This is a genomic window from Saccharospirillum sp. (assembly GCF_039982735.1).
GTDB lineage: Bacteria > Pseudomonadota > Gammaproteobacteria > Pseudomonadales > Natronospirillaceae > Saccharospirillum.
Window position 1 is genome coordinate 1 of the sequence record NZ_JBDWXV010000013.1, and the last position, 114,173, is coordinate 114,173.

Consider the following 114,173-nt stretch of genomic DNA (forward strand, 5'->3'; position numbering starts at 1 on the left):
TACAAGCGCCCACACGAATTACTTCTGACAATGTTAAGGAACTCGAAGCTTGGCGCTATTGGCTGCTTCGTTCAACGTGGTGCGTATCTTAATGATCTGCGCCGCGCTGTCAACCTCTTTTCTGCATTTTTCCTTTTTAAATCAACCACTTAGGCTTGGTCTAAAAAGGCTCAATCGTACTGCTGGAAAGAGGCTTCCCGTCACCGCTGTGCGGCGAGGGAGGCGTATAATAGTCTTTTCTGAGGGAGGGTCAAGAGGTGATTCACAGAAAGTTGTCTATTCGATGACAGCTAGGTAAAAAGATGAAACTGCAGGATCCAGGGCAACGTCTGGAATGGGTGGTATTGGCCCGCACTGGATACCGGGTATGCCCCTGAGGGGTCGGCGTGAATCCCTCCATGGAGCCTAGACCGCAGGATATGAATCCCTTCCCTGGGATTCACCCTTCGGGCTCGCTTCGCTCATGCTAAAAACGCTCCTGGCGTTTTAGTCCCTGCTGCGGACTACCCCTCAGGGGCATACCCGGCACCCACCGCTAGTCTCCTTAGCGAAACCCTAATTTGAGTATATAGAAGCAGGAAGACTAAAAGTGGCTCAGCTCAGAGTAACCCGCGCCAGCTTCTTCTTACCGGCCTGCACCAGGTACTCACCGGCGGGCAGGCGCAGGTCAGCGCCGGCCACTTCCCAGTCAACCTTGACCCGGCCATTCTTGAGCATATCCCGGGTTTGGGCAGCATTGGCGGCCAGCCCAGCCCGGTTCACGATGGCAGCGATGGGCAATTCGGTCTGGTCGGCCAGTTCGAGGGTGACGTGTGGCGTGTCTTCAGGAACCTCGCCTTCCTGAACCAGATTGCCTGCGCCTTTATGGGCATTGGCAGCAGCATCCTCGCCGTGAAAGCGGGCCACCAGCTCGCGGGCCAGCTCGATTTTGATGTCTCGGGGGTTGGCGCCCTGCTCGACCTGGGCTTTGAGCGCCTCGATCTGCTCCAGCGTCTTGAACGACAGCAGTTCATACCAGCGCCACATCAGCGAATCGGGAATCGAGACGATCTTCTGGAACATGGCACCCGGGGCTTCGGTGATACCGACGTAGTTGCCCAGTGACTTGGACATCTTCTTCTCGCCGTCGAGCCCTTCCAGCAGGGGTGTCATGATGACGACCTGGGGCTCTTGCCCTTCGCTCTTCTGCAGTTCCCGGCCGACCAGCAGGTTGAACTTCTGGTCGGTGCCGCCCAGTTCGACGTCTGCTTCCAGCGCCACCGAGTCGTAACCCTGTACCAGAGGATACAGAAATTCGTGGATAGCGATGGACTCGTTGGCTTTATAGCGCTTTTTAAAGTCGTCCCGTTCCAGCATGCGTGCCACACTGTGGCGCGCGGCCAGCTTGATCATGCCGGCGGCGCCCAGCTGGTTGAACCATTCAGAGTTGAACCGGATTTCGGTCTTCTCCGGGTCCAGAATCTTGAACACCTGCTCTTTATAGGTTTCGGCGTTCTGGGCGATTTGCTCAGGTGTCAGCGGCGGGCGAGTCGAGTTCTTGCCAGACGGGTCGCCGATCAGGCCGGTAAAGTCACCAATCAGAAAAATGACGGTATGACCCCGGTCCTGGAACTGCCGCATCTTGTTCATCAGGACCGTATGACCCAGGTGCAAATCGGGCGCGGTGGGGTCAAAACCGGCCTTGATACGCAGGGGACGGCCACTTTCGAGCTTTTTAACCAGTTCTTCTTCGAGCAGTATCTCTTCCGTGCCGCGACGGATTTCTGCCAGTGTCTGCTCCAGGGACATGGAGTCTCCTCAAAATAAATTTACATATAAATAAGGGACTAATTATATCAGGATGTGATATCAGTTAGCACATATCACGCAGCCTGTTAATATAATGCATTAACATCTTAAGCCAACTGACTGTTTTAACATGGTGATTCATCTGTTTACGATCATGAAACGATTCCCGCGCTGGCACGCCATTGGCGTCGCCGCCCTGACCTTTGTCATGCTGTCCGTGGCAATGTGGCCGGCACCCAGCCAATCTGTCATTGTCGAGCTACCCCCCCAGGTAGTCATGCCAACGCCCAGCCCTGAAGTGCCAGAAGAGCCCGAATTTACTCGCGTTGCCGAGGAAGTTCAGCCGGGCGATACGCTGTCGACTGTGTTCGAACGGGCCAATGCCGGTGTGCGTGTCCTGTACCGCATGCTGGCCATTGAAGAAATCAGCACCCCTCTGGAACGTATCTACCCTGGCCAGTCCTTTGAGTTTGAATTTGATGCCGACAACCTGCTTCGCGGCGTTACCTTTAGCGAGTCTATCCTGGTCAAACACCGCATCAGCCTGACGGACGATGGCTTCGACATCGAGAAAATCGTCCGGGAGCCCGAGATTCACACCCGCTTTGCTGAAGCGACCATCGATTCATCGCTGTACCTCTCTGCCAAGGAAGCGGGCCTCAGCGATAACATGATCATGCAGATGGCCACCCTCTATGGCTGGGACATCGACTTTGCACTGGACATCCGCGCTGGCGATACGTTCTCACTGATCTACCAGGAAGAGTACCTAGATGGTGAAAAGCTGGGCGATGGCCCCATTCTGGTGGCGCGCTTCGTCAACCAGGGCCGTGAAGTCAATGCCTTGCGCTACACCGATGAAGGCGGCCGGACAGACTACTACTCGCCGAACGGCGATAGTATGCGCAAGGCCTTCCTGCGTACACCGATGGACGTATTCCGCATTTCCTCCAGCTTTAACCCGAACCGCCGCCACCCGGTTCTGAACACCATTCGGGCGCACAAGGGTACGGACTATGCGGCACCCACCGGCACCCCCATCAAGGTAACGGGTGATGGCAAAGTCGTTTCAGCGGGTCGCAATGGCGGTTATGGCAATGTCGTGGTGGTTCAACATGGCGGCGGCATTCGCACCCTGTACGCTCATATGAGTCAGTTCTCCAAGAACGCCCGTGCCGGCAACCGGGTTCGCCAGGGTCAGATTATCGGCTATGTCGGCGCTACCGGTCAGGTGACCGGACCGCACTTGCATTACGAATTTCTGGTCCATGGTGTGCACAAGAACCCGCAAACTGTTGATTTGCCCACTGCCCAGCCACTGGACCGTCAGTTCCTGCCGCAATTTGAAGAGTTTGCGTCAAACATGATGGGGCAGCTGCAGGTATTCGAGGAAACCTACGTCGCGGCCGACTGAACACAGAACGCCGCTGGCGCACAGGCATAAAAAAACCGGGTAATCCCGGTTTTTTTATGCCTGTGCGCCAGTCACTGAGCGGTCACATCGAGAATGACGAGCCACACCCGCAGGTTGTCTCAGCCGCCGGGTTCTCAATGGAAAACCGACTACCTTCAAGCCCTTCAGTATAGTTAACGGTAGAGCCCGCCAGGTACTGGACGCTCAACGAATCGATCAGGAAGGTGCTACCAGCCTGCTCGATAACGGTGTCGTCCTCAGCTACGTCGTCGTCGAAGGTGAAACCGTACTGAAACCCGGCACAACCGCCCCCGGTCACAAAAACGCGCAACATCAGGCGGTCGTTGCCTTCTTCCTCGACCAATTGCCGCACTTTATGCGCCGCTGCCTCGGTAATCAGCAGGGCTTCCTGGACGTCTGCATTCACAGTCATAGTGGTTCCAAATTCATAGAGCTACTCTCAGGGTTGCCAGGCGATTCGATCCGCCCCTGCCCGCAGTGGCAGGGCACCACAGTGATAGGGGCGGACAAGGCCAGATTCAAGGACCCGGCGTAGATCCCGGTCGATGTCAGGAGGATTTATTGGCAGGCTTGCCGGCATCCAGCATCGGGGTATCGGCAACCGGTTTGGGCTCGACAGGCTCTGGCTTGCTGACCTTCTTGCCTTTCTCGGCCGCTACGTGCAGCAGTTTGCCATTCACCTTGGCGCCCATCACCATCTCCATCATGACGTAATGCACGTCACCGGTGACGACGGCTTTTTTGGCCAATTCAATGTGTTCGGACGAGTACACATCGCCTTTCACCTCGCCATTGATGACGATGTTCGGCGCACGAATCTCGCCCTCCACATAGCCTTTGTCGCTGATGCGCACGGCGGCTCCGCTGTCGGGGTCGGCCAGAATGTTGCCCTTGATGCGGCCGTCGACGTGCAAGCCGCCCGACACCCGGATATCGCCGCTGATCTCGGCCTTTACTGATATAAGCGTTACGTCGTTAGCCACGGTTTGTTTACTGCCCCACATTGTTTCCGTTCTCCAAATCCAACCAGCTGTAGGCTGCCTCTACCCGAGCGGCACGATCACCGACGGCCTGGGCTATCACCTGTATTTGGTCGGGTATGAACCCTTCAGGCAACACCAGGTCGCCCTTGATATCCTGAAAGTAGCGATAACGGAATCGAATATCCACATCATCCACTGCTTCGGACACATCTTTTAATGGCAGCGCAACGCGCTCCCCGTTTTGCGTCCCTACAATGTTGACACCCACAAACCCTTGCAGATACTGAGAATTGTTGCCCGCCTGGGTCAGCATCAGGCTGTACCGGTAACGGTCGCTGGAACTGGTCGGTTCCAGTGTGACTTCCTGAATGCGCAGCCCTTCGTTATCGAGGGAGGGCGACATGATCCCCTGATAGAGGGCGACTTCCTCTTCGAGCTCGGCAATACGACCGCTCAGTTCCAGCTGTGTTTGCCGGGCATTTTCGTTCGCCTGGCGGTCGACCTCGGAGCCACGCTCCAGTTGCGCCACACGCAAGCGCAGGGCTTCCTGGCGTTGTTCGGCTTCGCGCAGGTTCTGGCGCAATTCAGCGCGCTGGTTAAGCAAGGTCTCGTATTGACTGCCACCTGATTGAAAACCATACAGATAGGCAGCGTAGACTGCCAGGGCAATGATCACAATTCCAACAATCCGAACCAGCCAGCGTCGCCAGGGCCGGTACGGAACGACAACCATCTGCCGTACGGGTGCTACTTTTACTTTCGCCATGCCAACTCCGACGGGATAGGGGCGCCTGCCAGCAACCGGCATGAGCCGGCCCTGACTCCCGGTCTTACGCCCCCAGACGGTGTCTGAAAGCCAGCCGGGCGATGAATCACTGCAACGCCATGACCGCCTATGATAAGGTCGCAGCCAATTCGGTTACAAGCCAATCCGCCTATGCCCTTACCTTCCATCCGTCAGTGGCGCCGTTTACTCGGTAAACCGGACGGGTTGTTGTCGCTGATCATACTTGGCTGCATCACCGGCATTGCCACGAGCCTGGTGATGGCGCTGTTCATGCTGGGCCTGGATCTGATCCTGCAGCAACTGAACGGTGCCTACCGGGACGATTTCGAATCGCTGTCGGCTCCAACCCGCTTTGCCCTGCCTATTCTCGGCAGTCTGGCCCTGATTCTGCTGTTCCGGTTCACGCCGACGCACAGTCACGCCATCGGCATTACCCATGTGCTCGACCGGCTGCAGCGCGGTCGCAGCCGTTTACCGGCCAGCAATGCCGTCTTCCAGTTCTTCGCGGCGCTGATATCGCTAGGCTCCGGCCACAGCGTCGGCCAGGAAGGTCCGGCCGTGCATGTGGGTGCGGGCATAGCCAACCAACTGGGGCAAAAGGCCAACCGGGTACCAAGCCAGCTAAGACTGCTGATTGGCTGCGGTACCGCCGCTGCCATTTCATCGGCGTTCGACACGCCGCTGGCGGGTGTGCTCTTTGCCATGGAAGTTATCCTGATGGAGTACAGCCTGCTCGGCTTTACGCCCATCATCGCCGCCTCCGTGACCTCAGCCGCCATGACCCGCTTCCTGTTTGGCGAACACCCGGCCTTTGTGACCGACCTGGCCTATCAGGGTAGCCTTACCGATCTGCCCTTCCTGCTGATCGCGGGCTTGCTGATTGGACTGCTGGCGGCCGGGTTTAACCGCAGTGTAAGGCTGTTCATGCAATTGCGGTTGCATCAGCGTCCAGCCCGGTTACTGCTGGCTGGCCTGATCACCGGTACGCTGGCGCTGGGCGTACCCGAAGTACTGGGACTGGGTCACGACACCATTAATCAGGCCATTAACGGCGAACTGGTCTGGTCGGTCTTGCTGGTTGTGCTCATCGCCAAGTTCATTGCCACTTCGACAGCGGTGGGCCTGGGCGTTCCTGCGGGGCTGATCGGCCCGACCCTGCTGATTGGCGCCAGCGCCGGCGGACTGATGGGCAGCCTGCTGCCCGGCGATGGCAGTCCGGCCTTTTATGCCTTGCTGGGTATGGCGGCGATGATGAGTGCCGTGCTGCATGCACCGCTGGCCGCACTGATTGCTGTGCTGGAGCTATCGCTCAACGCCCATGCCGTCTTTCCGGCGATGATTGTGGTGCTCGGCGCCAACCTGGTGTGTCAGCACGGCCTGCGCATTCCGTCGATTTACCACAGCCTGCTGGCGTTCAAGGGGCTGACGATTGAGACCAACCCGGTACGAACGGCGCTGGCTCAGCGCAGTCTGTCGGAACTGGCTACCGGCCAGTTCACCCGCCTGGACCTGACCCAGAGTGACGATCAGGCGCTGCGCACCGTCAAAGACGCCCAGCGTTGGGTGGTGCTGCAATTGACGGAGGCCAGCTATCTGATCGACAAGACCCCGCTCAGCCAGGCTGTGCAAGACTGGGTGCAACTGCCAGCTGAGACCCGTCCGGCAATGGCCGATGCACTAAAAGCCGTGATCCCGCCATTCAGCCGCCTGGTTGAGGTAAACCAGGACATCAACCTGCTGGAGGCGGTGCGTCTGTTGCAACGCGAAGACACTGCTGGCTTCCTGTATTCACCGGATATTACCTCAACCGTTCTGATCACTCGTGCCCAACTGGCCACCGTTCTTACCACCGAAGGAGACCTTCGCTGATGCTGTACCTCTGGCTCAAAGCCTTTCACATTATTGCCGTTATTACCTGGTTCGCAGCCCTGTTCTATCTGCCGCGCCTGTTCGTCTACCACGCCATGGCGGAGGACACGATTAGCCAGGAGCGTTTCAAGATCATGGAGCGCAAACTCTACCGGGGCATCATGACACCCAGTGCAGTGGTTACCGTAACACTCGGCATTGCCATGCTGGTGGTCACCCCGGCCTGGCTGTCGATGGGCTGGATGCACGCCAAGCTGTTTCTGGTGGTGTTACTGCTCGGCTATCACCACGCCTGTGGTCGCCTGCTGAAACGCTTTGCAGCGGACGACAACCGCCACAGCCACAAGTGGTATCGCTGGTTCAACGAAGCCCCGACTCTGGTATTGGTGGGTATTGTTCTGCTGGTCGTTATCAAGCCCTTCTGATCGGGCAAAAAAAAGACCAACGGCCAAAAAGGCCGTTGGCCAATAACTACCTATCAACTAGACAATCCCCGGACATTCAATCCAAGGAAGCCCCCAGTCTAGTCATTTCCGCGCCCGGACTCCAGCCCGCAACGGCGCTAATCAACTGGCCTTTACTCGCTGTCTGCATCGCCGCTCAGGGCCCGGCCCCGGGCGATGGCCGCCTTGCGATGCGTCACGGCCAACTTCTTGTAGAGGTTGTTGATGTGTGTTTTCACCGTGCTGACAGCGATGAACATGCTCTGTGCGATGTCATCATTGTTCTTGCCATCCATAATAAATTGCAGCACTCGCCATTCCTTTCTGGAAATGCCCAGCGCCAGCAGACCATCCGGTACTTCCTGCTCCCCACGCCGGCTGGAGGTATTACGTTGCTTGTACAGAATCAGCACTTGCTCGACATACCGGGCCTGATCTTCCGGCAATGACGCCAGCGGCAATTGTTCAAACAGCGGCATGATCCACTGGCGCAGATACAATAGACTGGCGACGATCTGATAGGTCTGCAGATCGGCCAGAATATCGAGCAGCGCCATTCTGGCACCCTCTTCATCGCCCTGAATCATCAGAATGGCGATGTTGAGCAACAGCAGCCGGAAACGCTCTAGCCGGAACTCCGATGCCGGCCGGTCGTCGAAACGAGCCAGTTCTGCCTGGACCCGCTGATGCGCCGGTCCGACCTCACCCAGCGCCAGTTGTCCGTACAACTGAGCTCTCAGCTCTCCAAAGTCGTGCAGGTTCCGGCAGCCGGTTACTGGTGGGTGCACCTTGAGCCAGGTGAGAATTTTCTGGGTATCGTCTGTTTGCCACCAGTACAGCAGCTGTACTTCGAGCGAATAGCCAATCAACTGCTCGGCGACGCTGTCCATCGACAGGATGCCTTCATGCAAGCCCGACAGTTCGCGCGCGGTCGTTGGCTTGCCCTTCAGCAGTTCCATTTTCAGCAACCAGCCAAAGAGATGCCGCGACCAGAATTCATCCCAGTTCTGGCACACCACCCCGGCTTCGTTGATCAGCATCCGGGCTTCGCGCAACCGGTAGGATTCCAGCGCCAATTCGGCCTGATACAACAGGGAAAAACAGACGTTAAAGCCATTGGCCACGCCCTGGGCGTCGCTGTAGCGCTGTACTTCACGGCACAGCTCCAGCGAGCGGTCAAACTCGCATCGCTGCTTCCAGATCTGCGCCTGCTGATTCAGGCTCCACAGCACTGCATCGTGATTCCCCTCCTGGCGGCTGAGCAGCTCGCTTTGCTCGTAGATATCGAGTGCGCGCGCCATGTCGCCCAGGTCGAATCGGATATTGGCGTAGGTCAGCAGTGCACTTTGCCGACGGGTATTGTCTTCGGCGAAGAGATTCAGGGCACGCAGCGCCGCCTGCTCGGCGATGTCCAACTGACCCAGTGAATAGCTAGCCTGGGAGCGCACCGTCTCAAACTCAGCGGAAAGCAGGCGCCCGGTGTCGCTATCATCGATCAGGCCGCGGGCTCGGTTGAGACAGCCTTCCACCTGACGCGCATCCCCAAAGATGGCTTCCACCCAGCAGTTCACCAGCACCAGCTTGGGTTCACGGACAATCCGCTCCATCGGCAGTTCGGTCAGACACCGCTGTACCAGCTCGTAATGGGCCTTGTGAATCAGGTCATCGCCGTAGAGCTTGAGAATTCTGACAATCTGCTCCTGATCGCCGGATTTAATGGCATGATCGACCGCGCCGACAATGTAGCCCAGCTTCAAAAACGCCTGACTGGCCCGAAAGTGCAGATCACTGAGATTACCACTGTGCAGCAGGGTCAGCTTGTGCTGCAGGAACTCCCGCAACAGGTGATGGTAGCGAAACCATTGCCGGGGCTCGTTGAACTGAATGATGAACAGGTGTTGTCGCTGCAGGTATTCCAGCACTTCGTGAACATTGATGTCTTTGGTCAGCGCCTCGGCGACTTCGGTGTTGAACCGTCGCACCAGGCTGGTGTGGATCATAAAATGCTGTACATCGGCCGGCAGCGCATCGAAGACTTCGGAATCGAAATAGTCGATTGCATTCAGGTTTTTCTGTTGCAGCCGGGTTTTCAATTCATCAAAAGACGGTTTCGATTTCAGCCCCAGAACAATCAACTGCAGCCCGACCGCCCAGCCCTCGACATGATCGAGCAGTTGCTCAACATCGTGATCTTCAAGCTGATAGCCGCCCAGGCTCTGAAAGAAATGCTGGGTTTCGCAGACATTGAACCCCAATACATCATTTTGGATATCGGCCACCAGCCCCTGCAGGCGCAACGACATGATGCTCGCAGGGGGATCGGAGCGGGTCGTCAGCACCAGGGTGATGTGCGGTGGCAGATGCCGCGCCAGATAGGCAAGTGCGGCGTGGACCTGGTCGTTTTCAACGCAGTGGTAATCGTCCAGTACCAGCACCAGCCGCTGATCGATCCGGTCGAGCTCGAACAGCAATTGCCCGAACAGGGATTTCAATCGGGTCTTGCGATCGTGCACACCAGCGTGGCACAGGGCTTCGCTGAGCGGTACCTGCTTGGCAATGGCTGAGATGAAATAGGCCGCAAATACCACCGGGTCCGAATCTTCCGGGTCCAGCGACAACCAGGCGAGCCGGGCTGAGGGCACCTTTTCGCGCAAGGCATCAACCCCATGCAAGGTGGCCACAGTTTTGCCGAAACCGGCCGGTGCACAGAGCACCACGACCGGCAGCCGACAGGCATCGACAAAGCTCTGGTCAACGCGCGGGCGGCGAATGGCATTGGGGGGCAGGTGTGGCACCGATAACTTCGACGGAACCAGAAAGTGCTGTGGAACCGAATCGGTCATCGGCGTTGTCCGTTGTGTCAGGCTTAAGTGACCCAATCATACCCAGCTCGTCCGGTTACGATCAAATAAGCACGGCCGCGGACCGGCCGGGTTTGCCTAAGCAGCCGGTTACCACGACAATAGTTGCCAGACATTCATTACACAGGCCCACACCATGACCGACCAACTCGCTGCTCTGTTTGAACGCGCCCAGAAAACCATCCCCGGGGGCGTCAACTCTCCGGTTCGCGCTTTTAAAGGGGTCGGTGGCACGCCGATTTTTTTCAAGCGCGCCCAGGGATCACGGCTGTTCGACATTAACGACAAGTCCTACATCGACTACGTGCTGTCTTTTGGCCCGCAGATTCTGGGCCACGGCTTCGAAGAAGTGCGCGAGGCCATACACCGCCAGGTCGACCTGGCGCTGACCTTTGGCGCTCCGACCGAGCAGGAAGTCACCATGGCCGAGGCGGTCTGTGCCATCGTGCCGTCGATGGATAAAGTCCGCATGGTCAATTCCGGTACCGAGGCGACCATGTCGGCGATTCGATTGGCCCGTGGCTTCACCGGCCGGGACCTGCTGGTGAAATTCGAAGGCAACTATCACGGCCACGCTGATAGCCTGCTGGTGAAAGCGGGCTCCGGCATGCTGACACTGGGTGTGCCCACCTCGCCAGGCGTTCCGGCGGCGGTAGCAGCCAACACCCTGACACTCGATTACAACGACCCCCAGGCCGTGCGCGACTGCTTCAAGGAATACGGCGATCGCATCGCCTGTGTGATCGTCGAGCCGGTGGCCGGTAACATGAACTGCGTACTGCCCGAGCCCGAGTTTCTGGAGACGCTGCGCAGCGAATGTACCGACAACGGTGCGGTACTGATTTTCGATGAAGTGATGAGCGGCTTCCGGGTCGCACTGGGCGGCGCTCAGGCGCTATACAACGTAAAACCGGACCTGACCACCCTGGGCAAGGTTATCGGTGGCGGCTTGCCGGTCGGTGCCTTTGGCGGCCGGGCCGACATCATGGACTTTCTGGCACCCAATGGCCCGGTGTACCAGGCAGGAACGCTCTCGGGCAACCCGGTGGCAATGGCCGCGGGCCTGGCCGTACTGGAGCAAATCAGCAAGCCCGGCGTCTACGAGCAACTGAGCGAACGGACCACCGCCCTGACTGAGGGTTTGAAAGCCAAAGCCCAGGCCGCGGGCATTCCGCTGACCACGAATTCCGCCGGTAGCATGTTCGGATTCTTTTTCACCGACCTTGAGCGCGTGCGCCGGTTCAGCGATGTGATGACCAGCAACGTGCCGCGTTTCAACCAGTTCTTCCACGGCATGTTGAACGAAGGGGTCTATCTGGCACCCTCGGCCTTTGAAGCAGGCTTTATGTCGCTGGCGCATAGCGAGCAGGACATCGACGATACCCTCGCGGCCGCCGAGCGGGTGATGTCGAACCTGACCGTTTAACCAGGCGCGCGATGCGGTTGGGTCGTGACTCAACCGCTTGTTTTACCTCCCTTTTTTCTGAACAGGGAGACGACGCAAGACCACAAAAACTGTTGACAGAGCCGGGCCCGCTCATTAGTATGCGCGCCTGCTTGCCGACGGTAGGCACATCCGGTACTGCCTGGGTGGTGAAATTGGTAGACACGCTAGCTTCAGGTGCTAGTGGGGGCAACCCCGTGGAGGTTCAAATCCTCTCCCAGGCACCAAAATTTCACCGGATGATGCTATAACACCGTAACCGCTCAGCCTGGGTGGTGAAATTGGTAGACACGCTAGCTTCAGGTGCTAGTGGGGGCAACCCCGTGGAGGTTCAAATCCTCTCCCAGGCACCATTTCGACGATGACAACGCACTCGCACCGAAATGGCTTCTCCCGCAAGACAAGACTCCCAGAATTGAATACACCGGCCGGCATAAAAGTCAGCTTTATTGTCATGAGCCCGCGTTAAATGCAAGGCCCACCCGGCCCTCAGAAGTTCACTTCAAACGCCAATGCCATGCCGCCTTCGGTCGGTACCACGGCAAACTGCGACGCCAAGCCCGGTTTAACCAGCCACTGATTCACCCCCCAGGCCAGCGCTGCGCCCGCGAGCACATCCGTCGTGTGATGCCGGTCTGAATACACCTTGCTCCAGCCAACGTAGCTGGCTGCCAAATAGGCGGGCAAGCCGGCATCCCACCCATAACGGCGCTGAATAAAAGCGGCGCTGGTAAAGGCCGAAGCGGCGCTGAAACTGGGGAAACTGAGATCATCGGATCCGTCTGGCCGCTCCCGCTCAACCAGGCCTTTCAGCACATAACTGGTGCTCATCGTAACGCCATAAGCCATCACCAGCTGCGACCGCCCTTCCGGGTCATCCAGCGTATAAGTAGCGGTGGCTGCCGTCAGTGGCAGGGCGTAGAGCAATACCTCACCCGCCTGCGTCCAGCGATCATCGGCGTACCCGGCTGTGCTAAACCCCAGCGACACACCAGCAACCCAGGTTAATAACGTTCGCCACGTTGCGTTCTGTCCGCCCATCATTCCGTGCGACCTTTCATAAAACGTTCCCGGTTTTCTTCTTTCTTGCGATCACTTTTGCGCAGCAGGATATACAGCGCACCCACACCGCCATGATGCTTTTGCGCCGAGTGAAACGCCAGTACCTCTGGCATTTGTTTCAGCCAGGTGTTCACACAGCTTTTCAGGAAAGCCTTCGGCTCTCCGCGCTCCCCCTTACCGTGCAGAATCATCGCTGAGCGCACATCGTAGCGCAGGCAGTCGGCGATGAAGCCATACACCTCGGCACGTGCTTCGGCCATGGATTTACGGTGCAAATCCAGACGGGCATCGATCGGGTACTGGCCACGCTTGAGCTTCCGGTAGACACCGTGAGCAACGCCATCGGTGCGGTACTCCAGGATGTCGAGCGGGTGCACCAGGTCGATGATTTCTTCCGTCAGGTGGTTCGGGTCACCCTGCTCAACCTTCACTGCCATTTGCCGCCGATGCAGCAAACTGGGTTCGGGTACCTCGGGTTTGGCCGTCTCGACCCTCTGTGTGGTGCGAATACGGCGTACGCCTTTCATTTCTTGACGGAAAATTTTGAATTCGTCGTCGTCTTCCATAAGACACCTGTGCAATTTAACCGTATTCTAACAGCATGTACCGGTGCTCGGCACGGCGGGAGAGAGCACTATAACGGGCTCGTTGTAAAAGAGCGGTAAAATGGATCGTCAGCGCTGCAACGATAGAGGACACTGAATGCTATGAATGAATCTCATATTTTACTGATTGACGATGATCGCGATCTGGCCGAACTGCTCGGCGAATACCTCGATGCCGAAGGCTACAAACTCAGTGCCGCTCACAGCGGTGAGGATGGCATCGTTCAATTGCGCGAGCACAACTACGATCTGGTCCTGCTCGATGTCATGATGCCCGGCATCGATGGCTTTGAAACCCTGCGCCAAATTCGCAACCACTCCTCCGTTCCCGTGTTAATGCTCACCGCCAAAGGTGAGGAAATGGACCGGGTACTGGGCCTGGAGCTGGGCGCCGATGATTACCTGGCCAAGCCCTACAGCCACCGTGAGTTGCTGGCCCGCATCAAAGCGCTGCTGCGCCGGATCGAACTCGACAAGGTGCAACAGGAAAGCGACAGCGGCACTCTGGAATGCAACGGCGTGACCCTGAACTTCGACACCTACGAAGTCGAGTGCGAAGGCGAGCATGTACCCATGACCACCAGTGAATTCAAGGTATTGCGCGTGCTGATGTCCCGCGTGGGCAAGGCCGTTCCCAAGGAAGACCTTTACCGTGAAGTGCTCGGCCGCGAAATCATGGCGTACGACCGATCGATCGACATGCACGTCTCCAATGTGCGGCGCAAGCTTCAAGCGGTTACCGAGACACCCAAAATTCAGACCATTCGCGGTATTGGCTATCTGTTTGTCGATCCGAAATAACCGAACCGCTTCCCGCCCTTCCGGACACCGGCTGTAGCCATGAAATTTTCAGTTAACTGGCGAAAAATCAATCCGCTCGGCTCGGTGTTCGGCAAGATCTGGCTGAGCTTCTGGGTTACCCTGTTGCTGATTGTGCTGGCTGTGGCTTTTGTCTCGCATCAGGTGGCGCAGGTATACCAGATCGGTGCGCCCAACGCGTCGCACATTGGCCTGCTCAACCGGGTCAAGCTGCCCAATATCGATCGTCTCGCCAGTGACCGCCAGGAAATCATCGACGAGCTCGACCGCTTTAACAGCGAGTCGCGCTTTCAGTGGTACCTGGTCGACGACACCTATCACCTGCTCGGTACCCCCAAACCCCCTCGGCGCATTCTGGTCATGCTGTCTGAAATGATGGAGCTGGAAGGCGTGAAAGTCGGCCAGTGGCGCCAGGAAACCTGGATGGGGCCGATCACCATGTCGGTCGGTGGCGATATGTACCGCCTGTTTCTGCGCGGCGTGCCCGCCCTGCCGCCGCCCAACCTGCCACTCTGGCTCGATAGTCAGTGGTTGCGCGCCATTTTCGCCTTGTTCGTCTCTGGCGGCATGGCGCTGGTGCTGGCCTGGTCGATCACCCGTCCTATCGCCCGCCTGCGGCGCGTTTCACGGCAATTGGCGGGCGGTAGTCTGGATGCCCGGGTTGGCGGCGCGGTCAACAAACGCGCCGACGAACTGGGTGACCTTGGTCGCGACTTCGACGAAATGGCAGAGCGCCTGCAACAGCTGGTTTCCGCTCAGCAACGGTTGCTCAGCAACGTCAGCCACGAGTTACGCTCACCTCTGACGCGCCTGCAGGTAGCGCTGGGCATCGTTCGCCAGAAAGCACCCACGGGACTCGAAACCGCGCTCAGCCGCATTGAACGCGAAAGCGACCGGCTTGAAAGCCTGATCGCTCAGGTGCTGAAGCTGTCGCGTTTTGAAAATGAAATGCAACATCTGGAGCCGGCGCAATTGCAGCTCGACGACCTGGTACGCCAGGTGGTTGAAGACGCCCGCTTTGAATCGAAATCACACAACATTCTGATCACCGACCAGATTGAAAGCGCTGTCAGCCTCTGGGGCGACCCGCAACTGCTGCATTCCGCCATCGACAACGTGATTCGAAACGCTCTTCGTTTTTCACCGGAAGACGGTGAACTGAGCGTTCACCTGACCACCCACAAGGGTGAAGCCCAAATCGAAATCTGCGACCAGGGCCCCGGCGTACCGGAAGATAAACTGGAGCGGCTGTTCGACCCCTTCTACCGGCTCGACCAATCCAATTCCGGTGCTGGGCTGGGCCTGAATATTGCCCGGCACGCCGTCACCGCGCACAAGGGAGATATTCGGGCCTACAACCGCCCCGAAGGTGGCTTGTGCGTGCGCATTCGATTGCCACTGAACCAGCACGGGCGCTTGCGTCAGAGCTGATGTGACATCTCCACGGGGGTTCGACAAATGCCCCCCGAACCAAATGGCAAACGGTGGTAATTCACACCACTCAGGTTTCTTTGTGCCTGTCGAAGGGCCTCGGGGAGCCGATTTCCTCTCACACGACCCGGCCACCCTAAAACGCGACAACTTACCCGTTGATCTTATAAACTCAGGCCAATCACTCATTCACGAGGCCTGTCATGTCACCCATCACCACCACTTCCGGCGCTGTCATCCGTCTGGCTGAACCCGGCGATGTTCCTCACATTCTGCGGTTTATTAAGGAACTGGCCGACTACGAAAAACTTTCGCATGAAGTCGTCGCCACTGAAGCCAAACTCACCGAGACACTGTTTACCGACCAGCCAGCGGCTGAAGTTCTGATCGCCGAGCGCGATGGCCAACCCGTTGGCATGGCCTTATTTTTCCCGAACTACAGCACCTTTCTCGCCCAGCCTGGCATCCACCTGGAAGACCTTTATGTGCAACCGGACCAGCGCGGCTCCGGTGTTGGCAAGGCGCTGATTACCAGCCTGGCGCACCTGGCCGTGGAGCGGGGCTGTGGCCGCCTAGAGTGGATGGTGCTCGACTGGAACGAACCGGCCCGGCAATTTTACCGCTCACTCGGCGCCAGCGCGCTGGACGGCTGGCTGACCAAGCGCGTCACCGGCGAATCACTGCACGCCATGGCCCGGATGCTGGAGCGCGCCTGATGACACCGGCCGTTCAGTTGCTCAAACGTCAGAAGGTACCGTTCGAACTGCACACCTTCAGCGTGGGCGACAGTGACGAAGGCTATGGCCTCGCCGCTGCCAGAGCGCTGGGTGTGCCGCCAGAGCAAGTGTTCAAAACCTTGCTGGTCAGCTTCAATGGCGACCCCAAAGCACTGGGCGTATGTATTCTGCCGGTCACTCACAACCTGAGCCTGAAACGCGCCGCCAAAGCACATGGCCAGAAATCGGCGCAGATGGCCGAGCCGGCCATTGCCGAGAAAACCACCGGCTATGTGGTCGGCGGCATTAGCCCGCTGGGACAAAAAAAAGCCCTGCCTACGGTGGTGGACCAAAGCGCCGAGTCGATGGACATCTTTTTCGTCAGCGGTGGCAAGCGTGGGCTCGACATCGCTCTGGCTCCAGCCGATCTGCTGCAACTGGCGCGCGCCCGCTTTGCGCCACTGTGCGTTACCGACGAAGCCTGAACCTGAGCTGAGTCCGGCGGTTTAAGTGGCAACTGTTGCCGAAGCCCCATACTCCAGCCCTATCTGCGAGGGCTTTGGTGAATCTGAATCATTAACCGCCACTGCTCGCTTGTTACTGGCTGGCGTTTTGCTATGTTTGACCCAAGCCTTCACTTCAATCGCAGGCTATTAATCAGGAGCGAAAAATAACAATGAAATCTTTACTGACTGTCGTCACTACCCTTTTGCTGGCGCTGGCCATCACCCCGGCCCAGGCTGAATCCATGTCGGCCGAAGGCCAGTGGCGCACCATCGATGATGAAACCGGCGAAGCCAAAAGTCTGGTGCGCGTCTGGGTTGAAGACGGCGAACTGCAGGGCCAGATCGTTGAACTGCTGAACCCGTCCGAGCCCAACCCGGTCTGTTCCGAATGCAAAGGCAGCCGCAAAGATCAGCCGATTGAAGGCATGACGTTTCTCTGGGGCCTGGAACGAGACGGCGATGAGTGGGACGGTGGTCGCATTCTGGATCCCTCCAATGGCAAAGAATACAGTGCCAAAGCCAAGGTCATCGAGAACGGTACCAAGCTGGAAGTCCGTGGTTTTCTCGGCTTTGCACTGATCGGCCGGACTCAGGTCTGGGAACGCGTGGAATAACGACACATTGCACGGGCTCTCTGCTGAGCCCGTGCTTTCCCTACCTGCCTTACCCCGTTATGCTGCCTTTCCCTGTTAACCGCTGACCGCCCCAATGACCGGTACCGACCCTGTAACACTTTTGATTGCCATCACCCTCGGCCTGCTGCTGGTACTCCCGGCCGATGGCTACACCTATGAATTTGTGCGTGCCCGGCACGAACGCGCAAGCCCAGTGTGGCGGTTAATCGCAGGGCGCATGCTGATCACCCTTACCCAGGCCGGTTTAATGGCAACGGCGGTGACGGTCTGGGCCAATTCAGGGCCGCTGGGGCCAACGTTACTGGTATTCGCCGGCGCCATGATGGCTGCCTGGCTATGGATGTGGTACTGGATCAAAACCTACATCGCCGAGCCCGATCACCCAACCCGGCCGATCACCATCGTCAGCGTCATCCTAACCGGTGCTCTCTCCGCCACGCTCTGGTTCGAAGCCTTCACCTTTCAGGCTCTGTTGCAGGCCTGGGTCGATGAACCCGCCCTCGAAACCATCATCCTGCTGTCGCTGATCTGGGTTGCCATCGATGCCATCTGGCTCGCCATCCTCGCCAGCCAACCCTGGGGCACCCGCCTGATCGCCTCGCAAACCGGCCAAACCCGACTAAACCGAAGCCTCGGGCTGCTGCTATTGGCCCTCTCACTCTGGGCAATGGTGGTTGTGCTCTAATCAGTGCCACTAGTCCGTGCCAGCCACCGGGTTTACCTATCCGGGGTCGGGCGGAATGCCGCCCACTCAACCCATCCCTGGGGCCTAGACCACAGCATCCATGCTGTGGACTCCCCCGGATAGGTAAACCCGGTAACTGTCACTTGGCTGGGAGGCGTGGGCTAAATTAACTCAAGTTTTGGAGTTCGCTGAAATGACCAGCGGCGATTACCTGGGGCATTCCTGTGGGGAAGTCCGCAACACGGATGTTGCGGTCTAGGCCCCATGGATGGGTTGAGTGGGCGGCATTCCGCCCGACCCCACAGGGATGCCCCAGGTGATCGTCGCGGACCACCGTCACCTAAAAACACCCCCGAACTCCGGAACTTGAGTTACCAACCTCCAAACTGTCCAACTCAGTAAAACTCACCATCCTCAGCCATGGTGTTAATCACAGACAGTTTCTTCACGCCGTCTTTGGTGCCCAGCAACAACACGTCCGCTGGCCGATGTGCAAACAACCCGTTGGTGACGACGCCGGGAATGTTGTTGATGGCGGTTTCCATCGCTTCCGGGTCTTTGATGTCCAGTTCGTAGACATCCAGAATCTGGTTGCCGTTATCGGTAACCACGCCTTCGCGATAGACCGGGTTGCCGCCCATTTTCAGCAGCTTGCGGGCTACGGCACTGCGCGCCATCGGTATGACTTCGATCGGCAGCGGGAAGGCACCTAACTTTTGTACGGCCTTGGACTCGTCGGCAATACACACGAACGTCTTGGCGATAGAGGCGACGATCTTCTCCTGGGTCAGGGCAGCGCCGCCGCCTTTGATCAGGTGCAGCTTGCGATTGGCTTCGTCACAACCGTCGACGTAGACCGCCAGCTTTTCCACTTCGTTCATGTCGAACACGTCAATGCCGTGGTCGCGCAGGCGCTTGGCGCTGGCGTCACTGGAGGCAACGGTGCCGCGAAAGCGGTCTTTCACGGTTGCCAGCGCATCGATGAACAGATTGGCGGTAGAGCCGGTGCCGATGCCGATGATGGCTTCCGGTTTCAGGTCGGGCTTGATGAAATCGAGCGCCGCCTGGGCGACGGCTTGCTTCAGTTCGTCTTGGGTCATGGGACTTTCCTGTAATCAGTGGGCGTCGGTGACTGTTCTGGGATATCGATTGCTTAGCCGCATTATAGCTGCTGTGGCGCTCAGTAACACAGGCCAGCGCTGCTTCGGCGCCGTTGCAAAACAGTATGCCGCGATTTGCCGTACGTCTGCGTTTCCGCATCCGCCCAAAACCCTTACACTACGGTGCTGCGCCGCGAAATGCCTGACATGCGCAGAAGACGACTGACATTCATCCGTTAACCAGGAAACTTCCATGCTGGAACAGACTGTTAAGAAGATACTCAATGCCCGGGTCTATGAGGCGGCGATCGAGACGCCTCTGGAAAAAGCCGCCTTTCTCAGTCGTCGGATGAACAACATTATTTTGATTAAGCGCGAAGACCTGCAACCGGTGTTCTCGTTCAAGCTGCGCGGTGCCTACAACAAGATGACCACCCTGACCCAGGCGCAACTGGACAAAGGCGTCATCTGCGCCTCAGCCGGTAACCATGCCCAGGGCCTGGCTGAAGCCGCACGGCTGATGGGCGTGAAAGCCACCATCGTCATGCCCAAGACAACGCCGGACATCAAAGTGGCGAACGTGCGCGCGCGCGGTGGCAAAGCCGTGTTGTATGGCGATGCCTTCGACGAGGCGCTGGAGCATGCGCGCAAGCTCGAAGCCGAACGTGGTCTGACCTTCATTCACCCTTACGACGACCCGGACATCATTGCCGGCCAGGGCACCGTTGCCCGTGAGATCCTGCACCAGCACCGTGGCGATGATATCCATGCGGTGTTTATCCCGGTTGGTGGTGGCGGGTTGATCTCCGGTATGGCGGCGTATTTCAAATACCTGCAGCCCAACATCAAGGTGATCGGGGTCGAGTTTGAAGAAAGTGCCTGCCTGGCAGCAGCACTGAAAGCCAAACGCCGGGTGACGCTGAGCCAGGTTGGCATTTTTGCCGACGGCATTGCCGTGGCTCAGATCGGCAAGGAACCCTGGAAGATTTGCAAGGACCACGTCGACGAAGTCATCACCGTGACCTCGGATGAAATCTGCGCAGCCGTAAAAGACATCTTCGACGATACCCGCTCAATCACCGAACCGGCTGGCGCTGTCAGCGTTGCAGGCATGAAAAAGTTCGTGGAGCGCGAGGGCTGCACCGGCAAAACTCTGATCACCGTTTCCAGCGGCGCCAATACGAATTTCGACCGGTTACGGTACGTGGCCGAGCGAGCCGAAGTGGGTGAGCATCGCGAAGCCATACTGTCAGTGACGATTCCCGAGAAACCCGGGGCGTTCAAGAAGTTCGTGTCCATCATCGGCAAGCGGTCGATCACCGAGTTTAACTACCGGTACGATGACCCAAGCAAGGCTCACATTTTTGTCGGCGTTAAGATCACCAGTCTGGAAGAGCGCGAGCAACTGATCAGCGAACTGCGTGAGGCTGATCACCCGGTCCTCGACTTGACCGACAACGAAGTCGCCAAGTCTCACGTTCGCCACATGGTGGGTGGTCATGCACCGACTATTACCAACGAGCACCTGTTCCGGTTCGAGTTTCCGGAACGGCCGGGGGCGCTGGGCAAGTTTCTCAACACCCTGGGCGGCCACTGGAACATTTCGCTGTTTCACTACCGCAACCACGGTGCTGCCTACGGACGGGTACTGACCGGTATTCAGGTGCCGCGCGAAGACATGAAAGCCTTCCGCCAGAAACTGGAAGAACTGGGGTATCCTTACTGGGAAGAAACCAGCAACCCGGTGTATGCGGCGTTTCTGGGCTGAACCGGTTGTCGTCGACATGAGCCGCCAGTATGAACCCGACCGAGCAGGAAAAGGTTGATCTCGAACACCAGGCCGCACGCGTCTTCATGCGCGCCTGGGAGCGGCAGCATGGGCAACCGTTGCGCCACATCTGGCACAACAAACCCAGCAAACCCGACGTTTCCTGTTACCTGAACGGCCAGCGCCTCGACCTTGAAATCGCCCATCTCTATGGCTCTGAAGTCGAGGCAATGGCCATTCTCGGGCGCGACCTCAGCCCCGCCACCCACCAGGCGTTACTGGAACTGATGCAGGACGATGTGCATCAGCGTCTGCTGCACGCGCTCAATCGCATTCTGATGGTCAAAGCGCAAAAGCGGTACCAGACCCGGCGCGTCTGGCTGGTGATCCGCAATGCCAACCCGCTGTGGCACAACCAAGACATGTTGGCTCTGCGCCACCATTTCACCGTGCCCAAAGACCACCCGTTTGAACAGATCTGGATGGTGACCAACCTGTCGAACGACAGCGATATTTTGCGGCTTTACCCCGACTGACGCTCGAACCAGACAGCCAGAGCTCGAACCACCTGCCCCATGGTTGCCTCATCGGGGTTACTGAACCCCAGCAGAAAGCCCTGCTCGCCCATTTCCGGGTCAGCGTAGTGGTCCGACAACACCTCCAGCCGGATGTTCTGTTCCAGCACGTCGTTGGCAATCTGGCGGTCCCATCGGGCTGGCTTCCGGGCGGCCAGCCACGCTTGCTTCAACATCACCCGAATGTGCATGCCGCCCTGGGGCGCCTGCCAGGTTAACCAGGGCGTCAAATGCTCAGCCAACAGCGCCAGCAACCGGTCTCGCTTTAACCGGTAAAGTCGCCGCATTCGGTTCAGGTGCCGGTCGAAGCTGCCATGGCGCATAAAATCGGTCAGCACCGGCTGAACGGGCAATGAGGCCGAAGCGCCTAGTGCCTGCTGGCTGGCCCCAAACTGTTCGATCTGTCCTGGCGGTACCACCACAAACCCCAGCCGCAACCCGCGAAACAACACTTTGGAAAAACTGCCGACCAGAAATGACCGGCCCTGGGTATCGGCCTGCATCAGCGGCACGTTCATGCGTCCCTGGTAGTGGTATTCATTGTCGTAGTCGTCTTCGATCAACCACAGCGACGGATGCTGCTGCACGGCTTGCAACCAGCCTTGTCGTCGAGCCGGGCTCATACCAATGCCCAGCGGGTACTGCCGATTCGGAGTGATGATGGCCACCTGCGGTGTGTCATTATGCAGTGGCAGCATGGCACCTTCGGCGTCGACCTCCAGGGCACCAAGGCCCGTGGCCCGGTTGCTGAGCAACGCTCGCATTGGCCTATAGCACGGATTTTCGAGCAGCCAGTGGGCATCGGTGGTTTGTGCATCCAGGGTATGTTGCAGAATGCTCAGGGCGTCGCGGTTGCCCGAGGTCACAAATATCTGCTCCGCCGAACAGGTTACCCCCCGAACCCGGAACAGGTAATCGGCGATGGCCGCCTTGAGCGGTGGGAAACCCCCTGAATAAACGCCTTCCAGCACGTCCAAGTCGGGCTTGAGCCAGCTGCGCCTCATGCTGGCGGCCCAGTCCTTCGCCGGAAAGGCAGCCACGTCGGCTCCGGAGTCACACGCTAGCATCGGGGGTAGTTTGACCGGTGCCACACTGTGAACCGGCGTCGTCGGGGACAGCAGCACTCGGGCACTCGTAGCGACAAAGAGCCCGCGCTTGGCTTCGCTGACCAGAAACCCCTCGGCCAACAAGGCATCGTAGGCCCGCGCCACGGTACTGCGCGACACCCCGAGCGTAGCTGCCAACTGGCGGGACGAGGGCAGCTTGTCTCCAGAATTCAGCCGCTGCTGGCGAATACCACCCTTCACCTGATCGATCAACTGCAGGTAATAGGGGTCTGCAGAGTCCGTCAGGTGGAAGGTCAGGCTGGCTAAAGCGTGCTTCATGATCATATGGACAGTCATCTGGCCTGCAAAATTATTTTCAATCTGGCTATTTTTGAGCAAACCAGTTCACCCTATGCTGGCAAAGACGGCGGCTAAAGTCATCAATCAAGACCGCAATCACACCCAAATGTCACCCCTGAAGACCGACTTTAAGGACAACAACGTGAGTACCCGACTGCCAGACCCGCAAAACCCTCTGCACACCCAAACCAGCCATGTAAAACGTGGCCCGGGCCGGGCCAGTTACGATCGCGACCACTTGACCCGCATAATCGATGACTCGCTGCTGTGTACCGTCGCCCAAAGCATCGATGGCCAACCCTTCGCGACGCCAACCTGCCACTGGCGTGAAGGCGACTACCTTTACTGGCACGGCCACGCCAAGGCACGCAACCTGGCCACCGGGCAGCCAGTGTGCATCAACATCATGCAGATGGATGGCCTGGTGCTGGCCCGTTCGGCGTTTCACCACTCGGTGAACTACCGTTCGGCCACCCTCTTCGGCACCGCCGAAGCCGTTACCGACCCGGACGAGAAAGCCCGGCAATTGCACATCTTCCTCGACAAGATCTCACCGGGTCGCTGGGACACCCTGCGCCCGATGACCGACAACGAACTGAAAGCCACCGGCCTGTCGCGCATTCTGATCAGCGAGGCTTCGTGCAAAGTGAGAGCGGAAGGCGTAAACGACGAGGCAGCCGACGAAGACTGGCCGGTCTGGGCCGGCGTTATGCCTCTGGAAAAACGCTGGGGCGAACCCGTTCAGGAAAAACAGCAGGCGGGGTTGTCTGTACCCCGGTTACCGCTGAACGCAAAATAAGCCGGCGATGTCGGGCCTGTCGACAGGCCCGCACCTGTCTCCCTTCGAATTCACCCTGAACTCAGAGACCAAAGCATCCTCACCACCCAACCTCGCAGGTAGCGGACAGCCTGGATGGCTGTGGTATCATGAGAGCCAAACACAAGGCTGGCTGGATTTTTACCTGGTCAGAAGCTCAGATCCCTACACCTAAACAACGCTTGGCCTGCCGACAATCAGTGTGTGACTGGCATGGCTCTGGCGCAGTGTATCGACAGGGCAACCGAACCAAACGTCAAAGAGTAACGGATGCGCTCACAACCGCTCAAGGGTTCCAATTTAACGACCGTACGGGGTATCAACGAACGCTTGGTACTGCATCTGCTGCGGATGCACGGCGCGCTGAGCAAAGCCGAGGCAACTCGCATGACGGGTTTGTCGGCCAACGCCGTCTCGGTCATTTTTCGGGCGCTGGAAAAAGAAGGGCTCTTGCTAAGGGGCAATCCTGTTCGTGGCCGAATCGGCCAGCCATCCGTGCCGATGAGACTGAACCCGGATGCCCGTTATTATCTGGGTTATAAAATCGGTCGGCGCACCTTCGATCTGGTCGTGGTCAATTTTGTCGGTGACGTTCTGGCTCAGGCAAGCGCCGTGCACGATTACCCCACACCCGCCAATACCCTGCAGTTTCTTGAAGATAACCTCACCCCTTTACTGACCTCTGCCGAGATCACACTGGATTCTGTATCGGCGCTGAATATCGCCATGCCGTTCGAACTGTGGAGCTGGACCTCCGATTTCGATGCACCGGTCCGGGAAATGAATGAATGGCGTACCTTCGACCTTGAAACCGAAATGAAACGTCGCGTCCCCTGGCCGGTAACACTGCAAAATGACGGTACCGCTGCGTGCCGGGCCGAGTTGATTTTTGGTCCACCACTGGAGGAACAGGATTTTGTCTATTTGTTCGTCGGCACTTTTATTGGCGGTGGCATTGTTCTGAACGGTGGCGTCTTCCCGGGACGCCGGGGCAGTTCCGGGGGCTTCGGCCCAATGCGAGTACCGGATGAGCCCGGCGGTGAAAGGCTGGTAGACCATGCCTCACTGGTGGTGCTCGAACATATGCTGGCTGCACGCGATGCACAGCTGGCACGCCAGCTCTACAACCAGGATGCAGACTGGTCGCGGTTCGAGCCGGAACTGAGCCATTGGCTTGCCCGGGCTGGCCGCAGCCTCGCGCATGCCATTGTTTCCGCCCTGTCCGTTATCGATTTCGAAACCGTGGTGATCGACGGTGCGTTACCCGTAGCGGTGCGCAACCGCCTGGTCAGAAAGGTGGAAAACAGCCTGGACGAGTTGGACTTGCAAGGCGTGGTGCGACCCGCAGTGCGGCCGGGTCACTTTTCCTATCTCGCCCGGGCCATTGGTGCCGCCTCCTATCAGATTTCGACAGAGTACATGATCGACCAGAACACCCTGCTGCGGGAAACACCCACGACTATTTTCAAAACCTGAATCGGCTGGCACTGGCCGAACACTGCGCCCGGTCAGCACATTCGTTCACGAATCATGCACTCCAGGGTTTGCTGGTCCGCGTTGAAACCGCGAATCCCCTCGGCCAGTTTCTCTGTCGCCATGGCATCTTCATTCATGAGCCAGCGAAATTCGGGTTCGGTTAACGGGCTCGGCCGGGGTGTTCGCTGTGATGAACGGACCAACATGCGCTCCAGCGTTCCCCCGGTTTGGTCCAGTGTGTCCAGTAACGCCGGGCTGATCGTCAAACGGTCACAACCGCTCAGTGCCAGAATCTCACCGACATTGCGAAAACTCGCGCCCATGACAATGGTTGGGTAATCCAGCTCACAGAAATACTGGTAGATGGCGCGTACCGACTGAACCCCAGGCTCCGCTTCAGACTCAAAGGCCACCTCAGGCTCAGCCTGTCGATACCAGTCCAGTATGCGACCTACAAAGGGCGAAATCAGATAGGCACCTGCCTCTGCGCACGCCCGGGCCTGGGCAAAATTAAAGATCAGGGTCAGGTTGCACTGTACGCCCTCCTGTTCGAGCACCCGGGCAGCACAAATGCCTTCCCAGGTCGCGGCCAGTTTGATCAGCACCCGATCCGTTGAAACGCCTGCCTCATGATACAAGGCAATTAATCGCCGAGCCTTGTCGAGGCTGCCTTCAACATCAAATGACAACCGGGCGTCCACTTCCGTCGACACTCGCCCTGGCACCTGACGCAAGATCAGCTGACCCATGTCAACAATGAGCCGGTCGGCAACCTCTGTTACAGCCTGGTCGGCATTCAGGTTTTGTTGATCGACGGTGTCGATGAGCCGATCCATCATGTCATCGTAATGACCCGATTGAACCGCCTTTAGGATCAGCGAGGGATTGGTGGTAGCGTCCTGCGGCTGGAATCGGCCAATGGCCTCCAGGTCTCCGGTATCGGCGACAACCGTGCTGTATTGTTTGAGTTGATCCAGTAATGAATTCATAAGATTCCCAGATTGAGGCAGTCAACACCTGGTCTAACCGGTCCGGCGCTTTCGTGCCGTTATTTGGATTTTTTGGAACGAACAAGAGGCCCGGCCTGATCGGCTAGTCACAATTTTTCGCCCAATGTCAGGTCAGCAACCCCGCTGTGCTCCAGCACCAGCCTGGCGTTTTTCAAATCGTTATCATGGACCTTCAGCGCAGCTTGTTCAGGCGTAAAGCCAAATCCCAGCCAGCGCTTCATCAAACGCTTTTCGAGGGTTTCCAGGCTCGGCTTCAAAAAAACAGTTGCATCAAACAACTCCGTCAACCCATCCCATATCGGCGCGTCTAGCAACAGGTAATTGCCTTCGAACACCACAATAGACGTTGTTGACCTGAGCAAACCGGCATCAACCAAAGCCCGGTCCAGAGCACGGTCAAACAGCGGATAATGGATATCACCGACATCGGTTCGGGCACTGACAACGAGTTCATACAACCCCCCGACGTCGAAGGTTTCAGGTGCGCCTTTGCGTTTCAGCAAATCCCTTTGCAGCAACAGCTCGTTGTCGAGATGAAAACCATCCATTGGCAACAAGGCGGCATGATCACTATCCCCTGCACGACGGTTCAATTGTTGAACCACCGCCTCGGCCAGGGTCGATTTTCCCGACCCGGGAGGCCCGGCTATACCGATCAAAGTTCGCCGGTCGCTTCGGGCAGCGCGATCAATGAATTCGACTACGGCGTTCGCTTGAGTTGCAATACTCGCCATGGCTAAACCCCGACAGCTTCAACGTCGGGCTCTTTGGCCCCGGTCATAAAAGCAACCGCATCGCTCATGGTGTAATCAGCCGGGTTCAACACACACAAGCGCTTGCCCAGACGGTGCACATGTATCCGGTCGGCGACTTCAAACACATGCGGCATGTTGTGACTGATCAGCACAATGGGAATGCCCCGTGCCTTCACTTCACTGATCAACTCCAGCACCCGACGGCTTTCCTTGACGCCCAGCGCGGCGGTTGGCTCATCGAGTATGATCACTCTGGAACCAAAGGCGGCTGCACGCGCAACGGCCACACCCTGGCGCTGGCCACCCGACAACGTTTCAACCGGCTGGCGAATGTTCTGAATGGTCATCAGCCCCAGTTCATTGAGTTTTTCCCGCGCGAAGGTTTCCATCGCCGGGCGATCCAATTGGCGCAACACCTGCCCCATGAAGCCCGGTTTTCTGAGTTCACGGCCCATAAACATATTGTCGGCAATCGACAACGCTGGCGACATGGCCAACTGTTGATATACCGTCTCTATACCCTGTTTTCGTGCATCCAGTGGCGAGGTAAACCGCACCTCCTGGCCGTCCAGATAAACCTTGCCTTGATCGGGAACCAGAGCACCAGAGATGGCTTTGATCAGCGTGGACTTGCCTGCACCGTTGTCGCCAATGACCGCCAGAATCTCTCCCGGGTACAATTCGAAGTCGCAATGGTCGAGTGCGGTAACCCGGCCAAAGCGCTTGACCAGGTTGCTGGCATGGAGGATCGGGGCTACCGCATTCTCCGACGATTGGGTTTGTGGTTGCATCATACGGTCGCCCTCCTGATCCATTGGTCCACAGCAACCGCACCGATAATCAGCACACCAATCAACAGATACGTCCACTGGGCATCAGCACCCATCAAGCGCAAGCCAAGGGTGAATACACCTACAATCAGTGCACCATAGAGCGTACCGAGAATAGAGCCACGCCCACCGAACAGTGAGATCCCCCCAATAACAACGGCGGTGATCGATTCAATATTGGATAACTGTCCCGCCGTGGGTGAAACGGACCCCAGTCGACCAATCAGCGCCCAGCCCGCAAAGGCACAGATCAGCCCGGAGAGCATGTATACCGACAAAATGATTCGCCCGGTTTTCACACCGGAAAGCTCTGCGGCTTCTTTGTCATCGCCAACAGCATACACATGGCGCCCCCAGGCCGTGTGTTTGAGGGCATAGGCAAGCACCAAGGCCAGTAGCACCATGAAAACAACACCGTAGGTGAAAACAGCCCCACCGATTGTGATTTTTGTGCCAAAGAACTGAAGCAACGATGCCTGGGTTTCAATATCCTGCGCACGTATAGTTTCATTCTTTGAATAGAGAAAATTTGTGGCCAGTACAATTTGCCACATGCCCAGCGTGACAATAAACGGCGGCAAGCGAACACGGGAGACCAACAAGCCGCTGATCATTCCGCATAGCATGCCGCACAACAGGCCACAGAAAATACTGATGGGAACGGGAATGCCATAGCGAAAGGTAAACTGGCCCATCACGACAGAAGACAACACCATGGTTGCGCCCACTGAGAGGTCAATGCCCGCGGTCAGAATGATCAGGCTCTGTGCGGCGGCGATGATGCCAACTATTTGAACCTGTTGAAGAATCAGGGTCAGTGCAAAGGGCGAAAAAAAGCGGGTTCCCAGCAACAATCCAAAAACGGCGATTGATAACAGCAAAACAATCAATGGAACCATGGACGGGTTCAGGTGCAGCGTATGCTGCAGTTTCTTGATAAAACCAGCCCGGTCATCGTCAAAAGTAGCGACCGCATCCGGTGCACTGCTTACTGACGATTCATACACCGGACTGTTGGCATCGGATTTGGCCATTGGACCTCTCCAGAAATTCTACGTAACAGGGTAGGCAGGGCAGCACCCTGCGTCACAATACAGTCTTCTCGCTTCAGGGTTGGGCGGGTGCTTCCATGCTTTCCCGCCCGAAGGAATTCACACTACCCTGATTAGCCCCAGCAGCGGTTCATGCCTTCCTCAATCGAAATGGATTCCACGCCATCGACCGGATCACCCGTCACCAGTGAGACACCGGTATCAAAGAAATCCTTGCCTTCAGTCGGCTCTGGCTTGGTGCCGTTCTCAGCCCACTCCAGAATAGCCTCCATACCCAACGCGGCCATTTGCAACGGATATTGTTGCGCCGTGGCACCAATCACGCCGTCCTGAATATCCGCCACGCCCGAGCAACTGCCATCGACTGAAACAATGAGCACATCGTCCTGGCGATTCATGGACGCCAGCGCCTGATAAGCCCCTGCTGCAGCAGGTTCGTTGATGGTATAAACGACATTGATGCTGGGGTCTTCAACCAGCAGGTTCTCCATCGCGCGGCGACCGCCTTCCTCATTGCCGTCCGACACATCGTGGCCAACAATGCGAGGGTCGGTCTCATCGCCCCAGCGATTGATGTCGCCCGTATCGATACCAAAGCCAGTCAGAAACCCCTGGTTACGCAGAACGCCCACCGACGGCTGGCTCACGTTGATGTTCAGCAGCGCAATGCGAGCATTCTCGGCCTCATCGCCCAACTGAGCGGCCGCCCAGGCACCGATCAGCTCGCCGGCCACGAAATTGTCTGTAGCGAAGGTCGCATCAGCCGCCGAGGCCGGGTCAAGCGGGGTATCCAGCGCAATGACGAGTACGCCCGCATCACGTGCCTGCTCAACGGCAGAGACGATTGACGAGGTGTCAGACGCGGTCAGCAGAATGCCATCCGCACCATCTGCGATGCAGGTTTCGATGGCCTGAACCTGGGTTTCATGATCCCCGTCAATCCTTCCGGCGAACGACTTGAGCTCCATACCCAATTCTTCTGCCTTTGCTTCTGCCCCCTCTCTCATCTTGACAAAGAAGGGGTTGGTATCCGTTTTCGTGATCAGACAGGCGCTGGCCGATGGCGTATGCGCACCTGCCTGGGCCTGGCCTGCAATGGCACCTGTGACCAGCAATACCGCTGCTGCGGCCTTGAGGGAAGTCGACATGGTTATCCTCCGGGACAGTTGTTGTTGTAACCCTATTTATTAATTCATCAGTAAGTAATTACCTAGATAGAGCTGTCGGGCTCTACCTCCAGACGTACTGATGGGGTCAAGGCCATCATTTATCGACAACAGTTGCCGTTTCAACCTTGATCATCCAAAGCATACTGTCGTTGTCATGCATGTCAATAATAACTTTTAAATGAATTAGTAACTGATCGTAGCGCTGCCGACAGGTCAAGCGCCGCGATCCGGTGGCAACACCACCCACTCAGCTGCATCGAACTCACCAATCGGGCGAATCTCACAGAACGGCGCTGCACTGCGAATAATGGCGGCCACCTCAGGGTTGTGGTGTTGTTCCATTGCATCGCGCTCCACCTTGCTGTCCCACTCGGCAATGGCAATCAACACCGAAGGATCATCCAGCTTACGATGCAACCGGGTGCCACGCGCGCCCGGCGCTTGTTGAATCAGTTCACTGGCGCGTACCCAGGCGTCGGCGTAATCCTCGGCGGTGTAGCCGGGCTTAATGTGTACTTCAAACAGGTAGAGCATCCGCACCTCCAACTTTGTATCCTTTAGGGCCCCTTCAGATTAGCACTAACCTGCCAAGCCAGCGGTTGAGTGTTCTCTGTGCATAGAATCACAGAGGTAGCCTGACTGTACCCGGCCCGCTATGCTCGGGACGAAACCAATTTGATGTCAATCAGAGGACCAGACTATGCGTATTCTATTCACCGGCGGCAGTGGCAAAGCGGGCCGCCATGCCATTGCACACCTGATTGAACAGGGTCACCGCGTGACCAATGCTGACCTGGTACCACTTAACATGCCCGGCGTTGATTCACTGCAAGTGGATCTGACTGACGCAGGCCAGGTATTCAATGCCTTGCACGCCTATGCCGGTTTTGATGAACTTGAGCCCGGGACCGGAGTTCCCGCCTACGACGCCGTGGTTCATTTTGCGGCCATTCCCTGCATTCTGCTGCGGCCCGATAACGAAACCTATCGCATCAATACCATGAGCACGTACAACGTGCTGGATGCGGCCACCAAACTGGGGATTCGCAAGGTCATATTTGCCTCCTCGGAGACGACTTACGGCATTTGCTTTGCCGATGGCGAAATGAAGCCGGAGTACATTCCGATCGACGAAGATCACCCGACCATCCCACAGGACAGCTACGCCATGTCCAAGGTGGTCAACGAGGCGACGGCCCGGTCTTTTCAGGCCCGCACCGGCTTCGATATTTACGGCTTGCGCATCAATAACGTGATTGAGCCGCACGAATACGCGACCAATTTCCCGGCATTTATGGACAACCCGGCCCTGCGCCGTCGCAATATCTTTGCCTACATCGACGCACGCGACCTCGGCCACATGGTCGACTGCTGCCTGAAAACCGATGGCCTGGGCTATGAAGTATTCAACGTCGCCAACGATGATCTCTCGGTCGGCATTACCAGCCAGGAAGTCATTGAACGCTTCTATAAGGGCGTGCACCAAAACCGCGAAATGGCACCGACTGAAACCTTCTATGCAAACGACAAAGCCAAACGCCTCGTCGGGTTTTCACCCCGGCATTCATGGCGAGACGTGCTGAAAGATTAACGCTCACCCTGTTTTGATCGACCTGAACGCGGCGATTAAGTAAATAAATCGCCGCTTTGGCAAAATCGTCCCCACCCTGTGTGTGAATCCGCAAGAAAAAGGACGATTCAGATGAGCAAGATCTTATTCGTACTCACTAACTACAAATACCTGCTAAACGGCGAGCCCACGGGGTTGTGGCTGGAAGAATTCGCCGTACCCTACCTGGCGCTGACCGACGCTGGCCATGAGGTTGAGGTCACTTCGGTCACCGGCGGTGACGTACCCATCGACCCCAACAGCACGCCCACGGAAGACCAGGCCAACGCCTGGAAGCCGGCCATGGCCAAGTTAAAATCAACGCCGGCGTTCAACAGCATCAATGCCAGAGAATACGACGCGATCTATCTGCCTGGGGGGCACGGTACGGTGTTCGACATGCCCTACAACCTGGCCCTGCACGACACCCTGTTCGACTTTCACCGCACTGGCCGACTGATCGCCAGCGTGTGCCACGCACCCGCCGTCTTCGCCGGTATGTACGATGAACATGGCACGCCCTTTATCAAGGGCCGTAAAATTGCCGCCTTCACCGACGCCGAAGAAGCCGCCGCCGGTGGCACCGAAAAGGTTCCATTCTTGCTTGAATCGCGCCTCAAAGCGCTGGGGGCAGAACATGAAGCAGGGCCAGACTGGCAACCCCACGCCGTTCAGGATGGCAAGCTCATCACCGGGCAAAACCCGCAGTCTTCTGCCGAAGTGGCGCATCTGATGCTGACAGCGCTTAAGTAAGACCATTCAGACAGCGTGCTTGCCTTAACGTTGCCAGCACCAGACTGTGGACCCGAATTCGCCCGTCGCTCGATGTATCGTCGGGCCTGCGGGCCTGTTATTGGACATAGCCATAGTGAATGTCAGTTATTTCACCGCGCCAGTATGGTTTGGGACCCTCAGGCATTAGCCAGGCTACTTCTCCGGCGCTTGGAACCAGCATTCCCTCCCGTTCCTGGTAACCCCAGAACCGACCTTTCCAGGGCGTAGCTACCTGTTCGCCATTGATCTCCCGAAACCTGTGTTCAGAACGCACTGATTCAATTAACCCCTGTTCATTAAAGGTAAACATCAGTGAAACGGTCGTGCCGCCATCCGCGAGTGTGGCAATGGCCCGGTTGGGATCAACCGCCTGCCATTCGACTCCCTGACTCGGTAGCAGCGCTGTAGGATACCAGGCGGCCTCTGCAAAAAACCGCAGCAGCTCACCCTGGTTAAGCTGTGGTGACTCTGGTTGCTTCATGACGGTAAACAACCCAAAGAGTTTGGCTTCTAATACGCCACGTCCGGCCACATACGCATCGACAACAGAGACTTGAATTCCGGGCACCATGCGAATGCTCGCATCCCAGATAAAACCCCGGGGGTTGGTGACGACCAGTTGGTCTGATCTGAACGGCTGCCAGTTATCCTCAACCTGACCCATGTTAAAAGACCCGCTGTGCCTTACCCGGGCATTTCGAACCAGGCGCTGACCATCTGCCAATACAGCCTGGAAATATCGCTGTACCGGGGCTGGTAGTCCCTCAAGTTCCTGAATTGAATAAGCGCTGACTCTTGGGGCCACTGCCCCCGTGGTTAACTCTGTCTGAAGCAACTGTATGGAAGAGCGCCAGCTTGACTGACCAACAAAATGCACCACCAGTACGATGGTGACCAGCAAAAGTGTCAGCAGCAAGGTTGTTTTTAATAGCATGGGAAGGGCTTGTCCTCGTGAACCAAGTTACCCCTGTCGCGTTTATTGTTGTGGCCAGGCTAGCCCCGCCGGGGTGGTCAGTCTGTCACTCTACTCGACCACTGAACGCTTGTTTTGACCTAACTCAAAAGGTCGCGACACCTGTAGACCTTATTCCGTAACAGCAACACCCCGCCAGAAAGCGATACGCCCTTCAATAGTCTTTGCTGCCTCTTTTGGGTTGGGATAGTACCAGGCAGCATCTTCGTTGGTTTTTCCGCTAACGGTGATGGACAAGTAACGCGCCTCCCCCTTCCAGGGGCACTGTGTACTCTTGCTACTGTCGCTGAAATACTCGCTTACAATCGACTCACGAGGGAAGTAGTGATTTGACTCAACGACAACGGTATCGTCACTTTGCGCGACAACCGTTCCATTCCAGATCGCTTTCATGGGGATCTCCAGAGTAGACTGACTGAATCTCTTCTACGCAGTTCAACCTTTTCCTGGACGTATAAACTGCCAGTCTACTTATAAGCGCAGTCTACTTTCTGGTCTATGGTTGACCTTGTAGCGTCAAAACTAGCTGACGGCCAGAGGCCTGCGTTCGATGCTCGCCTAGGTAGACGCCCTGCCAGGTGCCCAGGTTCAGGCGTCCGTCCGTTACCGGCAGCGTCAGGTTGCTGCCCAGCAGGCTGGCTTTGAAATGCGCCGGCAAGTCATCCGGGCCTTCGTAGGTGTGTTCATAGGGTGCGTTTCGATCGGTATCGGGTGCGAGGGTTTGAAAGTACCGTTCAAAATCCCGGCGCACGGCTGGGTCTGCATTTTCATTCAGCGTTAGACTGGCCGACGTGTGCTTGACCAGAATGTGGAGCAAGCCGACCGAGGTCGGAGGTGCGATGCGCAACGCCTCATCAATCTCGTCTGTAATCAGATGAAACCCGCGAGGCTTGGCGGTCAGTTGAATCTCTTGTTGCCAGAAAATCATGGTTGGCGCGGTACTCCTGTTTGTAGGTAAATCACGGCGAGAGCCCCAACCTTAGACGACTGACCAATTTCATGACAACGGGGTATTAAACCGAGATCTTGCCACTGATCACATCCACCACGTCGCCACCCACCCAGATATCGCCATCTGCTTCGCGCAATTGTACGTTACCTGCGCGCTTGAGGCGGGTGCCCTGAGAGGCGAGGTAAGGCGAGGGTACCAGACCGGCCGGTATCAACCATTGCGCCAGGCTCGCGTTCAGGCTGCCAGTCACCGGGTCTTCATAGCCGCCATCGCCGATGAGGGCGCGAACCTCAACCGTCGCATCAGCATTTGCATCGTGCAGCCCGATAACACCAAGGTTAAGCGGGGCCAGTGTTGCCCATTCGGTTTCGAGCGCCAGCACATCGCGGGCTGAATGCAACATGATGGCACACCAGCCGGGGCCGTTATCCACCCATTGATGATGGGCAATGTCCGATGGCGACAATGAAAGCGCCTTCATTATCTGGTTCAGTACGTCCGGTTCCAGTGGACCTGTCCGTATCAGGGGCGGTGCAGCGAACTCGAGCCCGCCTTCGTTGTTGCCGATGGTGACCAGACCCACCTCACACTGCTGCATAACCCGTCCAACATTTTTGGGCCTGCCTCCCGCTGCCAGCCAGGCATGACAGGCGCCCAGGGTGGGGTGGCCGGCAAACGGCAGTTCTACTTGCGGCGAGAATATCCGTACTGCGTAGTCTGCCTCCGGGTTGGTTGGTTCTACCAGAAACACAGTCTCAGACAGATTTGTCCACCGAGCGATGGCTGACATCTGCTCGGTACTGAGCGAATCGGCGTCATGCACGACCGCAAGTGGGTTGCCAAGAAACGGGTCGGCTGAAAAGACGTTAACCTGTGAAAACTTGAAACAAGGCATTAAGGTGCTTCCAAATTAGCATTCGTTAATAGGGGCCCACTAAGCCTCAGAGAACTCCGGGGCATTTCCTAACGCGACCTCTAGCCGGCCGACTCTGGCGGGTAAAAAAACAGAGGTCAATTAATGGGCATTCGGATGGTCCGGCCCGGCGCCCTGATATTGTGGAAGGTTGTCGGATATCTGCAACCAGTCAACTTTACTTGCCACCCAAATATGATACCGCGGCTGAATTGTCGAGTGCTCGTCCAGAGAGGCCAAAGTGACATCCAGCGTCTCCGGCTCCCGGGCATGTCGAAACACCAGTTGCGTACCGCACCCGGCGCAATACTCGCGCTGCCCTTGCTCGCTGGAGGCATACACCCCCGGTGCGCCGCGGGTGTACTCGAGATCTGTTCGCGGGAAGGTGCCCCAGGCCAAAACTGGCGCACCGGCTGAGCGCTGGCATAGACGACAATGGCAATAGCCAGCATCGATAGCATCGGCCGAAATACGGTAACGAACAGCCTGACACAGGCAACCACCGGTAATCGTCATCACAACTTTCCTCGCTAAACAATCCCCAAGTTTAGCTCAGATCAGGGGATGCGCGATGCCTGACTGGAACCGACGGCCTGAAAATAAGATGTCGACCGAAGGGAGTAATCTCAGCTTGTTTCAACGCTACCGGTTTCCAGAGGCCCTGCCACATAATCGACCTTGGGCGTTCTGAAACCCATAGCAACCCAGGCACCCAATAACTTGCCGAAAAAGGTGAGCGTATGGGTTTTGGGGTTGGGTACATCGTCTGGCAGTTCGATACCCTCGGGACGGCTGCGGGTCATGGTTCTGATCTCAAGCGGCGGTAAACTGGCCGCTGGCCAGAGCCCCCCGTAAACACTGAGCCAATGCCCATGGCTAAACTCCAGAAACATCGGGGTATTGCAACAGATGGCCACGATACGCCGCGTTGGCGCGCCTTCCGACAAACGATGCTCACGCAACCGGTGCTGACCCTGGGTACACTGCACCCGGTCTTTCCGGTACATCACAAAGCGGGTGGCGCCCTTTGCATCCACAGTGGCAGGGGCACCGGGTAATGCCTGCAAAACTGCACCGGCTGCCTGGCAGTCTGAGCACAGACATTCTGCGCTCATAATCGGCTTGCCCTGAACCTCAAGCGTCACTTCACCGCACCGACAGGACAATGCCGTTGACTGAGTTGTCATGGGTCCGTCTCCTCCCTGGTGAGCCGGACTTCTCTGCCTGGCTCGTACCATGTGTTGAATAACAAAGAACGATGGCAGCCAAATCAGTATTCGTTAAACCCTTTGCCATCGAAAATCTTGTCGCGGCATTTCTCCACTCGTGCTTCACGGGTCTTAGCCTGCTTTGCACTGCCGATGTGCAAAATGTAGCTACGCTGGCGACCGGGCGTGAGCGCCTCGAAGGCATCTTTCAGGGCAGCGTCCGCATCCATTGCCTGCTGAAGTTCAATGGGCAGGGCGTAATCTTCCATTTTCTTAAAATCGACGCTCAGACCCGCCTTTTCAATCTCAATGGCTTCCAGTATGTAAGAATCAAGCACGGGAGCCAACTCGACCACCCGCTCTGCATCGGTAAAGCGAATGACCCGGCCAGACTGCGTGTTCTCGCCGGGAGCAACCAGCAGTTTATGCTCGTCCTTTAACAAGGCGCCTTTCATAAAGCTCAACACGTAGTTGGTTTTGAATGCGCCAATCATCACCACGTTCTGGCCATTAAAGGTGTAACAGGGAGCGCCCCATTTACGCTCCTCAGTCAGCGGCGTACCGAGCAATACTTTGCGCAACTCAACCAGACCGTCGCGCCAGGTGTTAACCTTGCACTCGGGAGTACCGACTTTATCGCACCGGCCACAACCCTCTGCCATGTAGTCATCTACTGCCGGGTTCTTCGTGCTCATTGGTCGTCACTCCCGATAATGGTCAGCCTTAAGGTCGCGGGAATTACAGCCCCGCTTCCACCATGGCCCTGATCTTACTGGCTTTTTCAAAGTGGTCCAGTTTGTGAGTTTGAATCCACCAGGTCGCCGCTTCCATCAGCAGCTCCGGGTCATCATTCTTATTGGCGAAGAACGCATAGAACGAAACTCCCACAGTATCGCCTTTGGTTTGCAGCTTTTTATCACACACATCAATCACTCTTTCCCTTAACGTCTGGCGCACTCTGTTGCTCCCTAGGATAAATTATTGCCGTTCATTGGCCTACAACAATAGGACCTATGAATGCCGGTTATGATCGTTCCATTTCAATTGCCTGTACGGGCACTCCATTGTAGTTGGCTTCAAACTCACGAACAGTGAAAAAGCCATAACGCCGATACAACTCAACAGCAGGCGCGTTGCTTTTGGCAACCGACAATCTGGCAGGCTTCCCCGCAACTGAAATAAGGTGTTGCAACAATGCCTTTCCAACGCCCTTCCCACGGTAACTCGGGTGCACGAAAATTGCCCTGATCTCACTCTCGAAAACAGCCCCAAAGCCTTGAACATCTGGCTGGCCGCTCACAATGATGTGGGCGGCCATCAAATTCCGAAACCTCTGTTCATCCTGCTTTAGCGGTAGCAGCTCGAACGGACCTTGCTCAAATCGAAGTTCGTCCAACTTGGAATGGGCATAAATGGCTTCAATCGCGCTAAAGTCGCCGGGTTCGAACGGCCGTATCGACACTGTGCTGTGCAAGGTCTAATCACCCATCATCATTCACCCGGGTCATACCGGAAGGTTCTGGCCATAACCAGATACCCGAACGAGGCCGACCAGGTGATCATCATAAACCCGACCAGCGCTTCGGTGCCGGCCAGAAACCGGATATCGCCGGTCGCTGCCAGGTCGCCCCAGCCTACAGTTGTGTAGTTGGCCGCCGAGAAGTACACACAATCGAGAAAGGTAACGTCTGAATACCCGGTAATGGCCCCATAGCCATCCTGGCTCAGCAACAGATAAGTGGCGCCACCAAACAACCATATCTCGACCACATGAGCGAACAGCAGTGCAAACATCACCGTCAGGACAATGGGTCTATCCCGGACAGACTCATGCAACCGGTGTTGCCGGCGCACCACCCAGCGGTTCAATAACTGAATAAATTCATAGTGGAAGACAACCACTAGCCCTACGACCAGCGCCGTTACCAGTGTAACCACCACCTCAGACGGAATTAGCACAATAAAAGACCTACCTCGCTGCCCATTTTTTTCGTTCGTCTCTCTCATCATATTCCACCCGAACACCGGGTGTCATTGCTGCGATCATAAGCCTCGCTAACCAATACCGATCTGCAACACTGCCTGCTTTCAGTGATATGTTATATCATGCCCTGATATTCAAGCAGCGGTGCCCTTTAACCTACCCGGAGACCGACTGCGTGACCACTCCTGAGGTTCTGACCCAGCTCAACCAAAACCGACGGGGCATTCAGTTGCGCATACTTTCCGGGTTTTTGTTCACCGCCATGGGGCTGTGCATCAAACTGACCCGTAACACCATACCCCTTGGGAAAATCGTCTTCTCTCGCCCAGCCCTTGCGCTGATTCCCCTGGCCATATTTCTATTTCTACCGGGTCATTTTCCACGCGGCCTATACTCCAAAAGACCGTTAGGGCACCGGGCCCGGTCAAGCCTGGGAACGGTGGGAATGATCGATGTGCTCTGGTTCGGTACTGGTTTGGGCCTCGTTTTTTTCTGGCATTACCACTGGTATTGGCGGGTACAGCGATGGCGTCTTCTGCGCGCAGATGAGGGAACAGTACAGTAGCCTGGAACCTCCAACCAAATCGTTTAGATGTATTCTACCCGCAGCACAATGTCCTGTTCATAGTTGCCAAACTTCTGACCAAAGAGATTGATACCACCGACGTGACGCGCATCGTCCTTAACCCCTATGCGCACACTAATGAAACGGTTCTTCATTAACTGCAGATCGTCACAAGTTACATCGGAGAGCCGAATACCGTCGATGAAGCTGCCTCGCTCAGTCACGCGCCAGCCTTTAAGCAGGCCGTGTTGGGTGTTGCGGTCTTCCCACCAACTGGGGTTAAGCAAACCGCGCTGGTCACCGAAATCGGCCGGTGAAGTCCAACTGCCCAGCTCAACGTCGTTGATCCACAGGGTGATATCCGAGGGCCAGTCCGGGTGATACATCGGCGCTTCGGAACAGATTTCCATGGTCAGCCAGAGATTACGCGGTCGTACCGAGTGCGGTAGCCGATTGGGGATGCGGTATTCCAGATACCCGGATTTGAACCAGATCAGCTGAGCACTGGGATGATTCGGTTCGTAAAAGGAACTTGGATCATCGGTCAGGCCAATCAGGCCGATTTCGCTGGTCAGGCCACAGGTTGGGGTGACACTGGCGTCCGAATAGGCACCCACCGGCCAGCTGAACTCCCAGATCGGATGCTCGTGGCTGGGTTCGGAATGGGTGGGCATATCAATAACGATGCGATCGTAGACGCGCTGGCAAATACGCTGCAAGCCGCGCTCGCCCGGTTTTTCCTCAATGTGCACCAGGCCGCAGGACTCGAGCTTTTTAACGTGCTGAGACACCGTCGACAACGGTAGCCCCAGTGAGCGGGACAAATCACCCACGCTGTGCAGACCTTCTGCCAGCTCGCTGAGAATGCGCACCCGGGGTTCGCTGGCCAGCGCTTTAATGGTGTTCAGGTCACGCCGGTCGTCCGATTTCAACACCAGCGTCGGCGAGACATGGGTCGGGTCGGTCAGGCGTTTCGTCTTTAGTTCCACTATTTCAATACCTTTAATAATCGCGCCAACCAGTTTCCGGTAAGTTTTATTGTATTTAAATCGTTATATTTCAATAACTTAAGATACCTATTCGGTTTCCTGATGCGTCTTGCCTGAACTCGCATTGAAGCGCATTATTTTAAAAACAACAACAACAAAGGCAAGCGCGATGCGTCTGACTTCGTTTCTACACAGTGACAACTTTTCTGGCTGGGCATTCATCCTGCCCTACCTAATAGCCTTTGTGCCGCTGCTACTGTGGCCGTTCATTCAGGGGTTCTGGATGAGCCTGCACGAGTGGAACCTGCTGGCGGTAACGTTCAACCCGGGAGCCAAGGAATTCATTGGGCTGGGCAACTACATTCGCCTGATGGGTGGCGATGACATTGGCTGGTCGCTGCAACCGATGTGGCCGTTCAGGTTGGTGGTCTCGGCATTGGTGGTTGCGTTGTATGTGCGATCGGTTCGCCGACGCGCGGTCGGGTACAGCCACCACCTGATGGCTGGGCTCACGCTTTTCACGACTGTTATTCTGCTCGGTCTCACCGGTGACTGGTACGACACGCGGTTCTGGATCGTCGTGCGCAACACCCTGGTGTTTGTCGCCTGGGTTGTGCCCGTTACCACCATCATTGCCCTGTTACTGGCCATTGCCCTGAACCGCGAAGGTCGTTGGGCCGCCACCTTGCGCAGTGTGTTTTTCTTTTCACAGATTCTGTCGGTCACCGTTGTCACGCTGATCTGGCAACTGGTTTATGGCGTGCGCAACGGCTTTATTGCCAATGTGCTGGCGCCGTTCGGGATTGATTCGCCCAACTGGCTGACCGACGACCAGCTCGCCATGGGCGCCATTGTTGCCGCCACGGTCTGGTGGTCGGTTGGGTTCGCGCTGATTTTGTTTCTGGCAGGCCTGCAACAAATACCCGGTGAACGCCTCGAAGCGGCCACGCTTGATGGTGCCGAAGGCTGGCGCAAGATCGTGCAGATTATTGTGCCCTCGATCATTCGCACCGTTCAGTTTGTGATGATCATGCAGATCGTTCTGCACTTTCAGGTATTCGGCCAGTCGCAACTGATGACTCAGGGCGGCCCCGGAGATGCCACCAATGTCTGGGTCCGATACATCTATCAAACGGCTTTTCGCGATTCGGAGGTGGGCTACGCGTCAGCCATGGCCACCGTGCTGTTCGCCTTCATGATGATTTTTTCACTGATCCAGTTCTGGGTCACCAAGCGGCAGGAGTCTTAACATGAATCAACGTGCCTTGCCCCGCTGGGTGTTCATCGTCGTCACCGCCGCGGCCGTCGTCTGGCTGATACCGGTAGTCTGGATGTTGTCGCTCTCGCTGCAGCCGAACGAACTGCTGAGCCGCACCACCGCCAACACCTTTCTGGGGTTGGTACCGGTACCGTTCACGCTCGATAATTTTCGCGCCATTCTTTCCATCGGTGATACACCGCGCTGGTTCATGAACTCCATGCTGGTTGCCGGAACCTCAACATTGCTGGTTCTTGCTACCTCGACACTGGCCGGCTACGCCTTTGCCCGCATTCGCTTTACCGGCCGCAGCATTGTCTACCCGCTGGTACTCGCCGGCTTGATGGTACCGGAACAGGTGGTGTTCATCCCACTCTATGTCATGTTCGCAGACTGGAATGCACACAACAGCCTGCCTACGCTGGCCCTGCCCCGGGTTGCCCTGCCGATCGGTGTGTTTCTGATGACGCAGTTTTTCAAAGACATTCCGGATTCACTGGAAGAAGCGGCGCGCCTGGAAGGCTGTGGTCATGCCCGTATTTTCTGGTCGATCATGCTGCCACTGGCCACGCCGATGATGATGACGCTGGCGATCATTACCTTTCTGTATTCCTGGAACGACTATCTGTGGCCCCTGGTCTCGGCACAGCGTACCGACTTTTTCACCATCACCGTCGGCCTGGCAAAAATACAGGGCAACTTTGCCCAGTCGCAAGGGCTCGGACAGTTAATGGCCTCCGGTGTGCTGGCATCGCTGCCAGTGATCATTCTGTTTCTGATGTTTCAGAAATACATTCTGCGCGGCATTGCTTTGTCGACGGACAAATAGCAACGCATTACTACCGAAACAAACCGGGGCCCGCGACAGTGGCCTCAGACCAGAACGACCCACACATAAACACGCAGTGTTCAAAATCGACTCTGACCGGGTCGAAAAAACAACAACAGCAGGAGAACAACATGAGACTGACCAAAACACTCACCGCCAGCGCATTGGCTCTGTGCGTAACTGCCACCGGCGTTCAAGCGGAAACCGAACTGGAGCTGGCCCGTTTCTTTGGTTCGTGCGACGATGCGGGAACCGATGTGAGCGCGGCCGTCGGTGAAGCCTGTATTATTCAGACCATCATCAACGCCTATTCGGCTGAAGATAATGGCGTCACTATTGAGACGCTGCCAACAGACTGGGGCAATTACTATGACCAGTTGAAGGCCATGTATGCGGGTAACAGCGCACCGGATGTTCACGTTATCCACAAGTCATCCATTGCTGAATTTGCCTCGCTGGGCGCGCTGATGCCCCTGCAGGAAGACGACCTGCGTGCCGCCGGCATCAACCCGGACGACTGGGTCGACCGCGCGCGAGATGCCGTTACCTACGATGGCCAAATGTACGCCATTCCCATGGACATTCACGCCAACCTCTGGCACATCAATCTGGATATTATGGCCGAAGCGGGTCTGGTGAATGATGCTGGCGAACCCATTTTACCCAGCTCGCCAGAAGAACTGATGGCCCATGCCAAACAAGTGAAAGACGCCACCGGCAAGAATTATCTCACCGCCGATTTTGCCCAGTTCCCGATCGGGGTACGGATGGTACTTGCCATGTTGTGGCAACAGGACAGCAATGTATTCAGCGGTGACGAAGCGACGGTCAATACACCGGAAGCACAGCGCGCCGTTGAAACCATTGTCGGCCTGTTTGATGCCGGCTATGCCGACCCGAACCTGAACTACAGCGATTCACAGCAGGCGTTTCTGGAAGGCGACGCTGCCATTCAGATTAACGGCACCTGGATGGTCGACATCTACGACAGTGAGACCCGTAACAGCGACTCTGCACTGGCGTCCTACTACGTCGCCGATTACCCGCAGTTGTTCGATGAAGCCGCTACCTGGGCCGACAGTCACACCTGGGCATTGCCGGTTACTCTGCAAAGCGATCCGGAAAAATACGAAGCCGCCCTCGGCTTTCTGGCCTGGTTGAACGACCACAATGTCGACTGGGCACGCACCGGCCACCTGGCTGTGCGTCAATCGGTACTGGACTCGGCTGAGTACCAGAACCTGGCCCACCGCGACGAGTATAGCAACACCGTCAACATCGCCCGGGATAACCCGCCCGCCGCTCGATACAGCGCCATCCAGGACGTGCTCAACCGCGAATTGCAATCGATCTGGCTGCAGGGTAAGGGCATAGAAGAGGCCCTGGCTGACGCAGAGCGTGAAATTAACCGCCTGCTGTAAACCTCTGGGCGGAGCCAAACCGGCTCCGCCTTCGCATTCAGTACAATCACAGGAACACTATCATGTCACACAGATGGAGCCCGGAAGCCGCCTGGCACTGGACCGAACAGCATGGCTGGCCCGTTGGCTGCAACTTTACGCCGAGCTCGGCTTGCAACCAGCTCGAATTCTGGCAAGCGGAGACGTTCGATACGCCGACGATAGCGCGAGAACTCGATCTGGCTGAAAGCCTCGGGTTCAACCTGCTGCGCGTCTACTTGCACGATTTGCTCTGGAAGAGCGATGCAACAGGCTTGCTCGATCGTATTGATCAGTTTCTGGCACTGGCCGACGAACGCAACATTGCCATACTATTCGTGTTCTTCGACGACTGCTGGAGCAACTACGCCTTCCCGGGTGCGCAACCACAGCCGCGCCCGGGCATCCATAATTCTCAATGGCTGCAGTCGCCCGGCGCTCGCCATGTGATTAACGCTGACGTTTGGCCCCAATTACAAAACTACGTCCAGGGTGTGATGCAACACTTCAGGGACGATCGCCGGATCTATGGCTGGGACTTATACAACGAACCGGGCAATGAAGGCCTGCTTGGTAACTCACTCGGTTTACTGGAAGCCGTGTACCAATGGGCACGCGAGGTAAATCCTTCGCAACCCTTAACCACCGGACCCTTTCGCTGGACAGACGGGTTCAAGGCGATCAACGACTGTCACCTGGCCAATGCCGACATTATCAGCTTTCACAACTATGAAGTGCTTGAGGTGACACAAGGCATCGTCAATACACTCACTGAATTTGGCCGGCCCTTACTGTGCACCGAGTACATGGCCCGCCCGGCCGGATGCCGTTTCGATACGCACCTGCCCTATTTTAAAGAGCAGAACATTGGTGCGCTAAACTGGGGCTTGGTGGCCGGTAAAATTCAAACCCAATTCCCCTGGGAAGCGCAACCCGGACAAGATGAACCGCCACTGTGGTTCCACGATATCTTTCGTAAAGACGGGACGCCTTACCTCGACGCAGAGGTTGAACTAATTCGCAAGCTGACCGACGCACCCACCCAAGGTTAATCTGTTTCAGTGCAACCTCGTAGCACTCTTTGGCGACCTCCGGGTCGCTCTTTTTTTGCCCCCGGGTGGGGAATAAAAGTTCAACCAAATAATGAGCCCTGTATGCGCATCTATCTCTGGCTTCAACGCCTCGCCGTGGCAAGTGATACAACGTGACGGCTCACCCTATCACTGCGGCCAAAAACGTCCACGCAACAGGTTATGGTACCTTAACCGGGCAGCCCCACAAACGCTGGTATTTCCCCTAGATCCTCATCCCAGCCTGCTTTGCTGGATGTGAAAATATGCGCAGTGGGCACCATGGAATTTTCAGTGTCCAAACACCCTGCAGGCACGACAAGCATCCCTGCGACCTGAGTGTTTGGCAATGCTGAACCACACAAGCGACAAAAGCTTTTGTTATGACGAGTACCAGGCAGCATAAAAGACGTCACAGTATCTGCACCTGACTGCCAATTCAACGTTGCGGAAGCCGAGAATAGATTCGCCGCATGAGACGAGCCGGTGTCTTTTTGGCAATACTCACAATGACACAGGTAAAAACGGTCGAACTCTCCGTTAACCTCAAATTTGACTGCTCCACACAGGCAAGATCCAACGTGCTTGGCCATAAGATTCTCTTCCTCAGACTTCAGGTTGTAAAAAACGCTGAGCTCAGCGGCTACCCTATAGTTCCCAGCATACGCACTGGCCTGGAGTCGCGAAGCGGCGGAAAATTGGTCGCCGTGATTGCGCTTACCAAGTGCCAGCCTTAGTTTCCCGCAGGAACACCGGGAAGTCAGTGGCTGGCGGAGTAACATTGATCTGGTACAGAATGCCTGCCGCTTGCCCGCGATGGTAAGTAGTATGGTTTACAACGTGCAATAGGATATCCCGACGATTCATTCTTCCGGTTTCTCCCCCTATAAACTCAAACTCAACAATCTCCTTCAGTTCATTCTCTGCTATTGTGTTCGCGTAGTTAACATACCACTCGTCTATGCTTCGCTGCCTTACAATTAATTCTTCCAACTCCGGACAATCATCAGGGTTGCGGGTGGTTAGGCCGTGAGGTTTGCCCAGCAAGTGACATTTCCAGACACAGTCCATTTGATAGGAGTGGTTAAGCGTGCGTAGCAGACTGCCAAAGACGATTGATCGAGGTGCGGTAAGCTCTGTATCAGGAAGCGAAGACAGTGCGGCTAAGAACAGATCGTCTGCCCAAGCCTTGTAACGGGTTAGAACCTCTGCCTCTCTCATAAGACGTCTCTTTGCCTTGACGGCCAGGCATTTACCATCAATTTCGGCCAAATGTCGAGCCACCTTTTTTCTTGCATGCGCTGAGCGAATGCCTCTGGCTTCAGCCTCTTTGAATTCGGCGTAATTGTATACTCGAAGAGCACATCAACGCCGAAAGGAGCGATGATGTCTATATCCTGACCTTCACTTAATGTCGCGCCAACCGCTGTTTCAACTTCCACCCAATAACTCATAGCGTCTTCAGTTGACGCATACGGACGATCTAAATTCCGTGTATGCATCCTGGCCTGGTTCTTGACCGACCATGGAAAGTCTGAGATCGCTTTGAGACGAATTTCTAAGGCTTTATCCGCTTTCTCGCTTGTATCGTCTGGATTAAAATAGATGAGGTCGATGTCATTCAGAGCTGTCGCGCAGCTATACCCATGCACTTTATCCCAAATAAGGTTGCGAACAAAACCAGCGGCAAGGCACCAATCGCTCAAGCCCAGTGAACTTGCAATGAAAAGTGCCTGCATTCGCATAGCGTCTTCTGATATCCATTCTTTTATCTGTTCACTTCTGTTCATTTCTCTGCCTTACAATTCTGTGACCAGAGAATTTTAACGCCGCTACCATGTGCCCTAGGCCCACTTGCGGCGCGTGGTGGCTTGGACTGACGTTCACGGCCTTATCACATAGTATTCTTGTGCAGCCCATAAATTACGTGATTCAAGATCCGATCACCAATTCTTTCTTCATTTGTTATCCTACCCTCTTCATACATACCCAAACGCTTGCAAAGCTGTCGGCTAGGAACATTATCTTCGGCAACCGATATATGAACCTTGTCCATAAGGAGTTCAGTAAAAGCATAATCGATTAAATACTGGCAAACACGAGTCATTATGCCTTGCCTTTGAAATCTTGATGCTAGCCAGTACCCAATTTCTACTCGTTTCAATTCATTTTCAATTGAATTGAAACCAGCAACCCCAGCCACTTCTCCTTTATACTCAACAATGTTCGTCATAGCCGAGCCAGTCGCAATTTTGGTTAGCGATGATTCAACGAATTTATCGAGATCGGACTCACTCTTCACAAGTCTCGGCCACTCAAGCCACTCACTTAGATACTCAAAGTCTACTTGGACAATCTTCCACAAAGCAGGTAAATACCTCCTGTCCGGTAAACATAGAGCGATTTCATCATCAACGGGTTGCTTATACACAGTGCACCTTTAAGTTACCTAATTCACATAAATGGTGAGCAATTTGGTATGAAACTTCCGCACGTGTGTTCACTATTCCATGCGTTTGTTCATTATAACTACGACGGGACCATTCGGTCTTAGGCAATCACATCGAATTGTTCTAAGTCGCGCAGTACTATGCGCTTGGTCTCAATGATCAACATCTGCTTCCTCGCGTAAGAGAAGCCATCTATCGCTTGGAACACCAACGAGGGAGCGAGTCCAGGCCCGAAGGGCTGATACCCCTGACACTTGCTACACGCTTAATTAAACCGAACATGCCTTGCCACCCTTGATTCTAAAAGCCTAATTAACTCTGGTTGCATTCTGCCGTAGTTGTCCGGTATGTCTAAACAAACCAGCTTTTTCCCCTTAAGAAGATCTTTGAATTTTCTGGAAACTTTGTTTCTATGGCTCTTTTCCATAACAAGGATGACATCAGCCCACTCGATAAGATCGCCACTAACGGGCGTTTCAGCGTCTGAATTCGTGCCTGCACCGATAGCGGTTACACCCGGGTATTCAGAGAATACTTCCTCTCCGGTAGGACTTCTCAGTCTATTTTCACTACAAACAAAGAGTAGATTCATTAGGTTCCTTGTGGCATCAAACGCAAAGCTATGCTGCATCCTTGCTTGAGGGCCTTGTTAAATGAAGCCTAGTATCAAGCTTGAGCCACCAGAAAAGCACCAATATTAATACTAAATACACCGTAAAACTGATAAAGACAAACCAACCAATTAACAGCACCGGGAAGATAAAGTAGCTGCGCTTATTAAGAAAGACCAAAATGGCAATCATGAGAAAGCCAAGGGGAACCGTAGAATACAGGCCAGTAATTAATATTGGATAAACTGACCTACCCTGATCGAAAAACGACTGCCAACTAGCATAGACCTCTGGCAGTCCTGGCAGAGTTATATATCCAGAGTACAAGGCTACGGCCCCAATAATGAATGCAATTATGTGGTCGATCCTGGGGTTTGACACGGCTATTCCCTTCAAAGTCTAAGACTGCTTATAACAAAAGCACAGTAACTGAAAACCAAGGAGTAGCAGCCTGAGTTTATCAAGACCATAAGTCAGGCAGTAGCGGGTATAGCTCTGCTGAGCGAAGCTGTTGTTTACAGTCATTGTGGGGTTAGGTGAGATTGGAATATTGAGCCTGGGAAGATCGTTTAAATTCGCTACCGCCCAGCCGGTTACAGGGCACACCAAGGGGAGATATGTTGTGTTGGTACCTTGGCACTATATGGAAAAGTTGGCAAGTATTTATGTGTCAGAGGTGTCGTTTGCGCCTCTTTTCCCCCGTTCCTTCAAGGCCATTTGGCAGGTGCGGGGGAGCGAGAGTCGTATGGGTCTGTGGCTTGTTTCTACTTCCTGCCGCCCAGAGGGCTGGCCTCACACTGGTCGGGTTTTTTGCCAGTTATATGTACCCCTCTACAACAGGGTAGGTGAACAACACGAGGTGACTGAGGTTTAGTAACCAGTGGACGAGTACGGCCCAGGCTACCCTGCCGGTGAAGTAATACGCCAGGCCATATACCACGCCAGCCAGGGTAGCTACGCCCACATAAGCCCAGCCACCGGCCAGGTGGGCAAACCCGAACAGTACAGAGGCCACAGTCAATGCCAACAATGGCGCCAGGCGTTGTTGCAGTTGACGTTGCAATAGGCCACGGAAGAGCAGTTCTTCCGCGATGCAGGTGTTCAGCAGATTGCCGGCCGCGAATATCCAGAACCAGGGGGTCCAGCCGGATTGCCAGTTTATTAGGCCAAGGGTAACGGCCAGGGTTAGGGTTGCTGCAATACCCAGGGTTAAGGCCATGGGCATCAGCCAAATGGGGGTTAACGGTTTGGGTGTAACGCTTTGCCGGAATAAGGGAATGAAGTTCAGCAGGGACCAGGCGACGAGCACTTTGTCGTGGTTGAAATAAAGATTGGTGTAGGTGCTGCCGGCTTTTAGCAGTACGTAATCGGCCACTACCATGCCTTCGTAACCTGGCATGGCATGAATGACCAGGGCTGCGCTGGCCAGGAACCACAGGCCATATCGCACCCAGCGCACGGCAGTGAGTACGGCTTGCTCTACCATCCAGGCGGTCAGGCCAATGTAGGCGAGTGCCACTGCGGCGAATACCCAGGTCGTGTAGCCAATGGTGGCTGCGGCCAGCACAATGAGGGCAGCACCGCCGTAACGCAGTTGGGCGCGATTGCTCAGGCCGATGAGGATGAGTGCGGTTGAGTAGAACAATCCGAAGGTGAGCATAAGTCCCTGTGTTTTATTCGGTGTTATTCGGCGGTGTTTTATTAATCCCAGAGCTCAGTTTGCTAGCTAACGTTTTCTAGCAACCATAAACACCGCTTTTTTGGGGTCGGGCTGCCACTGGTATTCAATGGCAAAACCTGCCTCTATCATGCTGTATTCCAGTTCGGCTACGGTGAACACTTTTACCAGGGGCATCTTGCCAAAAAAACGTCCAATGGGTGCTATGTATTTTATATACGCCAGACGGTCACCCAAACAGGCCGTGCTGGAAATAAACACGCCACCGGGTTTCAGAAAACCATGAATCCTCGAAAGAACGGCTTCTTTGTCTTCCAGCAAATGTAACAAGCTGAGTGCCAGCACCACGTCGAAACGAACGCCTGGCGAGGTAAATTCGTCGACCGTTGCTTGTTCGAAGGCAAGGTTGCCAACTCCGGAATCCTTTGCTTTCGTGCGCGCCAGGTCCAGCATGGCGGAGGAGCAGTCTACCGCCAGATAGTGTTTCACCGTTGGGGCATGCAGCACTGCGGTCGAGCCAGTACCGCAACCGAGTTCAAGCACGTCGCTGTTTGGCTGCAAATACTGACGCGTTATCTCAAGTTTTTCCTGATAGGCCGCTTCATCCGCAATTGGCATGGTGGCATAGCGCGGAGCCAGTTTATCCCAGAACTTGGCTGTGGTGTTCATCCTTGCCTCCTATCAGCAGGTGGTGCTCCAGCTTAGGCCAGTTAACCGTTAGCGCTATGGGCCAGAAGTCCTGAAATAACCGGACCGACTTTCTTATAGAGGCAAACCTGATTAATTGCGGGAAACGCGCGAGGCATCCTGGCCGAAGAGAATGTTCTTTTCGTCGTCAGTAAAGCCCTGCTTGGCCTCTCTGATCTGGTCAACCACCGCATAAGCGCGCTTTGTCGCCAGCCGTTCACTGATGGCGGCATGCCAGCGCTTAACATTGGGGAAATCGTTCAAATCCTGTTTCTGACGTTCGTGGGAAACCACCCAGGGGTAACTGGCCATATCGGCGATGGAATAGTTACCTGCCAGAAACGGCTGGTCCGCCAGTTGCCGGTCCATCACGGCATAAAGGCGGGCCGTTTCTTTCACATAGCGGTCTATTGCATAAGGCACGGGCTCGGGGGCATAAACGTTAAAATGGTGATTCTGGCCCGCCATGGGCCCCAGGCCACCCATTTGCCAGAACAGCCATTGCGTGACCTCCAGCCGCTGCCGGGGTGATTCACCATAAAACCGGCCGGTTTTCTCCGCCAAGTAGGTGAGAATGGCACCGGATTCAAACACCGGGACCGGTTCACCGCCATCGCCAGGCTCGGTATCAATAATTGCCGGTATTTTGTTATTCGGCGAAAATCGCAGGAATTCTGGCTGAAACTGGTCGCCTTTGCCGATATTGACCGGAATAACCTCGTATGAAAGGCCCATTTCTTCGAGACAGAGCGTGATTTTGTGACCGTTCGGGGTTGTCCAGTAGTACAGCTTGATCATGATCAGACTCCAGCTAGGGTAAAATGGGCATTTTGCACCGTTTTGGCGCTTATTTTCAGTAAATCAGCGGCTTTTTAAGCGGGTCACGGTCTGTAACCCAGTTGTCTCTTTTTTATTCAGCTTTAACAGGTATAATGCGCGCCCTAATTTAAAGCCGGACACCCTGCTTGTGATCGAGAAACTTCGTAATATCGCCATTATTGCCCACGTTGACCATGGTAAAACCACACTGGTCGACAAACTGCTTCGACAATCCGGCACTCTGGGCCGTAAAGACCAGGGCACTGAACGCATCATGGACTCCAACGACCAGGAGCGTGAGCGCGGTATTACGATTTTGGCCAAAAACACGGCCATTAACTGGCAGGATTACCACATCAACATCGTAGATACCCCAGGACACGCCGACTTCGGTGGCGAAGTTGAACGGGTACTGTCGATGGTCGATTCCGTGTTGCTGCTGGTCGACGCTGTAGACGGCCCCATGCCGCAAACGCGTTTTGTGACCTCCAAGGCCTTCGAACAGGGTCTGCACCCCATTGTTGTCATCAACAAGGTCGACCGCCCCGGCGCCCGGCCAGACTGGGTGATGGACCAGGTCTTTGACCTGTTCGACCGCCTCGGCGCCACCGACAAACAACTCGACTTCCCCGTCATTTACGCCTCAGCCCTCAATGGCGTCGCCGGTGACGACCCGCAGAACATGGCTGAAGACATGACGCCGCTGTTCGAGATGATCGTCAACCAGGTACAACCGCCGGAAGTAGAGCGTGACGGTCCCTTGCAAATGCAGATTTCCGCCCTCGACTATAACAGCTATGTTGGCGTTATCGGTGTGGGCCGCATCACGCGCGGTCGCCTGAAGACCAACGAGCAGGTGGTAGTGGTCGGTAAAGACGGCAGCAAGAAAAAAGGCCGTATTCTGCAAGTCATGGGTTACCACGGCCTCGAGCGCATTGAAGTGCCCGAAGCCGAAGCCGGCGATATCGTCTGCGTCACCGGCATCGAAGGCCTGAACATCTCCGATACCCTGTGCGACCCGAACCACCCGGAAGCACTGAAGCCACTGACGGTTGATGAACCGACCGTGAGCATGAACTTTCTGGTGAACGATTCCCCGTTCGCCGGTCGCGAAGGCAAGTACATCACTTCGCGCAACCTGAAAGACCGCCTCGACCAGGAGTTGATTCACAACGTGGCGCTGCGTGTTGAGCAGGGCGACACTCCGGATAAATTCAAAGTATCCGGCCGGGGTGAACTGCACCTGTCGGTCCTGATCGAAAACATGCGCCGTGAAGGCTTCGAGCTGGCGGTTTCTCGTCCCGAGGTTATTCAGCGCTTGATCGATGGCGAAATTCAGGAGCCCTACGAACAAGTGGTGATCGACCTGGAAGAGCAACACCAGGGCGGCGTGATGGAAGAGCTGGGTCTGCGCAAAGCCGAAATGACCAACATGGAAAACGACGGCCAGGGCCGCATGAAACTCGAGTTCATGGTGCCTTCTCGCGGCCTGATCGGTTTCCGCGGTCAGTTCCTGACGCTGACTTCAGGCTCCGGCATCATGACCAGCATTTTTGATCACTATGGTCCGGTGAAGGGCGGTGACATGTCTGGCCGCCAGAACGGCGTGCTGGTTAGCATGGCCAAGGGTAAAACCCTGGCGTACAGCCTGTTCACACTGCAGAGTCGCGGTCGTCTCTTCCTCGGTCATGGTGTGGATATCTACGAAGGTCAGGTCATCGGCATTCACTCGCGTGACAACGACCTGGTGGTTAACCCGACCAAGGCCAAGCAGTTGACCAACATTCGTGCTGCCGGTACCGATGAAGCACTGACGCTGTCGCCGCCCATTCAGCACACGCTGGAGCAGGCGCTGGAGTTCATCGAAGACGATGAGCTGGTTGAAGTAACACCGCTGTCGATCCGCATCCGTAAAAAACTGCTGACCGAAAACGAGCGCAAGCGCGCCGGTCGCGGCCCCAAGTAAGGCCCGTCTCCAAGCCTGCCTAACCACCCTTCCAGATCGCGCCATTGGTGCTTTCTGGAAGGGTGACGTTTTTCCGGAAACTGAGCTACACTGCCCAAAAGCTTAGCGGAAGAGCGTCCTTGAGCACACCTGTCTTGCCTAACCGGCACCCGCTGTCATTATCGCGCCGCTTGCTGGTATGGATAGCCGGTATCTTTATTGCTCTCGTCAGCCTCACGACCGCCCTGCAACTCAGCCTCGAATACTCGCTTGAAGAAGACTCCGGCGCCCAACAAATTGGCTTCGCCCTGTTCGGCTCGCGCGATGTGCTGGCCAATGCCCTCTGGAGTTTCGACCCGATTCAGTTAAGCGCCACCGCCGACTTGCTGATTGCTCACCCGCTGATCGAAGCCGTATTAATCGAATCGGAAGATCCGTCGCTGAACCAGGTTCGCGGTGAACTGCCCGACTCTTCGGGCTATCTGCCCGCAACCGATCTGGACCCCGGCTATCCCGATATCGATATTGCCAGCCAGGGCCGTCTGTTGCAGAAAGCCCTCCAGTTTACCGAGCCCATCGAATTCAATACCGGCGATGGCCTCTACCCGGTAGGCAAGGTAACCGTCTATTCCAATGTGCGCCTGATCCTGAATCAGAGCCTGTTAAACTTCGTGTTTACCCTGACCAGCTCGGTGCTGCTGTGCGTATTGGTCGTGGCCGTCACCGCCTGGTCGGTGCACCGGCTCGTTGCTCGTCGTCTCAACGTAGTCGAACAGGTACTGGCGACCATCGAACCGGAAGACGATGTCTTTCGGGCTCGCCTGATTCCGGACTGGATCAGCCGTGAGCGCGACGAGATCGCGACGCTGTGCGACACCCTGAACGAATTGCAGGTGCAACTGGCGGAAAAATCACAGCGCATTCGCCAGCACCAGAGCAACCTGGAACAAAAGATTCAGGCGCGCACGCACGAACTGGAAGAAACCCTCGAGGCGCTGCAAATCAGCACCGACCACAAGAACCAGTTTCTGGCCAACATGAGCCATGAAATACGCACGCCCATGAACGGCATCATCGGCATGGCCGAGCTGCTGCAGGATACCCGGCTGGATCAGCGCCAACGCGACTACCTGACCACCATTCTCAATTCCGGCCACACCCTGACCACCATCATCAACGACATTCTGGATCTCTCAAAAATAGAAGCCGGGCGACTGGAGCTGGAGGCCATTCGTTTCAATTTGCCAGAGCTGGTCGAGGAAACCCTGGCCCTGTTTATAAAACCCTCGGAGGAGAAAGGGTTATTGCTGGTTGCCGATATTGACCGGGGCACACCGGAGACAATGGTCGGCGACCCCATTCGCATGCAACAGCTGCTGCTGAACCTGCTCGGTAATGCGTTCAAGTTTACCGATGACGGGGAAATCGTCGTTCATCTTCAATGGCATGCGGACCGTCAGCGTCTGGGGCTCGCGGTCAGCGATACCGGGCTGGGTATCGAACCGGACAAACTGGTCGTGTTGTTCGATGCGTTCTTCCAGGCGCACAAAAGCACGCACCGCGAGCGCGGCGGTACCGGGCTGGGGCTCGCCATCTGCAAACGTCTGGTTGAACTCATGAAAGGGGAGATTGGCGTCAATAGCGAACCCGGCAAAGGCTCAACCTTTTGGATCGAGATCCCCCTCGACGCCACCACCACCGATCTGGGCCCGACCCTGCCCTTTTCCGCGACCGAGCCCAGTGGCCTGAGCGGCAATGCCCTACTGGTGACCAGCAACCTGACCCTGCAGCGCCTGTTCTGTCACCACGCCGATGGCACGGCGCTGACGCTTAACTGCGCCTCTAGCGGCGTTGAGGCGCTGGCGCTGTGCGCCCAGCAACAGTTCAATGTCATTCTGGTGGACGCCACCGTAGATCACGATACCGGGCTAACGCTCGGACCCAGACTGGCTGACGCCCAACCCGAGGCCCTACTCGCCTTAATTGCCAGTCGCATGGCGTCGCCTGACTGGCAAACCCTGACCGGCCACCAGTTCAAGCGCCTGATGGAAAAGCCGCTGTCGCTGCCACGCAGCCTGCTTAACCTGAGTGAAGACCGGCGGCCCAACGCTGCAGGCTTGTCGAGTGAAGACGTCGGGCTGCAGTCGCCAGAATTTCCACCCGCCCATGTGTTGTTGGTCGAAGACAACCACATCAATCAGCGCGTTGCCGAAGGCATGCTCAAACGGCTCGGGCTGACGGTAACAGTCACCAGCAACGGTCAACAGGCGCTGGATTATCTGGAAAACAACGTGCCGGAGAACGAGCTGGACGATGAGCGAGCAGAAACCATCGACCAAGGTGGTCACGTGCCTTCCAGCGTCGACCTGGTACTTATGGATTGCGAAATGCCGGTATTGGATGGCTACGCCGCAACCCATGCCATTCGCCATTCGGCAAACGAGCGGGTTCGGCGCATTCCGATTATTGGGCTCAGCGCCCACGCAATGATGGAACAGCAGGAAAAAGCACTGACGGCCGGCATGGATGACTACCTGACCAAACCACTGCGCCGCCGATCCCTGGAGCTTATTCTGAGCAAATGGCTGCTCGGCAACAACTGAGCGCTAACCAGCTGATCAGGATCGGCAAAATGCCCTGGTCAGGATGGCAAAATGCCAATGTCAGTGAGTGGGATGCCGGCTTTACGCAACGCCAGTCGCAGGGTGGAGCGCACCACTTTGGGGTCGTCCAGATGCAACAGGCCCGAGGCAATGGTGTGTGCCCAGCCGCTATCGATTTGGCGCAACACCGATTTAACGCGCAACAGGTTAGAGCTGCTCATCGACAAATTGCGGTAACCCAGCCCCACCAGCGTCACGGCGCCCAGCGGATCACCCGCCAGCTCACCGCACAGGCTGACCGGGATGCCACCTTCATTGGCCGCATCGATGACCATCTTGAGTGCCTTGAGCACCGCAGGGTGCAGTGAGTCGTAGATATTGGCAACGCGCGGATTGTTGCGATCGACCGCCAGCAAATACTGCGTCAGGTCGTTGGACCCCACAGAAATAAAATCGATCTGGGTGGCAAATTCCTTCACTAGGTAGACTGCCGAGGGCACTTCAACCATCACCCCAACTTCCGGCAGATTGACCGCCACCCCTTCCTCATTCAGCTCCAGAACCGCCCGGTGAATGATCGCCAGGGCTTCTTCCACCTCGCTGACGCTGGTGACCATGGGCAACATGACTTTCAGGTTGTTCAGGTTCAAGCTGGCGCGCAGCATGGCACGAATCTGCACCATAAAGAGCTCCGGGTGGTCGAGCATGACCCGGATGCCGCGCCAGCCCAGGAACGGGTTATCCTCGACAATCGGAAAGTAATCGAGGCTTTTGTCACCGCCCACATCGAGCATTCGCATGGTGACCGGCAAAGGGGCAAAGGCTTCCAACTGGGCGCGGTAGATCTTGGCTTGTTCGTCTTCCGAAGGAAAGCGATCGCGCATCATGAACGGCACTTCGGTTCGAAACAGCCCAACTCCGTCGGCGCCCTTGTTCTGCGAGCGCACCACATCGGTTTGCAAACCGGTATTGACCATCAGGCTGATGGCAACGCCATCGCTGGTTTCACTGGCGACGTCAGTCAGGCTTTCAAGATCTGCCTCACGTTCGGCTTCTTCCTTGCAGATGGATTCGAAATAATGGCGTTTTTCGGCCGACAGCCGGTAATACACATGGCCGCGGTAGCCATCGACCACCAGCTCTTCACCCTGCAAGCCCTGCCAGGGCAATTCCTGCACGCCCATGATGGTAGGTATGGCCAGGGCGCGGGCCAGAATGGCGACGTGCGAGTTGGCCGAGCCGGTGGTGCAGACAATGGCCGCGATGCGCCCGGCGGCCAGGTCACCAAAGACGGTGGGTGAAATTTCCTCGCCAACCAGAATGGCGTGGTCGGGAATGGCAACGTCGGGCACCGAGGCCTGCAAATGCGACAATACCCGGCGCCCCAAATCGCGCATGTCGGCGGCACGCTCGCGTAAATAGTCGTCTTCAATGCTTTCAAAGTGGTCGATGTAGCGGCGCATCACCGTTGCCAGGGCACTCTGAGCCCACTCGCCCTTGTTGATCAGCTCAACCACTGCATCGCCCAGGGCCCGGTCTTCCAGGATGCCGACGTAGACGTTGAACAGCGCCAGCTCTTCCGGACGCAACTCGCTGCGCAACCGCTCCCGGGTGGCGGTGAGTTCGGACCGGACTTTGGTCAGAGCGTTTTCAAACAGCGCCAGTTCAGCGGCTATATCGCGCGCAGGCCGGTAACGAACCGAGTTAAGATCAGAAGGCGGCACCAGCACATGGGCCTTGCCAATGGCAACGCCCTGCGACCCGGCCACACCGGCAAAGCGAACATCCAGCTGTTCGCCGCCCATAAGGTTCAGACCCGACAGCGCCCCGGTGGCTTCGGCATGGGCAATCACCCCGGCCAACTGGGCCGACAGCGTCACCATAAAGGCTTCTTCGGAATCCCCAAACCGGCCTGGTTCGGTGCGTTGAATGGTCATCACACCCAGCACCTTGCGGTGGTGGATAATGGGCACGGCCAGCAAGCTCTTGAACGGTTCTTCGCCCAGGCCGGGCACGTGGTGATAGTTGGGGTGGCGAGTGGCGTCGCTGAGGTTGAGTGGCTCTTCGCGCTTGCCGACCAGGGCGATGAGGCCCTCGTTTTGGGTCAGTGTCACCTTGCCGATGGCATCGGCACTCAGACCATCAGTGGCCATCAGCACATAGCGGTTTACATGGGCGTCCCACAGAAAGACGGAACAGACCTGAACGTTCATTCCCTCACGAATGCGGCCGACCACGGTGCGCAGAGAGGCTTGCAGGTCCCGGGTACTGTTTACTTCCTCCACCACCTGGCGGAGTAAATGCAACATATCAACCACGTCGTCTCAGCTCCTTGTGCACCCTGGGCGCCAGCTCGGCAAGAGCCTGGCGATAAACGTCCCGTTTGAACGAGACCACCCGGGCCAGCGGATACCAGTAAGATACCCATTCCCAGCCATCGAATTCGGGGTCGTCGCAGTCGTTGAGAATGATGTTGTGGTCCTGCCCGGTCATGCGCAGCAGAAACCATTTCTGCTTCTGACCAATGCAGATCGGCAAGGCGTTGTAGCGGATCATCCGCTTGGGTAGCCGGTAGCGCAGCCAGCCACGGGTGCAAGCGAGTATCTCGACGCTCTCTGGCTGCAGGCCGACTTCTTCCTGCAATTCGCGGTAAAGGGCGTCGGTCGGGGTCTCGTGGGCACGAATGCCGCCCTGCGGGAATTGCCAGGCATCCTGGCCAATGCGCCGGGCCCAGAGCACCTGGCCGCGCGAGTTGGTGAGAATAATGCCCACGTTGGGGCGATAGCCATCGGAATCGATCATGATCGCCAGCATCCCCCTGTGACCGGATTCGCACAGCGTGCGAATCAATGAATGTTGGTGACCGCCGCAGCTTGGCCTGCCGGCGTGCACGACCCTCTTCCCACTCCCACGAAAAACCGGTTAAGAGTAAGGCACAGAGTCCGTCTGTTCTGACTGCATTGTTCCACATCGGCCCGAAAACACCAAACAGGTCACATTCAAGGCAGCAACCCGGGCTGCCAGGCTTGTCGTGCAGCCTGTCGCTTGTACCTGACCGGCCATGCCCGTATTCTTGGCGGCCAATAAAGCCTCCGCCTGGCGACCTTCGAGTCTACCCTGCCATGCGAGTCGTTTGGCCACTAAGGAGCCCCGCCTTGACCCTCGCTATCTTTGACCTGGACAACACCCTGCTGGCCGGCGACTCAGACCACGCCTGGGGCCAGTTCCTGATCGATCAGGGCCTGGTCGACGCCACCGTCGTAAAAGCCGCCAATGAAGCTTTTTACCAGCAATACCAGGCCGGTGAGCTCGATATAGACCGCTATTTGCGCTTTTCGCTGTCGTTTCTGGCCAACAAGCCGCTGGATGAACTGGCCAGCCTGCACCGTCTTTTTATGGAGTTGGTAATCGAACCGATGATCGCTCCGGGCACCCAGGCTTTGTTGCAGCACCACCGCGACCGGGGCGATACGCTAATGATCATCACCGCGACCAACCGCTTTGTGACCGGGCCCATCGCCGAGCACCTGGGCATCCCGAACCTGATCGCCTGCGAGGCTGAACAGCAAAACGGCGCCTATACCGGCCTGCCAACGGGCATTCCCAGCTATCAGGAAGGCAAGGTGGTGCGCCTGCAAACCTGGCTCGATGAACACGGCGAGTCACTCGACGGCGCCTGGTTTTACAGCGATTCACTGAACGACCTGCCGTTGCTGCGTCTGGTCGACAACCCGGTCGCCGTCGACCCGGACGCCACTCTGGCGGCCGAGGCCCAGCGCCAGAACTGGCCCATCATCAGCCTGAGGGACTAACTCATGCGCCTTGTGACACCTGCCCACGCACTGCTTGCCCTGCTCACTCTGGTGTTAATGGGGTGTTCTTCGTCGAACGAACCGGCAACCGAGGCCGAAGCCCAAGACCCGTCCACCCAGCCCGAGCAAGCCGGGCCTGAACCCGATGTTCAATTCGCCGGTCTGGCCCGGGCGTTCCAGGCCCAGGCCGAAACCGCCGGCGAGGCCATGCAGTCGGCCTGCCAGCCACTGGGCTCAGCCGTCCAGGCGTTTCTGGATAACCCGGAAACCGGCCTGCAGAGTGACGCTCAGTCTGCCTGGCACGCGTGTTACGAAGGCTGGCAGGCCTTCTCGCTGTTTCACCGGGTCGCGTTTAATCCGGCTGCTCAGGAAGCGCTGAATCGCTCCCGCCGGCTGATTAATGTACGCCCTTTTCTGCCCGGTTACGTCGATGCCCTGCCAGACTACCCGTACAGCGGCCTGGTGCATGAAACCGGTATGGATTTGACGCTGAACAACCTGCTGGAACAGCATCAGCTGTTGGATCTGGAGTCACCCGCCCTGGGGTTCCCTGTGGTCGAAACACTGCTCTGGCAAACCGACCTGAATACCTATTGGCTGATTTCCGGTGAAGATGGCGACCTGACCATCACACGCCGATACCAGTATATGACACTGGCGACGGAGCATCTGCTGCAGCAACTGGAACAGGCTCGCCAGCGCTGGTCCGGGCAAATCGGCTTTACCGGCCTGCCAGAACCTGCACAGCAACGCATTGTGCTGACCAGTCTCGACCAGCAGATCCGCCAAGACCTACTTCAGCTGGCCTTTGCCGACGACGCACCGCAAGAGCCGGACTGGCATCACCCAAGCGTAGTGGCGGGCCAGGGAAAACGCCACCTGCTTGCTCGGCTAGCGGGGTTGGAAGCGCTGCTGGATAGCCCGGACGAGGGCGTCAGCGCACTGGAATCCTGGCTGGAGCGCCGCGGCGGACCTGTCACTGCTGAAACACTGGGCAACCAGCTTACGGCAGCGGTTGATGCCGTGACTGCTCTGCCGGAAAACGCACCGGCCGGTGATCCGGAAGCAGAAGCCTGGCAACAGGCAGTGGCTGCAGTCACCGGACTGGCCGACCAAGTTAGTCAGCTAGGGTCACCCCTGGAGACAGAGGACAGCCAGTAAGTCCGGATCGGATACGGCGACAAATTCCGGGTTGAGCGTCGAGGCTTTTCCGTAGCGCAGCGGCTCGCCGCTCCATTGCACCAGTCGGCCCCCGGCTGCCGTAAGAATGGCCTGGGGCGCGGCGGTATCCCATTCGCTGGTTGGCCCCAGCCGGGGGTAACAATGCGCACTGCCATTGGCCAGCATCATGAATTTAAGCGCGCTGCCAATCGAGCGGGTTTCAACGTCATAACCGGCGGTTTCAAGCCGATCGCGCCAGGCACCCTGCCAGACGGAACGTCGGCTGCCTAGCACCTGAACCGGCCCGGTCACCGCCTCGGCCCGGATGGCCGTGGCGTTACCAGGGGTACCCTGTTGTGCGGCTACATCCTGCCCACCCCACCAGCCAATACCCGTCACCGGTTGAAAAAGCATGCCGAAAATCGGCTGATCTTCGTGCATCAGGGCGACATTAATCACAAACTCATCACTTTTGTGCAGAAACTCACGCGTACCGTCCAGGGGGTCAACCAGCCAGTAAGTCTGCCAGCTCTGCCGATCCGTATAAGGCACCAATGCTTCTTCGGACAGCACCGGGCAGTCAAGAATGGTGGGCAACCCGGCCACTAACCGGAGCGATGCGGCAAGATCTGCCGCGGTCACCGGGGAGTCATCGGCCTTGTGGTCCGTCTGCCAGCGCGACCGGTCGTGATACACAGCCAGAATATCGTCACCGGCTTGCTTCATCAGCTGAAACAGGCTGCTGATCTGTGGGTTCGACAGCTCAGGCCGGGGGATCATGAATCACCTCTCATGGAATGCCCTCATCGCGATAACGGTTTTGAATTCAACACCGCCCAGTCTACCATGAACCTGAAGGCCCCCTTGTAACTCGCAGGCCCAACCCTTATTAACGGATGCCCTGGTGGCTTGGTTGTATTTCGTGGCATAAGCCCGTGCCAGCCACCGGATGTACCTCTCCGGGGTCGGCGTGAATCCGTCCCCACAGGGGCAGCCCTGGTATCCGGCGCGGACCCATGCCACCCAGCTGGCCTTATCTACTAAACTAGAGTTAGCAGCGATTAGCTGGCTAGCGATACTGAGAGAGGTTATGACCGATACTCCCGTACGACTCGACAAATGGCTCTGGGCGGCGCGCTTCTTCAAAACGCGCGGCCTGGCGAAAGACGCCATTGAAGGCGGCAAGGTGCATTACGATGGCGCCCGTGCCAAGCCGAGCCGCAATGTAGAGGTGGGTGCCATGCTGCGTATGCGGCTGGGTTTCGATGAGAAAACCGTTGAAGTGCTGGCGCTCAGTGACAAGCGGCGTGGCGCTCCGGAAGCGCAGTTGCTGTATCGGGAGACAGAAGAGTCGGTCGAGAAGCGGCTGGCCATGGCGGCGCAGCGTAAAGCACAGAATGCGGGCCAGGCGGCGCCCGATCACAAGCCGAGCAAGAAAGACCGGCGCGATATCCGTAAAATGAAAGATTCCTTTAACGCCTAGGGCAGTGTCTAAAACGCCCTGGCCTATCACGAGGCCTGCATGAGCAACCCCGATCTGACCCAACGCTTTTTGTTCGACCATACTCACATTCGCGGTGAAATTACCGGCTTGCAGCGCAGTTATCAGGAGGTGCTGGCCAAGCACAACTACCCCGAGCCGGTGCGCCTGTTGCTGGGTGAGTTCATGGCGGCGGTGGCGTTACTGAGCGACACCCTGAAATTCGATGGCACCCTGAGCCTGCAGGTTCGGGGCGCCGGTCAGGTACGGATGCTGATGGCTGAATGCCGGGATAACCGGGCTCTGCGGGCCATCGCCCAGTACAACGATGATTTCAGCGCCGACCAGGCACTGCTTGGCAACGGGCAGTTGGCAATTACCATTGAGCCGAAAAACGGCAAGCGCTACCAGGGCATCGTGTCGATCAACGACGGAGACCACAGCCTGGGCCACGCGCTGGAAGATTACTTCCGCCAGTCCGAGCAGATTCGCACCCGGGTCTGGCTGTTCGCTGACCAGCAGATCGCGACCGGCCTGCTGCTACAGGCCATGCCCCATTCAGCCAGCGAAGGCAGCCTGGAAGTGGACGACGACGCCTGGAACCGGGTGGTTCATCTGGCCGAAACGTTAACGGCCGACGAAATGCTGTCGCTCGACAACACTACGGTGCTGCAGCGCTTGTTTCACGAAGAAGAGGTACGCGTCTACGATGCCCGTCCGCTGGAGTTTGAGTGCACCTGCACTCGCGAACGCTGCGCCAATGCGATTCTGATGCTGGGTGAAGAGGAAGCCCAGACTGTTGTAGCCGAGCAGGGGGAGATACGCAGCGACTGCCAGTTCTGCCACCAGCACTACCAGTTCGGGCCCGACGACGTTACCGAACTGTTCGAGTCATACAAGCAACAGTTGAACTGAGTATTCAGCCCCGATCACTGCGCCGGGGCTGACGATCTTTAATCAAAGATCCGATCACCCAACTGGTCAATCATCAGCCGCGCCTTCACCAGCGTGAAGTTGCACGCCTCGTCTTCACCGGCCACCAGGTCAGACCGAATAAAGGTATGCCGCTGTTCCGGCTCTCCCGGCTTCACGATGATGCCGCTCACCCGGAACTGACCGCCTTCGGGAATCGGCGTTGGTGTCACCTGGTACCCCTTGTACTCAATCGTTTCACCCTTCACTTCCCGCGGACTTGCCGGCCCACCGGCCATTGCTTTCTTTAACCATCCAAACATCATTTTTCCTTACTGCTAGTGCAGTAGTGCACGTTCTATTTTGGCTATAAATTTCAACCGACGCCGCTTCGAGCCGAGTGCTGGCTGCCGGGTAGACCTATCCGGGGTGGTTCGCAGCAGGGACTAAAACGCCAGGAGCGTTTTAGCACGAGCAGAGCGAGCCCGATGGGTGAATCCCACGGATGGGATTCATATCCTGCGATCTAGGCCCCACGGACGGGTTCACGCCGACCCTAGATAGGTCAGCCCGGTGGCCAGCTAGACCTCATGGCCAACCAGCAAACCCAGCCACCGCAAGCCAAGATTGTACCGCCTTCCTGCAGCCATGGCGTCAAATTCACTGCGTGAACTGTAATGTTAGGTAACTGACTCGGGCAAAGTGATCGAACGGGATTCTAAAAGTGTTACTGACACTCCCTAAGTGTTACCTATACACACGTCAGCATGGTGTAAAGCGATGTTAGCCAGAGGACCCACTGGTTACATATTGAACAGTATTTTTTAAGTTATTGTTTTTAAAGCATTTTTTAAAACTGGCACGCAGACTGCAATCATCTACGCACAACGATAAAGACACCCACAAACAAAAACAAAAACAGGGTGATATAAGAGCGATACGTGCCTGCCCAAAAACAATAACAAGGGCACAGTTTTTATTTAAGGCCTCCTAAAAACAACAACAGGGCCAGCTTAGCTAATTAGCTAACCTACGTGATCATCACGTGTATTACCTGCATCGATTCACTCTATTGATCGAGTCGCCCCCTCCGGGCGATTTTGCTGTGCCTGTCTGTTTTGCAATCCTTCTACCTGCACCTTCCTCCATCAAAACGCCCGGGTCACTGGGGTCGCTCGCCTCGTAACGCCGTCGTGACATTACAAACGCGGGTCTCTGTGGTCGCTGGCCTGTGAAGCGGGCCGTTGAAGGCCTAAGGTAAGCTCATGCCTGCCACAGGAGACCAGAATGAAACTGCATGCCCTGCTCGGAAACTCCCAGAAACTGGATGGCGGTGCCATGTTTGGCAACGCCCCCAAGGCTTTGTGGGAGCGCTGGCTCCCGAGCGATGACCAGAACCGGATCGATCTCAGCTGTCGCTGCCTGCTGGTGCAGGAGCCTGATCGAAACATCCTGTTTGAAACTGGTGTCGGCGCGTTCTTCCCGCCAGCTCTGCGTGAGCGCTATGGGGTGCAGGAAGCGCAGCATTGCCTGCTGGACTCCCTGGCCGACCTTGGTCTGGGGCCCGATGACATCGACATCGTGGTGTTGTCTCATCTGCATTTCGATCACGCCGGGGGGCTGCTTAGTGCCTGGCAGGAAGGGAAGACGCCGCAGCTGGTGTTCAAAAACGCCTGGTTTATTGTGGGTGAACAGGCGTGGCAGCGGGCGATTCAGCCACACCCGCGAGACAAAGCGTCGTTCATTCCCGAGTTACCCGCCCTGCTGGAAGCCTCGGGCCGGCTTGAGCGCATTAATGGCACCCGGTCGAAACGCCTGGGCGATGCTTATCGCTTTCATTATAGCGATGGCCACACACCGGGCATGTTACTGACCGAAATTCAGACCGATGACGGCCCACTGGTGTTTGCCGCCGACCTGATTCCCGGTAAAGCCTGGGTGCACCTGCCGATCACCATGGGCTACGACCGTTTTCCGGAGGCGCTGATTGACGAGAAACGCCGCCTGCTATCCGACCTGGCCAGACGCAATGGACGGCTGTTCTTCACCCACGACCCCAGCATTGCCGCGGGCCGGGTGGTTAAGGATGAAAAAGGAAAGTTTTCCGTGTCCGACGAGACCGCGGCCGTTTGATGGCGGGCGTCACAGCCGGGGCAGCCTGACTGACCCGGGAAGCCTGGTACTGAAACAGCGCTCCGGCTACTTCAGAATCGACACGACCAGCCGGCCAGCCAGCGCCACCAGAATGACCCCGAATACCCGCTCGAACCAGACTGAATGGCGCTTAAGACGCTCCAGCCAGGCGGGCGTCGAGAACAACCAGGCCACGACCAGATACCAGCCGCCGTCAATCACCATGGCGGTTGCGGCGTAACCCAGCTTGGCCAGCACCGAGGTATCGGCACCGACGACCTGACTGAACAGGGCAATAAAGAACACCGCAACCTTGGGGTTCAGGAACACCACCAGAAAACCATCCCGGGCGGCGCTGGCGGTGGTGGGTACATCCGGTAACTCGGCTTCGGGGTTGGCCCGCGCGCGCAGCCCCTTAACGCCGAGCCAGGCCAGGTAGAGCGCACCGCTCCATTGCAGGGCGGTAAAGGCGACGGGTGAGGCCGTGATTAAGGCTGCCAGGCCAAAAATACTCAGCAGCGCGTAGAGGCCAATGCCCAGGCCGTGTGTCAGCGCCACAACAATGCCGTTGGAGCGCCCGCCCGCCAGGGTTTGCTTGAGCACCACCGCCAGTGAAGGGCCAGGCGACATGGCGCCCAACATGCAAATACTTACCACCGCCAGCCAGGTTGCCCAGGTCACAGTTCACCTCTGAAGAATCGTGTCTTGATCGTCGTGTGTATTGGGGTCCAAGTCAGACAGCCATCGACCTGGACCGGGCAAGACTAACCAAAGCCAGAACCATTGTCATCCGCATGAAAGCCAGCTGTCGTTTTGCTGTCACCATTTTGTCGTCAGGCTGTCACACAGGCTCCGTAGCGTGAGTGGGTATAACAACACTCACCGACCAACGACAGGATGCCGAAATGACCCTAAAACCTCTTGCGCTTAGCCTGGCTGCCGGCCTGACGCTCAGCGCCTGCAGCACCAACCCGACCCAGTCTGCCGACCGTGCCTTGCCCGCCGGCGACCCCAGCGTACAAATCGATATGGTAGGCCGTTACACCAGCGGCATTTTCGATGAAAGCGCCGCCGAAATTGTCGCCTACCACCGGGCGTCGGGCTATGCCTATCTGACCAACGGCGCAACGGGTCGCGTGAATGCTGTGCGCATCAGCAATCTGCTGTCGGAGCCTGCGGTTAACCCCTACACCCTGAGCAACCTGGCCGATCGCAGCGATGCCGTACCGGAACAGGTGTGGGTGGCCGACCCCTATATGGGCCAGCGCAAGATCATGATCGGCGGTGCCAACAGCCTGGCCGTGCACGGCGACTTGCTGGCGATAGCTGTCGAGAACGAAAACAAGGTCGATAAGGGCGCGATTCTGTTTTACCGCCTCAACGACCAGGGCGACACCGCCTTCGTAAAAGGCGTAATGGCCGGTGCCCTGCCCGACATGGTGACCTTTTCACCCGATGGCCGCTACGTACTGGTCGCCAATGAAGGCGAACCCAGCGGCGACTACCTGATCGACCCGGAAGGCAGTGTCTCCGTCATCCCGGTTACCCGGGGCATACCGGATGACCTGGCGATTCAACTGAACTTCAATGGCTTTGATGACAACTACCACCCCGATATCATCACCGGCAACAACCCGGACCCGGACTACACGCGCCTGTCGCAAGACCTGGAGCCGGAATACATCACCGTCACGCCCGATAGCCGCACCGCCTTTGTTTCGCTGCAGGAAAACAACGCCCTGGCACGAATCAGCCTGAACGACACCCCCAGTATCACCGGACTGTTCCCACTGGGCTTCAAAGATCACGGCGTCACTGAAAACAGCCTCGATGCCAACAAGGACGATGAACTGGCCGCACTGTCCACCTACGCCGGCCTGTTTGGCACCTACCACCCAGACACCATCGCCAGTTACAGCGTCAATGGCAGCAATTACCTGGTCACGGCCAACGAAGGGGATGCGCGGGAATACTTCTCCGACGCCGAGAGCGAAGCGCAATGCAAGGGCCCCTTGCCCCTGGGTCAGTATGACTGGGATGAAGACGACGGCTGCCTGGTGTACACCGACGAAACTGAAATCGGCGACGTTCAACTCGACGCCTCGCTGACCGGCTTCGACGACATCGCGGATCTGAAAATCAATAAAGCTCTGGGCGACAGCGATGGGGACGGCGTGTACGAAGCCGCTTACGCCTACGGCGCCCGGTCCTTCGCGATTTTCGACGACATCGGCGCCCTGTTGTACGACTCCGGCGATCTGATCGAGCGCATCACGGCTGATCGTTTTCCCGAGTATTTCAACACCACCGACAACGAACTGGCCATCGATGACCGCAGCGACAACAAAGGCCCCGAACCCGAAGCCCTTACCCTGGGCCAACTCGGCAATCGCACCCTGGCCTTTGTTGGCCTGGAGCGCATGGGCGGCTTCATGACCTTCGACATCACCGACCCGGAAGCGGTTGAGTTTGTAGCTTACACCAATCACCGAAACTACGACGCAGCGGTGGCGGCAACCGAAGACGGTGACCTGACCCCCCAAGCCGGCGACCTGGCCCCGGAAGGTATGCAATTCATACCCGCCAGCCAGAGCCCATCGGGCGTTGCCCTGTTGCTGGTTGCCAACGAAGTTAGCGGCACATTGAGCGTGTATCAGGTTCAACAGCAGTAACTGAGCCAGGTGCCAAATTTCACTTTGTGGCCTTGGCCCGCGTCGGTTACCGGTGATGCTTCTGCGGGGTCGGCGTGAACCCGTCCATGGGGCCTAGACCGCAACATCCATGTTGCGGACTTCCCCGCAGAAGCATCACCGGCACCCGCCGCTCACATTGCGCAAACCTGGGAACCGGGTGACTAAAAGTGTTAAACGGGCCAGCGCATGCAGTATTGGGCGTGTGGCCCGTCTTCCGGAGCGTCCGCTTCGGGAACAATCTCGAACCCCATCGCGAAATAGAACCGCTGCGCCTGATAGTTCTCCTGAAACACCTTGACCCGCAACTCGTCGTGCAACTGCTTCACGTGCTCGACCAGCTCCCGGCCGATGCCCTTACGCTGATGCTCCACCTTGATGAACAAACCATTAATCCGTTTGCCCTCCAGCGCAATGTAGCCAGCGATGTCTCCCTGCCGCTCCCACAGAAACGCCTGCTCCAGCGGTAGCCGGTGCTCGCGCAGGTGCCGCATATCCCGGGCGATGTAGTCGGGGTCGATAAAAGGGTGGGCGATCAGACTGGCATCCTGGTACAGCTCGGCCAGCTCGTGGAAATCGGTATTGGTGGCGTGTCGGATCATCGGTCACTCCTGCCCGCAATGGGCTTGCTGATCGGGCTGAGGCAGCACAACAGCCAGTCTAGCAGCCTGCCTGAGTTTCATCATGCCATCACACACGTGCCCGAACACCCCTTACGTTCCTTTATTAGTGTCTTTCGGGGGGTGTGTCTATTGACAGCGGCAGGCCCACAACTGAGAATACTTATCATATTGAAAGCTTTTCGCAACGGAGATCAAGAATGACAACAAGTATCAAACGCACAGTGAAGCACCTGACGCTGGCAGCCCTGCCACTGGCCGCCAGCCTGACCGTTACCGCTGCCCAGGCAGAGGAAGTGAACATTTACTCCTACCGCCAGGCATTTCTGATTGAACCCCTGCTGAACGCCTTTACCCAGCAAACCGGCATTGAAACTAATGTTATCTACGCCAGCTCTGGCCTTAACGAGCGCATCGAACAGGAAGGCCGCAACAGCCCGGCCGATATTATCCTGACGCCGAACACCACCATTCTGGTCGATGCCTACGACAAAGGCCTGACCCAGGCAGTCGAAAGCGACATCCTAACCAGCAACATCCCGGCCCAATACCGCGCCGACGACAACCACTGGTTTGGACTGACCACCCGTGGCCGCGTGATCTACGCCTCGAAAGACCGCGTCGAGCCAGGCGAGATTACCACCTATGAAGAACTGGCAGACCCTCAGTGGGAAGGCCGCATCTGCACGCGCAGTGGCAAGCACAATTACAACCTGTCGTTGTTCGCCTCTATGATCGAACACCACGGCGAGGAATACACCAAAACCTGGCTGGAAGGTGTTAAGAACAACCTGGCGCGCACTCCTCAGGGTAACGACCGTGGCCAGGTGAAGGCCATAATGGAAGGTGAATGCGACCTGTCTCTGGGCAACACCTACTACTTCGGCAAGATGATCACCAACACCGCAGAGCCGGAACAGGTTGAATGGGCCAACTCGGTCAACATTGTTTTCCCGAACCAGGAAGACCGGGGCACGCACATGTTCATCTCCGGTGCTGCCGTTGCCAAGCACGCGCCAAACCGTGACGAAGCGGTACAACTGCTGGAATTCATGAGCCAGGATCTGGCGCAATACATGTACGCTCAGGAAAACTTCGAATTCCCGGTCAAGCCCGGAACGCCTTACTCAGCCTTGCTGAACCAGTACATGGGCGACTTTGTGGCCGATGACGTCAGCCTGACGGCCATCGTTGACCACGTCGATGAAGCCTCTCGTCTGGTCGATGAAGTCGGTTACGACTTCTAAGCGCCCCAGCCTTGCAGTAAACTGGCAAACGGCAGCTTCGGCTGCCGTTTTTGTTTGTCCGCTACCCGACCACTCCTTTTATCTGTAACAGAGGCATTAATGGCCAACCAGCCAGCACTGGGCACCCGACCGGGTATTCCGTTTTTCAGGCATCTGCGTGCCTGGCCGGCCACGGTGTTCATCATCGCCGGGCTGGTGGTGTTGCCGGTTCTGTCGGTGTTTTACCTGGCCCTGTTCCCGACCGACAACATCTGGCGTCACCTCTACAACACGGTTCTGTTTCGTTACATTGAAACCACGCTGCTGTTGCTGGCCGGCGTCGGCCTGCTGAGTTTTACTATCGGGGTCACCACGGCCTGGCTGGTTACCCTGTGCCGATTTCCGGGGCGACGGGTGTTTGAATGGGCACTGCTGCTGCCTTTTGCGGTACCGGCTTACGTCATCGCCTTTATTTACACCGATATGCTTGAATTCGCAGGTCCGCTGCAAGGCGCGCTGCGCGATCTCTTTGGCTGGCAGACCCGCCGGGACTACTGGTTCCCGGAGATTCGCAGCCTGGGCGGGGCCATTGTGCTGATGTCACTGGTGCTCTTCCCCTATATCTATCTGATGGCCCGTGCAGCCTTTATGGAGCAGGGCAGCAACGTGCTGGCCGCCAGCCGAACCCTGGGCTGCACGCCCTGGCAAAGCTTTTACCGGGTGTCGTTGCCCCTGGCTCGACCGGCCATAGCCGTCGGCCTGGCGCTGACGCTAATGGAAACCCTCAACGACTTCGGCACAGTCGACTACTTTGCGATTCGCACTCTAAGCCTTGGCGTTTACGATACCTGGCTGAACATGGGCAACCTGGGCGGTGCCGCCCAGATCGCCAGCATGATGCTGGTGTTTGTGGTGGTGCTGGTGACACTGGAGCGCATTGGACGCGCCCGGCAACGCCACTTCGGACAAGGCAAACCCAACCAGGATTCAGCACTCTATACCCTCACCGGTCTGAAAGCCTGGCTGGCTTTTCTGGCCTGCGCCCTGCCGCTGGTGCTTGGGTTCGCGGTACCGGCGTTTCAGTTGGCCAGCTACGCTCTGGGAAATTTTTCCGCCTACTGGACTGAAGATTTCGTCGCGATTTCCTGGAACAGCCTGTTTTTGGCAAGTGCCGCTGCGCTGGTGACCGTCGTTATTGGCACCCTGCTGGCATATGGCCGGCGCTTGCACCCCAACCGGAGTGTCCGGTTGTTTGTCAGTCTGTCGAAACTGGGTTACGCGATGCCGGGAACGGTCCTGGCGATAGGCGTTCTGATCCCACTGGCGGCATTCGACAACAGCATCGATGCGTTCTTGCGTGCCCGGTTCAATGTATCCAGCGGTTTATTGCTCAGCGGAACGGTATTCGCACTGATCTTCGCCTACAGCGTGCGCTTTCTAGCCGTCGCTGCCGGGGCTGTTGAGTCGAGTCTCGACAAGGTCACCCCATCGATGGACAAGGCCGCCCGCTCGCTCGGCATGAACAGTCTGGAGACGTTGCGCCGGGTCCATCTGCCGCTGATCCGCCCGGGTCTGCTCACCGGTGCCCTGGTCGTCTTCGTCGATACCATGAAGGAGTTACCGGCCACCCTGATGCTGCGCCCCTTCAATTTCGACACCCTGGCAACCTATGTGTACCAGTACGCCTCAGATGAACAAATCGAAGTCGCCGCCATGGGCGCGCTTATGATTGTGCTGGTGGGCTTGTTGCCGGTCATCATGCTGAGTCGGTCGATCAAAGGCGGGCGTAAGGCGGCTCCTGTATTGCCGGTGGCTGAACAGGGGTAGCGGGTTACTACGGATTCCCAGGTTGAAATTACTTTAGTGCCTCGAGTCCGTGCCAACTGCCGGATAGCTGTCACTTAATAAGGTGCTTCGTCCATAACCCTTTTCGTAAGCTACCGGGCCGCTGCGCCGAACATGGCGGCTGGCTGACTTTGGCTGGCCATCGGTGTAGTGGGGCTATGCCAGTCAGCGGGGTCGTAGTGGTTGCTGGTGGGAAACGCCACAAGGTTGGCGGAAGTGAGTGCCAGTCCCAGGGTTGAGCCAGGCTGAAACACGGCCTGGGAGCCAAACTGGGCTTCGAGTTCCCGGCCGCTGTGCAATGTGAAGCGGTAGAGCGTCTGGGTGCCCAGAAACTCGCCACTGAGTGTTTCTACCTGAACGGCGTCGAAGGCGTCGGTGACGTTGACTTCATGCGGCCGTACGAAAATATCCAGGCTGGTGCCCGCAGCCCAGGGGTGGCCTGGTTGGTGAACCCGGCCCAGTTCGGTTTCCAGCGTTTGGCTGTCCAGTACCCGGCCTTCAATCCAGTTGCCATCGCCGACGAAACTGGCCACCAGCGGTGTGGCTGGCTGGTGATAGACCTCGGCCGGCGTGCCCCATTGCATTAGGCGGCCCTGATCCATAATGCCCAGACGGTCGCTGACCACAAAGGCTTCATCGCGGTCGTGAGTGACCATGATGGCGGTAATGCCGGCGGTTTTCAGGATGTGGCGAACTTCGCGCGATAGAGTGCGGCGCAGTTCGGTATCGAGGTTCGAGAAGGGTTCGTCCATTAACAGCAAGCGCGGCTTTGGCGCCAGGGCACGGGCAAGCGCGACGCGTTGTTGCTGGCCACCCGACAGTTCATGGGGGTAACGGTCGGCCAGAGCATCCATTTTGACCAGATCCAGTGCTTCGCGGATGCGGGTTTCGCGTTCAGGTCGGCCAACCGACTTGAGCCCAAAGCCGATGTTTTCACGCACGGTCAAATGCGGGAACAGGGCATAATCCTGAAACACCATGCCGATGCCCCGGGCTTCCGGGGCGACGCCAGCGCCAGGCTTGGCTATGCAGGTGTCATCGAGCTCGATTTGGCCGGCGACCAGGGGGGTGAAGCCGGCAATGGCTTGCAACAGGGTGGTTTTACCGCAGCCACTGGGGCCCAGCAAACAGCAGATATCGCCTTCGTTCACCTGCAGCCCGATATCCTGCAACACCGGGACCGGGCCGTACTGGCATGCCAGACTGTCGATATTCAACAACGAATTCACCGCACCCCCAGTGCTGATCTATTCAGATTCTCACTAGCAAGTGTAAATGAATATCAGTATGTGGCAAGTGATGCAGGGTGTTTTACCGGGCTTTACCTTTCGGTGCGCCGTGCCTAAAGCACGGTCAGGGGTCACTTTGCTCAAAGGGCTTTAGAGCCAGCCGTTCAGTTCAAAGCCCAGGCCCAGGGTTTGGTTGAAGCGATCGTAATCGATCAGGTTTTCGCCATAGCCATGAAAATACTGCAGACGCCCCCTCACCCGGTCGTTGACCGGAAACGACCAGCTCAGCTCCGCGGCGCCGCGGTTGGGGTCGGCCTGTAAATTGTTCCGCACCATCAGGGCAAACTGGTGGGTATCGCCACCGTAGACGATGTTCAGGTCAAAGTGTCCCATGTAATCGAGGATATCGGGGTTGTCATCACCCAGAGGGTCGCCCGGGTAACGCTCTTCAGGTGCCGGTATGCGCAGCCATGGCCGGAATGCAAACGCCCAGCGATCGCGTTCCCAGATGGTCTGAAAGATCACCCGGTTCCAGCTTCGGGAATCATCTCCGGCCAGTCCATTGGACTGATGATTCAGTGAAATAGCGTTACCGATGTTGCGCAGACCGCCCAGCTCAATGCGGCTGCCCATTGCCAGAATCAGTTCGGGTTCATGATTGGTTTCGCGAAACGGGGACGACAGGTCGAAATTGTAGGCCTGCCAGAATGAACGGGTGGTGTAAGCGAAAGACAGCGACCCGTAATCCCGGTACAGGCTCTCCAGAATCACCACCTTGAGACTCAGCTGAAACTCAATTTCAATCGGTTGCAGTTCCTCTTCACCCTGGGTATTGGGATTCGGATCGGTGGAAAAGGCAATGGGCAATAAATAGTTGGGCCGGTGCGGCAACAGGCTAAAGGGGTTATTCAGCGAAAATTGTTCAAGCGCAATGCGCCGTCGCAATGGCGTCTCATCGTCGCTGACCCCGCTGCCCGTCCGGCTTTCAAGACTGCAGTAATTACGCAATGACGCGATGCTGATGACATTGGACGCACTCTCTATCAACTGCAGCATGCACTGCTCGTAGGGTGTCAGGACAATCGACTGCGGCTCTGCTACCGATTCTGATTCGTTGGCTGTTTCTGACGCATTCTCAATGCCCGAATCATCGACACCCACCATCTCGCCAAACGCACTGGGAATGCTGATCGCGAGCATTAATAGCAGTAACACCCTCCCCCTGGCACCTGGGGCCAGATGAGAAAAAACCGGAACCATACCTGACCACCCAAACAGACAACCAGCCTGCAGCCTACCAGAAAAAACAGGAATACTACTCCTATTAACGCCAGTCGCTAACACCGTAGTCGGCCAGAATCTGCGCCAGCTCGCCGCTGGCCCGCAGCCGGGCAATGCCGTCGGTCAACAGGCGGGCATAGCCTGATGAGGCCGTGAAGGCGGGGCTGAAGGCGATGTATACACGCGCAGCATTAGCCTCTGCCGGCACATAGCCTGCCCGTTTGAATTTATCGGACTGTCCGGAACGGCGCAGTTGGTAACGCATCACGTGTTCATCTTCAAGTAACACCTGAATGCGGCCCCGCTCCAGCATCATAAGCCCATTCTTTAGTGGAGTGACCCCGTGCAGCTCAGTGATGTAGGGACGATGTTGCTCATCCTGCAGCATGTTTTCGATGGTATCGCCATAACTGTAACCGGCGATCACCGCCAAGTGTTGCCCTTCAAGCGAGCTGGCTTCGTGGTATTGCCAGGGGGATTCTGCCAGGGTCCAGAAGGCATTCGCCATTTGCCCCTGGGCCAGGTCGGGAAAGACAAAATCAGGCGCTTCCAGCCGGGTCGCACCAATAACGCCATGAAAGGCGCCATCACGCGTTTCCTGCAATGCCCGCACCCAAGGTCTCTGATGGTACTCAACCTGATGACCGGCTGCCTGGAAGACCCGCCTGGCAATCTCAACCATGAAACCCACGCGCTCGGTTTCCGGCTCGCAGTTATAGGGGCACCAGGGGTCGGCGACCAGCCGTATGGTGTCGCCAGTGGCCAGGGGCACCTGGCTGAGCGCCATCGCCGCCCAGAACAGGGCATACACCCACACCTTTTTCATCATCCGTAACCTCGGTGTGTTGCCGTAGATCTTTACATTCAGTATACCCCTGCTGGCCAGATAAGAAACCGTCAGGTTTTACCGCTGAGTGCTCCGATACCCTGGCTTAACCCCTCTACCGTCAGCGGGTACATTCGATCGTCTATCAGTTGGCGCACCATCTCGATGCTTTGGGTGTACGGCCAGTACTCACGGCCGATCGGGTTAAGCCAGATGCTGCGTTTGAAATGGCGCCTCAAGCGTTCAAACGATACCGCCCCGGGCTCTTCGTTCATAAAGTCGATGCTGCCGTAGGCTGCGGCAATTTCGTAAGGCGCCATCGCTGCATCGCCAACGAAAATCACTTTGTAGTCCGGTCCGTACTTGTGCAACACCTCGCTCAGCGGCGTAACCGACTGCCGCCCGAGGCGGTTGTCGTGCCAGACATGGTCGTAGATGAAATTGTGGAAATAGAAGTGCTCCAGGTGCTTGAACTCGCTGCGACAGGCCGAAAACAGCGTTTCACAGACCCTGACGTGATCGTCCATCGACCCGCCCACATCCAGAAACAACAGCACCTTAACCGCATTATGCCGCTCGGGCCGGGTGCGAATGTCGAGCATGCCCGCGTTACGGGCGGTGTAGCGAATGGTGTCGTCGAGAGCCAGTTCCTCACGCGCACCGGTGCGGGCAAACTGACGCAACTTGCGCAGCGCCATCTGAATGTTGCGGGTGCCAATGTCAACCTGATCGTCCAGGTTGCGGTACTGGCGTTGTTGCCACACCTTGGCCGCACGGCGGTGTTTGCCAGGGCCGCCAATGCGAACGCCCTGGGGGTTGTACCCACCATGCCCGAATGGGCTGGTACCGCCAGTGCCGATCCAGCGATTACCACCTTCGTGCCGGCCTTCCTGCTCTTTGAGCCGCTCTTCCAGCGTGGCCAGCAATTCATCAAGGCTGCCCATGGCCTCCAGTGCGGCTTTTTCCTCGTCACTCAGATCGCGCATCAGCTGCTGGCGCAGCCAGTCTTCGGGGACGTCTACTTCCAGCGGGTTCGGCAGTGCTTCAAGACCGTCGTAGAAGTCGGCGAACGCCCGGTCGAAACGATCGAACTGGGTTTCATCCTTGACCAGGCACAACCGTGCCAGCTCGTAGAACGCATCCGCGTCGGCCGACCCCAAGCCCGCATCGAGAGCCTCCAGTAGCGTCAGCAATTCTTTGGGCGTGGCACTGACCCCATGCTGGCGGACCGTGGTAAAAAAACGAATCAGCATGACAACTCAGCGCTCGCGCCGGCTCATGAAGGCCAGCCGTTCGAGCAAGTGCACGTCCTGTTCGTTTTTCAGCAAGGCACCGTAGAGCGGCGGCAATGCCTGACGAATGTCACCGTCTTTCAGCGCATCGGCGGCCAGCCGGTCGCTGACCAACAGCTTTAACCAGTCGATCAGCTCAGACGTTGAGGGCCGCTTTTTGAGACCAGGCACTTCCCGAACCTGAAAGAAAACCTGCAAGGCGTCGCGCACCAATCGGGATTCAAGATCCGGGAAGTGAACATCAACAATGGCCTGCAAGGTCTCCGCATCCGGGAACTGAATGTAATGAAAAAAGCATCGGCGCAGGAACGCATCGGGCAGTTCTTTTTCATTGTTTGAGGTAATGATCACCACTGGTCGCTGCACGGCTTCAATGGTTTCGCCCGTTTCATAGACGTGAAACGCCATGCGATCGAGCTCAACCAGCAAATCATTGGGAAACTCGATGTCGGCCTTGTCGATCTCATCGATCAGCAACACCACGCGCTGTTCCGCAGTAAAGGCCTCCCAAAGTTTGCCGGGGCGAATGTAATGCCGGATATCATGCACCCGGTCATCGCCGAGCTGGCTGTCGCGCAAGCGCGACACCGCATCGTATTCATACAACCCCTGCTGCGCCCTTGTGGTCGATTTAATGTGCCACTGAACCAACGGCATCCCCAGCGCAGCGGCAATCTCTTCGGCCAGCAGAGTCTTGCCGGTGCCTGGCTCCCCTTTTACCAGCAAGGGCCGCTGCAAGGTGATGGCGGCATTCACCGCGCGCTGTAACTCACCCGTGGCAATATAACGATCGGAACCGGAAAACGTCGACATTCGAAAACCTGTACAAAGCGGATTTGCCACGAGTGTAGGCCGAGCCGGGCACAGAATAAACGGCTGTTACGCCAGCTCGTCTTTCTGGTTGCTAATCAGGCGGGTGATTTGAGGATTGTTGACGGGTTGCTCCTGGTTGCCGTTGCGTTGGCCTGGGAGGCAGTCGGCCGCGTAGGCACCGGGAGACCGTATCCGGTGGCAATCACGAGTTATACAACCAGATCGCACTCAACCATCAGGGTTCAACCACTCAGGGCTCCCGAAGGCAACAATCAAGTGTTGGCCAGATAACTGCGAATGCCAGCGTTGGTTTCGGAGCCGGGTGCCAGACGACTGGCGATGAGCATAACGTCCATGGCCTGGGTCATGCGATAGCGGTCAGCGTCGCTGAGAGCGGCTGCGTCTGAATCGTTGGCCAGCGACTGCTCAAGGCGTTGCTGCAGGGCCTTGTATTGGGGAGCATTGGACAGCGGGGAAGTCGCTTTAAGTTCGGTCAGGGCTGCGGAAGTCTCGTTGAGTAACAGTGCCAGATTGCCGTCTTCGGGCACTTTACTGGCCAGTGCTTCGAGGTCCTGTTGCAGGTCGATAATCGCCTGTGGTCCGGCATCTTTAATGGCCGGTTTATCAGTGTTGTTCGCAGCCTGTGACTGACCCAGCAAACGCTCTGCTTCACTGCTGTCGATAAACTCGAGTTCTTGCAAACGACTGATAAAAGCAGCGCTGACTTCGAAGCTAGGGCCCGTAATGGTGAACTCTTCGTTTAACGCCGCAAGGCGCTCTGCCCGGGAGCTGAAAGTGGCACTGTCATCACTCGTTGCCGTGGCTGATTCTGCCTGAGCATTTTGGGCAGGTAGCGTGGTGGCGCTAACCGCTGTGTCCTGCCCACTGGCGTTCTGGTTCACCCCGGTTGGCGACACTGGAGTTAGAGGTGAGATGGCCATCGTTTGCATCCTGTCTGGAATCCTGAGCGATCCACTGCAAGGGCTATTCCAGTTAGCTGAAACCCGCGCTACAAGGCGTTTTTCTCGCGTTTTAAGGAACCTCTATACGGATTGCAGTCAAACTAGCGGCTATGCCTTGCCGCTTGAAAGTGTCCGACAATTTAGTGTCGATGCGCAGGCAAGTATTTGGAGTCTTTGAAATCAAATTTGACGACTAAGGTTAGTGACCGGTGCCGGGTGCGGTCATCCGGGGGAGTCCGCAACAGGGATGTTGCGGCCTAGGCTCCATGGACGGATTGAGTGGGCGGCATTCCGCACGACCCCGGAGGACCGCACCCGGTGCCGGTCACGAATTCTGCCACCGATTTCATTTCAACGTTTTTGGACCAACCACCCAGACGAACTACCGGGACAGCGCCCAACTGGCCAGCGTATCGCCGATGGGGGCGTTCAGGGTCAGGTCCATCAGGGCGTCTGCCCGGGTGGCGCCGAGGTTGAGGGTTGCCATGGGGATGTTGGACTGGTGGGCGTGACGGCAGAAGCGATAACCTGAGAAGACCATTAGGGAGGAGCCGATGACCAGCACGGCATCGCTGGCTTCCAGCGCCGCCATGGCGTGTTCTACCCGGGTTTTGGGGACATTGTCGCCGAAGAAGACGACATCTGGCTTTAAAATGCCGCCGCAATGTGGGCAATCGATGACCTCGAACTGACTGAAATCCAGCTCTAGGTCGGCATCGCCATCGGGGGCGGTCTCGGCACTGTAGCCGCTGAAGGCAGGGTTGGCGAGGCGTGAGCGATCGTGGACTTCATCGCGCGGGCAACGGTAATGGCAGCTCATGCAGACCACTTCATCGGCCCGGCCATGCAGATCGACCACCTCTTGGCTGCCGGCTTTCTGGTGCAGCCGGTCGACGTTCTGGGTGATTAGCGCCGACACTTGCCCGGCTTGCTCCAGTGACACCAGCGCCTGATGCGCGGCGTTCGGGGCGGCAGTTTGCATCACTGGCCAGCCGATCAGGCTGCGCCCCCAGTAGCGCTGGCGCACCGGGTGGCGGGTCATGAACGCCTGGTGTTGAACCGGGGGCCGGCGCTTCCAGCCGCCTTTATCGTCGCGATAATCCGGAATGCCCGAAGCCGTACTGATGCCCGCGCCAGTGAGAATGAACAACCGGGGGTGCCGGTCAATGAAGTCCGCAAGCCGTTCTGCCGCCTCCCCGACAGCCAAAACCCGAGGGTCACGACTGGATGGTGGCATGGCGATGCTGCGAAACCCTGACTCGGCGGCCCTCATTATGTGGCTGTCTCCATTGGCGGTTGGTTAGCGAAGATTCGGCAGATGACGCTTTAGCATACGACACTACTCCGGTTTTCGTTCACGCAAACACCGTAATGGTTTGTCGGCTAATCGCGATTAGGTCGCCATGCGCATTCCAGATATTGGCCTCAGTGTGGCCGTAACCTTCACCCGCCTGACGGGTGATGGCTCGATACCCAAACCAGGCATCGGCCGGCACCTCGGCATGGGGGTGCAGGAATTCCAGATTCCAGGCCAGGGTGCTGGCGGGTGCTGGCGTCTTGAGCTGCTGAAGCAGAGTGGGTGGCCAGGCGTCGATCAGGGTGATCAGATGCGCATCGGTGAGCGCAGCCGGGGCTGCTCTGAACCGCATAAAACCGCCATGGTGTGAGGTATCGGATCCGGTAAAGGCAATGTTGCCATCGATCAGGTTAACGTCGATGTGCTGGAAAAACTGGGGCGTTACCTTGGGTATAAACGGCAGGAAGACCGGGTTCTCCGGCTGTGTAAAAGGCGGTGTCTCAGTATTCTCGACGCCGGTAACGGAAGTGCGTGCCTGACCAAAGCTGGCCAGAATGGCTACGCCCACCTGCCCGTCCTGCACCACCCGAGCTTCTACCTGGGTGACATTCTTGCCTTCGCGCAGCACTTCGACCTGAAACCCGAAGGGCGCGTCTGTCGCGACAGGCCCGACAAAGCTGATGCTCATCGAGCGCAAAACCCGGTCTGCAGGTACCGATGCCCGCATGACCTGATACGCCAACCCGGCCGACAAGCCTCCGAATACGGTACGGCCCTGGCCCCAGCTGTCGGGCACCGTCATTGTTTGGTCAGTGCCGCACTGGCGGGCCCGTTCCAGGAGTTCTTCTATGGTCATGGTGGCGATTCCTCATAGTGGTCCATGTGTGAAATTCTGTTACTAAGGAGCGATGCCAGCAAGTTCAGAGCGAGGCCCAGAACCTTAAAAGATGAACCGCCGGAATAGCACCGCTATTTCAAGGTTTGACAACGAAGCTCTGGGCTTGCTGGCAACGTGAACAGTGACAGAACTTTCCGCATGGCCCACTAATGGCCAAACCGGCCGGTTATCATCGTTGCGGCGGCTCGGCCCCACAGGCCCAGCACAGTTCGAAGCTGCCGGCATTGCGTTCGCCGCACTGGGCGCAGAACCAGTCGGCCTCATCAGCCTGAGCCGTTGCCTGGTCGATCAACTCGCGGGCGCGTGCTTCGTCATCGTCTTCCGCCACCCAGAGCTCAGGCCAGACATCGATCGGTGCCAGCTCGCCCATGGCGCCGACAGCGAATTCATTGCGCACCTGGCAGTCGATCCCACGGGATTCCAGTAAATGGCGTATATGGATGACGGCAAAGTGGTTGGGGTGGGTAAACACCAGCTTCATGAGGTCTCCTTAAGCTGTGGCCTAGCTTAGGGAAGGCGGGGGTGCGGTGCAATGCAGACGCGATCTTTTCATAGAGATTGAGCAAGACGATAGGATGCACCGACATGCCCCCGTATAATCGCCCTCTTGAGAATCATGGAGTCCCTGCATTATGTCTGGTGTGTCTTCCCAATCACTGGCGGTACAGTTGAAACGCGTCGAGTCTAGCCGTCTGTTTCAAATTGTGGTCATCAGCATCATCATTTTGTCGGCCATTACCATCGGCGCCAAAACCTACGATGTGCCACCACTGCTTAGCCGCGCGCTGTCGGTGATGGATTACGCCATCACCTATTTTTTTCTGGCCGAGATTCTGTTCCGGTTTGCGGTCTGTGAAAACAAGAAGCGCTTCCTGCGCGATGGCTGGAATCTGTTTGATACGCTGGTTGTGGTGGGCAGTTTAATCCCGCTCGACAATGCGGACGCGGTGTTGATTGGCCGGCTGTTGCGGGTGTTCCGGGTGCTGCGCCTGGTATCGGTGGTGCCGGAATTGCGTTCACTGATCAATGCGTTGCTCAAGGCGATTCCGCGCATGGGTTATATCGCGCTGCTGATGTTTATTATTTTCTACATCTACGGTGCCATCGGCTCCCTGTTTTTTGCCAACATCAATGAATACCTCTGGGGCGATGTCTCCATTGCCATGCTGACGCTGTTTCGCATCGCGACGTTCGAAGACTGGACCGACGTCATGTATGAAACAATGGCCGTTCATCCACTCAGCTGGGTCTACTACCTGACCTTTATTTTTCTGACAGCCTTTGTGTTTTTAAACATGATGGTCGGCGCTATTCTCGATGTTATGACGGCCGAGCAAAACGCCAGTTCACAGGAGCAGGCCCACCAGGAGCGTCACGACCTGGCCGAGCAAATGAACCAGATGCAGGCACAGATGCAGCGAATGGAGCAATTGCTGGAGGGTAAGTCAGAAGGCAATTCAAACCACTAACGTCGGTGGTCTGTTTTGCTATGTTGCTAATCGCCCGCGTCCGGCACCGGCGTTGTCTATCCGGGGTCGGCGTGAACACATCCCTGGGGCCTAGACCGCAACATCCATGTTGCGGACTTCCCCGGATAGACAACGCCGGCTCCTGACGCTTAACTGGCAGAAAACTTTAAACTCTGACCCTAAAATAACCGCTTTAATTTCCGATCAGTCAGATTGGTATCGCGACGCGATTTCACCTGTGCAAGAAACAGTTCCGCCGTTGCCAGTGCATCGCTGAACGCATGATGTGAGCGGTAGTGCGGCAAGCTGTAACGGTGGCGGCAGGCATTCAGGTTCAGGGTTGCATGGGTGCCCAGCCGGTCTGGTGGGATGCGGCGTTTTTCGTAGAGCATGGTGTCGAGCGTTTCCGCTTTTGGCCAGTGCACGCCGAGACGCTGGCTGTGCATTTTTAGAAAACGCAGGTCGAGCGGCGAATGGTGCATCACCCAAATGTCGTGATGATGTTGTGCCAGTTGCTGTTGCAGCCAGAGTCGCAGGTCTACGCCCTGTTCGCGTTGCTGGTCGGTGATGTGATGAACGTGGGCGCTGTCGCTGACGTCGTCGCCCATCAGGGCGCTTTTTTTGAACAGGCAGTAGCCTGCCTGGTCCAGTTGAATGGCGCCATCCTCAATGCAGACCCAGCCCGCGCTCAGGATGTGGCTGTCGACGGGGTCCAGCCCGGATAACTCCAGGTCCAGCACCCAATAGCGGCGAGATTCCCAGGCTTCGCCCGGGCGGAAAAGGTGTTTGATCCAGTTAACCAAGCTGACCTCGCGCGAAGCGTTGCAGGGCCAGCGACTGGGCGCGTTTGATGGTGGCGAAGGCATCTTTCAGGTGCGCCCGGGTCAGTGAACTGAGGGTATCCGGGTCGACAAAGCTGGTGGGCTCTTCGCCATTGGCCAGGGCATTGCTCTGCCCTTCAATGCGCAGATGCGCGATCAGAGACCAGGCTTCGATCAGGCTTTCGGCCAGTTCGCTGTCGATCGTTCCGGCGGCCTTTACCGCCAGCAGGCGCTCCTGGGTGTTGGCCACAGTCACACCCGAAGCCAGGGCATAGACCCGGGCCAGGTCGTTCACCAGCGCGACGCCGCGGTGCTTCAGGTCCAATGCGTCTTCCTGTTCACCGCTGCTTTTCAAGACGAACTGGCGGAAAAAACCCAGCGGCGGGCGGCTGCGCACGGCGGTTTGGGTGAGCATGGCGAGGAAGATGTCGGCCTTGGGGGTGCGTTTGGCCAGGTGCGCCTGTATCGGATCGAGCAGGCTGGCATCGCCATCGATGACGCGTACGTCGAAGAAGATACTGCTGTTGAGCAGGGCCTCGGGGGTGGGCTGGTCGATCCAGTCATCGAAGGCGGCTTGCCAGCCGGCGACGCTGCGCCGCCATTTTGGGTTGCGCGCCATGATGTCGCCCGGGCACAGCACGTAGCCGCAGCGGTCGAGCGCAACGCACACCCAGTCAGACAGGGCCGCAAAATAGTCGTCCTCTTCCGGGGTCGGTTCACGCGCCAGAATCAGGGCGTTATCCTGATCCGAGGCGAAAGTCTGGTCCATGCGAGCCTGGGAACCGAACGCCAGCCAGGCAAACCGCATCGGTGCCTCGCCCACTTCCAGCTTGGCCAGGCGCAGGCATTGCTGCACGAAGGCATCGCCGATCGCCGCCAGTATGTGGCCCATCTCGTAGGGGCTGGTGTCTACCTGTACCCAGTTGTGAATAAGCCGCGGGATGCGGTGGCGCAATTCGGCCAGGGCGTCGAGCGATGACTGACGCTGAATGTCATTGATCAGATACAGTGGCGACACCTGCTGGGCGCGAACCAGGTCGGTGGCGGAGATCATGCCGACCGGCTTGCCTTTTTCCATGACCGGCAGGTGATGGATTTGTTGCTGTGTCATCAGTTTCTGGGCATCGAACAGGGGGGCGTCGACATCGATGGTCGAGGGTTCGTCGGTGGCGATGCCCGACACCGGCAGGGTCAGGTCCATGCCTTCGGCCACGGCGCGGTTGCGCAAATCCCGGTCGGTAACGATGCCGGCCAGGGTGTCGCCGTTCATCAGCAACAGAGACGAAACCCGGTGCTCGCGCATAATGCCGGCGGCGGCTTTGATGCTGATGTCGCTCTGGCCGATCACCGGCCCCAGGTGTGCAAACTGCCGTACCGACTGGTTCAGGGGTTGCTCGAAGCGGGGCTGAATATCCCGGTCGAGCAGCATCCGGTTCTGGCGGTGGCGCTGCTCGCTGATCTGCTGAAAGAACTGGCGCATTGGCTGGTAGCGTTCGCACAGAGCGGTGAAATCGTCACTCGACAGCTTGAACACCAGGGCATCTTCAATGGCGAACACCCGAATGCCACCGGTGTTGCCTTCGAGCAGAGTGTTGACGCCGAAAATCTCGTGTTCGCCCAACCGGTCGATCAGTTCATCGTGCTGGGTGCGCAGTTCGAAGGCGCCGGTACGAATCAGGTACAGGAATCCGGTCAGGGTAAGCGCTGATTGCTGTGCCCGGGGAACGTAGTCGATGCTCAGCCGTCGGGCGACTTCTGAACGCTCTTCGGCCGAGAGTGCCGAAAACGGCAGGGTCCGGGCCAGGAATTCCACCACGTCGTGCAAATCATCGCTGTTCATCGTTCATCCTCTGCCTGGGCGGCTCGTGTGCTCCTGCAATCTACCATGGCTGCGACGGTTTTTCCCGGTCTTCGGCGGCGACCCGGCAGCGATGCCATCCGCTCGTAACAATGGGCCCTTAAGCTGCGTATTTTATCCATCAAGGCAGGGGAAGGGTATGTCGGGCAATACATCGATCACTGCAGGCGCGCTGCGTTATGTGAGCCAGGCTCTGGGCTTGCTGGCGCTCGGTTTCATGGCCGGGCCGGTACTCGCCGGTACCTTGAAGATCTCGACGCTCTATCCGCCGGGCTCAGCCCCGGTGCGCAGCTTGACCGAGCTGTCTGTCGAACTTGAAAACGCGACCAACGGCGCTGTGACGTTAAAGGTCTACCCGGGCGGGGTGATGGGGGATGATGCAACGGTGATGCGCAAATTGCGCATCGGGCAATTGCAGGGTGCTCTGGTCAGCAGCAGCACGCTGGAAGCGCTGGGGGTAGAGTTTAGCGATCTCAGCCAGCCGTTTCAGTTCGACAACCTCGGTGACGTACACCAGGCCCGGCAGACGTTTGACGCAACCATGCGCGAGCGACTGGCCGAGCGCGGCTGGTATGGCTTCGGCCCGCTCGACGGAGGCTTCTCCTACGTCATGTCGCAGCAACCGGTGGCGGACCTGGCCGGTCTGAGGGCCAGCAAGCTCTGGCTGCCCAATACCGATGCCATTCGCGAGCTCAGCCAGCAAATCCGCGTGGATTATCAGGTACTGGGCATTGCCGATGTGCTGCCGGCCCTGGAAACCGGGGCACTCAATACGCTGGTCGCACCGCCCAGTGCCGCCCTGACACTGAACTGGCACAGCCGGGTCGGCTACTTGACCGACCAGCCCGTGGTGTACACCTGGGGCATGCTGGTTCTGCCCGAACGCAGCCTGGCCCGGTTAACGGCCGACCAGCAGGCCGCCGCGCGTCGGGTGTTGACGCTCTGGGCCAGCCAGTTGGATGCGCACATGCGGGACAGCAACCTTGCGGCCGACCAGGCGTTGCGCCAGCAACTGACCGAGGTGTCAATCGCGCCCCCCACCCTGAGCTCAATTCGAGCGGAATTAGGGCAACCTGAGCGCCCGGGTAACGGTTCGTAACACGCGGTGTAGGATTGGGTAACATCAGACCGGGTTGTTTTGGCATGCCCGGCTTTAGGAAGTGGTAGGACACCCGCCCCGGGATGCAGGCGTTCGCCGGTCAGTGGGACGCTGAAATTCACTGAATTTCAACAGCCTGCCAAAGAGGATAACCGCTGGCAAAAAGCAGGCTGGTGACGGGTCTGCCTTTTGCCAGCGACTGTTTCAGACCGGTGTTGCCGGTGTGAACCCAGATCGCTCAGAACAACTCCAGTTCCAGATCGTCCAGGTCTTTGCGCAGCCGCTGCTGTTCCATATGATCTTCGATGGCGCGGCGTGCGGCCAAGCGGCGATGATTATTGGAACGTTTGTTCTCGCTGGATTCAGTGGGCTTATGCAACTGATCGTCTTCAATATTAGCCAGTTCAAGATCGAACAGATTGACCGACATAAATTGAACTCCTTAGGGCGACTGCCGTTTTCTTATTGTTGATCGTTATAGAAACAAGGGTGTGGTTTCGGGTAGCGTCCGTTTCGGGAAAGGCCTGATGACACCGAATCGGGCGCCATATTATCCGCTTCGTATGGCAATTCAGTGACGCCAGTCAATGTCTTCATCGAACAGGGGACGACCCGCTACCGAGCCTTGCCTATGCAGTTTGTATGCCTATATTGGTATGGTGTTTTAAGCCCAAAAGATCGCATTGGGCTGAAAGGCTCAATGCACCTGAATGGGCGAGGCCGCCAGGTGCATCTGGTGGCGTTGCTTCACCAGCGCCAGCAAGGTGTCGGCGTTCATCGACTGGCTAACCAGCCCACCCTGGGCGATGTCACACGCCAGTTTCTTCAACAAGCGCAGTTGGGCCGGTTGCTCGACCGGGCTGGCGATAACCGCCAGGTTCAGACTGTGCGCCATCTCGATCACCGCCTTGAGCACCGGCTGCTGGCCTTTGGAGACGGCTTCCCGCACCAGGCCCGGTGCCAGGCTCAGCGCATTGACCGGCAGGTGTTTCAGGTGGCTCAGCGACGACTGGCCAGCACCGAAGTCACCCAATACCAGCTTCACCCCCAACTTTGCCAGGCGGTCCAGCACGCCGCGCACGTGGGCTACATCGGCCATCAATTGGCTTTCCGTGATCACCAGTTCCAGTGCATCGCTGGCCAGCCCGGTACTGGAGAGCACGGCGCTGATCTGGTCTACAAAGCCTTCATCGTCGAGCTGGTTGCTCGCCAGTTGCAGCGACAGACGCACTGTTTCACAACCTTCGCGCTGCCAGCGCACTGCCTCAGTGCAGCTGCGTTGCAAAAACCAGTGCTGCAGGGCCGGGCCCAGGCCGACTGTGTGAGCCATCGACAACAGCACGTCCGACTCCAGTCGGCCGTAGACCGGGTGATACCAGCTAACGCGTGCGTCCACCCCCTCCAACCGGCCGTTCGCCAGGCGGGTACGCGGCCAGAAATCGAGATGCAGCACCTGTCCGTCGAGCGCCTGCCTGAATTCACGGGCCCAGGCATCCCCCAGCTGCGGCAACCCGGGTGGGTAAGCCGCGTGGTAATTGATGGTGTTGCCGCCGTTGGCGCTGGCCTGAATCATCGCCTGTTGCGCCAATGTGAGCAGGGTGTCGATGTTATCGGACTGAACCCGGCACACCCCAATGCTGGCCGTCACCGACACCACCTGATCGTCGACCAGCATCGGCCGCGCTACTTCCTGCAACAGGGTTTTCAGGCAGTCTTTCAGCATTGCCCGGTCGCCTTCGTATTCCAGGAACAAACCAAACCGGTCGCCTCCGAGCCGCGCTACCCAGCGCAGCGGGTCGTTCTGGTTAGTCAGCCTGGCAGCGACATCACGCAACAACTGGTCACCGGTGTCGGTGCCAACGTGACGGTTCAGCGCCGCAAAGTCATCGAGGTTCAGAATGGCAATGGCATAGTGGTCTGGCAGCAGCGGATCGTGCTGGTGAAAGCCGGCCAGCAACTCCTGAAAAAAGCGCCGGTTGTAGACCCCGGTCAGCGTATCGTAGGCATTTTTATCGGTGGGAATCAGGCCATTATAGCGCTGCGACAAATCCTGACAGATACCCAGATAATGGCTCGTGGTGCGATCTTTACCGCGCACCGCCGTGAGTGTCAGCAACACCTGAATACGGCGCGAGCCGCCCACTCTGATCACCAGGTCTCCATGCCAGCGCCCGTTGTTGAGCAACGCCTTGGCAATGCATTTCGATTGATGGGTGGGCAGAATTGAAAACAGATCACGCCCCAGTAGCTGACTTTTCTGCATGCCCACGGTCTGACTGAACATCCGGTTGGCCGTTTTAAAACGCTGGTCGCGACCCAGTACAAACACACCATCAGAACTGTTGTTGAACAGGGAGGCCGACAAACTGAGTTCTTCGCGCTGGCGCATGTCGGTGCTGATGTCGCGCCGGGTGCCGACCATGCGCACGGCCTGACCAGACTCGGTGCGTTCAATAACCTTGCCGCTGTCTTCCAGCCACACCGGCTCGGCGCCCTCATCGGTCACCAGGCGATAGCGGGCGTGGTAAAAATCGCTGCGCCGGGTAAGATGGGCCGACAGGGCGCGCTTGACCTGGCAGCGGTCATCCGGGTGAACCCGGGCAATCAGGTCGATGCAATCCTCGCTTTCCGTACTCTGGCCAAAAAACCGATGCTGGTCGGAATGGTATACGCGGCGGCCGGTGATGTCCCAGTCCCAGAAGCCAATGCCACTGGCTGTCATGGCCAGGTTCATTTGCTCTTCATGCTTGATTAGCGACTGGTTAACCTGCTTGCGCAACGCAACCTCTTCCTGCAGACGTTCATTACTCTGGTGTAACGCCCGGGTACGTTCTTCAACCGTGGCTTCCAGGCTGTCGCGATTGCGCGCCAGCAGCGCATTCAGGCGTTTATTCACCAGCGCACGACGCGTGGCACGACGCGCCATCAAATGCCCCTGCCAGGCGCCCAGCAACACCATGCTCATCAGTGGAAGATGCACGTCGATCAGGGTTTCGGTCGGTAGCGGCGGGCCGACAAAGACGGGCAACACCATCACCGGTGCCCAGGCGGCCAAAAAGGCGCGCCAATGGGCATACAACGAGATGGCCGCCATACCGACATAGGCAATGGACAGGGTCAGGCAGAGCCCGCCGTAATGTGCCTCGTAGCCCCAGACCAACGATTGCAGCGCCGTCAGAGTAACCACGGCCGGCATCGCCCTGAACGCCGGGTACTGCGCCTGCCAGGCCAGTCCAAATCGGGACAACACCAGGCCCGCGGACGCCAGCAGTGCGATTGAACCGCCCACCAGCCACATATCGGGCCGTGCCGGGTGCACCGCAACACACACTAGCCCCATGGCCAATGAAGACACCCACAGCAAATTGCTGTGGCGCAACACCTGGCGCTGGCGTTCCTGACGAAATGAGTGACTGGCCGACTGCATGTTCAATCCTGACGGGTTTCCGCTGGAGTATAGACCAGCCATAGCGGTCCGCCGCGCGAAGTTAGCCAAACAGTCAGGAATGTCGACTAAAGGTTTATACGCCCCGCGCCATCCACAAAGGCCAATGCCTTCTGGTACACTACCCCTGTTTTTTTGTACAGTGAACTGAGCGATGAGCCTGAATGCCCTGCTAGACCAACTCAACCCCGAACAACGCCAGGCTGTGGAGAGCGATGCCCAGCATTTGCTGGTGCTGGCGGGTGCCGGCAGCGGCAAGACCCGGGTGCTGACTCATCGCATTGGCTGGTTAATCTCCGCTGGTCTGGCCTCGCCCTACAGCGTGCTGGCCGTCACCTTTACCAACAAGGCCGCCCGGGAAATGCGCGGCCGGGTTGAAGAGTTGCTGGAAACGCCCTCGAATACCCTGTGGATCGGCACCTTTCACGGCCTGGCGCACCGCCTGCTGAAACACCACAACAAACTGGCCCACCTGCCCGATAACTTTCAGGTCATGGACAGCGATGATCAGTTGCGGCTGGTTAAACGCCTGATGGTCGATCTGGGCATCACTGACGAGCGGGTGCAACCCAAGCAGGTGCAGTGGTTCATCAACGGCCAGAAAGACGAAGGCATCCGAGCCGAGTACGTCCAGACCCATGGCGACTGGTTTCAGGAAACCCTGAAAAACATCTATCTGCGTTACGAAGAAATCTGCCAGCGCAGTGGCCTGGTCGACTTCGGCGAATTGCTGTTGCGTGCGCACGAACTCTGGCTCAACAACCCGGACTTGCTGGCCAACTACCAGCAGCGGTTTACCCACCTGCTGGTCGACGAGTTTCAGGACATCAACACCATTCAGTACGCCTGGCTGCGGGTGCTGGCCGGCGACAAACTCAGCCTCACCATCGTCGGTGATGACGACCAGTCCATTTACGGCTGGCGCGGTGCCAAGGTCGAAACCATTCAGACCTTCAATCAGGATTTCCCCGGTACTCACATGGTCCGGCTGGAGCAAAACTACCGTTCTACTGCCACCATTCTCGATGCTGCCAACGCCGTCATCGCCAACAACCCGGCCCGGCTCGGCAAAAGCCTCTGGACCGAAGGCGACCGCGGCGACCCGATTCGGCTCTATGCCGCTTTCAACGAACAGGATGAAGCCCGTTACGTTGCCGACGAAATCAACCGACTGATGGAAAACGGCACCAACGCCAACACCATCGCCATGCTGTACCGCTCCAACGCCCAGAGCAGGGTATTGGAAGAAGCGCTGATTCACAGCCAGATTCCCTACCGCATTTATGGCGGCCAGCGTTTTTACGAACGGCTGGAAGTCAAAAACGCCGTCGCCTATTTGCGCCTGGTATTGAACCGGCAAGACGATGCCGCAATTGAACGCATTATTAACGTACCGACGCGCGGCATTGGCAATAAAACCATCGAAACCTTGCGCGTCTTAGCGCGCGATCAGGGCTTTTCATTGTGGGAAGCCTGCCTGTCGGCACTGGAAAATTCAGTATTGCCCAAGCGCGCTGCCAACGCCCTCGAAGACTTCATGTTGCTGATTGCCGACCTTGAAAACATTGTTACCGAAAAAGAAGAACTCGGCGACATGGTCAAAGACGTGACCGCTGCTTCGGGGTTGATTGAACATCATGAAAAGGAAAAGGGCGAGAAAGGCCGGGCTCGCGTTGAAAACTTGCAGGAACTGGTCTCCGCTGCTCAAAGCTTCGCTGGCAATGACGAAGCCGACACCCCGGTTGCCTTGCTGGCGCAATTTCTCGGCGAAGCCTCACTCGACGCTGGCGACAGTCAGGCTGATGAATTCGAAGACAGCGTGAATTTAATGACCCTGCACAGTGCCAAAGGCCTGGAATTCGACCACGTATTTCTGGTTGGCCTGGAAGAAGGGCTGTTCCCGCACAAGATGTCGATGGACGATGCTTCAGGCCTGCAGGAAGAACGACGACTGGCCTATGTGGGCATCACGCGAGCGCGCCAAATCCTTACTCTAACTTACGCCGAAAGCCGCCGACTCTATGGGTCGGAAACCTTCAATTCGCTGTCGCGTTTTGTGCGCGAAATTCCACAGGAATTACTCACCGAAGTGCGGTTGCGTTCAACCGTCAGCCGGCCGGTTAATTTCGGCCTGCAACAGGACATGGCCATGGACGATGCCGGCTTCAGCCTGGGCCAGCGCGTGCTGCACCCCATGTTCGGCGAGGGCACGTTAATTAACGCCGAAGGCGGCGGCGCCCACGCCCGGGTGCAAGTGTCATTCGACGACGGCAGCGAACGCTGGCTGATGATGCAGTACGCCAAACTCGAAGCGATCTGAAATGATCGGTGTCACCATCAACAGCTTTGCTCCGGTTGAGCCGACACAGGCCAGAGTATTAATTATTGGCTCAATGCCGGGCAAGGCATCGTTAACGGCCCACCAGTATTATGCCCACCCGCGTAACGCTTTCTGGCCAATACTCGGACACTGGCTTGGCTTTGACGCAACGCTGCCCTACGAGCAACGGCTGACTCACCTGACCCAACGTCACATCGGTTTATGGGATGCCCTCTACCAATGCGAACGGCCGTCCAGCCTCGATGCCGACATCGTAAAAACCAGTATCGTGCCGAATGATTTTGCCAGCTGGTTTGCCCGCCACCCGAACACACAGGCGATACTGTGCAATGGCACGGCGGCATACGATAACTATTGCAAGAAAGTCCTGCCAACCCTAAGCACCACAGACCAGGCCTTGCCTCTGCACAAATTACCCTCAACCAGCCCGGCACACGCCAGCCTCAGTTTTGAACAAAAGAAAGACCAGTGGCGGATACTACTCGACTATTTATAAACCCAAGTTTCGGAGTTCGCGGTTGGCTATGGTGCCAGTCGCCCGCACCGGCCACCAGGTAGGGCTAATCCTTTGCTAGCGAACTCCGAAACTTGAGTTATCAGTCTGAATTAAGAGTTTGCAACCAACTAAGTGTCAGGTGCCGGGTATGCCTATCTGGGGAAGTCCGAAGCATGGATGCTGAGGTCTAGGCCCCATGGACGGGTTCACGCCGAGCGAGATGTCGCACCACCCAGATAAGCCTACCCGGTGACTGACACGAACGCCTGGCTACCAATCCAACCCAACCGGCTCAGGGCGCCAAGCTGCCTGAGCCGATGGCTTCTTCGAGTAGCATCATTTGTGCTGACAAGGGGTCGTGGCCGTTGGGTTTTTGCTGATGATAGCGGCCGTCGGCATCAAGTTCCCAGGCTTGCTGGTTGTCGGTCATGTACAGCTCCAGATCCTTGATGACCTTGTCGCGCAGCTTTTTGGTCAGCAACGGGAAGCCGGATTCGACGCGGTGAAACATGTTGCGGCTCATCCAGTCGGCGCTGGCGAGAATGACCTCCGAGTCGTTGTCGTTGTGGAAACAGAACGCCCGGGTATGCTCCAGGAACCGGCCCACAATGGAACGCACCCGGATGTTTTCCGAGATGCCCTTGATGCCAGGGCGAATCTGGCAAATACCGCGAATGATCAAATCAATTTGCACACCGGCCTGGCTGGCTTCATACAGCTTGCGCACCAGTTGCTCTTCATACAGTGAATTCATTTTCGCGAGCACCCGGGCGGGTTTGCCCGCCTTGGCGAATTCGATCTCACGATCGATTTTGCGCATCAGGTTTTTATGCAGCGTGAATGGCGACTGATACAAGCACTCCAGCTTGCTCACCTTGCCCAGGCTGGTCAGTTGCAGGAACACCCGGTAGACATCGTCACCCACCTGCTTGTTGCAGGTCATCAGACCGTAATCGGTATAAATCTGCGCGGTTTTGGGGTGATAGTTGCCGGTGCCCAGGTGCACATAATGGCGCAGCTTTTCGCCTTCGCGCCGGGCGATAAGCAGCATTTTTGCATGGGTCTTGTAGCCGACTATGCCGTAGACCACGTGAATGCCGTATTCCTGCAACCGCTCGGCCAGCGCCACGTTCGCCTCTTCATCAAACCGGGCCAGCAGCTCAATAATCACCGTGACTTCCTTGCCCGCCCTGGCGGCGGACACCAGCGCCTCAACGATGATCGAATTGACGCCGGTACGATACAGCGTTTGCTTGATGGTCAGCACCTGCGGGTCTTTCGCGGCCTGGCGTATCAGATCCACCACCGGCATGAACGAATCAAACGGATGATGCAGAAGGATGTCGCCCTTGCGAATGGCATCGAAAATGGTGTCCTTACGTTTCAGCACCCGCGGTACCCTCGCATCGAAGGGGGTATAGAGCAGGTCCGGCCGGTTAACCTGGTCGATCAGTGTAACCAGCCGATTCAGGTTGACTGGGCCGTCTGCGCGGTACAAATCGACTTCGCTGATTTCAAACTGCTTGAACAAAAACTGCACCAGTTCATCCGGGCAGTTGGCGGCGACTTCGAGGCGCACTTCATCGCCGTACTGGCGATACACCAGCTCGCCTTCAATGGCACGGCGCAGGTCACCGGTTTCCTCTTCATCGACAAACAAGTCGGAATTGCGCGTTACCCGAAACTGGTAGCAACCAATCACGGTCATGCCGAAGAAAATCTCGTCCATAAAATAGTGAATGATCGACGACATGAAGACGTAATCGTTTGAACCGGATTGCGTTTGCTCTGCTGGTAATTTGATCATATCCGGCAGGGCACGCGGGCACTGCACGATGGCCTGGCCACTGTTGCGGCCAAAGGCATCTTTGCCATCGAGCTTGACGATGAAGTTAAGGCTTTTGTTCAAAATGCGCGGAAACGGATGCGCCGGATCCAGCCCGATCGGGCTCAGCAGCGGCAAGACTTCATGTTCAAAATAATACTGCAGCCATTGCGTTTGCTGCTCGCTCCAGTCTTCGCGCTTAATCACCCGTATGTCGTGCTCTGCCAGCAACGGTAGCAGGGTGGAGTTAAGGGTATCGTACTGGCGTTGAACCAGATCATGGGCTCGGCCGGCGATCTGGTCGAGCTGGGTACGCGGTGAAATGCCTTCCGGCCCGGTGACCATGGAGCCGGCTTCAAAGCGTTCCTTCAAGCCGCCAACGCGAATTTCAAAGAACTCATCCAGATTGGTGCTGGAGATGCACAAAAATCTCAGACGTTCGAGCGGTGGGATGGTGTCGTCCAGTGCCTGAGAGAGCACCCGGTCGTGAAATTCCAGCAACGACAGTTCGCGGTTGATGAAATGCTCGTGCGTAATCGGTTCAGCCATGACCCACCTCTGATTCAGATGCGATCAGTGTATGACAAAACTGTTGCAGAGGTATGACAGGCGACAGGATTTACGCTTTTCGTGCGGATACACAGGTTGGCTAAACTATCAGGCAAGAGTTCGTCCCAGCCACCGGGTAGGTATGCACGGGTGGTGCGACACATCGCTCGGCATGGACCCATCCATGGGGCCTAGATCGCATGATATGAATCCCATCCATGGGATTCACCCTTCGGGCTCGCTACGCTCATGCTAAAACGCTCCGGGCGTTTTAGTCCCTGCTGCGAACTACCCCGGTCACACCTACCCGGTAGCCGGTACTTATTTCGGAGGTTGCATACACCAAGTAAAAGCCTTACTGATATTATGACAAGGTTATTCCACCGGAAGATACACACCATTAGCCACATTATTCAGATGAACCTGCACTTTCTGTCGTTCCTGAATGGCTTTCAGCCCCTGATTAAACGCCTCGGTCAGCGCTTCGCCTCGGGGGCTTCGGGTAAAAATCAGGCGGTAAGGCCAGGTTTCGATGGGGGTGGGGTCGTAGCTGATGTCGTTCTGCCGGTCGGCGAAATCCTGCTGCAGTATGTGCAGGCCGACCAGTTTGTCCATGGCGTAGGCGTCTATTCGCTGCGACAGGAGTTTTGAGAAGTTTTGCTGTTCTGTGGAGACAAGCTCCATCACCACAGCCGCCCCCGCCGCCCGGGCGGCGTCGAACCAGGGGTAGCTGGCGCTGCGCAGGCCGCCAAAGCGTTTGTTGTCCAGATCCCTGAATTCTTGCCAGATCAGGGGGTTATCCTTGTGGTAGAAAAATACCGCCTCCCCTTCCAGAACGACGTCTGAAAACAGGAGGCTGGCTTGCCGCTCTTCCGTTTTTACCCACAGAATCGACGCGTCGTATTGGCCACTCTCGACATAGACAAGCACTCTGGCCCAGGGCAGAAAATCGATTTCCACTTCCATGCCACTGGCCTGAAACGCTTCTTCAACGATGTGTGCCGCCACACCATAATGCTGGGCGGTTCTAGACAAATAAGGGGGCCATTCACCAACGGCAATGCGCACCGTTTCCTGGGCTATCAGGGGGCTACAACATGCCAGCGACACCAGGCCAAGGAGTATTTTCCGCAATGAGACCATTACATCGTCCTGCCGATTGGGCCAAGATAATTTAAGCATAGCCTACTGGAAAAAAGCCTACCGATTATTCTGCCCATTACCACAACGGTCTCTCGACTTGGCACGCCTGCCTGTTCACAACGACCAGAGCGGTGTTACTGCCTTTCGGTCCATTCGTCATCCGAATCTCCTCGCAGCGTAACAGGAATCAACAGACGGGTGCTTTTAAGGCTGAGAGACACCGCTGTCCAAGCACTGCTATTCGACGCTGTGCATCCTCAATTCATTTGACAGCGCACCTCGAAGGCATCATAGTAAAAACCGGACGACCGGTATGTTTTGATCATAAAAGGACCTTTTTCATGATGCTATTTGAACGGGATTACGCCATTCCCGGCGCCTTCAAGGAGGTACTGGGTGCCCGGCAAAGTGCGGGCGCCTTGCTGTGCATTGCACTCATTACTGCACTGGCAGCGGTTTTCTGGAGCCAGGTTCCCAGGCCAGAAGGGGTGCCCTTTGGGCTGGCGCGATGGGTTCTTGCCTGGTTGCTGATGCTCGATATCGCCGCTGGGGCCGTGGCCAATTTCACCCCGGGCACCAACGCTTTCTATGCACAACGCCCGGCCTGGCGCTGGGGGTTTATTGCCATTCACCTTCACTTGCTGGCAATAGCCTGGTTGCTCGGTTTACCCCTAACGCCACTGCTGTGGGTTTGGGCTTACACCATGATCACTGCGTGTCTGGTGAACGCCTGTTTCGGCCGGGCCTGGCAACCCGTTCTGGCGGGTAGCCTGGTCTGTGTTGGCGTTCTGGTGATAACCAGATTGCCCCTGCCACCCTGGCAACTGTCGCTGGCCATGCTGTTCATGATTAAGGTGCTGTACGCCTTTGCGGTGAATCATTACCCGGAACGGGAGGCTCCTGCCCTGTGAAGTCGATAACCATCGGGCCACTGGCCACCCCGGATCAAGCCGCCGTCAGTGCCTTGCTGAGTGATGCCTTTGCCGCTGACCCGGCTTACCAGTACTTTCTTGATGGCTGCGCGCCGGCTGACCGGGAACGCTACCGCGATCACCTGGTGCGGTTTATCGTCAGTTATCACTGCCGATCGGGGATGCCAGTCTGGGGAGTGACCCGCCAGGGCGTGCTGGTTGCCTGTGCCCTGCTGGAAGTACCAGCCCCGGGCTGGCGACGAGCCATTGCCGTGCTCACAATGCTGCCCTCACTGATTGGCCGGGTTCCCTGGTCTTGTGTAACGCGCATGAACCGTTACGCTTTGCACAGTCGCCAAGGCCTGCCGACGACCTTCCGCTATTTTCTGGTCAAAATCGGGGTCGCACCCGGCCAGCAAGGCCAGGGGTTTGGTAAACAGCTGATCCAGGCCCTGGCAGACAAATGCCTTCAGCTCGGCGAAACGCTGGCGCTGGATACCGAGAACCCGGCGAACGTCCCCTTGTACCAACACCTCGGCTTTCACCTGCACGACGAACGAAAGCTGGATACCCTGAGTATTTACCGACTGCAGCTGCCACCGGAGTAACCCGAACGCCATGAAAACCAACCGGGATGCCCTCCTGCTGATTGCCTTTCGGCTGTTTTTGAAAAACGGCTATGAACAGACCAGCATGCAAGACCTGGTGGCTGCCAGCGGCTTGTCCAAGGGCGCATTTCACCACTACTTTCCGCGCAAAGCCGACCTGCTTAACGCCTGTATTGAGCATTTCTTTGGCCGATTCCTACCGGATTTGGACGCAAGCGCCCACCAGCATTTTGAGGACCTGGTACTGGACGGTGCCAGGCAATATGCTCAGCTAATCGATGAACTGACGTCGCAGGACATTCCGCTGCCGGCGTATCAGCGCTTTGTCTGGTCACTGATGCCAGAGCACAGCGAGGCGTTCGTTGAACGACAGCGGAAAATAGAAGACAGGCTCACCCAGTTGGCCGAGCGGGACCTGGCTCAACGGCGATTGGTGTCAACCAACACGGCCCGCACATTGGCGGTGCAGGCTATGGCGTTAACAGAAGGGCTGGGCGTTTTGTGGGCCGCCAATCCCCCGAAAAAGAAGGCGACCCCAAAAGCGTTAATCGAACAAAGCTGCAAAGCCTGGCTGAATGATTTGTCCTGACCGGGCTGTTAGTCGGCCTGCGCGGCCAGGGTTTCAAAAAACAGACGCGTTGTGTCGTTGGCGGGGAAATAGCTTTCTATCATCAGTTCCTGAACGCCGGCATCCAGGGCGGTACCGAAGCTGCTCAGTGTTGAAAACACACTCAACGCCTGGCCATTGATGAGCAGCTCCGAGGTCAGCATGGGGCCTTCCCAGGTGTTCGGCTCCGGGGTTTGCCAGTTGGCGGGCGGGTCCATGGCAAGCAGCCGGTCCATCAGACTGGTCAGCTCCGGTTTCGGTTGGGTTTGCAGCTGCAGTGCCAGGCGCCGCAACAGCAGGGCGGCAATGGCTTCCCAGTTGGTCATGTAGGGCCTCAGGCCATGCTGGTCGAAGATAATCTCCAGCATGTTGATGCGCCCCTGGAGGCTGGACGCCGGCAGCAGGGCACTCAGCAATCGCTGCAGTGACTGGTTCGCCAGGTGCAGGTCCCAGGTGTTGTGAAGCACCGCGGCTGGGTAGGGGTCTTGTTTGTCGAGCATCATCTTCAACGCGTGCCGAACCGGCTCCATCGCGGCCTCTTCAAGCGGAATATCGGTGTATGCCGGTGCATAACCGCACGCGTTCATCAGGCGGTTACAGTCGCGATGTGCCAGGCCCATCACATCGGCCAACCGCAGCACCATCTCTCGGCTGGGCTGGGTACGACCGGTTTCGATAAAACTGATGTGCCGCGCGGACACCTCGGCCTGCAAACTGAGCTCAAGTTGTGAAAAACGCCTGGCACGGCGCAAGGTGGCAAGTAGGTGACCGGCTGATCCCATTGATGTGCTCCATTATGCCAGTTGTATACGACTATCCTCACCCATCACCAGGCTCAAGACCATTACCTTCGGGGTAATTGAGTGGCGACATCGAAACCGGGACAGTAAACCCTCAACCCGTTTAATGAGGAAGATCCCATGAAAGTACCTAGCTTGTCTGCCACCTTACTGACCAATGCCGTTTTGTCGGGCATTGCCGGCCTATTATTGCTGGCCGTACCGGGCCCCATCGGCGACTTTATGGGAGGCGTTGCTTCCTGGTTGTTGCAATGGGTGGGCGCGGGGTTGGTGCTGTTTGCACTCGGCGTCCTGATGCTACGGCGCACTCTGCCGGGTTCAGGGTACACCACCGGCGTAGCCTGGGTGTTCGCGCTCGACATGACCTGGATCATCGCAACGCCGGTCGTCATGCTGGTTTATGCGCAGCAACTCAGTCTCTGGGGGCACCTGCTGCTGGCCGATGTAGCCTTGCTGGTGATGGGGTTTGCTTGCCTGGAACGCTACTGGTTGAAACGCATGAGAGCCGGCGCAGTCACCGCCTGATTAATCACGCTGTCTGGCTGTGATCGGACGTTGATCCAAGTGCGTGATTCAGTGGAAAATGGGGACCCTCAATGGGGGTTCTCATGCTGATTGAGACCGAGCTCTTTCTGTTTTTTCTTTGTTAACCCAAGCGATACCAGCCTGTGTGATTCAGTAAGGTAATAGGTGAGCTCTTCATCTGCACCGGCAGACGTCTCTACTTGCTGAATCCACTTCATGCCCCTGGAGGCTAGGTAGGGCGCGGGTCGAAAACCGGGCTGCTCACGCAGCAAATCGTAATCCAGATCAGAGGTTTTAAAGGTATAGGCCGGGCTGTCATTGTCACCCCAGCCGCCAATGGCAAATACCTTTCCACCTACTTTCCAAACCTGGGCGCCACCCCACTGAACAACGTGTGTGGTAGCCGGCAGCGCCTGGCAAAAATCATTGAATTCATCGTAGGTCACCTGTTAACTCCTTTTACCGGATTAACCCCGAACGCTCTCATGGTTATTGGTTTCCCTATACAGTATGAAGACTGAATCAGTTGACGACTCACATTAGCCAATAACACCCAGCCAGCCAAGTACGGCTACTGAGATGCCCACGCCCAAGCAAATGACAGCCAGAATCAGCTCGCTGTAGGGCTTGTCTTTCTTCAGCCCGGGAACCAGCACTGCATCGGCAGGGTTAGCCGGGTTGTAATACACCTTAACTTCGCTACCGACCGGGTGACGCTCGGCAAACTCGACGGTCTCCGGGTAAACCAACGTATAAAAAGTGGGTAACCTTCCGGTGTAGTCGCGCCCATTAACCTGATAGCTGAATGCCACCTTCAAATGTTCGGCGTCTTTCATTTCCCCATCAATTAAGCGCTTCTTCCAAAGCTGAACCTCGACTAGCCGGCCGACAACACTCGGCCAACCCTGGCTTGCTTTCGCATGCCTGTAATTGGCAATTGAATGAAACAGCAAATAGATGCCAAAGAGTGCAAACGCCAGACCAGCTAACAGGGGTAGGTTCATTGCTCAGGCTCGTAATTGTTGGAGCGCTCACATTAACGCAAGTCATCGCGAGGGGAAACTGCCAGCCTTGCCGTTGAGTCGACGTGTACGAACACCCACAGGCGTGGCTCCATATCGGCTTGTTATCCTGTGGCTCCGAGGTAACATGCATTAACACCTACAAAAAGGATCTGCTCATGAAACGCGAAACCATTGCCTTGCACCACGGCTACGAAGCCGACGACCAGCACGCCGTGGCTGTACCCATTCACCAGACCACCTCGTTCTCTTTCGACAACGCCCAGCACGGGGCGGATCTGTTTGACCTGAAAGTCACCGGTAACATCTATTCACGCATCATGAACCCGACCTGTGCGGTACTCGAACAACGGGTCGCCGCGCTCGAAGGTGGCATCGGCGCGCTCGCGGTCGCTTCCGGCATGGCGGCAATAACCTACTCGATTCAAACGATCGCCGAAGCAGGCGACAACATCGTCTCGATCAGCGAACTCTATGGCGGTACCTACAACCTGCTCGCCCACACTCTGCCGCGTCAGGGCATTGAAACCCGCTTCGCCGATAAAGACGACTTTGACGGCATCGCCAAACTGATCGATGAACGCACCAAGGCGGTTTATTGCGAATCGGTTGGTAACCCCTCGGGCAGCGTTGTTGACATCAAACGCCTTGCTGACATCGCCCACGCAGCGGGTGTTCCGCTGATCGTCGATAACACCGTTGCCACGCCATTTCTGTGGCGGCCGATCGAGCAGGGCGCCGACATCGTTGTGCACTCGGCGACCAAATACATGGGCGGCCATGGCACTACCGTAGGCGGCGTGATTGTCGATTCCGGCAAGTTCCCCTGGGCCGACCAGCCCAAGCGTTTTGCACTGTTGAACGAGCCCGATGTGTCTTACCACGGCGTCAGCTACACCCGCGATGTGGGTGAAGCCGCTTTCATTACCCGGGCCCGGGTTGTGCCGCTGCGCAACATGGGTGCCGCCCTGTCGGCTCAGGCCGCCTGGAACATTCTTCAGGGCCTTGAGACGCTGGCGCTGCGCATTGAACGTGTGTGCGAAAACACGCAGAAAATTGCCGAATACCTGAAGCAGCACCCCCGGGTCAGCTGGGTGAACTATGCAGGACTGCCCGACCACAAAGATCACGCCCTGGCTCAGGAATACATGAACGGCACCGCCTCGGGCATTCTCAGCTTCGGCATTGAAGGCGGCCGCGAAGCCGGTGCTCGCTTCTACGATGCATTGCAACTGATACTGCGCCTGGTAAACATTGGTGATGCCAAAAGTTGCGCGGCCATTCCCGCTTCAACGACTCACCGTCAGTTGAACGATGAAGAGCTGAAAGCGGCGGGTGTCAGCGCCGATATGGTTCGGCTGTCGATCGGCATCGAACACGTTGACGATTTGATTGCCGACATCGACCAGGCACTCGCCCAGTCGGCTGGGTAACCCAATACAACACGGTCGGGTTCATTGCGAACCCGCTTCGTGTTCCAGCAAGTCGCCGGGCTGACAATCCAACGCCCGGCAAATGGCCTCCAGTGTCGAAAACCGAACCCCTTTCGCCTTGCCGGTTTTCAACAGCGACAAGTTGGTAACCGACACACCGACACGAGCCGACAGTTCATTCAATGACATCTTCCGGCGCGCCATCATCACATCGAGCCGAACCACAATCGCCATCAGATGATTTCCTCGTTTTCTTCCCGCAACGAAACGCCCACCCGAAACGCCTCGGCCACAACGAGCAGCAACAAGCCCGTAACGGCAAAGCCCCAATCGACTGAAAACTGCAACTGGTAGCTGTTTGCAGCCGGCGCTTGAAAGGGATATGCCAATGCAAGGCCCTGTTGGGACAACTCATCTCTGATTAAGGTATGCCAGAGTAGGTCACGCACGACTTGCCAGAGCGGGAAGGCCACCAGAATCAGCCCTATCCAGCGCAGACGCTTCGCGCTGCCCGAAGAAAACGGCAGACTATCACCGACTTCACCGATAAAGCGCCGTAGCAACCAAAGGCCGACCATCAGCAAGGCCCCTGAAATGGCAAAATCCACGAACCGCAATGCCCAGTGCCAGCCATAACCTGAATGCTCGACACTCAACACCCCTTCCCCCAGAGTCAAAGCGGCGTCGGTACCCGCAACAGAGACCTTCCAGGCTGAATCGGGCTGGGGCGCAAGCACCGGCCACTGGCTCAGCAAAGGCTCCCCAAGCAACGGGGCGCCCAACAGTATTGCGGCTGCTACCACGAGAAAGCTCAGAGCCAACCCAAGCAGCAGATTCACCAAAGCACGCAGAAGACGAGCCGACATGCCCACAGCCTCCAATAAACTATTCATTGAGGCAGTAGCTTAGATGGCAAAATTGCGTATTACAATGATTATTTTATGTTTAACATAATATTTATGCCGTGTTACAGCAGAGGCTTCAAGAATGTCAGCCAAGTACCCGGCCTTTGTTTACTACTGCTAATCAATAAACTCCCAGGAATCGGCCCCATCGAACAGTCTAACCCGCACACCGGAATATACTTCGGTTGGGAACGTCCTGAAGTTAATGGAGAGCCAGTCAGTTCTCGGGTGAAGCTGCCCAACTGGTATAGCCAAACTCCAAAATGCGATCAACTTCGGCATCGGGTACAGCCGAGACATCACCCAGCTCCAGAGTATCGTAATGGAAGGCGTAAAGGCGGGAGGCAAACTCGGCAATGGGCAGTGACGCTTCACCGCGAAACTCACCATTTCCATGGGTGGAGCAGGTGACGCCCTGGCCCCAATCCTGTCCGCTGTCGTTATTGGGGTTGAAGAAATAGACCCGCATGTCGTTGTGCGGGCTGAGCCCGACTCGCAGTATGTTAATAGCATGGCGACCAACGAAACGGGCCGCGCTGTCCGTGACTGCAATGCCAGCGGGCTGAGCGTGGATGATGGGCATGTTGCCGTTGTAATAAGGGTGATAGCTGGCATAAAAGCAGCGGATAAAACCCTCGTAGTCGCGCACCTCGCCGGTGTGGATATCTGCCACCACGCGGAAGCCGTGGCTGACCCACCAGCCGTAGAACTCCGGATTTATCCAGCGGTGGGCATCGTCATCCCGGTCTTCACAACGGCGCCACATATCGCCATAGATGCGATCGAGGTGCGGGATCAGGATCAGTGACACCGGGTCCACATCCACCGGCACTCCCGTTACCAGCCCGGGCTTCAGATTCCGGGAAGAGATGCTATGACCTTCGAAACGACACAACACTTCGTTGTCCCGGGCGGCCCAGGCGAGCACCTGAAGCAAGTAGTCGGCCTCGCTTGACGCCCACACCGACAACCCAATGGCCGACTGACAGGTCGGGTTATTACCCTGGCCGACACCCAGCGGCTGCCCAAGCAGGTTAATGACCCCGGCCAACAGAAATACCCGCGGCGGCTGGGCATCACCAAAGGCCTCGCGCAGGGTGTCTGCGGCCTCCGCTGACAGGCTGAGTTTGATTTGGCGCCACAGGGCCTGGGCTACCGAGGGCGTAAACAGCGAGCCCCGTTCCAACATCATAGTCAGGCCGAATACGGCCTGGCAGGTTTCCGGATAGATAGTCTCGTCGATCAGAGCGTTAACCAGATCGGTGTAGCAGTAGAAATCATCGAGGCCGGTCATGGTCAGCCCCAGTATGTCGGGAATCAGGTCATCCCGCTCACGGTTGCGCAAAAAGCGCAGCATAACCGCGTGATAAGCGGAAGCCAGGCCAGTATCGTGCATGCTGCTGGCGAAGCATTTGGCTTCGGTGGCGAGTGCGGCTTCGTCCATCTCCGCCAGCCGTTGCTCATAGATTGCCAGACCCGGGTCTTCAGCACTGGCTGGAGTGGGCGCAAACAAGGCGTTGACCAGACGGGTGGCGTCGGTGTTGCCGGTAGTGTCTATTGCAGGGTCGTAGAGGCACCTGGCGATCTGGCTAATCATCTCGCAGATGCTGCCAACCTGAACCGGCCCCTGTTCGAGCAACCGCCAGACTTCCGCCACCAGGCTATCGAGCAGGCTCTCATAGCCAAGGTGGGAAATCAGGTATTGGTAGAGCTCCTGAACAATGAACCCGAGCTGTTTTGGGCGCTCCCGGTCGGCCTCAGTGAACTGACCAGACAGCAGATCCAGATTCAACGCCATCACCTGGGTCAAAAAATTTCGCGCTTGTTCCGCTGAAATACCGGGATGAAAGTAATCTCCCCGGCTAACAGCGAGCATGCGCAGCTCGCTAATGGCCTCCACCACCGTGGTAACAGCCCCCGCCTCTCGAAGCGAATGCTTGGCCAGCGCTGGCTGCAAAATGCCCGGCTGAGCCCAGTCGCTGGTGCCGAAAATACCGGCCGACTCCAGCGAGCGTACCCGCCGGTACACCGCATCAAAGCCACCCGGCAGTGTCATCAGTACCCGGGTGCGCTCCAGCAGCGAAATGCTAGAGGCGTTCGGGTTGGCGCTGCGTGCGCGTCCGAAGTCCGCCAGTGCTGCATCAAACTGTTTCAATGCTTTTTCTGTTATTAGATTGGCGTTTTGGTGGCCCATGGGTTTGTATCCTGAATGCAAAGGGTACTCGGTGGGGTGCAAGCAAGGCACTCAACTCATGCTGCCTCAGTCATTCCGATTCTACAAATTCTGCGAGCTTCTCCAGGGTCGAGTTCAACCCTGCATCGTGGTCTTCGGGCCGGATACCTTCCGGTACGTTTCTGGCCTGAATTGTCACCAGCGTTTGCCCATTCCCGGGCTGGAACATCCAACTCATTTGCATGGTGCCAGAGAACAAAGGGTCTTCGCTCTCAAAAACAACGGCTTGCTCAATCAACCGACTCTCTTCGAGTTTCGTTAGTTGCACTTCGACCTCGTCTGAATCCTCCGATGTTTTGCCTCCTCCCTGATACGGCTCAGTATAGGTAAGCCTCATTCGATACGAGCCCCCTTCGCGAAAATCGAAATGCAACATTTTACCTGTCATATTACCTGGGGGGAGCCAGCGTTCCATTGAACCCGGCTCAGAGAACGCTCGGTATATGGTCTCTGGAGAGGCGGAGATTAACCGTGATGCTGAATCTATTCTTGCGGTCATATTTTGTCGATTCCTCTTGATTACCTGACATCAAGTTGCCGCCAGACAACCCCCGTGTGGTAGTGTGAGAAAACTGAGGAGGAAACACCACAATGGCTACCGAATTGCCCTTTTCCCAAGCCTGCGAAAACAACCAGGCCCCCATTCTGGACGTACTTATTGAGGTGTTTGATCAGCCAGCCAGAGTACTTGAAATCGGTACGGGTACCGGCCAACATGCTGTGCATTTCGCGCGAGCACTGCCTCACCTTCAATGGCAACCCTCCGACCACCCTGATGCCGCTCACCTGAGCCGACTGCGGCTGGAACAGGCGGGCCTGCCCAATCTATTGCCCATACTAAAGCTCGATGTTGGCGCGAGACCCTGGCCAATCACCGAGTTCGACGGTGTTTTCTCCGCCAATACAACCCATATCATGGCATGGCCGGAGGTCGAACAGATGTTTCAGGAAATTGGCCATCGGCTGACCGTCAATGGCGCTTTTTGCCTCTACGGTCCGTTCAATTATCAGGGGTCCTTCACCAGTGACAGCAACCGTCAGTTCGACCAGCACCTGAGAGCCCGGGCACCGCAGATGGGCATTCGCGACCTGGACGATCTGAACTTTCTGGCCAGGGCTGAAGGCCTGTTGCTGGAAGACGACGTAGCCATGCCCGCAAACAATCGATTATTGGTGTTCAGGTCGACCGATACTCACCCTTAACGGGGTTACCGGGTACTTAACGGTTTTATACAAATAAAGGGCTCCGCAAAAAAACTCACACAGGCATCAGTCAGTTCTTCTTACCTGTGCGGAGCTTATGCAAAACTTCACGTCGAACCAGTGCTGATACAGTGCCTGAATTTTCTTCCAGAAAAGCCTGAACCGACTTCCGATCCCAGGGCACCAGAGAGCGAAGGGCCCAGCTAATCGCTTTCTGAACCATTATCTCTTTGTCGTCCAACAGCGGCTGACATACCATCAACGTTCTGGCTGTATCCCCCACGCCCCCGTGGGATTTAATATTAAGCGGCACCGTTGCAACCACAGCAGCACGCCGCCACCACAGATCCTGCGATTTACCCCACCGCATAATAGTCGCGTCTGAAACCCGGCCTTCCCGCCAGGCCCTTCCTACCAGCGTGCAACAAAAACTGTCAACGCATGCCCAATTATCAATGCCCTGACCAAGCGCTTCTATTCGCGTCGGTGTTAGCGATTCCCTCGCACCCTTATGGCTGGCAACCAGTTCATACCCGACTTGCCGGCACTCGGTGATCTGCTTCTCCAAAAGACTAAGCGCGACCTGATAAACACCCTCTGCCGACTGTGATGCCAGATGGGATTTGTAATCTCGCACAACGCCACGTAAATCGGGTGTGTAAACACCAAAATCATGCTGAGAACTGGGCCGGTGTTCCTGACGGGTTCCACGGCCAAGCGCTTTCAGACTCTGTGTAATTTCGTCCGATACTGATTCGGTATCCATGCAAAGGCCTTAAAGTAAGTACGGGTAATCAGACGAATCACGACAGTGAACCAGTAAACGACGGTATCACTCCTGAAAATGTCGCAATCAGTTTCGTACTTAAATATCAATCTGCTAGTTTGAGTTGTTCAATTAATAATCAAGGCAGGGCCAAGCAATGAAGTACTGGCTAGCAATGGGTTGCAGTATATTATTGTGTTGGGCTCATGCCGACCCCATTAAACTAGCGACCTCAGGTGGTTTCGCGCCTTTTACCGACCAGAACTGGAAAAACCAGGGCATGGTTATCCAGATTCTCGACCAGGTAATGCGTGTTGCCGATTTCGAACCAGAGATCGTCTTCCACGATGGCTGGGGGGAGTTAATCAGCGACACCGAAGCAGGCCTTTATGACGCCACCTTTCCCTGGTATTACAGCGCAGAACGGGATGAACAGTATTTGCTCTCAGACTCCCTGGCCTCAACCTACGTAATGCCCTACGTTGCCAAGAACAAAATCTTCTCGGTGACAACCAGAACAGACCTGGCAGGTTATCGTCTATGCCGCCCGGCAGGCTACTTTACTCACGATCTCGAAGACCTGTTTGACAATCCCAATACCGAGCTGATTCAACCCAATACTCTGGTGGAATGCTTCGAGATGCTGGTAAGAGACGAGGTCGATGTCGTACCGGTCGACCTATTCTCGGCTAAGACGGCTATTGCGAGCACCTTCGAATCTGCCGATGAAGTACAACAACTGGGCATTGTTTTCTCGCGTCAGTCGATGCATCTTCTTATCTCGAGAAACCACCCTAAGGGGGAAGAAATTATTGCTCGGGTTAACCAGGCGCTAGCAAGGCTTGAAATGCGAGGCATTCTGCAAGCCATTCGCCAGAACCATACATCGCTCTATCTGAAGCAGTTCTGAGCTGTTAAGGCGCAAAATAGATAAGCCTCGATGTTCACTGGTTCATATACCACTCTATAGCCAGTGCTTCATGCTTCTTGATAAAGCTATCCTTTAAGCTCATATACTGGTTAATGTCGTTCCCACAAGCAGCCGCTGCTATCTGCTTGGTTTCCGAGTACTCTGTTGCAACGTCCGGACGGGCAATCAAATAGTCTCTGTAGGCTCGGTGGCGCAGCAAATCTGCGTCCCACGCTTCAAAGGCGTGAACATGATGGCTGCGCTGGTTCCCGCCTTTCTGGAAGTATCGCCGCCCTGCAATCCCATTCTCACCCATCACCAGATACCCTATTGACTCCATAGCATGGCTTTCAGATCCCAACTCACTGAAGTCAGACACTTCAATCAGGATATCGATAACGGGCTTTGCCGCCAGGCCGGGAACCGAAGTACTGCCAATATGTTCAATCTTTATTGCCACATCGCCAAGAACTTGCTTCAACAACGACTGCTCTGACTTGAAAGTTGCTACCCAGGCAGGGTTGTATTTCACCACTTCAATCTTTCTTTGGTTCACGATACACCCATATCCTATTTACGACTGGGCTTATTGGGCCCAACTGTATCAGTCATACTCTTCATGCTGAGAGAGGTCATTCTAAACAATGAAACAGGGCGCTTTATGGTTAAGATACTGCACAGTATCGTCCGGTACCTAATCGTCGATTACTTTGAACCTAATAAACAGAAAGTCGTACCCACCAGGGTAGGTATTGCGAATGATCCATCTGAGCATAAACACGAATGGAAGGTACTCCGCCTTAGCATGTCGATGATTTAGCTCACTGTATTGTACTGGTTCAATACTAATAACCTGAATATGGCAGATCGTATCGCCGCCTTCATGCGTAAGCGCCTCTACTATCTGGCCCGTGTGTAATCACTGTCTTCCCTAATCCGAATGGTCGCGGTCTTCTTACCCGACAAAATATGGTTCTTAAGCCTTCGGCGGAACGTCATATTAGCGTGCACCAATTTCACTGACCACCGTTCAGGTAAGCGTTCAAGAACGCACCCACCTCATCGCTACAGATACCCTCGACTACCTCAACCCCCGCCCGTTTCAGTTTTTCCAAACCGAGACCATTGTTCCTGGGATCGGGGTCTACCAGTGCAACAACTATGCGCTCTAGACCTCTCTTAATCAGCGCCTCAGCACAGGACGGCGTTCTTCCATGGAAGGAGCAAGGCTCCAATGTCACATAAGCCGTTATTCCCGCTAATGAGCCCGCATACCTTTCCAGGGCGTCTGCTTCCGCATGATGTCTTCCCGGAGCCTTGGTATACCCACTGGCAACCACGATTCCGCCTTTCACCAGAAGGCATCCAACAGGTGGGTTTGGTAAACAGTCTGGCAGAGCCTTTCTGGATTCTGACAGAGCTAGCTTCATGAACGTTTCATGTGATTTCAATGTGGGGCCTAAAGAATGTGTACAGTTAACGATCTAGACACGCGCTGAGCAATTTTCGCTCCATTCACGACTTCTGCACGATGAGATACAGATGCAACTCCGGATACTGATCATATTCCAGATGTCTGCATATGCAGCCTGACTCTGAGATTAGGTTCAGCAGCTTTGGTATACCTAAAGCCGAATAGTAAACTTCCGGCCCCATATAATCATCGGTATGATCGCATGCCTTGTCGAGTCCACCGGTTGAGAATATGTAAACACCGCTTTGATTAAGAGATAACAGTAACTTCCGCAATACATTCTCATGATCTTCAAGCGGTACATGCCAAATACTGTCCCAGGCCGTAATGAGATCGTAACGCACTGTTGGCTGCCAGGAACACACATCGGCATGATAGAACGTCAGATCGGGGTACTTTCTCCTGGCTCTGGTAATCATTTCATCTGAAACATCGATGCCTTCAGGTGAAAAGCCATGCTCTATTAGCAGGTCAATAATACGCCCGTTCCAGCCACAGCCAACATCCAGCGCAGCTCCGCGCCTATGCGTGAAGGCGATAGCGCGGTTGTGCTGAGATATTCCATTGTCGTTAGGAAACTTGTCGCTATCCCACAAATCAGCGATTTGATCGTAGGCCTTTCCAATTTGATGAGGTTTCATGGGTTGAAGTCCTAACTAATACAATAGATATCTAGTAACCAAAGAGGCTGTATGCTATGCCCTGGCTACGAGTCTGGTGCATACTAAGCCATGCTTGGAAATTTCCGATATCCACTCAAGATGTTGTCGCACTCTCGGCTAGCTTCGCAGTTAACCTGATCTAACGATGTTACTGTCTAGTAGGTCTATTTATCGTTCTTCTCACCTAATTTGCACGGGAATGGTCGCTTTCAATAAATAGCTCTATCTTGTTAGCTGTCTCTCCGGAAGTGATTTGATTGACCTGCTTACGTGTAAATAAAACAGAAAACAGAAAACACTCAAGAGACCAAAGAAAGCGATCCCAATCATTGAGTTCTCTGAGCCAAAGGTACCGAAAAGCCCAATCGCGTCAGTCGCGACATACAAGCTGTAGAGAAATATCGGGACGAACAGGACGATGGAGAGCACCTTTATAGACCGGCTTGGACGTACTAACAACATAAGCGACAAAATCGCCGACCCCAAGATCAATAATGGAATACCCACTACTAGCGTCAGTAAACCGCTGGAGCCAGACGCCAAAGCAATGGGAGAACTAAGCAACATGACTAACCCAGCTAGAAGAACCCGTATTTTTTCCATGATTTTCTATTACCTTACTTGGTGAATAGTCGGAAAACGTTACAACCACTACTTGCATATTGACTTAACATTGAAAAACCTAACTTTGGCAGTTGTCTAGAATGAGTGTCTAACAATCGTTTCTTGATCTTCGTAAACTTCACTGTCAGTCAATCATGATTCCTTACAATTAGTCATCTAACACCTTAAAGCGTATAAAGAACAGCTCATTCTCGCCCGGGTAGGTTCTGCGAATAATCCATTTAAGTATAAATACAAACGGAAGATACTCCGCCTTCGCGTGTTGGCGATTCAGATCATTGTATTGTACCGGCACGATACTGATAATTTGAATACAGCAAATCTTACTGCCATCTTCGTCTAAGAGTGCATCGAGCTCCTGGCCTTTATGGTAATCACTGTCTGCTTTATTACGAACAGTGCCCGTCTTTTTACCGGAAAGGATATGGCCCTTAAGCCTTCGACGGAACATCATAGCGCTGATCTGGAATTTACAGTATTGTTGACCAAATCCAGAAAAAAAGGACGCGAGCGGATTAATCTGTTCAGAAGTGGATAATTCGGCGTTACCGCTAACAAGACCGAGACCATTTTATATACCCTTACGATTGTGAAAACGACAGTGTAAGTCGTGTACTTGCTCGTCAAGACCTGGAACTGGGCCCTCAGCCACCGCGTTCGGAACTACATCACAGATTGGCAGGGGTCGTACGGCAGGTGCTGAAACCCCGAGCTCAGCAAGCCAAGCTGTTAATTGCTCGGATGAGCTCACGTACACAATACGCCCTAACCCCACCCAGCCGTGGGCCGCGGCACACATTGGGCAATGCTCGCCCGATGTATAGACAGTTGCCTCGGCCCTGGCTTCAGGGCTCATGTTCCCTGCAGCCCACCGTGCTATCTCGAACTCAGGGTGGCGAGTGTGGTCGCCAGAGGCAACGTGATTGTGGTCTTCAACCAGAACTTGCCCGCCTGCTGATACCAGAACAGAGCCGAAGGGCTCATCACCCAGCTCTAACGCCTGTGTTGCCAACTCTACACACCGACGCAAGTGTGGCATGTCTTGATCATTTACCATAACAGGCTCCCAGGCCATGATTTCAATATTCTTTTGAAACAATAAAGTTTTCTATTTTTGCGTATGGACGCCCTGTCCAGCTCAGGTTAGGACAGAGTTTGACCGCACAAGTACTTACCATATAAACTTTAGAAAACGCACCGACAATGCAACCACCAGACTCAATAATAGACGGATAAATAGCTTGTAATGATTCAATACCAGGCCTTGGTGCCATAGGTCGGTCGAAAGTGTCAATTAGGTCGAGTGCTTTTTCGAGTTCCTAAGCTTCAATCTGTCGAACTTCCAATGTTGAAACTCCTTTCAATTACCATAGTGCTCAGCAGCGACTTAAAAATAGCGACCGAAGAATCAAGGAAGAAATACAACGTAGGCCGCTAACAAAAGCATGACGATGGTTACAGGGCCCCACAAGAGTCTCTCCGCCCGGGATGGGGTGATCCAGTTCAGACCTGTGCTCAGTGCCTGTACAGCGAGTGCGACATAAGCTGTCCACAGCGGCCAGTTTGGCGTAATTCCAGCAGCCGAGGCTATTCCCGCACCCATAAAAACCAGTAGCAGGATAGACAATGCAGCAGCTACTCGCCCCGCAACTGGCAGTGCACCTTCATGACGCCCGCCCTGTGTCATTCGCCCCCATGGTGCCCCGGCAATCAAACAGAACTGAAAGACAATCACACCTGCAACAATAATAACATACGACACAGAGGCTATTTGAATCATGGATTTACCTTCAGTTGGGCTCCTCTACGAGTAGCTTCAGAAACTCTAAATTATGCTCTTCTTGGTACTTCAGAATTATAACCATAGAATAACTTTTCTTGGAAAATTCCTAGCAAAGCCGATAGCATCAGCGAGTCGTCTGATACTAATGGTTAGAGAAATAGGCAATTTTTGAAACTGTGTATTTGGATTCGAGTTTACTGATTATATGAGGGTATTTCTTACATATATCATTATTTACCACACGGAATAGCACTCTATGGTCTCATTTAATGGCCGCACCTAAATGCTTCTCAGCTTCGCCAATACCAAGTAACAGAGCATACCCACCTAAAATAGATTCTGGTTCCGCCCATGTACAATCTGCTTTTGACGTTATTTTTTTGTACGCAACAGCTACCTCATACTGTTTTCTTTTAAACTCCCAGCAAGAAAACTCTAGATGTGTTATCTAGAGGTATCCACTGCAGTGGGTGAAGTTCAGGAGCGACTGCTGTGGCTTGTTATAAATTTTTTGTAGAAACGGTAGCACCACAGTGAATGCAGCCCACCCTACCGGAAAACCAGTGAAATACCACAGCTGACCAGCTATTGTGTATGGAGGCAGGGTGAACTCCATGCAAACCTTGAATGGTTAAGCATTTATTGCAACTCGGACAACGCACCCAAAATGACAATACAATATGGACAACTGTAAACAAGAAGAACCCACCAAAAATTACATAGTAGACTGGCATTTCATAAGTAACGCCGAAGTAGCCAAAAACAAAGGATGCGGCCATTCCCATAAGAAAAAACCAAGCTATATACGTTGCTATTGCATTCAGATTTCCTAGCACAAAACTCTCCGTTTTTTTTAACGCCGATGATAAGCGGCGCCCGGCTAGGGCGTCCGATAGAGGCCGTAGGCCGGAACGAACTTAATTGACTGGTTAAATGCCGTACTCACGCTCTACCCTCGCAACACGAACTCGAAAGCTTGAGTACCATTTTTGGTGACCAAGTCTCTGAGCTTCTCGGTGCTCTGCATTCTTTTTCCAATTGGTGATGGACTCCAGGCTGTCCCAATAGGAAACAGTGATTCCTAAATCCTCGCGCACAGACTCTATACCCAAGAAGCCCGGTTGATTTGCAGCCAACTCAACCATCCTGTCTGCCATTGCCCCGTAACCGTCGTCGCCCTTAGTGCGATGGCTACTGAAAATAACCGCGTAATATGGCGGCTCAGGTGTTTTGGCTATCTCTGACATAGATCCCTCTAGGCATTTAACGTGTAGCTCAGCCGTGCACTTTAGCGCATCGGCTGGAGCGATTTGTTATGAGCCTTCAATTTGTACACCCAGATGACAAGCTGAGATTGAAGGCTCTTTAATTTTTGACCAAAGAATGTCTCGTAGCTCTTCCGGAAACACTTTAAGGGTTACAAGCTCCTCCCTACTCAGCCATCTAGCTTTGGTGATGATATGCTCATCGCCTCCTAGACCCCGTAGGTTGTCCAAACTAAGTTCACCTCGCCATTCCGTGATCATGTAGAATTGTTCGACGTGGTAGGTGTCTCGGCTTTTCTCAAAGAACTCGCGCACAAATATCAGCGGGCCAACCGTCACTTCCAGCCCCGATTCTTCGAAGACTTCTCGCTGAACGGTTCCTTTTGTAGATCCATCGCCAGGCTCTAACCCGCCACCAGGAGGAACCCAATATTCATCTTCCTCATGCACATGCTTTATGAGTAAGATCTTGTCATCCTTTACCGCTATGCCTGCGGCTCTAATCCTATGCTTCATCGTTCGTGCTTCTCATAACGCCGGCGATCACCGGTGGCAAAAACGGCGCGAAGCAGAGTTTTTGGCATGATCTTCCCCCGATAAAATGGACACCTCGTCATTTCAAGCGACCATTCGCTCATATTCCACTGGTGAGCAATACCCGATTCCGGAGTGTAACCTCACCGCATTGTAGAACTTGTTTATATACCGTCCCAAAGCGCGACGCAATTCATTAAAGCTCTCAAAGGTAGCCTGACGAAGCAACTCTCCTTTGAGTGAGTGATAGAACGATTCCATAAATGCGTTGTCTGTACAGTGACCTGGTCTGTTTACACTGTGCTCCATACCCGCTTTGCCCAGTGCTGATTGAAAAGCAGCTCCTGTAAACTCAACACCGCGATCAGTATGAAGGATGACCCCTTTCGTACCCCTGCCTTTACGCAACGCGTGACTCAACGCAGCAACAGTTAAGCTCGTGGTACGCGTATAGGCTAATGACCATCCCAATATACGTCGAGAATGTCTGTCCATGATTGTCGCTAAATAGCACCATCGACCTTTCAGGTTAATATAGGTCACGTCCGCTACCCAGATTTGATTACTGGCGGTTGTTGGTCCCATACCCAATATTTTGTTTTGTCCTTTCTTCAAGAACCGCTTAAGGCCCGGCATTCTTCGTGTAACCAGCGTAACACGGGCTTTAAGGTTAGCCTCTCGCATAAGGCGTGCAACACGCTTCCTGGAGACCATTAGGCCCTCCTTTCGCAGCATTTCATGCACTCTTGGGCTTCCGTAGCGACCTTCACACTTTTCGAATATGTAAGTGATCCGTTTTAATAGGGCCTGGTCGGACAGAGCTCGATCTGAAGGCTCTCGGTCCCTCCAGGCATAGTAGCCGCTCCGTGAAACGCCCAGCCACCGGCACAAGGCAGCTATTCCGAAGGTTTGTCCGTATCTGTGGATGAATCCAAATCGTTCTGATGGGTTTCCGCCAGATACTGTTGCCACTTTTTTAGAAGGTCGTTCTCCTTCTTCAAG

At 56.3% G+C, this 114,173-nt stretch carries 110 protein-coding genes, 2 tRNA genes and 1 pseudogene; 43 read left to right on the plus strand and 70 right to left on the minus strand.

The genetic code is table 11. The features are described from left to right. Positions 1–594: 594 nt before the first annotated feature. The gene (gene tyrS, locus ABJT94_RS12870; protein ID WP_348474182.1) at positions 595–1,788 is read right to left on the minus strand and encodes a tyrosine--tRNA ligase; all 1,194 of its coding nucleotides are present in this window, start codon (positions 1,786–1,788) and stop codon (positions 595–597) included. 130 nt (positions 1,789–1,918) lie between these two features. On the opposite strand from tyrS, the gene ABJT94_RS12875 reads away from it, so the two are divergent. Beyond that, entirely contained in the window at positions 1,919–3,202 is a 1,284-nt protein-coding gene (locus ABJT94_RS12875; protein WP_348474183.1) for a peptidoglycan DD-metalloendopeptidase family protein, read from the plus strand. A gap of 82 nt (positions 3,203–3,284) precedes the next feature. Here ABJT94_RS12875 and erpA read toward each other — a convergent pair whose 3' ends face one another. From erpA to ABJT94_RS12890, 3 genes are all read right to left on the minus strand, one after another. Continuing rightward, positions 3,285–3,635 (minus strand): iron-sulfur cluster insertion protein ErpA, encoded by a 351-nt coding sequence (gene erpA / locus ABJT94_RS12880; protein WP_348474184.1) that lies wholly within the window; start codon positions 3,633–3,635, stop codon positions 3,285–3,287. A 136-nt stretch (positions 3,636–3,771) separates the two neighbouring features. After that, positions 3,772–4,227, minus strand: a complete 456-nt coding sequence (locus ABJT94_RS12885) for a polymer-forming cytoskeletal protein (RefSeq protein ID WP_348474185.1) — start codon at positions 4,225–4,227, stop codon at positions 3,772–3,774. Further along, the gene (locus ABJT94_RS12890; protein WP_348474186.1) at positions 4,214–4,972 is read right to left on the minus strand and encodes a DUF6776 family protein; all 759 of its coding nucleotides are present in this window, start codon (positions 4,970–4,972) and stop codon (positions 4,214–4,216) included. The genes ABJT94_RS12885 and ABJT94_RS12890 overlap by 14 nt, the downstream gene beginning before the upstream one ends. Before the next feature lie 171 nt (positions 4,973–5,143). Between ABJT94_RS12890 and ABJT94_RS12895 the strand changes: the two genes are divergently transcribed. Further along, entirely contained in the window at positions 5,144–6,862 is a 1,719-nt protein-coding gene (locus ABJT94_RS12895; protein WP_348474187.1) for a chloride channel protein, read from the plus strand. After that, on the plus strand, positions 6,862–7,287 hold the full coding sequence (hemJ, locus tag ABJT94_RS12900; RefSeq protein ID WP_348474188.1) for a protoporphyrinogen oxidase HemJ: 426 nt from the start codon (positions 6,862–6,864) through the stop codon (positions 7,285–7,287). The genes ABJT94_RS12895 and hemJ overlap by 1 nt, the downstream gene beginning before the upstream one ends. Positions 7,288–7,439: 152 nt before the next feature. On the opposite strand, the gene ABJT94_RS12905 is transcribed toward hemJ, so the two are convergent. Then, on the minus strand, positions 7,440–10,148 hold the full coding sequence (locus tag ABJT94_RS12905; protein ID WP_348474189.1) for a LuxR C-terminal-related transcriptional regulator: 2,709 nt from the start codon (positions 10,146–10,148) through the stop codon (positions 7,440–7,442). A gap of 154 nt (positions 10,149–10,302) precedes the next feature. Between ABJT94_RS12905 and hemL the strand changes: the two genes are divergently transcribed. The 3 genes from hemL to ABJT94_RS12920 all read left to right on the plus strand — a co-directional run bounded on the left by hemL (position 10,303) and on the right by ABJT94_RS12920 (position 11,963). Next, the gene (gene hemL / locus ABJT94_RS12910; RefSeq protein WP_348474190.1) at positions 10,303–11,592 is read left to right on the plus strand and encodes a glutamate-1-semialdehyde 2,1-aminomutase; all 1,290 of its coding nucleotides are present in this window, start codon (positions 10,303–10,305) and stop codon (positions 11,590–11,592) included. Positions 11,593–11,750: 158 nt separating this feature from the next. Next, a tRNA-Leu gene (locus ABJT94_RS12915) sits at positions 11,751–11,837 on the plus strand. A 39-nt stretch (positions 11,838–11,876) separates the two neighbouring features. After that, positions 11,877–11,963: transfer RNA gene (locus ABJT94_RS12920), tRNA-Leu, on the plus strand. Positions 11,964–12,099: 136 nt separating this feature from the next. Here ABJT94_RS12920 and ABJT94_RS12925 read toward each other — a convergent pair. Next, positions 12,100–12,654: a phosphatase PAP2 family protein gene (locus ABJT94_RS12925; protein ID WP_348474191.1), complete on the minus strand. Its 555-nt coding sequence runs from the start codon at positions 12,652–12,654 to the stop codon at positions 12,100–12,102. Continuing rightward, positions 12,651–13,238: a DNA endonuclease SmrA gene (smrA, locus tag ABJT94_RS12930; RefSeq protein ID WP_348474192.1), complete on the minus strand. Its 588-nt coding sequence runs from the start codon at positions 13,236–13,238 to the stop codon at positions 12,651–12,653. The genes ABJT94_RS12925 and smrA overlap by 4 nt, the downstream gene beginning before the upstream one ends. A gap of 141 nt (positions 13,239–13,379) precedes the next feature. Here smrA and ABJT94_RS12935 point away from each other — a divergent pair, with 141 nt between their 5' ends. The 6 genes from ABJT94_RS12935 (at position 13,380) to ABJT94_RS12960 (ending at position 18,069) form a co-directional block, all read left to right on the plus strand. Beyond that, positions 13,380–14,078: a response regulator transcription factor gene (locus tag ABJT94_RS12935; RefSeq protein ID WP_348474193.1), complete on the plus strand. Its 699-nt coding sequence runs from the start codon at positions 13,380–13,382 to the stop codon at positions 14,076–14,078. Between the two features lie 39 nt (positions 14,079–14,117). Beyond that, complete coding sequence (locus tag ABJT94_RS12940) at positions 14,118–15,527, plus strand: ATP-binding protein (protein ID WP_127560152.1); 1,410 nt, start codon at positions 14,118–14,120, stop codon at positions 15,525–15,527. A 203-nt stretch (positions 15,528–15,730) separates the two neighbouring features. After that, on the plus strand, positions 15,731–16,243 hold the full coding sequence (locus tag ABJT94_RS12945; RefSeq protein WP_348474194.1) for a GNAT family N-acetyltransferase: 513 nt from the start codon (positions 15,731–15,733) through the stop codon (positions 16,241–16,243). After that, a complete protein-coding gene (gene ybaK / locus ABJT94_RS12950; RefSeq protein ID WP_348474195.1) occupies positions 16,243–16,728 on the plus strand; it encodes a Cys-tRNA(Pro) deacylase in 486 nt (161 codons plus the stop codon). The genes ABJT94_RS12945 and ybaK overlap by 1 nt, the downstream gene beginning before the upstream one ends. 191 nt (positions 16,729–16,919) lie before the next feature. Further along, positions 16,920–17,363, plus strand: a complete 444-nt coding sequence (locus ABJT94_RS12955) for a DUF2147 domain-containing protein (RefSeq protein ID WP_348474196.1) — start codon at positions 16,920–16,922, stop codon at positions 17,361–17,363. A gap of 94 nt (positions 17,364–17,457) precedes the next feature. Beyond that, positions 17,458–18,069: a hypothetical protein gene (locus ABJT94_RS12960; RefSeq protein WP_348474197.1), complete on the plus strand. Its 612-nt coding sequence runs from the start codon at positions 17,458–17,460 to the stop codon at positions 18,067–18,069. 395 nt (positions 18,070–18,464) lie between these two features. Here the strand turns inward: ABJT94_RS12960 and rpiA are convergent, their stop codons facing one another. Continuing rightward, positions 18,465–19,169: a ribose-5-phosphate isomerase RpiA gene (gene rpiA, locus ABJT94_RS12965; RefSeq protein WP_348474198.1), complete on the minus strand. Its 705-nt coding sequence runs from the start codon at positions 19,167–19,169 to the stop codon at positions 18,465–18,467. A gap of 250 nt (positions 19,170–19,419) precedes the next feature. Here rpiA and ilvA point away from each other — a divergent pair. After that, positions 19,420–20,937: pseudogene (gene ilvA, locus ABJT94_RS12970) on the plus strand (threonine ammonia-lyase, biosynthetic); the annotation flags it as partial. A 29-nt stretch (positions 20,938–20,966) separates the two neighbouring features. Next, entirely contained in the window at positions 20,967–21,473 is a 507-nt protein-coding gene (locus ABJT94_RS12975; RefSeq protein WP_348474199.1) for a hypothetical protein, read from the plus strand. Here the strand turns inward: ABJT94_RS12975 and ABJT94_RS12980 are convergent. Then, entirely contained in the window at positions 21,461–22,897 is a 1,437-nt protein-coding gene (locus tag ABJT94_RS12980; RefSeq protein WP_348474200.1) for a PLP-dependent aminotransferase family protein, read from the minus strand. The genes ABJT94_RS12975 and ABJT94_RS12980 overlap by 13 nt on opposite strands. A gap of 163 nt (positions 22,898–23,060) precedes the next feature. Here ABJT94_RS12980 and ABJT94_RS12985 point away from each other — a divergent pair, with 163 nt between their 5' ends. Beyond that, positions 23,061–23,717 (plus strand): pyridoxamine 5'-phosphate oxidase family protein, encoded by a 657-nt coding sequence (locus ABJT94_RS12985; RefSeq protein ID WP_348474201.1) that lies wholly within the window; start codon positions 23,061–23,063, stop codon positions 23,715–23,717. Positions 23,718–24,005: 288 nt separating this feature from the next. Continuing rightward, positions 24,006–25,211, plus strand: a complete 1,206-nt coding sequence (locus ABJT94_RS12990; RefSeq protein WP_348474202.1) for an ROK family transcriptional regulator — start codon at positions 24,006–24,008, stop codon at positions 25,209–25,211. A gap of 32 nt (positions 25,212–25,243) precedes the next feature. On the opposite strand, the gene tal is transcribed toward ABJT94_RS12990, so the two are convergent. The 6 genes from tal to ABJT94_RS13020 all read right to left on the minus strand — a co-directional run bounded on the left by tal (position 25,244) and on the right by ABJT94_RS13020 (position 30,561). Then, positions 25,244–26,200: a transaldolase gene (gene tal / locus ABJT94_RS12995; protein ID WP_348474203.1), complete on the minus strand. Its 957-nt coding sequence runs from the start codon at positions 26,198–26,200 to the stop codon at positions 25,244–25,246. Between the two features lie 107 nt (positions 26,201–26,307). After that, positions 26,308–26,955, minus strand: coding sequence for a uridine kinase (locus tag ABJT94_RS13000; protein ID WP_348474204.1), 648 nt, complete (start codon positions 26,953–26,955; stop codon positions 26,308–26,310). 2 nt (positions 26,956–26,957) lie between these two features. Continuing rightward, complete coding sequence (locus ABJT94_RS13005; protein ID WP_348474286.1) at positions 26,958–27,767, minus strand: ATP-binding cassette domain-containing protein; 810 nt, start codon at positions 27,765–27,767, stop codon at positions 26,958–26,960. Then, positions 27,767–28,840, minus strand: a complete 1,074-nt coding sequence (locus ABJT94_RS13010) for an ABC transporter permease (RefSeq protein ID WP_348474205.1) — start codon at positions 28,838–28,840, stop codon at positions 27,767–27,769. Before ABJT94_RS13010 ends, ABJT94_RS13005 begins: the two co-directional genes overlap by 1 nt. A 131-nt stretch (positions 28,841–28,971) precedes the next feature. Then, the gene (locus ABJT94_RS13015) at positions 28,972–30,006 is read right to left on the minus strand and encodes a sugar ABC transporter substrate-binding protein (protein WP_348474206.1); all 1,035 of its coding nucleotides are present in this window, start codon (positions 30,004–30,006) and stop codon (positions 28,972–28,974) included. A 234-nt stretch (positions 30,007–30,240) separates the two neighbouring features. After that, positions 30,241–30,561: an antibiotic biosynthesis monooxygenase family protein gene (locus ABJT94_RS13020; RefSeq protein WP_348474207.1), complete on the minus strand. Its 321-nt coding sequence runs from the start codon at positions 30,559–30,561 to the stop codon at positions 30,241–30,243. 166 nt (positions 30,562–30,727) lie between these two features. On the opposite strand from ABJT94_RS13020, the gene ABJT94_RS13025 reads away from it, so the two are divergent. Continuing rightward, on the plus strand, positions 30,728–31,618 hold the full coding sequence (locus tag ABJT94_RS13025) for an NAD(P)-dependent oxidoreductase (protein ID WP_348474208.1): 891 nt from the start codon (positions 30,728–30,730) through the stop codon (positions 31,616–31,618). Between the two features lie 111 nt (positions 31,619–31,729). Continuing rightward, the gene (locus ABJT94_RS13030; protein ID WP_348474209.1) at positions 31,730–32,389 is read left to right on the plus strand and encodes a type 1 glutamine amidotransferase domain-containing protein; all 660 of its coding nucleotides are present in this window, start codon (positions 31,730–31,732) and stop codon (positions 32,387–32,389) included. A 97-nt stretch (positions 32,390–32,486) separates the two neighbouring features. Here the strand turns inward: ABJT94_RS13030 and ABJT94_RS13035 are convergent, their stop codons facing one another. The 11 genes from ABJT94_RS13035 to ABJT94_RS13085 form a co-directional block, all read right to left on the minus strand. Continuing rightward, positions 32,487–33,344: a DUF6544 family protein gene (locus tag ABJT94_RS13035; RefSeq protein WP_348474210.1), complete on the minus strand. Its 858-nt coding sequence runs from the start codon at positions 33,342–33,344 to the stop codon at positions 32,487–32,489. A 150-nt stretch (positions 33,345–33,494) separates the two neighbouring features. Beyond that, on the minus strand, positions 33,495–33,776 hold the full coding sequence (locus ABJT94_RS13040) for a DUF427 domain-containing protein (RefSeq protein ID WP_348474211.1): 282 nt from the start codon (positions 33,774–33,776) through the stop codon (positions 33,495–33,497). A gap of 103 nt (positions 33,777–33,879) precedes the next feature. Beyond that, positions 33,880–34,311, minus strand: a complete 432-nt coding sequence (locus ABJT94_RS13045; protein WP_348474212.1) for a secondary thiamine-phosphate synthase enzyme YjbQ — start codon at positions 34,309–34,311, stop codon at positions 33,880–33,882. A gap of 85 nt (positions 34,312–34,396) precedes the next feature. After that, entirely contained in the window at positions 34,397–35,230 is an 834-nt protein-coding gene (locus ABJT94_RS13050; protein WP_348474213.1) for a PhzF family phenazine biosynthesis protein, read from the minus strand. Positions 35,231–35,350: 120 nt separating this feature from the next. Further along, positions 35,351–35,764, minus strand: a complete 414-nt coding sequence (locus ABJT94_RS13055; RefSeq protein ID WP_348474214.1) for a GFA family protein — start codon at positions 35,762–35,764, stop codon at positions 35,351–35,353. 110 nt (positions 35,765–35,874) lie between these two features. Further along, a complete protein-coding gene (locus tag ABJT94_RS13060) occupies positions 35,875–36,435 on the minus strand; it encodes a hypothetical protein (protein WP_348474215.1) in 561 nt (186 codons plus the stop codon). 83 nt (positions 36,436–36,518) lie between these two features. Further along, positions 36,519–37,151, minus strand: a complete 633-nt coding sequence (locus tag ABJT94_RS13065) for a YdeI/OmpD-associated family protein (RefSeq protein ID WP_348474216.1) — start codon at positions 37,149–37,151, stop codon at positions 36,519–36,521. Positions 37,152–37,194: 43 nt separating this feature from the next. Next, on the minus strand, positions 37,195–37,413 hold the full coding sequence (locus tag ABJT94_RS13070; RefSeq protein ID WP_348474217.1) for a DUF6500 family protein: 219 nt from the start codon (positions 37,411–37,413) through the stop codon (positions 37,195–37,197). A gap of 67 nt (positions 37,414–37,480) precedes the next feature. Beyond that, positions 37,481–37,930 (minus strand): GNAT family N-acetyltransferase, encoded by a 450-nt coding sequence (locus tag ABJT94_RS13075; RefSeq protein WP_348474218.1) that lies wholly within the window; start codon positions 37,928–37,930, stop codon positions 37,481–37,483. A 17-nt stretch (positions 37,931–37,947) separates the two neighbouring features. Then, positions 37,948–38,415 (minus strand): ion channel, encoded by a 468-nt coding sequence (locus ABJT94_RS13080; protein ID WP_348474219.1) that lies wholly within the window; start codon positions 38,413–38,415, stop codon positions 37,948–37,950. Positions 38,416–39,028: 613 nt separating this feature from the next. Further along, positions 39,029–39,994 (minus strand): ArsR family transcriptional regulator, encoded by a 966-nt coding sequence (locus ABJT94_RS13085; RefSeq protein ID WP_348474220.1) that lies wholly within the window; start codon positions 39,992–39,994, stop codon positions 39,029–39,031. Between the two features lie 169 nt (positions 39,995–40,163). Here ABJT94_RS13085 and ABJT94_RS13090 point away from each other — a divergent pair, with 169 nt between their 5' ends. From ABJT94_RS13090 to ABJT94_RS13105, 4 genes are all read left to right on the plus strand, one after another. Beyond that, on the plus strand, positions 40,164–41,243 hold the full coding sequence (locus tag ABJT94_RS13090; protein ID WP_348474221.1) for a sugar ABC transporter permease: 1,080 nt from the start codon (positions 40,164–40,166) through the stop codon (positions 41,241–41,243). 1 nt (position 41,244) lies between these two features. Continuing rightward, positions 41,245–42,081, plus strand: a complete 837-nt coding sequence (locus tag ABJT94_RS13095) for a carbohydrate ABC transporter permease (RefSeq protein ID WP_348474222.1) — start codon at positions 41,245–41,247, stop codon at positions 42,079–42,081. Between the two features lie 131 nt (positions 42,082–42,212). Beyond that, a complete protein-coding gene (locus tag ABJT94_RS13100) occupies positions 42,213–43,502 on the plus strand; it encodes an extracellular solute-binding protein (RefSeq protein WP_348474223.1) in 1,290 nt (429 codons plus the stop codon). Between the two features lie 62 nt (positions 43,503–43,564). Beyond that, a complete protein-coding gene (locus ABJT94_RS13105) occupies positions 43,565–44,572 on the plus strand; it encodes a hypothetical protein (protein WP_348474224.1) in 1,008 nt (335 codons plus the stop codon). 209 nt (positions 44,573–44,781) lie between these two features. Here ABJT94_RS13105 and ABJT94_RS13110 read toward each other — a convergent pair whose 3' ends face one another. The 8 genes from ABJT94_RS13110 to ABJT94_RS13145 all read right to left on the minus strand — a co-directional run bounded on the left by ABJT94_RS13110 (position 44,782) and on the right by ABJT94_RS13145 (position 50,814). Further along, positions 44,782–45,183 carry a GFA family protein gene (locus tag ABJT94_RS13110; protein WP_348474225.1) on the minus strand — a complete coding sequence of 134 codons (402 nt, stop codon included), beginning with the start codon at positions 45,181–45,183 and terminating at the stop codon, positions 44,782–44,784. Between the two features lie 124 nt (positions 45,184–45,307). After that, a complete protein-coding gene (locus ABJT94_RS13115; protein WP_348474226.1) occupies positions 45,308–45,811 on the minus strand; it encodes a DinB family protein in 504 nt (167 codons plus the stop codon). Further along, the gene (locus ABJT94_RS13120; protein WP_348474227.1) at positions 45,808–46,380 is read right to left on the minus strand and encodes a nucleotidyltransferase family protein; all 573 of its coding nucleotides are present in this window, start codon (positions 46,378–46,380) and stop codon (positions 45,808–45,810) included. Before ABJT94_RS13120 ends, ABJT94_RS13115 begins: the two co-directional genes overlap by 4 nt. A gap of 104 nt (positions 46,381–46,484) precedes the next feature. Then, positions 46,485–47,021, minus strand: coding sequence for a GNAT family protein (locus ABJT94_RS13125; RefSeq protein ID WP_348474228.1), 537 nt, complete (start codon positions 47,019–47,021; stop codon positions 46,485–46,487). A 284-nt stretch (positions 47,022–47,305) separates the two neighbouring features. After that, the gene (locus ABJT94_RS13130) at positions 47,306–47,632 is read right to left on the minus strand and encodes a low molecular weight protein tyrosine phosphatase family protein (protein WP_348474229.1); all 327 of its coding nucleotides are present in this window, start codon (positions 47,630–47,632) and stop codon (positions 47,306–47,308) included. Positions 47,633–48,468: 836 nt separating this feature from the next. Further along, complete coding sequence (locus ABJT94_RS13135; protein ID WP_348474230.1) at positions 48,469–49,311, minus strand: CPBP family intramembrane glutamic endopeptidase; 843 nt, start codon at positions 49,309–49,311, stop codon at positions 48,469–48,471. A 66-nt stretch (positions 49,312–49,377) separates the two neighbouring features. After that, a complete protein-coding gene (locus tag ABJT94_RS13140) occupies positions 49,378–49,998 on the minus strand; it encodes a class I SAM-dependent methyltransferase (protein ID WP_348474231.1) in 621 nt (206 codons plus the stop codon). Between the two features lie 111 nt (positions 49,999–50,109). Further along, positions 50,110–50,814, minus strand: a complete 705-nt coding sequence (locus tag ABJT94_RS13145; protein ID WP_348474232.1) for a glutathione S-transferase N-terminal domain-containing protein — start codon at positions 50,812–50,814, stop codon at positions 50,110–50,112. A gap of 169 nt (positions 50,815–50,983) precedes the next feature. Between ABJT94_RS13145 and typA the strand changes: the two genes are divergently transcribed. Both typA and ABJT94_RS13155 read left to right on the plus strand, forming a co-directional pair. Next, positions 50,984–52,801, plus strand: coding sequence for a translational GTPase TypA (gene typA, locus ABJT94_RS13150; RefSeq protein ID WP_348474233.1), 1,818 nt, complete (start codon positions 50,984–50,986; stop codon positions 52,799–52,801). A gap of 119 nt (positions 52,802–52,920) precedes the next feature. Next, complete coding sequence (locus tag ABJT94_RS13155) at positions 52,921–55,383, plus strand: ATP-binding protein (RefSeq protein ID WP_348474234.1); 2,463 nt, start codon at positions 52,921–52,923, stop codon at positions 55,381–55,383. A 38-nt stretch (positions 55,384–55,421) separates the two neighbouring features. Here ABJT94_RS13155 and ptsP read toward each other — a convergent pair whose 3' ends face one another. Beyond that, positions 55,422–57,692, minus strand: coding sequence for a phosphoenolpyruvate--protein phosphotransferase (ptsP, locus tag ABJT94_RS13160; RefSeq protein WP_348474235.1), 2,271 nt, complete (start codon positions 57,690–57,692; stop codon positions 55,422–55,424). Position 57,693: 1 nt separating this feature from the next. Further along, complete coding sequence (locus ABJT94_RS13165; RefSeq protein WP_348474236.1) at positions 57,694–58,185, minus strand: RNA pyrophosphohydrolase; 492 nt, start codon at positions 58,183–58,185, stop codon at positions 57,694–57,696. A gap of 353 nt (positions 58,186–58,538) precedes the next feature. Here ABJT94_RS13165 and ABJT94_RS13170 point away from each other — a divergent pair, with 353 nt between their 5' ends. Both ABJT94_RS13170 and ABJT94_RS13175 read left to right on the plus strand, forming a co-directional pair. Continuing rightward, positions 58,539–59,195, plus strand: coding sequence for an HAD family hydrolase (locus ABJT94_RS13170; protein WP_348474237.1), 657 nt, complete (start codon positions 58,539–58,541; stop codon positions 59,193–59,195). A 3-nt stretch (positions 59,196–59,198) separates the two neighbouring features. Then, the gene (locus ABJT94_RS13175; RefSeq protein ID WP_348474238.1) at positions 59,199–60,356 is read left to right on the plus strand and encodes an imelysin family protein; all 1,158 of its coding nucleotides are present in this window, start codon (positions 59,199–59,201) and stop codon (positions 60,354–60,356) included. On the opposite strand, the gene ABJT94_RS13180 is transcribed toward ABJT94_RS13175, so the two are convergent. Further along, complete coding sequence (locus ABJT94_RS13180; RefSeq protein WP_348474239.1) at positions 60,327–61,136, minus strand: 3'(2'),5'-bisphosphate nucleotidase CysQ; 810 nt, start codon at positions 61,134–61,136, stop codon at positions 60,327–60,329. The genes ABJT94_RS13175 and ABJT94_RS13180 overlap by 30 nt on opposite strands. Positions 61,137–61,446: 310 nt before the next feature. Between ABJT94_RS13180 and hslR the strand changes: the two genes are divergently transcribed. Both hslR and hslO read left to right on the plus strand, forming a co-directional pair. Then, a complete protein-coding gene (gene hslR / locus ABJT94_RS13185; protein WP_127560248.1) occupies positions 61,447–61,839 on the plus strand; it encodes a ribosome-associated heat shock protein Hsp15 in 393 nt (130 codons plus the stop codon). Positions 61,840–61,878: 39 nt separating this feature from the next. Then, positions 61,879–62,751: an Hsp33 family molecular chaperone HslO gene (gene hslO, locus ABJT94_RS13190; protein ID WP_348474240.1), complete on the plus strand. Its 873-nt coding sequence runs from the start codon at positions 61,879–61,881 to the stop codon at positions 62,749–62,751. Positions 62,752–62,789: 38 nt separating this feature from the next. Here the strand turns inward: hslO and ABJT94_RS13195 are convergent, their stop codons facing one another. After that, positions 62,790–63,074, minus strand: coding sequence for an HlyU family transcriptional regulator (locus ABJT94_RS13195; protein ID WP_348474241.1), 285 nt, complete (start codon positions 63,072–63,074; stop codon positions 62,790–62,792). A gap of 961 nt (positions 63,075–64,035) precedes the next feature. Between ABJT94_RS13195 and ABJT94_RS13200 the strand changes: the two genes are divergently transcribed. Beyond that, positions 64,036–64,881, plus strand: coding sequence for an MBL fold metallo-hydrolase (locus ABJT94_RS13200; protein WP_348474242.1), 846 nt, complete (start codon positions 64,036–64,038; stop codon positions 64,879–64,881). 66 nt (positions 64,882–64,947) lie between these two features. On the opposite strand, the gene ABJT94_RS13205 is transcribed toward ABJT94_RS13200, so the two are convergent. Further along, the gene (locus tag ABJT94_RS13205; protein ID WP_348474243.1) at positions 64,948–65,562 is read right to left on the minus strand and encodes a LysE family transporter; all 615 of its coding nucleotides are present in this window, start codon (positions 65,560–65,562) and stop codon (positions 64,948–64,950) included. A gap of 224 nt (positions 65,563–65,786) precedes the next feature. On the opposite strand from ABJT94_RS13205, the gene ABJT94_RS13210 reads away from it, so the two are divergent. Further along, on the plus strand, positions 65,787–67,553 hold the full coding sequence (locus ABJT94_RS13210; protein ID WP_348474244.1) for a choice-of-anchor I family protein: 1,767 nt from the start codon (positions 65,787–65,789) through the stop codon (positions 67,551–67,553). Positions 67,554–67,744: 191 nt separating this feature from the next. Here the strand turns inward: ABJT94_RS13210 and ABJT94_RS13215 are convergent, their stop codons facing one another. Then, a complete protein-coding gene (locus tag ABJT94_RS13215) occupies positions 67,745–68,173 on the minus strand; it encodes a GNAT family N-acetyltransferase (protein WP_213679106.1) in 429 nt (142 codons plus the stop codon). 218 nt (positions 68,174–68,391) lie between these two features. On the opposite strand from ABJT94_RS13215, the gene ABJT94_RS13220 reads away from it, so the two are divergent. Both ABJT94_RS13220 and ABJT94_RS13225 read left to right on the plus strand, forming a co-directional pair. Next, on the plus strand, positions 68,392–69,438 hold the full coding sequence (locus ABJT94_RS13220; RefSeq protein ID WP_348474245.1) for a Fe(3+) ABC transporter substrate-binding protein: 1,047 nt from the start codon (positions 68,392–68,394) through the stop codon (positions 69,436–69,438). Between the two features lie 99 nt (positions 69,439–69,537). Continuing rightward, a complete protein-coding gene (locus tag ABJT94_RS13225; RefSeq protein ID WP_348474246.1) occupies positions 69,538–71,244 on the plus strand; it encodes an iron ABC transporter permease in 1,707 nt (568 codons plus the stop codon). A gap of 110 nt (positions 71,245–71,354) precedes the next feature. Here ABJT94_RS13225 and ABJT94_RS13230 read toward each other — a convergent pair whose 3' ends face one another. The 9 genes from ABJT94_RS13230 to ABJT94_RS13270 form a co-directional block, all read right to left on the minus strand. After that, a complete protein-coding gene (locus tag ABJT94_RS13230; protein ID WP_348474247.1) occupies positions 71,355–72,491 on the minus strand; it encodes an ABC transporter ATP-binding protein in 1,137 nt (378 codons plus the stop codon). A gap of 150 nt (positions 72,492–72,641) precedes the next feature. Beyond that, positions 72,642–73,706 carry a phospholipase A gene (locus ABJT94_RS13235; RefSeq protein ID WP_348474248.1) on the minus strand — a complete coding sequence of 355 codons (1,065 nt, stop codon included), beginning with the start codon at positions 73,704–73,706 and terminating at the stop codon, positions 72,642–72,644. Positions 73,707–73,815: 109 nt separating this feature from the next. Continuing rightward, positions 73,816–74,601, minus strand: coding sequence for a transporter substrate-binding domain-containing protein (locus ABJT94_RS13240; protein ID WP_348474249.1), 786 nt, complete (start codon positions 74,599–74,601; stop codon positions 73,816–73,818). Between the two features lie 68 nt (positions 74,602–74,669). Further along, positions 74,670–75,851 carry a VWA domain-containing protein gene (locus ABJT94_RS13245; RefSeq protein ID WP_348474250.1) on the minus strand — a complete coding sequence of 394 codons (1,182 nt, stop codon included), beginning with the start codon at positions 75,849–75,851 and terminating at the stop codon, positions 74,670–74,672. A 6-nt stretch (positions 75,852–75,857) separates the two neighbouring features. Continuing rightward, on the minus strand, positions 75,858–76,703 hold the full coding sequence (locus ABJT94_RS13250; RefSeq protein ID WP_213679099.1) for an AAA family ATPase: 846 nt from the start codon (positions 76,701–76,703) through the stop codon (positions 75,858–75,860). Between the two features lie 272 nt (positions 76,704–76,975). After that, positions 76,976–77,644 carry a hypothetical protein gene (locus ABJT94_RS13255; protein WP_348474251.1) on the minus strand — a complete coding sequence of 223 codons (669 nt, stop codon included), beginning with the start codon at positions 77,642–77,644 and terminating at the stop codon, positions 76,976–76,978. A 403-nt stretch (positions 77,645–78,047) separates the two neighbouring features. Next, the gene (locus ABJT94_RS13260; RefSeq protein ID WP_348474252.1) at positions 78,048–78,938 is read right to left on the minus strand and encodes an NAD-dependent protein deacetylase; all 891 of its coding nucleotides are present in this window, start codon (positions 78,936–78,938) and stop codon (positions 78,048–78,050) included. 82 nt (positions 78,939–79,020) lie between these two features. Then, positions 79,021–79,818: a thioesterase family protein gene (locus tag ABJT94_RS13265; RefSeq protein ID WP_348474253.1), complete on the minus strand. Its 798-nt coding sequence runs from the start codon at positions 79,816–79,818 to the stop codon at positions 79,021–79,023. Positions 79,819–80,029: 211 nt separating this feature from the next. Beyond that, positions 80,030–80,341 carry a DUF2007 domain-containing protein gene (locus ABJT94_RS13270; RefSeq protein WP_348474254.1) on the minus strand — a complete coding sequence of 104 codons (312 nt, stop codon included), beginning with the start codon at positions 80,339–80,341 and terminating at the stop codon, positions 80,030–80,032. A 151-nt stretch (positions 80,342–80,492) separates the two neighbouring features. Between ABJT94_RS13270 and ABJT94_RS13275 the strand changes: the two genes are divergently transcribed. Further along, positions 80,493–81,329 (plus strand): ion transporter, encoded by an 837-nt coding sequence (locus tag ABJT94_RS13275; protein WP_348474255.1) that lies wholly within the window; start codon positions 80,493–80,495, stop codon positions 81,327–81,329. Positions 81,330–81,508: 179 nt separating this feature from the next. Here the strand turns inward: ABJT94_RS13275 and ABJT94_RS13280 are convergent, their stop codons facing one another. Further along, complete coding sequence (locus tag ABJT94_RS13280; RefSeq protein ID WP_348474256.1) at positions 81,509–82,132, minus strand: 3'-5' exonuclease; 624 nt, start codon at positions 82,130–82,132, stop codon at positions 81,509–81,511. Further along, on the minus strand, positions 82,125–83,990 hold the full coding sequence (locus tag ABJT94_RS13285) for a DUF294 nucleotidyltransferase-like domain-containing protein (protein ID WP_348474257.1): 1,866 nt from the start codon (positions 83,988–83,990) through the stop codon (positions 82,125–82,127). The genes ABJT94_RS13280 and ABJT94_RS13285 overlap by 8 nt, the downstream gene beginning before the upstream one ends. 157 nt (positions 83,991–84,147) lie before the next feature. Here ABJT94_RS13285 and dctP point away from each other — a divergent pair, with 157 nt between their 5' ends. Further along, positions 84,148–85,107 (plus strand): TRAP transporter substrate-binding protein DctP, encoded by a 960-nt coding sequence (gene dctP / locus ABJT94_RS13290; protein WP_348474258.1) that lies wholly within the window; start codon positions 84,148–84,150, stop codon positions 85,105–85,107. A 238-nt stretch (positions 85,108–85,345) separates the two neighbouring features. On the opposite strand, the gene ABJT94_RS13295 is transcribed toward dctP, so the two are convergent. Further along, entirely contained in the window at positions 85,346–85,537 is a 192-nt protein-coding gene (locus ABJT94_RS13295; protein ID WP_348474259.1) for a hypothetical protein, read from the minus strand. A gap of 267 nt (positions 85,538–85,804) precedes the next feature. Further along, the gene (locus ABJT94_RS13300) at positions 85,805–88,534 is read right to left on the minus strand and encodes an EAL domain-containing protein (RefSeq protein ID WP_348474260.1); all 2,730 of its coding nucleotides are present in this window, start codon (positions 88,532–88,534) and stop codon (positions 85,805–85,807) included. Between the two features lie 172 nt (positions 88,535–88,706). Here ABJT94_RS13300 and uvrD point away from each other — a divergent pair, with 172 nt between their 5' ends. Then, complete coding sequence (uvrD, locus tag ABJT94_RS13305) at positions 88,707–90,872, plus strand: DNA helicase II (RefSeq protein WP_348474261.1); 2,166 nt, start codon at positions 88,707–88,709, stop codon at positions 90,870–90,872. Between the two features lies 1 nt (position 90,873). Beyond that, entirely contained in the window at positions 90,874–91,389 is a 516-nt protein-coding gene (locus tag ABJT94_RS13310; protein ID WP_348474262.1) for a DNA-deoxyinosine glycosylase, read from the plus strand. A gap of 292 nt (positions 91,390–91,681) precedes the next feature. Here ABJT94_RS13310 and ppk1 read toward each other — a convergent pair whose 3' ends face one another. Both ppk1 and ABJT94_RS13320 read right to left on the minus strand, forming a co-directional pair. Next, on the minus strand, positions 91,682–93,763 hold the full coding sequence (ppk1, locus tag ABJT94_RS13315; protein ID WP_348474263.1) for a polyphosphate kinase 1: 2,082 nt from the start codon (positions 93,761–93,763) through the stop codon (positions 91,682–91,684). Positions 93,764–94,138: 375 nt separating this feature from the next. Next, a complete protein-coding gene (locus ABJT94_RS13320) occupies positions 94,139–94,906 on the minus strand; it encodes a transporter substrate-binding domain-containing protein (RefSeq protein WP_348474264.1) in 768 nt (255 codons plus the stop codon). A gap of 341 nt (positions 94,907–95,247) precedes the next feature. Here ABJT94_RS13320 and ABJT94_RS13325 point away from each other — a divergent pair, with 341 nt between their 5' ends. The 3 genes from ABJT94_RS13325 to ABJT94_RS13335 are packed head-to-tail and all read left to right on the plus strand — an operon-like array spanning position 95,248 to position 97,014. Beyond that, entirely contained in the window at positions 95,248–95,817 is a 570-nt protein-coding gene (locus ABJT94_RS13325; RefSeq protein ID WP_348474265.1) for a hypothetical protein, read from the plus strand. Next, positions 95,814–96,425: a GNAT family N-acetyltransferase gene (locus ABJT94_RS13330; RefSeq protein ID WP_348474266.1), complete on the plus strand. Its 612-nt coding sequence runs from the start codon at positions 95,814–95,816 to the stop codon at positions 96,423–96,425. The genes ABJT94_RS13325 and ABJT94_RS13330 overlap by 4 nt, the downstream gene beginning before the upstream one ends. 10 nt (positions 96,426–96,435) lie before the next feature. Beyond that, entirely contained in the window at positions 96,436–97,014 is a 579-nt protein-coding gene (locus ABJT94_RS13335; protein WP_348474267.1) for a TetR/AcrR family transcriptional regulator, read from the plus strand. A gap of 8 nt (positions 97,015–97,022) precedes the next feature. Here ABJT94_RS13335 and ABJT94_RS13340 read toward each other — a convergent pair whose 3' ends face one another. Continuing rightward, the gene (locus tag ABJT94_RS13340; protein ID WP_348474268.1) at positions 97,023–97,814 is read right to left on the minus strand and encodes a helix-turn-helix domain-containing protein; all 792 of its coding nucleotides are present in this window, start codon (positions 97,812–97,814) and stop codon (positions 97,023–97,025) included. A 138-nt stretch (positions 97,815–97,952) separates the two neighbouring features. Here ABJT94_RS13340 and ABJT94_RS13345 point away from each other — a divergent pair, with 138 nt between their 5' ends. Then, the gene (locus tag ABJT94_RS13345) at positions 97,953–98,357 is read left to right on the plus strand and encodes a hypothetical protein (protein ID WP_348474269.1); all 405 of its coding nucleotides are present in this window, start codon (positions 97,953–97,955) and stop codon (positions 98,355–98,357) included. Between the two features lie 68 nt (positions 98,358–98,425). Here ABJT94_RS13345 and ABJT94_RS13350 read toward each other — a convergent pair whose 3' ends face one another. Together ABJT94_RS13350 and ABJT94_RS13355 are read right to left on the minus strand one after the other, a co-directional pair. Beyond that, complete coding sequence (locus ABJT94_RS13350) at positions 98,426–98,803, minus strand: MmcQ/YjbR family DNA-binding protein (RefSeq protein WP_348474270.1); 378 nt, start codon at positions 98,801–98,803, stop codon at positions 98,426–98,428. A gap of 93 nt (positions 98,804–98,896) precedes the next feature. Then, complete coding sequence (locus ABJT94_RS13355; RefSeq protein ID WP_348474271.1) at positions 98,897–99,361, minus strand: DUF3592 domain-containing protein; 465 nt, start codon at positions 99,359–99,361, stop codon at positions 98,897–98,899. A 176-nt stretch (positions 99,362–99,537) separates the two neighbouring features. Between ABJT94_RS13355 and ABJT94_RS13360 the strand changes: the two genes are divergently transcribed. After that, complete coding sequence (locus ABJT94_RS13360; RefSeq protein WP_348474272.1) at positions 99,538–100,812, plus strand: aminotransferase class I/II-fold pyridoxal phosphate-dependent enzyme; 1,275 nt, start codon at positions 99,538–99,540, stop codon at positions 100,810–100,812. A 21-nt stretch (positions 100,813–100,833) separates the two neighbouring features. On the opposite strand, the gene ABJT94_RS13365 is transcribed toward ABJT94_RS13360, so the two are convergent. The 4 genes from ABJT94_RS13365 to ABJT94_RS13380 all read right to left on the minus strand — a co-directional run bounded on the left by ABJT94_RS13365 (position 100,834) and on the right by ABJT94_RS13380 (position 104,449). Next, positions 100,834–101,046 (minus strand): helix-turn-helix transcriptional regulator, encoded by a 213-nt coding sequence (locus tag ABJT94_RS13365; protein WP_348474273.1) that lies wholly within the window; start codon positions 101,044–101,046, stop codon positions 100,834–100,836. Continuing rightward, the gene (locus ABJT94_RS13370; protein WP_348474274.1) at positions 101,046–101,678 is read right to left on the minus strand and encodes a DUF2975 domain-containing protein; all 633 of its coding nucleotides are present in this window, start codon (positions 101,676–101,678) and stop codon (positions 101,046–101,048) included. Before ABJT94_RS13370 ends, ABJT94_RS13365 begins: the two co-directional genes overlap by 1 nt. Positions 101,679–101,934: 256 nt before the next feature. Next, a complete protein-coding gene (locus tag ABJT94_RS13375) occupies positions 101,935–103,911 on the minus strand; it encodes a hypothetical protein (protein ID WP_348474275.1) in 1,977 nt (658 codons plus the stop codon). Between the two features lie 70 nt (positions 103,912–103,981). Further along, a complete protein-coding gene (locus ABJT94_RS13380) occupies positions 103,982–104,449 on the minus strand; it encodes an SRPBCC domain-containing protein (protein WP_348474276.1) in 468 nt (155 codons plus the stop codon). Positions 104,450–104,541: 92 nt separating this feature from the next. On the opposite strand from ABJT94_RS13380, the gene ABJT94_RS13385 reads away from it, so the two are divergent. Beyond that, positions 104,542–105,153, plus strand: a complete 612-nt coding sequence (locus tag ABJT94_RS13385) for a DUF938 domain-containing protein (protein WP_348474277.1) — start codon at positions 104,542–104,544, stop codon at positions 105,151–105,153. Between the two features lie 70 nt (positions 105,154–105,223). Here ABJT94_RS13385 and ABJT94_RS13390 read toward each other — a convergent pair whose 3' ends face one another. Further along, positions 105,224–105,919 carry a DNA alkylation repair protein gene (locus tag ABJT94_RS13390; protein WP_348474278.1) on the minus strand — a complete coding sequence of 232 codons (696 nt, stop codon included), beginning with the start codon at positions 105,917–105,919 and terminating at the stop codon, positions 105,224–105,226. 193 nt (positions 105,920–106,112) lie between these two features. Here ABJT94_RS13390 and ABJT94_RS13395 point away from each other — a divergent pair, with 193 nt between their 5' ends. Beyond that, on the plus strand, positions 106,113–106,829 hold the full coding sequence (locus tag ABJT94_RS13395) for a transporter substrate-binding domain-containing protein (protein WP_348493920.1): 717 nt from the start codon (positions 106,113–106,115) through the stop codon (positions 106,827–106,829). 34 nt (positions 106,830–106,863) lie between these two features. On the opposite strand, the gene ABJT94_RS13400 is transcribed toward ABJT94_RS13395, so the two are convergent. The 7 genes from ABJT94_RS13400 to ABJT94_RS13430 all read right to left on the minus strand — a co-directional run bounded on the left by ABJT94_RS13400 (position 106,864) and on the right by ABJT94_RS13430 (position 113,153). Next, a complete protein-coding gene (locus ABJT94_RS13400; RefSeq protein WP_348474280.1) occupies positions 106,864–107,385 on the minus strand; it encodes a GrpB family protein in 522 nt (173 codons plus the stop codon). A gap of 460 nt (positions 107,386–107,845) precedes the next feature. Beyond that, positions 107,846–108,280: a bifunctional diaminohydroxyphosphoribosylaminopyrimidine deaminase/5-amino-6-(5-phosphoribosylamino)uracil reductase RibD gene (locus ABJT94_RS13405; RefSeq protein WP_348474281.1), complete on the minus strand. Its 435-nt coding sequence runs from the start codon at positions 108,278–108,280 to the stop codon at positions 107,846–107,848. A gap of 64 nt (positions 108,281–108,344) precedes the next feature. Then, complete coding sequence (locus ABJT94_RS13410) at positions 108,345–108,944, minus strand: class I SAM-dependent methyltransferase (RefSeq protein ID WP_348474282.1); 600 nt, start codon at positions 108,942–108,944, stop codon at positions 108,345–108,347. Positions 108,945–110,160: 1,216 nt separating this feature from the next. Then, positions 110,161–110,664 (minus strand): nucleoside deaminase, encoded by a 504-nt coding sequence (locus tag ABJT94_RS13415; RefSeq protein WP_348474287.1) that lies wholly within the window; start codon positions 110,662–110,664, stop codon positions 110,161–110,163. Between the two features lie 333 nt (positions 110,665–110,997). Then, complete coding sequence (locus ABJT94_RS13420) at positions 110,998–111,369, minus strand: hypothetical protein (protein ID WP_348474283.1); 372 nt, start codon at positions 111,367–111,369, stop codon at positions 110,998–111,000. Positions 111,370–112,301: 932 nt separating this feature from the next. Next, a complete protein-coding gene (locus ABJT94_RS13425) occupies positions 112,302–112,619 on the minus strand; it encodes an antibiotic biosynthesis monooxygenase (RefSeq protein WP_348474284.1) in 318 nt (105 codons plus the stop codon). 66 nt (positions 112,620–112,685) lie between these two features. Further along, complete coding sequence (locus tag ABJT94_RS13430; RefSeq protein ID WP_348474285.1) at positions 112,686–113,153, minus strand: NUDIX domain-containing protein; 468 nt, start codon at positions 113,151–113,153, stop codon at positions 112,686–112,688. Positions 113,154–114,173 lie beyond the last annotated feature (1,020 nt).

What these genes read in the sequence shown, in the direction of transcription:
- ABJT94_RS12980 (WP_348474200.1), bottom strand. Translation starts at nt 22,897, where the DNA reads ATGAAGCACGCTTTAGCCAGCCTGACCTTCCACCTGACGGACTCTGCA.
- ABJT94_RS12875 (WP_348474183.1), top strand. Translation starts at nt 1,919, where the DNA reads ATGGTGATTCATCTGTTTACGATCATGAAACGATTCCCGCGCTGGCAC.
- ABJT94_RS13420 (WP_348474283.1), bottom strand. Translation starts at nt 111,369, where the DNA reads ATGATTCAAATAGCCTCTGTGTCGTATGTTATTATTGTTGCAGGTGTG.
- ABJT94_RS13260 (WP_348474252.1), bottom strand. Translation starts at nt 78,938, where the DNA reads ATGAGGGCCGCCGAGTCAGGGTTTCGCAGCATCGCCATGCCACCATCC.
- ABJT94_RS13135 (WP_348474230.1), bottom strand. Translation starts at nt 49,311, where the DNA reads ATGCTCACCTTCGGATTGTTCTACTCAACCGCACTCATCCTCATCGGC.
- ABJT94_RS13010 (WP_348474205.1), bottom strand. Translation starts at nt 28,840, where the DNA reads ATGGCCAAATCCGATGCCAACAGTCCGGTGTATGAATCGTCAGTAAGC.
- ABJT94_RS13320 (WP_348474264.1), bottom strand. Translation starts at nt 94,906, where the DNA reads ATGGTCTCATTGCGGAAAATACTCCTTGGCCTGGTGTCGCTGGCATGT.
- ABJT94_RS13225 (WP_348474246.1), top strand. Translation starts at nt 69,538, where the DNA reads ATGGCCAACCAGCCAGCACTGGGCACCCGACCGGGTATTCCGTTTTTC.
- smrA (WP_348474192.1), bottom strand. Translation starts at nt 13,238, where the DNA reads ATGGAAGACGACGACGAATTCAAAATTTTCCGTCAAGAAATGAAAGGC.
- ABJT94_RS13090 (WP_348474221.1), top strand. Translation starts at nt 40,164, where the DNA reads ATGCGTCTGACTTCGTTTCTACACAGTGACAACTTTTCTGGCTGGGCA.
- ABJT94_RS13310 (WP_348474262.1), top strand. Translation starts at nt 90,874, where the DNA reads ATGATCGGTGTCACCATCAACAGCTTTGCTCCGGTTGAGCCGACACAG.
- ABJT94_RS13130 (WP_348474229.1), bottom strand. Translation starts at nt 47,632, where the DNA reads ATGAATCTACTCTTTGTTTGTAGTGAAAATAGACTGAGAAGTCCTACC.
- ABJT94_RS12990 (WP_348474202.1), top strand. Translation starts at nt 24,006, where the DNA reads ATGCGCTCACAACCGCTCAAGGGTTCCAATTTAACGACCGTACGGGGT.
- ABJT94_RS13000 (WP_348474204.1), bottom strand. Translation starts at nt 26,955, where the DNA reads ATGGCGAGTATTGCAACTCAAGCGAACGCCGTAGTCGAATTCATTGAT.
- ABJT94_RS13245 (WP_348474250.1), bottom strand. Translation starts at nt 75,851, where the DNA reads ATGCTGATTCGTTTTTTTACCACGGTCCGCCAGCATGGGGTCAGTGCC.
- ABJT94_RS13425 (WP_348474284.1), bottom strand. Translation starts at nt 112,619, where the DNA reads ATGTCAGAGATAGCCAAAACACCTGAGCCGCCATATTACGCGGTTATT.
- tal (WP_348474203.1), bottom strand. Translation starts at nt 26,200, where the DNA reads ATGAATTCATTACTGGATCAACTCAAACAATACAGCACGGTTGTCGCC.
- ABJT94_RS12935 (WP_348474193.1), top strand. Translation starts at nt 13,380, where the DNA reads ATGAATGAATCTCATATTTTACTGATTGACGATGATCGCGATCTGGCC.
- ABJT94_RS13140 (WP_348474231.1), bottom strand. Translation starts at nt 49,998, where the DNA reads ATGAACACCACAGCCAAGTTCTGGGATAAACTGGCTCCGCGCTATGCC.
- ABJT94_RS13375 (WP_348474275.1), bottom strand. Translation starts at nt 103,911, where the DNA reads ATGGGCCACCAAAACGCCAATCTAATAACAGAAAAAGCATTGAAACAG.
- ptsP (WP_348474235.1), bottom strand. Translation starts at nt 57,692, where the DNA reads ATGTTGCATTTACTCCGCCAGGTGGTGGAGGAAGTAAACAGTACCCGG.
- ABJT94_RS13055 (WP_348474214.1), bottom strand. Translation starts at nt 35,764, where the DNA reads ATGACGATTACCGGTGGTTGCCTGTGTCAGGCTGTTCGTTACCGTATT.
- ABJT94_RS13030 (WP_348474209.1), top strand. Translation starts at nt 31,730, where the DNA reads ATGAGCAAGATCTTATTCGTACTCACTAACTACAAATACCTGCTAAAC.
- ABJT94_RS13380 (WP_348474276.1), bottom strand. Translation starts at nt 104,449, where the DNA reads ATGACCGCAAGAATAGATTCAGCATCACGGTTAATCTCCGCCTCTCCA.
- ABJT94_RS13210 (WP_348474244.1), top strand. Translation starts at nt 65,787, where the DNA reads ATGACCCTAAAACCTCTTGCGCTTAGCCTGGCTGCCGGCCTGACGCTC.
- ABJT94_RS13120 (WP_348474227.1), bottom strand. Translation starts at nt 46,380, where the DNA reads ATGAACAGAAGTGAACAGATAAAAGAATGGATATCAGAAGACGCTATG.
- ABJT94_RS13020 (WP_348474207.1), bottom strand. Translation starts at nt 30,561, where the DNA reads ATGCTCTACCTGTTTGAAGTACACATTAAGCCCGGCTACACCGCCGAG.
- ABJT94_RS13110 (WP_348474225.1), bottom strand. Translation starts at nt 45,183, where the DNA reads ATGGCCAAGCACGTTGGATCTTGCCTGTGTGGAGCAGTCAAATTTGAG.
- ABJT94_RS13100 (WP_348474223.1), top strand. Translation starts at nt 42,213, where the DNA reads ATGAGACTGACCAAAACACTCACCGCCAGCGCATTGGCTCTGTGCGTA.
- ABJT94_RS13025 (WP_348474208.1), top strand. Translation starts at nt 30,728, where the DNA reads ATGCGTATTCTATTCACCGGCGGCAGTGGCAAAGCGGGCCGCCATGCC.
- ABJT94_RS13165 (WP_348474236.1), bottom strand. Translation starts at nt 58,185, where the DNA reads ATGATCGATTCCGATGGCTATCGCCCCAACGTGGGCATTATTCTCACC.
- ABJT94_RS13370 (WP_348474274.1), bottom strand. Translation starts at nt 101,678, where the DNA reads ATGTCGGCTCGTCTTCTGCGTGCTTTGGTGAATCTGCTGCTTGGGTTG.
- ABJT94_RS13270 (WP_348474254.1), bottom strand. Translation starts at nt 80,341, where the DNA reads ATGAAGCTGGTGTTTACCCACCCCAACCACTTTGCCGTCATCCATATA.
- ABJT94_RS12960 (WP_348474197.1), top strand. Translation starts at nt 17,458, where the DNA reads ATGACCGGTACCGACCCTGTAACACTTTTGATTGCCATCACCCTCGGC.
- ABJT94_RS13335 (WP_348474267.1), top strand. Translation starts at nt 96,436, where the DNA reads ATGAAAACCAACCGGGATGCCCTCCTGCTGATTGCCTTTCGGCTGTTT.
- ABJT94_RS13105 (WP_348474224.1), top strand. Translation starts at nt 43,565, where the DNA reads ATGTCACACAGATGGAGCCCGGAAGCCGCCTGGCACTGGACCGAACAG.
- ABJT94_RS13285 (WP_348474257.1), bottom strand. Translation starts at nt 83,990, where the DNA reads ATGAACAGCGATGATTTGCACGACGTGGTGGAATTCCTGGCCCGGACC.
- ABJT94_RS13340 (WP_348474268.1), bottom strand. Translation starts at nt 97,814, where the DNA reads ATGGGATCAGCCGGTCACCTACTTGCCACCTTGCGCCGTGCCAGGCGT.
- tyrS (WP_348474182.1), bottom strand. Translation starts at nt 1,788, where the DNA reads ATGTCCCTGGAGCAGACACTGGCAGAAATCCGTCGCGGCACGGAAGAG.
- ABJT94_RS13180 (WP_348474239.1), bottom strand. Translation starts at nt 61,136, where the DNA reads ATGATCCCCCGGCCTGAGCTGTCGAACCCACAGATCAGCAGCCTGTTT.
- ABJT94_RS13145 (WP_348474232.1), bottom strand. Translation starts at nt 50,814, where the DNA reads ATGATCAAGCTGTACTACTGGACAACCCCGAACGGTCACAAAATCACG.
- uvrD (WP_348474261.1), top strand. Translation starts at nt 88,707, where the DNA reads ATGAGCCTGAATGCCCTGCTAGACCAACTCAACCCCGAACAACGCCAG.
- ABJT94_RS13250 (WP_213679099.1), bottom strand. Translation starts at nt 76,703, where the DNA reads ATGTCGACGTTTTCCGGTTCCGATCGTTATATTGCCACGGGTGAGTTA.
- ABJT94_RS13200 (WP_348474242.1), top strand. Translation starts at nt 64,036, where the DNA reads ATGAAACTGCATGCCCTGCTCGGAAACTCCCAGAAACTGGATGGCGGT.
- ABJT94_RS13240 (WP_348474249.1), bottom strand. Translation starts at nt 74,601, where the DNA reads ATGATGAAAAAGGTGTGGGTGTATGCCCTGTTCTGGGCGGCGATGGCG.
- ABJT94_RS13005 (WP_348474286.1), bottom strand. Translation starts at nt 27,767, where the DNA reads ATGCAACCACAAACCCAATCGTCGGAGAATGCGGTAGCCCCGATCCTC.
- ABJT94_RS12895 (WP_348474187.1), top strand. Translation starts at nt 5,144, where the DNA reads ATGCCCTTACCTTCCATCCGTCAGTGGCGCCGTTTACTCGGTAAACCG.
- ABJT94_RS12905 (WP_348474189.1), bottom strand. Translation starts at nt 10,148, where the DNA reads ATGACCGATTCGGTTCCACAGCACTTTCTGGTTCCGTCGAAGTTATCG.
- ABJT94_RS13325 (WP_348474265.1), top strand. Translation starts at nt 95,248, where the DNA reads ATGATGCTATTTGAACGGGATTACGCCATTCCCGGCGCCTTCAAGGAG.
- ABJT94_RS12890 (WP_348474186.1), bottom strand. Translation starts at nt 4,972, where the DNA reads ATGGCGAAAGTAAAAGTAGCACCCGTACGGCAGATGGTTGTCGTTCCG.
- rpiA (WP_348474198.1), bottom strand. Translation starts at nt 19,169, where the DNA reads ATGACCCAAGACGAACTGAAGCAAGCCGTCGCCCAGGCGGCGCTCGAT.
- ABJT94_RS13385 (WP_348474277.1), top strand. Translation starts at nt 104,542, where the DNA reads ATGGCTACCGAATTGCCCTTTTCCCAAGCCTGCGAAAACAACCAGGCC.
- erpA (WP_348474184.1), bottom strand. Translation starts at nt 3,635, where the DNA reads ATGACTGTGAATGCAGACGTCCAGGAAGCCCTGCTGATTACCGAGGCA.
- ABJT94_RS13355 (WP_348474271.1), bottom strand. Translation starts at nt 99,361, where the DNA reads ATGAACCTACCCCTGTTAGCTGGTCTGGCGTTTGCACTCTTTGGCATC.
- ABJT94_RS13300 (WP_348474260.1), bottom strand. Translation starts at nt 88,534, where the DNA reads ATGCAGTCGGCCAGTCACTCATTTCGTCAGGAACGCCAGCGCCAGGTG.
- ABJT94_RS13035 (WP_348474210.1), bottom strand. Translation starts at nt 33,344, where the DNA reads ATGCTATTAAAAACAACCTTGCTGCTGACACTTTTGCTGGTCACCATC.
- ABJT94_RS12925 (WP_348474191.1), bottom strand. Translation starts at nt 12,654, where the DNA reads ATGATGGGCGGACAGAACGCAACGTGGCGAACGTTATTAACCTGGGTT.
- ABJT94_RS12945 (WP_348474194.1), top strand. Translation starts at nt 15,731, where the DNA reads ATGTCACCCATCACCACCACTTCCGGCGCTGTCATCCGTCTGGCTGAA.
- ABJT94_RS13065 (WP_348474216.1), bottom strand. Translation starts at nt 37,151, where the DNA reads ATGAGCACGAAGAACCCGGCAGTAGATGACTACATGGCAGAGGGTTGT.
- ABJT94_RS13415 (WP_348474287.1), bottom strand. Translation starts at nt 110,664, where the DNA reads ATGGCCTGGGAGCCTGTTATGGTAAATGATCAAGACATGCCACACTTG.
- hslR (WP_127560248.1), top strand. Translation starts at nt 61,447, where the DNA reads ATGACCGATACTCCCGTACGACTCGACAAATGGCTCTGGGCGGCGCGC.
- hslO (WP_348474240.1), top strand. Translation starts at nt 61,879, where the DNA reads ATGAGCAACCCCGATCTGACCCAACGCTTTTTGTTCGACCATACTCAC.
- ABJT94_RS13430 (WP_348474285.1), bottom strand. Translation starts at nt 113,153, where the DNA reads ATGAAGCATAGGATTAGAGCCGCAGGCATAGCGGTAAAGGATGACAAG.
- ABJT94_RS12885 (WP_348474185.1), bottom strand. Translation starts at nt 4,227, where the DNA reads ATGTGGGGCAGTAAACAAACCGTGGCTAACGACGTAACGCTTATATCA.
- ABJT94_RS13215 (WP_213679106.1), bottom strand. Translation starts at nt 68,173, where the DNA reads ATGATCCGACACGCCACCAATACCGATTTCCACGAGCTGGCCGAGCTG.
- ABJT94_RS13265 (WP_348474253.1), bottom strand. Translation starts at nt 79,818, where the DNA reads ATGACCATAGAAGAACTCCTGGAACGGGCCCGCCAGTGCGGCACTGAC.
- ABJT94_RS13365 (WP_348474273.1), bottom strand. Translation starts at nt 101,046, where the DNA reads ATGGCGATTGTGGTTCGGCTCGATGTGATGATGGCGCGCCGGAAGATG.
- ABJT94_RS13045 (WP_348474212.1), bottom strand. Translation starts at nt 34,311, where the DNA reads ATGATTTTCTGGCAACAAGAGATTCAACTGACCGCCAAGCCTCGCGGG.
- ABJT94_RS13095 (WP_348474222.1), top strand. Translation starts at nt 41,245, where the DNA reads ATGAATCAACGTGCCTTGCCCCGCTGGGTGTTCATCGTCGTCACCGCC.
- hemJ (WP_348474188.1), top strand. Translation starts at nt 6,862, where the DNA reads ATGCTGTACCTCTGGCTCAAAGCCTTTCACATTATTGCCGTTATTACC.
- ABJT94_RS13175 (WP_348474238.1), top strand. Translation starts at nt 59,199, where the DNA reads ATGCGCCTTGTGACACCTGCCCACGCACTGCTTGCCCTGCTCACTCTG.
- hemL (WP_348474190.1), top strand. Translation starts at nt 10,303, where the DNA reads ATGACCGACCAACTCGCTGCTCTGTTTGAACGCGCCCAGAAAACCATC.
- ABJT94_RS13060 (WP_348474215.1), bottom strand. Translation starts at nt 36,435, where the DNA reads ATGACAACTCAGTCAACGGCATTGTCCTGTCGGTGCGGTGAAGTGACG.
- ABJT94_RS13015 (WP_348474206.1), bottom strand. Translation starts at nt 30,006, where the DNA reads ATGTCGACTTCCCTCAAGGCCGCAGCAGCGGTATTGCTGGTCACAGGT.
- ABJT94_RS13360 (WP_348474272.1), top strand. Translation starts at nt 99,538, where the DNA reads ATGAAACGCGAAACCATTGCCTTGCACCACGGCTACGAAGCCGACGAC.
- ABJT94_RS13115 (WP_348474226.1), bottom strand. Translation starts at nt 45,811, where the DNA reads ATGAGAGAGGCAGAGGTTCTAACCCGTTACAAGGCTTGGGCAGACGAT.
- dctP (WP_348474258.1), top strand. Translation starts at nt 84,148, where the DNA reads ATGTCGGGCAATACATCGATCACTGCAGGCGCGCTGCGTTATGTGAGC.
- ABJT94_RS12975 (WP_348474199.1), top strand. Translation starts at nt 20,967, where the DNA reads ATGAACCCGACCGAGCAGGAAAAGGTTGATCTCGAACACCAGGCCGCA.
- ABJT94_RS13295 (WP_348474259.1), bottom strand. Translation starts at nt 85,537, where the DNA reads ATGTCGGTCAATCTGTTCGATCTTGAACTGGCTAATATTGAAGACGAT.
- ABJT94_RS12955 (WP_348474196.1), top strand. Translation starts at nt 16,920, where the DNA reads ATGAAATCTTTACTGACTGTCGTCACTACCCTTTTGCTGGCGCTGGCC.
- ABJT94_RS13050 (WP_348474213.1), bottom strand. Translation starts at nt 35,230, where the DNA reads ATGCCTTGTTTCAAGTTTTCACAGGTTAACGTCTTTTCAGCCGACCCG.
- ABJT94_RS13410 (WP_348474282.1), bottom strand. Translation starts at nt 108,944, where the DNA reads ATGAAACCTCATCAAATTGGAAAGGCCTACGATCAAATCGCTGATTTG.
- ppk1 (WP_348474263.1), bottom strand. Translation starts at nt 93,763, where the DNA reads ATGGCTGAACCGATTACGCACGAGCATTTCATCAACCGCGAACTGTCG.
- ABJT94_RS13275 (WP_348474255.1), top strand. Translation starts at nt 80,493, where the DNA reads ATGTCTGGTGTGTCTTCCCAATCACTGGCGGTACAGTTGAAACGCGTC.
- ybaK (WP_348474195.1), top strand. Translation starts at nt 16,243, where the DNA reads ATGACACCGGCCGTTCAGTTGCTCAAACGTCAGAAGGTACCGTTCGAA.
- ABJT94_RS13390 (WP_348474278.1), bottom strand. Translation starts at nt 105,919, where the DNA reads ATGGATACCGAATCAGTATCGGACGAAATTACACAGAGTCTGAAAGCG.
- ABJT94_RS13040 (WP_348474211.1), bottom strand. Translation starts at nt 33,776, where the DNA reads ATGAAAGCGATCTGGAATGGAACGGTTGTCGCGCAAAGTGACGATACC.
- ABJT94_RS13345 (WP_348474269.1), top strand. Translation starts at nt 97,953, where the DNA reads ATGAAAGTACCTAGCTTGTCTGCCACCTTACTGACCAATGCCGTTTTG.
- ABJT94_RS13220 (WP_348474245.1), top strand. Translation starts at nt 68,392, where the DNA reads ATGACAACAAGTATCAAACGCACAGTGAAGCACCTGACGCTGGCAGCC.
- ABJT94_RS13195 (WP_348474241.1), bottom strand. Translation starts at nt 63,074, where the DNA reads ATGATGTTTGGATGGTTAAAGAAAGCAATGGCCGGTGGGCCGGCAAGT.
- ABJT94_RS13255 (WP_348474251.1), bottom strand. Translation starts at nt 77,644, where the DNA reads ATGGCCATCTCACCTCTAACTCCAGTGTCGCCAACCGGGGTGAACCAG.
- ABJT94_RS12940 (WP_127560152.1), top strand. Translation starts at nt 14,118, where the DNA reads ATGAAATTTTCAGTTAACTGGCGAAAAATCAATCCGCTCGGCTCGGTG.